The following is a 113,668-nucleotide window of genomic DNA, read 5'->3' as shown; positions in this document are numbered from 1 at the left end:
CATCAGCGTCGACATGAAGGTGCTGGTCGAGCAGATGCGCGAGCAGGTGCAAAATATTGAATGACCCCCGTGTTTTGATAGCGCTGAGCGCCTATTCGCTATGGACTATCCAGGAAATCTCTTCGTAGTGGCGGCGCCCAGCGGCGCCGGCAAATCCAGCCTGGTCAAGGCCCTGCTGGAGCTTGACTCCCACGTGCACCTGTCGATCTCGCACACCACCCGCCCTCCGCGCGGGCAGGAAAAGCACGGGCGCGACTATTACTTCGCCTCGCAGTCCGAGTTCGACGCCATGATCGAAGGCAACGCCTTCGTGGAGTGGGCGCATGTCCACGGCAACCGCTACGGCACCTCCAAGAAAGCCATCGAGGAGCGCATCGCCCAGGGCACGGACGTGATCCTGGAGATCGACTTCCAGGGCGCCTTGCAGATCAAGCAGGCGTTTGCCAACGCCATTTTGGTGTTCATCCTCCCGCCCAGCTGGGAAGAGCTGCGCTCGCGCCTGGAGCGCCGGGGCGAGGACTCTGCGGACGTCATCGAAGTGCGCCTCAAGAATGCGGCCGAAGAGATGGCCCAGGTCGGCAAATTCGACTTCGTTATAATCAACGAGTTGTTTGAACGCGCGCTTTTCGACCTGAAAGCCGTGGTTCATGCCCAGCGCCTGAAGTACGCCGCCCAGCGCCGCGCGCGTGCTGACACCTTCCAGTCGCTCAATATCACCTGAATCCCCGGAGTACACCCCATGGCACGCATCACCGTAGAAGACTGTCTGGAAAAGATCCCCAACCGTTTCCAGCTCGTGTTGGCGGCCACTTACCGCGCTCGCATGCTGAGCCAGGGCCATGCTCCCCGTATCGAAAGCCGCAACAAGCCCGCCGTGACCGCCCTGCGCGAAATCGCCGAAGGCAAGGTGGGTCTGGAGATGCTCAAGAAGGTTCCTGGTTGAGGTTTCTGCCGGGCCGCGCCCGCAAAAAGCACCGCGCCAGCGGTGCTTTTTTTTGCACCGAACTCGCCGGGTGCGCACCCGCGCTACATTAAAGGCATGAACGCGGTGCTCAACTCACCTTCTGCAACGCAGCCCCGGCCTGGCGATTCGCCCTCGGCAGGGACACTCTCGGCAGCCGCAGCGGCGGCCAATGCAGCCGCGGCCAGCTTTGCCGCGCTGACCGACAGCCTGGACTACCTGGATGCCACCAGCATCGAGCAAGTGCGCCAGGCCTACCGGTTTGCCGACGAGGCCCACCTGGGCCAGTTGCGCAACAGCGGCGAGCCCTACATCACGCACCCGATCGCGGTGGCCGCGCAGTGCGCCACCTGGAAGCTCGACGCCCAGGCGCTCATGGCAGCGCTGCTGCACGACGCCATGGAAGACTGCGGCGTCACCAAGGCAGACCTCATCGACCGCTTCGGCGCGCCGGTGGCCGAGCTGGTGGACGGCCTCACCAAGCTGGACAAGCTGCAGTTCAACACCCGCGAGGAAAACCAGGCCGAATCCTTCCGCAAGATGCTGCTGGCCATGGCCCGCGACGTCCGCGTGATCCTGATCAAGCTGGCCGACCGCACGCACAACATGCGCACGCTGTCGGACATGCCGCGCAGCAAATGGGGCCGCATCTCCTCGGAGACGCTGGAGATCTACGCACCCATCGCCCACCGCCTGGGCCTGAACCAGACCTACCGCGAACTGCAGGACCTGTCGTTCCGGCACCTGCACCCCTGGCGTTACGCCACCTTGTCCAAGGCCGTCAACAAATCGCGCAACCGCCGCCGCGACCTGGTGCAGCGGGTGCAGACCGAGGTCGATGCAGCCTTCTCCAAGATCGGCATGCAGGTGCGCCTGGCCGGCCGCGAGAAGACGCTGTACGCCATCTACCAGAAGATGGACCTCAAGCACCTGAGCTTTGCCCAGGTGACCGACATCTACGGCTTTCGGGTCATCGTGCCCACTGTGACGGACTGCTACACCGCGCTGGGTGTGCTGCACCAGATGTACAAGCCCGTGCCAGGCAAGTTCAAGGACCACATCGCGATTGCCAAGCTCAACGGCTACCAGTCGCTGCACACCACGCTGGTGGGCCCCTCGGGCGTGAACATCGAGTTCCAGATGCGCACCGACGAGATGCACGTGATCGCCGAAGCCGGCGTGGCCGCGCACTGGCTGTACAAGGCGCAGGATGGAGACGGTACGTCTGCCGAACGCCTGGGCACCAAGTGGCTGCAGTCGCTGCTCGACATCCAGAACGAAACCCGCGACGCGGCGGAGTTCTGGGACCACGTGAAGGTGGACCTGTTTCCCGACGCGGTGTACGTGTTCACGCCCAAGAGCCAGATCATGGCCCTGCCGCGCGGCGCCACCGTGGTCGACTTCGCCTACGCCATCCACAGCAATGTGGGCGACCGCACCACGGCCGCCAAGATCAACAACGAGCAGGTGCCCCTGCGCACCGAGCTCAAGAACGGCGATGTGGTGGAAGTCATCACGGCGCCCATCTCCACGCCCAATCCAGCGTGGCTGGGTTTTGTCCGCACCGGCCGTGCACGCTCGAAGATCCGGCACTACCTCAAGACCCTGGCCCAGACCGAATCCGAAGGCCTGGGAGAAAAACTGCTGACCCAGGCCATCCGCGCCGAGGGCCTGGAGCAACTGCCGCCGGTCTCCGCGGAAACACAGCCCCTGTGGGACAAGCTGCTTCGCTTTACGGGCAACCGCACCCGCAGCGAGCTCATGACCGACCTGGGCCTGGGCAAGCGCATCGCCAGCATCGTGGCCAAGCGGCTCATGGTGTTGATGTCCGAGCACGGCCACCGCCCCGACGCCCTGCTCATGACGCGGGAGCGCTACACGTCGCACGAGACACTCTCGCAAGGAGCGGTGACCCTGGACGGCAGTGAAAACGCATCGGTGCAATACGCCTCGTGCTGCCGCCCCGTGCCGGGCGACAGCATCGTCGGCTACCTGGGCCGCGGCGAAGGCCTGGTCGTCCACAACGCGCATTGCACGGTGGCCAAACGGCTGCAGCACAAGGACAGCGAGCGGTTCATTGCGGTGGACTGGTCGGACGAGCCCACGCGCATGTTCGAGACCGGGGTCGTGGTTACCGTCACCAACGGCAAAGGCGTACTGGCCCGCGTGGCCGCAGAACTGGCCAACTCGGAAGCCGACATCACCCACGTGGACATGGATGACGAGGCCGCTCTGGACACCACGGACTTGCGGTTCATCGTGGCAGTGCGGGACCAGACCCACCTGGAAACCGCGCTGCGCAACCTGCGCCGCACGCAGGCGGTCATTCGCGCCGCACGCATCACCCCACAGGCTGCCTGAACGTCCAGCAGCGTCGGCCGGCCCGGCGTCTGCGGCAGCCCCGCTCAGCCTGCGCGTTCGGTGCGCGGCGGGTACTGCACTGCCACCACTTCCAGGCTTCGCACGCCGCCCGGCGTGGGTAGTTGCACCTCGTCGCCCACCCGGGCTTTCAAGAGCGCGCGCGCCACCGGAGAGATCCAGCTCACCTGCGACTCGCGGCTGTCCGCCTCGTCAATGCCCATGATGGTGATCGTGCGCTCCACCCCTTCGTCATCGAAGTAGGTGACCGTGGCGCCAAAGAACACCTGATCGCTGCCTGCGTGCAGGCTGGGGTCCACCACCTCGGCAATCTCGAGCCGCTTGGTGAGGAAGCGGATGCGCCGGTCGATCTCTCGCAAGCGTTTTTTGCCGTAGAGATAGTCGCCGTTTTCAGACCGGTCTCCGTTGCTGGCCGCCCAGTGCACGGCCTCCACGACCTTAGGGCGCTCGTTGTCGATCAGGTCCAGCAACTCGTCCCGCAGCCGCGCATAGCCGGCCGGGGTGATGTAGTTCTTGCCGCCAGCAGGCAGCGCTGGCAACGCCAATTCGTCCTCATCGGATGCATCGGTTTCCTTGGTAAAGGCCTTGCTCATCGCAGATATCCCCTGTCAGCGAGTAACGCTGGGACAAATGAAAAAGCCTGCAATCTTGCGATTGCAGGCTTTAAACATTGGTGCGGCTGGCAGGAATCGAACCCACGACCCCTTGGTTCGTAGCCAAGTACTCTATCCAGCTGAGCTACAGCCGCTAAGCTTTGAATTATAGCATGATTTCTTGGCGACCCTTGAAAATCATCATTTTTTGTTGACCCTTGCTGCTAGCAGCACATCAACAAAAGCACAATTCAGCGCAAGCCGAGATTGTAATGCACTGCAGCACGTCCAAAAGGTAAACGGGCTGAAGCCGGCAAGAAAAATGGCTTTGATCTGCAAACACCGCCCACACATCGATGGTGGTTGGTGGTGGTAGGGCGTGTTGGACTTGAACCAACGACCAAAGGATTATGAGTCCTCTGCTCTAACCAACTGAGCTAACGCCCCAAGCCATGCTCCTGCGCTGCATACACAACGGGGCAAGCGCCGTATTGTAGGGGCTTACTTGCGGTGGCTGAGCGCGTTGGACACCAGCTTGGAGGTGATGTCCACGATCTGGATCATCCGGTCGTACGGCATGCGCGTGGGGCCGATCACGCCGAGCGTGCCGACCACCTTGCCGTCCACTTCGTAGGGGGAGCTGACCACCGACAGCTCTTCGAACGGCACCACATGGCTCTCGCCGCCGATGTAGATCCGCACGCCCTCGGCTTGGCTCGAGATGTCCAGCAGGCGCAGGATCTGGGTCTTTTGCTCGAAGAGATCGAAGGCCCGCCGCAGGTTGCCCATGTCGCTGGAAAAATCGCTCACGGCCAGCAGGTTGCGCTCGCCGGATATCACGACCTCGTCCTGGGCCGCCGACATGGCTTCGGAACCCACGTTCACCGCGGCCTGCATGAGCGATGCGATCTCGCCCCGCAGCGCATCCACCTCCGACTTCAGGCGCTCGCGCACCTGCTCCATGGCAAGGCCGGCGTAGTGCGCATTCAGGAAGTTCGATGTCTCTATCAGCTGCGATGCGGAGTAGTCGACCTCGGTAAAGATCACGCGGTTTTGCACGTCACCTTCCGGCGACACGATGATCACCAGAAAGCGCCGTTCTGAGAGCTTCAAAAACTCGATGTGCCGAAAAACAGAGGTGCGCCTGGGCGCCATGACCACGCCGACAAACTGCGACAGGTTGGACAGCAGCTGTGCCGCGTTGGCGATCACTTTCTGCGGCTGCTCCGGCGCCAGCTGCGCGGGCATGAACGAGTCACGCTGCACGGTGAGCATGGTGTCCACGAACAGCCGATAGCCTCGCGCAGTGGGAATGCGCCCCGCCGAGGTGTGCGGGCTGGCAATCAGCCCCAGCTCCTCCAGGTCGGCCATCACGTTGCGGATGGTGGCGGGCGACAGGTCCAGCCCTGACGCGCGCGACAAAGTTCTTGAGCCCACAGGCTGCCCGTCGGCGATGTAGCGCTCGACCAGGGCTTTAAGCAACAACTTGGCACGGTCATCGAGCATGGAAGGATTTTAATGATGTAATTTCGTGATGACGTCCAATTTCCGCCATGTCGCCCTTATCGGCAAGTACCAGGCTTCATCAGCGGGCTCTGCGGGCGACACCTCGCGCCAGGCGCTCGAAGGTATCGCGCATTTTCTGGAGCAGCAGGGGTGCGAAGTGGCCCTGGAGGCCGAGACCGCCAGCAACATGGGCCTGGCCCACTACCCAGCGCTGACTGTAGACGAGATAGGCACCCGGTGCGACCTGGGCCTGGTCGTGGGCGGTGACGGCACCATGCTGGGCATCGGCCGCCGGCTGGCGCGCTTCGGCACACCGCTGATCGGCATCAACCAGGGGCGCCTGGGGTTCATCACCGACATTCCTTTCGATGCCTACCAGGCCACGCTGGCCCCCATGCTGCAGGGCGAATACGAGGAGGACCTGAGGCCATTGATGCACGCCAGGGTCGTGCGCGATGAACGGGTGGTGTTCGAGGCCTTGGCGATGAACGACGTGGTCGTCAACCGGGGGGCCACATCGGGCATGGTGGAGCTGCGTGTGGAGGTGGGTGGCCGCTTCGTGGCCAACCAGCGGGCCGACGGGCTCATCATTGCATCCCCCACGGGCTCGACGGCGTATTCGCTGTCTGCCGGCGGACCGATGCTCCACCCCTCCATTCCGGGCTGGGTGCTCGTGCCCATTGCGCCCCATACCTTGTCCAACCGGCCCATCGTGCTGTCGGATGCCACCGAGGTGGCCGTCGAGGTGGTCAGCGGCCGGGACGTCAGCGCCAACTTCGACATGCAGTCGCTGGCATCGCTGCTGCACGGCGACCGCATCTTGGTCAAACGCTCGGAGCACTGCGTGCGGTTTCTGCATCCGTTGGGCTGGAACTATTTCGCCACCCTGCGCAAGAAGCTGCGCTGGAATGAAGGGGGCTCCTGACCATGGCGCTGCGACGCATCACCCTGCGTGACTTTGTCATCGTGGAGTCGCTGGAGCTGGAGCTCAGCCCCGGGTTCACGGTGCTGACCGGTGAGACCGGTGCAGGCAAGTCCATCCTGATCGACGCGCTGCAACTGGTGCTGGGCTCACGCGCAGATGCCGGCACGGTGCGAGAGGGCGCCACCAAGGCAGACCTTTGCGCCGAGTTCGACAACCCCGCCCACATCGCGCCCTGGCTGGAAGATGCCGGTTTCGAGACCGATGGGCCGTTGCTCTTGCGCCGCACCATCGATGTCCAGGGCAAGAGCCGCGCCTGGATCAACGGCACGCCCGCCACGGCGGCGCAGTTGCGCGCCCTCGGAGACTTGCTGCTGGACATCCACGGCCAACACGCCTGGCAGAGCCTGACCCGGCCCGACTCCGTGCGCGGCTTGCTGGATGCGTTTGCAGGCCTCAGCAGCGCCGACACTTCAGCGCGCTGGACACGGTGGCGCGCCGACCAGAAGACCTTGGAGCAGGCCCGCCAGTCCCAAGCCAATTTGCAGCAGGAGCGCGAACGCCTGCAGTGGCAGATCGGCGAGGTGGACAAGCTCGCGCCCGCCGATGGCGAATGGGAAGAACTCGACGCCCAGCACAAGCGTCTGTCGCATGCCCAGGCACTGCTGGACGGTGCCGAAGGCGCACTGCATGCATTGCAGGACGACGATGCAGGCGCACTCGCCGGCATCGGCCGCGCGCACGCCCTGCTGCACGGGCAGGAACACATCGAGCCCGAGTTCGCAAGCCTTGCCGACATCCTGGCCTCGAGCCTCGCCCAGGCGAGCGACGTGGCCCATTCGCTGCAGCTGTATCTGCGGCACGCTGAAATCGACCCGCAGCGTCTGGCAGAGCTCGACGCCCGCATTTCGCAGTGGATGACGCTCGCACGCCGGTACAAGCGCACTCCCACCGAGCTGCCCGCCCTGCTCAGGGGTTGGAAGGGCGAAATGCAGCAGCTGGATGCGGCAACCGATCTGGAACGCCTGGAAGCAGCCGAGGCCGCCAGCGCCAAGGCCTACCAGGCGGCGGCCCGCGCCCTGTCGCTGGGGCGGGCCAAGGCGGCTCCCAAGCTGTCCCTGGCCATTACCCAGGCCATGCAGGGGCTGGGCATGGAAGGCGGCAAGTTCGAAGTCTCCGTGAGCAAATCGGCAGAGCCGTCGTCCCACGGCATCGACGATGTGGTGTTTCTGGTGGCGGGGCACCCCGGCATGACGCCCAAGCCCATCGGCAAGGTGGCCTCGGGCGGGGAGCTGTCGCGGATCTCGCTGGCGATCTCCGTGACGACCAGTGAACTCGGGTTGGCACCCACGCTGATTTTTGATGAGGTGGATTCGGGTGTGGGCGGGGCCGTGGCCGAAACCGTGGGCCGGCTCATGCAGCAACTGGGGAGCGATCGCCAGGTGCTGGCCGTCACCCACCTGCCGCAGGTGGCCGCCTGCGCCCACCATCACCTCAAGGTCGCCAAGCGCAAGAGCCCGGACGGAACGACGAGCTCGGTGGTCGCCGTGCAGGGCAAAACCCGTGTGGCGGAGATTGCGCGCATGCTCGGGGGTGAAAAATCCACCGATGCATCCCTGAATCACGCCCGCGAGATGCTGGACCTGGCAAGCGCCGCAGCGCCCCAGGAAAGGGCCCGCTGATGGCGTTGGAAATCGTCCTGATCACCGGCATGTCGGGCTCCGGCAAATCTGTGGCTTTGCATGCGTTGGAAGATGCCGGGTACTACTGCGTCGACAATTTGCCCCCTGAGTTGCTCCCCGCATTCGTCGCCCTGGAACACCACCACCACGGCCACCGCCTGGCCATCGCCATGGATGTGCGCAGTGCCACATCGTTGCACCAGGTCCCGCAGGAGCTGGCCCGGCTGCGCAGCCAGGGCGTATCAGTGCAATCCATCTTTCTGGATGCCACCATCGACACGCTGGTGCGGCGCTTTTCCGAGACGCGGCGGCGCCACCCGTTGTCGCACGCAGACCTGCAGCAAGGCCGCAAGGCGCTGGTGCAGATCATCGAAGAGGAGCGCGAGCTTCTGGCCGCGTTGCGCGACCAGTCGCATGTCATCGACACCAGCACCATCCGGTCGTCGCAGCTGCAAAGCTACGTCAAGGGGTTGATGACCACGACACACGGCCAGCTGACCCTGGTCTTCCAGTCCTTTGCATTCAAGCGCGGCATACCGATGGATGCGGACTATGTGTTTGACGTGCGGATGCTGCCCAACCCGCACTACGAACCTGCGCTGCGCGACCTGACGGGCCTGGATGAGCCTGTCGCGCGCTTCTTGCGCCAGCAGACGGAGGTCTCGCTGATGCAGGCGCACATCGAGCAGTTCCTGGCCCATTGGCTGGAGTTCCTGGACCGCAACCACCGCAGCTATGTGACGGTGGCCATCGGCTGCACCGGGGGCCAGCACCGCTCCGTGTACCTGGTGGAACGGCTCGCGGAGATGTTCAGCGACCGATGGACTGCCCTGCGCAGGCACCGTGAGCTGGATGGCCGCTGAAACGCCGCGCCGCGGACCTCCTCACACCAGCCCTGACCTCACCACAACGACGCTTGGGTCGTGTCCAGCAGTTTGCGAATGGGCGCGGGCAGACCGATGGAACTCCATTGGCCGGCGCCCAGCCATTCGCCGTCTTCCGTCGGCTGGGCTGCGGCCACGCCAGTGACCAGCACGGGATGCAGGTGAAGGTCGCGGTGCGTCAGCACATGGACAAACGGCTGCAACTCCTGCACCGACAGGCCGGAGGCAGACGGCAAGGTTTCCACACACCGGTGCAACGACGCGCTGTCTTCAAAAATGGGGACGCAGTGCATGCCCGCCCATATGCCCGTGCCAGGGCGCCGTTGCAGCCATACCTGCCCTTGCGGGTTCCTGAGCACCAGCAATTGCCAGGACTCCGAGCGGCGCGAGAGCTTGCGCGTCTTGACCGGATAGCGCTCCGGGTCACCCTTCTTGAACGCGACACAGCTGTGGTTCAGCGGGCACAGCTCACAGCGCGGCACCCGGGGCACGCATACCGTGGCCCCCAGGTCCATCAACCCCTGCGTGTAGCGGGGCATGGCGTTTTCAAGATCGTGCACCGGGAGCAGCGCCTGCGCATGCTCCCACAGCACCTTCTCATTGCGGGCCGACGCCAGATCCGCGTCGAACCCCAACAGCCGGGTCAGCACCCTGCGCACGTTGGCATCCAGGATCGGAACCCGCTGCGAAAAGCAGAAGGCAGCGATGGCACCAGCCGTGGATCGGCCGATGCCAGGCAAGGTGGCCAGAACTTCCGCCGTACGGGGAAACGCCCCGCCATGCTCCGACACCACCTGCTGCGCGCAGCGGTGCAGGTTGCGGGCGCGGGTGTAGTAGCCCAGGCCGCTCCACAGGCCCATGACTTCGTCCTGGGGCGCAGCGGCCAATGCCGCCACATCAGGAAAGCGGGCCAGGAAACGCGCGTAGTAGTCCAGCACCGTGCTGACCTGCGTCTGCTGCAGCATGATCTCCGACAGCCACACCCGGTAGGGGTCGCGGGTCTGCTGCCAGGGTAGATGATTGCGGCCACTGGCCATCTGCCAGGCCACCACACGCTCGGCGACGCTGCCGCCCATTGCCTCACTCATGCCGATAGGAGTTGCTTGTCGGCATCCAGGGTTTCAACGGCAGGAGGCGCGACCAGCTTGGACGTCAACTCGTGGAGCTTTTGCTCCAATTGACCCAGCTCTTCTTCGCCGGCTTCGATCTCGGAAATGCGCTCGACCAGTCCGCTGGCAGCCTGCTGTATGCGGTCGACTGCCTCCATGCGGCGGGCGAAGCTGCGGCGGCGCTCGCGCAGTTGGGCATCCAGCTGCGCGGTGGCCGACTTGCTCCACAGTTCCAGGTCATTCGCCGCGGACTCATAGACCGTGCGCAAACGCATGGCCAGCGCGCGCACCAATCGCTCTGCAAATTCGGGCTGCGCCAGCTTCAGCGCATTGCCCATGCCCAGGTACTGCAGGTGGCTCTGTTCGATCTGGTGAAGATCGTGCGTGAAGTGCTCCAGCTGCGGCGGCGGCGGCACCTGCAGCGAAAATCCGAATTCGGCATTCAGTTGCCGGAAGGTTCCGCCCAGCATGGCCTGGATCTCGGTGCCGGACGCCTGCGCCTTGTCCATGGTGCTGCGCAGCTTGTCAAAGGTCTGGACGTAGATCTTCTTGACGCCCAGCTTGAGCCCTTTTTGCTGCAGCGTCTGTGCCAGCTCGGACAACTCGCCCTTGAGCGACTTCGCGCCCAGTTGCTGGAACACGTCGCGCAGCAGCTTGAGGTGCACGGCCCGCACGGCCTGGATCTTGGAGGTGCTCAGGTCGAATTCGCGCTGCTCCTGCTCGATACGCTGGCGCATCGACTCGATCACCGACGCGTTCTTGCCGCGCAGGCTGCGCAGCTCGGCCATCTGGTCATCCAGGTCGCGGCGGCGGATGTTGATGACCCGCGACGTCTCGGTGCGCAGATTGGCCACGCCATGGGCCACGGCCGACCGCAAGATGGATTGCCGCTGGCCCATGATGCCCTTGGCCAGCGCCTCCTCCAGCACGGGAAGGCCGCTGGTTTCCAGCAACACGTCGTCGGCCGTGATCTTGGCCACCAGGCCCTTTTGTGCGGAGACTGGCACCACCCTTTCCAGCGGCACACCCAGCATCTCGGCAGACGTCTGGCACTGGCGTTCTATCTGGGCCTGCACCTGCTCGGCGGAATTGAGCGTGTCCCACAAGGTGTCAATCTTGTTGAGGACCACCAGGCGGGCATCCATGCTGTCGGCAGAGATGGCCAGGTGCTCGCGCCAGATCGACAGATCGGACCGCGTCACGCCGGTGTCCGCACTCAGGATGAACACCACCGCATGGGCCTGGGGAATCAGGTTGACGGTCAGCTCTGGCTCGGCGCCCACGGCATTCAAACCCGGCGTATCGAGGATGACCAGGCCCTGCTTGAGCAGCGGATGCGGAATATTGATGATGGCGTGCCGCCACATGGGCACTTCCACCATACCGTGCGAGTCCGGGACGGGGTTCTCGTCGACCAGGTCGTCGTGCCAGAAACCCAGCGCCCGGGCGTTGTCCAGGCTGACCTTGCGCACTTCGGCCACCTTTTCCAGGGCCTTCGCAATCTGGTCGGCATTGCCGACATCGAGCCGGATCTCGTGCCAACGTTCAGGCTTCATGCGCCATTCCGCCAAACTCTGCATCTGCAGGCGGGTTTCGATGGGCAGCAACCGCAGGCTGGGGACCACGCTCGCGTCGTAGCCAAGCTCGGTGGGGCACATGGTGGTGCGCCCGGCGCTGGCCGGCATGATGCGGCGACCGTAGTCAGCAAAGAAGATGGCGTTGATCAACTCCGACTTGCCACGCGAGAACTCCGCGACAAAAGCCACCATGACCTTGTCGCTGCGAACCTGTTCTTCCAGCCTGTGCAGGCGCTCGCGCACTGCCGAGTCCATGAGGTCATGCGAAGACATCCAGTCGCCCAGCCGCTTGAGCTGCTGGGCGAATTCACGTCTCCAGACGCCATGCTGGTCGAACTGTTCGTTGAATGAGGGTCCCACTGTGCTCCCGGAGATATCTAGGTATGGCCTGCGAGGCAGGCATGCACAAAATATAGCATTGACCGCCCACAGACTGTGCTGAAAAGCAAAGTTCGCTCCACACCGCCGTCAGGTGCGTTGGCATTGCGCGCAGAAGTAAGTGCTTCGCTGACCCTGGCGCAGCAGCCGGATGGGGGTGGTGCAAACATGGCAGGGCGCACCTTCGCGCCCGTAGACATTGGCCTGCGTCTGGAAGTGTCCGGCCATGCCGTCGGCACTGGAGAAATCGCGCAGCGTGCTGCCCCCCATCTCCACCGCCCGGGCCAGCACGGCCACGATCGCCTCGTGCAACTTGCGCACCCGGGCCGGGCCGATGCGTGACGCCACCGTGGTCGGGCGGATACCCGCCAGAAAAAGCACCTCGGATGCGTAGATATTGCCCACCCCCACCACCAGCTTGCCGCCCAGCAGCAACTGCTTGATGGGCGTGCGGCTTTTTTTCAGCCCGGCTTGAAACGTGGCCAGCGAAAAGGAATCCGACAACGGTTCCATGCCCAGCGCATCGAGCAGCTTGACCGCGACCGGATCCTGCTCGCCCTGGGTATAGACCACCGCGCCGAAGCGCCGCGGATCATGCAGCCGTAGCGTCCCGTGGCTGGTGGCCATGTCGAAATGGTCGTGCACGCCTGGCGGAGGAAGGCCATGGCCAAAGCGCAAGCTGCCGGACATGCCCAGGTGCAGCAGCAGCAGGCCCCGGCTGGTATCTGCCAATAGATATTTGCCCCGCCGGCGCACACCCAGCACCTGCTGCCCCACCAGAACCCCGGGGTCACACCCGAGCGGCCACCGCAGCGGCTTGCCCATCGCAACGCCTTCGATGTTCGCCCCGGCAATGGCCGCCGCAAAACTGCGGCGCGTGACTTCCACTTCGGGCAACTCAGGCATAGAACGCGACCTACATCGGGTTAACGGGCATGGATTATTATGACCCGATGGTGTTATTTCACAGATTTCGGACCACCGCCCTGGCAACAGCGATCGCGGTTGCGGCTTGTTCAGCGTATGCGCAATCGCCGGGTGCCAACACTCCGCCTGCGCCTGCCGAGGAGCCCGTGGTCTCCAACCCCGCGCTCGACGCGGAACTGTTCTACGAAATCCTGTTGGGCGAGGTGAGCGCCCGCACCGGAGACCCGGGTGCTGGGTACGCCTTCATGCTCGAAGCGGCCCGCCGCAGTGCCGACGGCCAGTTGTACCAGCGCGCAGCCGACATCGCGCTGCAATCCCGCTCGGGCGAATACGCATTGGCAGCCGCGCAGGCCTGGAAAGAAGCCCTGCCCCAGTCGCGCGAGGCCAACCGCTACGTGCTCCAGATCCTGGTCGCCCTGAACCGCATTGGCGAAACCCCGGACCTCCTGCGCCTGGAGCTGGCTCTGTCCCCACCCCGCAGCAAGGCGGCCATGCTGTCGGCCCTGCCCCAGGTGTATGGGCGCGCCAGCGACAAGGCGCTGGCCGCCAAGGTCGTCGAAGCGGCGCTCGTCAACGAACTCACGAATCCTGCCACCGGTCCGGTGGCATGGGTTTCATTGGGCCGCCTGCGGCTGGCCGCAGGCGACAAGGCCGGCGCCCTGGAAGCCGCCCGCAAGGCCCAGGCCCTGGACGTGGGCAGCGAGAGCTCGGCGCAACTGGCGCTGGAGCTGATGGACGATGGCAGCCCCGAAGCAGAACCCTTGGTCGTGCAGGCCCTGTCCAAGCAGCCTGTTCCCGAGCTGCGCATGGCCTATGCGCGGGTACTGCTGGGCCAGCAACGATATGGAGACGCGGCCCGGCAGCTGGAAGCCGCCACGAAAGAAAAGCCCGACCTGGTGGAAGCCTGGCTGGTGCTGGCTACGCTCCACCTGCAGGACAACCGCCTTCCCGCGGCCGAGAACGACCTCAAGCGCTACATGGACCTGCTGTCCTCGCTGGACGATGCTGAGGTGCGCCAGCGCGGCATGACGCAGGCGTACCTGCTGTACGCGCAGATCGCCGAAAAGAAGCAGGACTTCGCCGGGGCCGAGGCATGGCTCAAGCGCATCGACAACGTGGAAGAGGTCTTCAGCGCCCAGATGCGCCGTGCGTCGCTGCTGGCGCGCCAGGGCAAGATCGAGCAGGCCCGCGCCTTGCTGCGCAACCTGCCGGGCACTTCGGCCGACGACAAGCGCATGAAGCTGGCCGCAGAAGTGCAACTGCTGCGCGACCAGCGGCTGTACCAGGAGGCCTACAAGGTCCAGACCGAACTCGTGGCCTTGGCGCCGCAAGACACCGAACTCGTGTACGACCAGGCCATGCTGGCCGAGAAGGCCGGCCAGGTGGACACCATGGAGCGGCTGCTGCGCCAGGTCATCGCCCAGAAGCCGGACCACCACCACGCCTACAACGCGCTGGGCTACTCGCTGGCCGAGCGTGGCCAGCGCCTGCCCGAAGCCAAGCAGCTCATCCTGAAAGCGCTGGAGTTCGCACCCAACGACCCGTTCATTACCGACAGCCTGGGCTGGGTGGAGTTTCGCCTGGGCAACAAGGCCGAAGCCCGCAGGCTGCTGGAAGCCGCCTACAAGGGGCGCCCCGATGTCGAGATCGGCGCGCATCTGGGTGAAGTGCTCTGGAGCCTGGGCGACAAGGACGCCGCCCTGAAGGTCTGGACGGAGAGCAACCGCGTGAGCCCCGACAACGAAACACTGAAGGAAACCCTGGCGCGCCTGGGAGTGAAGCTTTGATGCGCGGCTGGTACGGTGCCACGCTGCCGTCGGCGGCTGCTGCAACGCCAAGCCACGGTGTGACCACAGGCTGGCGTCTGCTGCTGGCCATCTGCGCCTTGTGGCTGGCCGGATGTGCGCAACCCTTGCCCAAGGCGGCGGCCGATGAGAACACCTGGAGCGGCCGCCTGGCATTGCAGGTCGAGGGCCAGGACTCGCAGTCGTTTTCTGCCATGTTCGAGCTGCGGGGCAATGCCCAGGTGGGCGGGCTGGTGCTGCTCAGCCCGCTGGGCAACCGGCTTGCGCAGCTGGACTGGAAGGACGGCCACGCCCAGCTGGTGAGCTCGCAGGAAACCCGCACCTCCGACTCGCTCGACATGCTGCTGCAGGAAGTGACCGGCACGCGCATTCCGGTGACGGCATTGTTCAGCTGGCTGCAGGGCAACCAGGCCACTGCACCCGGTTGGCGCGCCGATCTGTCGGGGGTTGCCGATGGCCGCCTGGTCGCGCACCGGGACGACCCCCAGCCCCAGGCCACACTCCGCGTTGCACTGACCCGTTGATCTGCGCGGGGCGCACGCCCCTTGCCCGCCCCCGTTTTTTTGTTCATGCAAGCCCTCTACGACGTGCCGGCTCCGGCCAAGCTCAATCTTTTTCTGCACATCACGGGCCGGCGTGACGACGGCTATCACCTGCTGCAGTCGGTGTTCATGCTGGTGGACTGGTTCGACACCCTGCACTTCGAACGCCGCGGCACCGGCCCGGAGATCACGCGCGAAGATCTGGGACCCGCCTTGCCCGACGTGGACCTGACGATCCGTGCAGCCCGCGCCCTGCAGGCGGCCACGGGCTGCACACAGGGCGCGCACATTGCCGTGGGCAAGAGCATCCCCGCGCAGGCAGGCATGGGCGGCGGCTCCTCCGACGCTGCCACGACGCTGCTGGCCCTCAATCGGCTGTGGGGCCTGCACCTGCCGCGCGCTGCGCTGGAAAAGATCGGCATCGCGCTCGGCGCAGACATTCCATTTTTTTTACGCGGCCGTAACGCTTTTGTGGAGGGAATTGGTGAGACAATCACGCCGCTTGAGAAAGCGCACCAGCTGCCACCCGCAAGCTTCGCGATCGTGAAGCCTGCAGCAGGCCTGGAGACAAAATTAATTTTTTCGTCGCCAAGTTTGAAACGTGATTCAGATAGTGCTACAATCTTAGGCTTTGCTGCAGCACACTTTGACTTCGGTCGAAATGACTTGCAGCCCGTTGCTCAGGCTCTTTGCCCGCAAGTTACCGAAGCCCTCGAATGGCTCAGGTCACGCGGATTACAAGGCAGGATGACAGGCTCAGGCAGTGCGGTGTTTGCGCAAATGTCTCATGCAGTTGATCTGGATGGAGCCCCCCAGGGCTGGCAGGTCAAGGCATGTGAAAATCTGATGATTCACCCTCTTGCGGGTTGGGCATCAGACGAGAATTAAGGTTGGTTGCCTTCGGCAATTGACCTGTGTAGGGGAGTCGCCAAGCTGGTTAAGGCACCGGATTTTGATTCCGGCATGCGAAGGTTCGAATCCTTCTTCCCCTGCCAAATATCTTCTCGCATACGGGCATTATTTTCAGACTGCTGGGACTCTCATGCAAGCCAACCACCCCGACTTCATGGTTTTCACCGGCAATGCCAATCCTGGCATGGCAGCTGAAATCGCCCAGCACCTGGGTACCACCCTGGGCGCTGCCGATGTGGGTCGTTTCTCCGACGGTGAAGTCACCGTTGAAATCAAGCAGAACGTGCGTGCACGCGATGTTTTCGTGGTGCAGTCCACTTGCGCGCCCACCAACGAAAACCTCATGGAACTTCTGATCATGGTGGATGCGCTCAAGCGCGCATCGGCTGAACGCATCAGCGCCGTGATCCCCTACTTCGGTTATGCACGGCAAGACCGCCGCCCCCGCTCCAGCCGCGTGCCGATCACGGCCAAGGTGGTGGCCAACATGCTGCAGACCGTGGGCGTGGCCCGCGTGCTGACCATGGACCTGCATGCCGACCAGATCCAGGGCTTCTTCGACATTCCGGTCGACAACATCTATGCCTCCCCCGTTCTGCTGGGCGACCTGCGCCAGAAGAACTACGAGGACCTGATCGTCGTGTCCCCCGACGTGGGCGGCGTGGTGCGTGCCCGTGCGCTGGCCAAGCAGCTCAACTGCGACCTGGCCATCATCGACAAGCGACGCCCCAAGGCCAACGTGTCCGAAGTCATGCACGTGATCGGCGAAATCGAAGGCCGCAACTGCGTGATCATGGACGACATGATCGACACCGCCGGCACGCTGGTGAAGGCGGCCGAGGTGCTCAAGGAGCGCGGCGCCAAGAAGGTGTACGCCTATTGCACGCACCCCATTTTTTCGGGCCCTGCCATTGAACGCATCGCCAAGGGCTCGGCCCTCGATGAAGTGGTAGTGACCAACACCATCCCCCTGAGCGACAACGCCAAGGGATGCACCAAGATTCGCCAACTCTCCGTGGCCCCGCTGATCGCCGAGACGATCCAGCGCATTGCCAAGGGCGAGTCGGTGATGAGCCTGTTCTCGGACCAAGAGAACCTGTTCTGATCCAGCTCCTTCGGGAGCACGGCAGCAGCGGTTCTGCACGCAAGCCTCCCTTGGGAGGCTTGTTGCTTGTTTGTTCGGGAACAACTTGCAGGCTTGCGGCATGTGGCCTCAAGCCTTTTTAAAACAGAGGATGACTGGTCGCGGTCGCCTCTTATCAGGAGCTAAATATGAACTTCGTCGCTTTTGAGCGCGCCAAGCAGGGCACGGGTGCGAGCCGCCGTCTCCGCATTTCGGGCAAGACCCCCGGCATCGTGTACGGTGGTGCCACGGAACCCCAACTGATCGAGATCGACCACAACGCACTGTGGCACGCCCTCAAGAAGGAAGCATTCCACTCCAGCGTGCTGGACATGGAAGTGGCCGGCAAGACCGCCAAGGTCCTGCTGCGCGACGTGCAATACCACCCCTACAAGCAACTCGTGCTGCACATCGACTTCCAGCGCGTGGACGAGAAGACCAAGCTGCACATGAAGGTGCCACTGCACTTCAGCGGCGCTGAAGAGTCCAACGCCGTCAAGGTCGACAAGTGCATGGTCAACCCGATCGTGAACGAACTCGACGTGACCTGCATGCCTTCGGACCTGCCAGAGTTCATCGCTGTGGACCTGTCCAAGCTGGAAAAGGGCTCGTCCCTGACCCTGAAGGACATCAAGCTGCCCAAGGGCGTGACCGCCAAGATCCGCGGCAACCAGACCAACCCCGTGCTGGTGTCGGTGACGCCTCCTGTCGTTGTGGTCGAGACCCCCGCAGAAGCCGCTCCTGCAGCCGACGCCAAGGGCAAGGGCAAGGGCAAGAAGTAATTCTTCGCCCTGCGGTCGACGAAGACCACCGGTCCGGTGGTTTTCTGACAACCCGCACGCACGGCACTACACGGCCCGCCTGTCTCGGCAGGCTGCCCAGCCGCACGACGGCCCACGCAAGTGGGCCGTTTTGCTTGGTGCCACAAACCAACAGAACGCACTGCGCATGGCTTGCACGCGGATGCCGATGCACCACGCCGACGTCGACGCTGACGTCAACGCCCACGCAGCGCGCCGCCATTGACGAACGCCACCGCGACAGCAATAAGCGCCGCCACCGCCGCCTGCCATGTACCGGGCCGGGGGGCATGGACGCACACGGCACCGTGCAGCGACGGGTCTGCCGACTGCCCCGCGCCGCGTCGCACCGCACTTCAACACCCGGATAATCGAGCAGATGATCAAGCTGTTTGTAGGCCTTGGAAACCCGGGCCCCGACTACGAAGCCACCCGCCACAACGCGGGCTTCTGGTGGATTGACGCCCTGGCGCGCGACCTCAAGGCCACCCTGGTGCCCGAGCGCAGCTACCACGGGCTGATGGCGCGCACCACGGTGCACGGCCAGAACGTCTGGCTGCTGCAGCCCCAGACCTTCATGAACCTGTCGGGCAAGTCCGTCGCATCGCTCGCTCGGTTCTTCAAGATCCTGCCCGAAGAGATCCTGGTCGTGCACGACGAGCTCGACATCCCGCCCGGTCAGGTCAAGCTCAAGCGCGGCGGCAGCCACGCAGGCCACAACGGCCTGCGCGACATCCACGGCCAGTTGGGCTCGCCCGACTATTGGCGCCTGCGCATCGGCATCGGACATCCGGGCGTGAAAAGCGAAGTGGCCAACTGGGTGCTCAAGAAACCCGCACCCGACCAGCGCGTGCTGATCGAAGACAGCATCGTCCACTCGCTCAAGGCCTACCCGGCCATGCTGGCCGGCGAGATGGACAAGGCCACCTTGCTCATCCACACCACCAAGCCGCCCCGGCCCAAGCCCCCGCGGCCTGCCGATTGAGCGCGGTGCCCGTGGCGGCCATGGGTCGGCGCGATACGCCGGCGTGACGCACCACATTGGATACGCTGCACGCACCAGATGCGCCACCGCACGAAGCGGCGAGAAGCTGCTGCGGATGGACCGACGCGCCAGGAGACCGGATCGCTGACAACCGGCTCGCCAGAGCGCTACTCTTTTCATAGCTGCCTGCGCTTTCTGGACAAGCGGTAGCAGCCAAAAAGATCCAAAACTCAGGGCAGCATCAAGACCACATCAGCGCCCTCAGCACCATCAGGACGACGCAGAGGCCTGCAGCCGCTGGAACTTCTGCCACAAGGTCTCGCGGGTCTCGACATGCTGGGGGCTCACCGGGATGCAGGCCACGGGGCAGACCTGCACGCACTGCGGTTCGTCAAAATGCCCCACGCATTCCGTGCACTTGTGGGGGTCGATCTCGTAGATCTCCTGCCCCAGGTAAATCGCCTGGTTGGGGCATTCGGGCTCGCACACATCGCAATTGATGCACTCGTCGGTGATCATCAGCGCCATACTGCCTCCTGCGCGCCGACGGACCCGACGCGGGGGATGACGATGGCATACAACGGCAGTGCGGTTTTCATAGCCCGTATTATCCCGTGCCGGTGGCATGTGCCTTGCATGCCACACCGCAACCCAACACCGCCGACGGGGATGTTTTTACCGTTATGCTGTGTATACACATTAATTTTGACGCGCCTGCGTAGCCACCCCTCCACCACGCTTGCCTCCCATGGGTCTGTTTTTTCTCAAGCGGTTCATCACGCTCCTGGCCACGCTGATCGGCGCCTCCATCGTCGTCTTCCTGGTGCTGGAGATCCTGCCGGGCAACGCGGCGCAGATGCTCATGGGGCCCGATGCCTCGCCCGATGCCGTGGCCGCGCTGGCCACCAAGCTCGGCCTCGACCAGCCGGCCACGCAGCGCTACTGGGAGTGGATCAGCGGCCTGGTGGTGGGCGACATGGGCAACAGCTACGCCTACAGCACGCCTGTGCTCGAGCTGGTGCTCGAACGCCTGGCCCTGACGGTGCCGCTGGCGCTGATGGCCATGGTGATCACCACCGTGCTGGCCCTCATTGCAGGCGTGTATGCGGCCTCGCGCCACAACAAGGTGGGCGACGTGGGCGTGATGGGCCTGGCGCAGATCGGTATCGCCATCCCCAACTTCTGGTTTGCCATCCTTTTGATCTTGTTGTTCTCGGTCAAGCTGCAGTGGTTCTCGGCCGGGGGCTTTCCGGGCTGGACGGAAGACGCCGGCGGCGGCCCGCTCGAAGCCCTGAAGGCGCTGCTGCTGCCCGCCATCGCGCTGGCCGTGGTGCAGGCGGCCATCCTGGCGCGCATCACGCGCTCGGCCGTGCTCGAGGTGCTGCGCGAGGACTTCGTGCGCACCGCGCGCGCCAAAGGGCTGTCGCAGCGCGCTGCCCTGTGGGGCCACGTGCTGCGCAACGCCATGATCCCGGTGATCACCGTGATGGGGCTGCAGTTCGCCAACCTGCTGGCGGGCACCATCGTGGTGGAGAACGTGTTCTACCTGCCGGGCCTGGGCCGGCTGATCTTCCAGTCCATCTCCAACCGTGACCTCATCGTGGTGCGCAACTGCGTGATGCTGCTCGCCGCCATGGTGGTCATCGTCAACTTCGTCGTGGACATCCTGTACGCCGTGATCGACCCGCGCGTGAAGGCCTCCGACATCTGATCCCCCATGAGCGCCGTTATCTCCCCCTCCCCTTCCGCCACGTCCGCGCCCGGCTGGCTGCACCGCGCGCTGCGCCACCGCAGCTTTGTGATCGGTGCCGTGCTGTCGCTGCTGCTCCTGCTGGCCGCAGCGCTGTCGCTGGCCTGGACGCCCTGGTCTCCCTACGAGATGGACCTGGCCTCCAAGCTCCAGCCCCCCAACGGCAAGCACTGGCTGGGCACGGATGCGTTCGGTCGCGACGTGGCGTCGCTGCTGCTGGTGGGGGCGCGCAATTCCATCCTGGTGGGTGTGATCGCCGTGGGCATTGGCCTGACCATCGGCACGGCGCTGGGCCTGCTGGCCGCGGCCAAGCGGGGCTGGGTCGAAGAACTCATCATGCGGCTGGCCGACTTCACCTTCGCGTTTCCTGCCATTCTCTCGGCCATCATGATGACGGCGGTGTTCGGCGCCGGCATCGTCAACTCCATCATCGCCATCGGCATCTTCAACATCCCGACGTTTGCGCGCGTCACCCGCGCATCGGCCAATGCAGTGTGGTCGCGCGAATACATCATGGCCTCGCGCGCCTGCGGCAAGGGCGCCTGGCGCATCACCATCGAGCACGTGCTGCCCAACATTCTGTCGGTGCTCATCGTGCAGGCCACCATCCAGTTCGCCATCGCCATCCTGGCCGAGGCCGCCCTGTCGTACCTGGGCCTGGGCACGCAGCCGCCCCAGCCCTCGTGGGGCCGCATGCTCAGCGAGGCCCAGACGCTGATGTTCCAGGCGCCCCTGCTCGCCGTGTGGCCTGGTGTGGCGATTGCCATGGCGGTGCTGGGCCTGAACCTGCTGGGCGACGGCCTGCGCGACCTGCTGGACCCACGCTTGGCGAGGAAGAGATGACACCCCCTGAGTCGCTTCGCGCCTTCCCCCTCTCTCGCATTGCTACGCAATGCGGGAGGGGGACGCCCCCAGTGCGGCGGGGCGGCCCTTGCACGGGGGCACTGGTCTCGCGCATGCCTTTGCATCGGCCGCGTCCGGCACGATAGACAGCTGAAAAAAAACTCTGCGAACGATGAAGACCTGTTGCCATGCCCTTGCTTGAAGTCTCCAACCTCCGCATCCGCCTGCAGACCCACCGCGGTCCGGCCGATGCCGTGCGCGGCGTGAGCTTTTCGCTGGCGCGCGGCGAAACCCTGGGCCTGATCGGTGAATCGGGCTGCGGCAAGTCCATCACCGCCATGTCGCTCATGGGCCTGCTGCCCGACAGCGCGCAGGTCACGGGCAGCATCCGCTTCGACGGCGAAGAGCTCGTGGGCCGCACCGATGCGCAGATGTGCAAGATGCGCGGCAACCGCATCGGCATGGTGTTCCAGGAGCCCATGACGGCCCTGAACCCGGTGCACACCATCGGCCGCCAGGTGGCCGAGCCGCTGCGCCTGCACCGCGGCATGGGCGCGGCCGATGCCCGCAAGGAAGCCATTTCGCTGCTGGACCGCGTGGGCATCCCGAACGCCGCGCAGCGCTTCGATGCCTATCCGCACCAGTTCTCGGGCGGGCAGCGCCAGCGCATCACCATCGCCATGGCCCTGGCCTGCGGACCCGATCTGCTGATCGCCGACGAGCCCACCACCGCGCTCGATGTGACCATCCAGCAGCAGATCCTGGACCTCATCAGCGACCTGGTGGCCGAGCGCAACATGGCGCTGATCCTCATCTCGCACGACCTGGGCGTGATCTCGCAGAACGTGGACCGCATGATGGTGATGTACGGCGGCAGCGTCGTCGAGAGCGGCTCCACGGCGTCCGTCTTCTCCGCGATGACCCATCCCTACACCCGCGGCCTGTTCGCTGCACGGCCCCACCTGGGCGCGGTGCATGCACCGGGCCAGCGCCCGCGGCTGTCCACCATTCCCGGCACGGTGCCCGAACTGGTGGACCTGCCCGCCGGCTGCCCGTTTGCCGGCCGCTGCAGCTACACCATCGACGCCTGCCACCACGAGCAGCCGGCCCCCACGCTGGTGTCCACCGATGCCGACGGCGACCACGTCGTGCGCTGTATCCGCCGCGAGGCCATTGCCGCGGCACTGAGCGCCGAGGCCGTCAAGGTCGTGGAGGTGGCCGCATGAACCACGCCATCGCTTCCTCCACGCAAGGCACCTCCGCAGCGCTGCCCGACGGCGCACTGCTGCAGGTCCAGGACCTCGTGCGTGAATACACGCTGCCGCGCGAACATCTGTTTCGCCCACCGGGCACGGTGAAGGCGCTCAACGGCGTGAGCTTTTCGGTCGCCCCCGGGCGCAGCCTGGGCATCGTGGGCGAATCGGGCTCGGGCAAATCCACGCTCGCGCGCCTGGTGATGGCGCTGGACGCACCCACCTCGGGCACGGTGCACCTGCTGGGCCGCAACCTGCACCAGCTGCCCACGGCCGAATTGCGCGAGGCCCGGCGCGACTTCCAGATGGTGTTCCAGGACCCGTACGGATCGCTGGACCCGCGCCAGACGGTCGAGCGCATCGTGACCGAGCCGCTGCAGGCGCAGGGTCAGACCAGCCGCGCCGAGCAGCGCGAGCAGGCCGCCCAGGTGCTGTCGCAGGTGGGCCTGCGCACCAACGACCTGGGCAAATACCCGCACGAGTTTTCGGGCGGCCAGCGCCAGCGCATCGCTATCGCCCGCGCCCTCATCACCCGCCCGCGCCTCATCGTGGCGGACGAGCCCGTGAGCGCGCTCGATGTGTCGGTGCAGGCCCAGGTGCTCAACCTCATGCAGGACCTGCAGCACGAGTTCGGCATCACCTACATGCTGATCAGCCACGACCTCGCGGTGGTCAACCACCTGTGCGACGAAGTGGTGGTGCTGTACCAGGGCCGCATCGTCGAGCGCGGCTCGCCGGCCGAACTGTTCCGCAACGCGCAGCACCCCTACACGCAGTCGCTGGTGGGCGCCGTGCCGCAGGTGCAGCCCGGCCGCGCCCGCGCGCGGCGCGCGGCGGCAGCCGCACAAGCCACCGCGAAAACCGCATAACCACATGCACACGTGATGGTGTAAAAAGCTTTGTGGGCCCCGGTAACCATTTGCACCGGGCCCGTCCTCTGGTTTTTTGTCAGGTCTTTTGTCTGGAGTCTCCGAACATGCTGAACCGCCGTACCGTCCTTGCCACCGGCGCCATCGCCGCAGTGCCCCTGTCCACCCCGCTCGGCGCGCTGGCGCAGAGCCGCAAAGATGCGGTCACGCTGGCCATGACGCTGGAGCCGCCGGGCCTGGACCCGACCGCCGGCGCGGCATCTGCCATCGGCGAGATCGTCCAGTACAACATCTTCGAGACGCTCACCAAGATCAATGCCGACGGCAGCGTCTCCCCCCTGCTGGCCGAGAGCTGGGAAGTCTCGCCCGACCTCAAGACCTACACCTTCAAGCTGCGCCGCGGCGTGAAGTTCCAGAACGGCGAGCCCTTCACCGCCGCCGCCGTGAAGTTCTCGTACGACCGCGCAGGGGGCGAGAAGAGCACCAACAAGGACAAGCGCACCTTCGCCAACCTCACCACGCAGGTGGTGGACGACTTCACCGTCGTGGTCCTGAACAAGGACATCGACCCCGACCTGCTCTTCGTGCTGGGCCAGGCCACCTCCATCATCGTGGAGCCCAAGAGCGCCGACGGCAACGCCAACAAGCCCGTGGGCACCGGCCCCTACCAGCTCAACGCCTGGAACAAGGGCTCGTCCATCGTGCTGACGGCGTGGGAAGGCTTTCGCGATGCCAAGGCGCTCAAGATCAAGCGCGCCACCTTCCGCTTCATCTCCGACCCGGCCGCCCAAGTGGCCGCCCTGCTGGCGGGCGATGTGGATGCGTTCCCGCGCGTCACGCCCCGCAGCGTGCCGCAGTTCAAGTCCAACCCCCGCTTCCAGGTGGTGGTGAGTGGCTCGCGCGCCAAGACCATCCTGGCCATCAACAACGGCAAGAAGCCACTCGATGACGTGCGCGTGCGCCGCGCCATCGCTGCCGCCATCGACCGCAAGGCCGTGATCGAAGGCGCCGCCGACGGCTACGGTGCGCCCATCGGCAGCCACTACGTGCCCGGCGCTTTCGGCTACGTAGACACCACGGGCGTGAACCCGTACGACGTGGAAAAAGCCAAGAAACTGCTGGCCGAAGCGGGCGTGAAGACGCCGCTGGAGCTGACCGTCACGCTGCCGCCCACGCCGTACGCGCGCCAGGGCGGCGAAGTGATTGCCGCCCAGCTGGCCAAGATCGGCATCGTCGCCAAGCTGCAGAACGTGGAATGGGCGCAGTGGCTCAGCGGCACCTACGGCAGCAAGAACTACGACCTGACGATCATCAGCCACGTCGAGCCGTTCGACCTGGGCAACTTCGCCAAGCCCGACTACTACTGGGCCTACAACTCGCCCAAGTTCAACGAACTGTTCAACCAGATCAAGAACGCCGCCCGCCCCGCCGACCGCTCGCGCCTGCTGGGCGAGGCGCAGCGCCTGCTGGCGCAGGACTCGGTGCACGCGTTCCTGTATTCCAACCAGTGGATCACGGTGGCCAACAAGAACCTCAAGGGCCTGTGGAAAGACATGCCGGTGTTCGTGAACGACATCTCGTCGCTGTCCTGGTCTTGAGATTAAACACCCCCTGAGTCGCTTCGCGCCTTCCCCCTCTCTCGACTCGCTGCGCGAGTCGGGAGGGGGACGCCCCCGGTGCGGCGGGGCGGCCCTTGCACGGGGGCACTGGCTATGGCCGCGCCAGTTTTGTGGGCTGGGGGCGGCGCGCTGCGCAATGGACCACTAAAACGAGCGGTAGTGAATTGCTCCCAAAACAATAGCTGCTAGCGCTTTAACAGCAAGCGGTAGCAGCCTTTTTTACTTGTAGAACTCCCGACATGACAGCTTTGCACGACCTGCCCGCCCACGAACTCCTGGCCGCCTACCGCCAGCGCACACTCTCTCCGGTGGAGGTCACGCAGGCCGTGCTGGCGCACATCGAGCGCTGGGAGCCCCACATCCAGGCCACCTACCTGCTGCGGCCCGAAGCCGCCCTGGCGCAGGCCCGTGCGTCGGAAGCCCGCTGGCACAAGGGCGAGCCCCAGGGCCTGTTGGATGGCGTGCCCAGCACCATCAAGGAAAACATCGCCACGCAGGGCGACCCCACGCCCCTGGGCACCGCAGCCGTGGAACTGGTGGCCGCAGCGGCCGACGCACCACCGGCTGCACGCATGCGCGAATCCGGTGCCGTCATCGTCGCCAAGACCACCATGCCCGACTACGGCATGCTGTCTTCGGGCCTGTCGACCTTCCACCCGCTGTCGCGCAACCCCTGGGACACCACCAAGGGCCCCGGCGGCTCCAGCGCGGGCGGCGGGGCGGCGGCAGCGGCCGGCTACGGCCCGCTGCACATCGGCACCGACATCGGCGGCTCGCTGCGGCTGCCGGCCAGCTGGTGCGGCATCTTCAGCCTCAAGCCCAGCCTGGGCCGCATCCCCATCGACCCACCGTACACCGGCCGCGCCGCCGGACCGATGACCCGCACCGTGGCCGACGCCGCGCTGATGATGCAGGTGCTCAGCCAGCCCGACGCGCGCGACAGCATGAGCCTGCCCGCGCAGGACATCGCCTGGGGCCAGTTCGACCAGCGGGCCGAGCGCACGCGCGGCCTGCAAGGCTTGAAGATCGGCCTGCTGCTGGACGCCGGCTGCGGCCTGCCCGTGGAGCCTGAAGTCAAGGCCGCCATCGAGCGCGCGGCGCGCCTGATGGAGGCCGCGGGCGCCGCCATCGTGCCCCTGCAGCCCTTCATGACCCAGGCCATGCTCGACGGCATGGACCACTTCTGGCGCATGCGCTCGCACATCGACCTGCAGGCCCTGCCCGCAGAGCGCCGCGACAAGGTGCTGCCCTATATCCGCGCCTGGGCCGACAGCGCGGCCGGAATGAGCGGCACCGAAGTCTTCAACGCCAGCCACCAGTTCCACCTGACGCGCGTGGCCACCGTCAAAGCCTGCAGCGCGTTCGACTACGTGATCTCGCCCGTGGCGCCCATGCCCGCCTTCCAGGCCGAACTGCCCTCGCCCACCAACGACCCGCTGCGCCCGCTGGAGCACATCGGCTTCACCGTGCCGTTCAACATGTCCGAGCAGCCCGCGGCGTCGGTCAACTGCGGCTACACGTCCACCGGTCTGCCCATCGGGCTGCAGATCGCCGGTGCGCGCTTCGACGACCTGGGCGTGCTGCAGGTGGCGCACGCGTTCGAGCAGATCCGCGACCCGCAGCGCCCCTGGCCGCTGCCGCCAGCAGCGTAGACTTGGACTGAGAACAGGTTCTTACCCTGTGCCTCGCGCGCCGCAGTTGTTGGTACGCTCGGGGGCACAGGCGCCGGCCGTCCGGCGTGTTCTTTTCTGCGGCCAGCGCACACCCGGGCCTCCAACGCACTACGTCACCACAGCATGGACATCCTCATCATGGCGATCCTCATCGCCACCGGCACCTTCATGCTCAACGCCAAAGAGCAGCGCAAGCGCATCGTGCTGCTGGGCAGCCACCTGGCCAACTACCAGATCGAAAAGCTCATGGAGGCGCTGACCGACGGCTACCTGCGCGCACTGGGCGAAGGCACCGACGAACGCCGCGGCCAGATCTGGAGCCTGCTGAGCACCACCGAGCTGCAGCTGAGCGAGCAGTTCAACCGCTTCGCCGCCGACTTCGCCAAGATGAGCGAAGAAAGCACGCGGGTCAGCCGCCTGTCCATGGCCTTCCCGTTCGTCGAAAAAGTGCTGCCCGCCCTGACTTTCGACATGCGCAAGGCCCTGGCCATCCACGCGCGCGGCATCGCCCACGTGGTGCAGAACACCGGCCACCTGTCGCCCAAGGACCGGGCCTACATGATGACGGCCGAGCTCTTCCTCATGCAGCACACCTGCCACTGGTTCTGCAAGTCCAAGACCATCGCCACCGCCCGCATGCTGGCCCGCCACCAGACCCCGCACGAACAACTCGTCGCCTCCGTGTCGGCCGAGACGCGCAACGCCTACCTGGCCCTGATCAAGGGCGGCTGACCGCGGCGGCCGCCACCATGCTCCCACCATGCAGCCACAGCCACACACGCCCCTGACCGACAGCCTGGGCAACCCCGCCACGCTGCACGATGCGGCCAGCCTGGCGGCGCTCAATGACTTCGTGGAAGGCTTCATCGCCTGCGAAGCCCGCGCGGTGAACGTGCTCGGCGCGGCGCAAGACACCAGCGCCATCGTGCAGGCCTGCTGCGCGGCCCTGCACATGTTTGCCGAGTCGGCGGACGCATCGCACAACGCACGCCCCTTCATCGACCAGGCCCTCGCCAGCGCGCCACAGGCCAGCGAGCGCGAGCAGCGCTTCGTGGCCGCCGTGGCCGCATGGGTGGACGGCGACCTTCCACGCGCCATCGCCCTGCACGAAGAACAGGCCCGCCTGAACCCGCGCGACCTGGCTTCGCTCAAGCTCGGCCAGTACCACTTGTTCAACCGCGGCGACTCGCCCGGCATGCTGCGCATGGCCCTGCAGGCCGTGCCCGCTGCCGCCGACGTGCCGTACCTGCATGGCATGCTGGCCTTCGGCTGGGAGCAATGCCACCTGCTGACCGAGGCCGAGGCCGCCGCACGCCACGCCGTCACCCTGTGCCGCAAGGAGCCCTGGGCCCACCACGCGCTGGCCCACGTGATGCTGACCCAGGGGCGCATCGCCGAAGGCACGGACTTCCTGGCCGGCGTGAGCGACACCTGGACGGGCCTGAACTCCTTCATGGTCACCCACAACTGGTGGCACCAGGCCCTCTTCCTGCTGGAGCAGGACCGCCATGCCGACGTGCTGGCGCTGTACGACCAGCAGGTCTGGGGCGTGGTCAAGGAATACACGCAGGACCAGATCAACGCCGTCTCGCTGCTGGCGCGGCTGGAGCTGGCGGGCGTCGATGTCGGCCCCCGCTGGGCCGACGTGGCCGACCACCTGGCCCTGCGCCTGTCCGACCACGTGCTGCCGTTTCTCGACCTGCAGTACCTCTACGGCCTGGCCCGCGCAGGCCGCACCGCAGCCGCGCTCACCCTTCTGCGCAACATCGAGGCCCACGCCGCCACCCGCACCGAGGCGCACGAGCGCACCGTGTGGCAACAGGTCTGCGTGCCCGCCGCACAAGGCCTGCTCGCGCACGCCCAGGGCGACTGGGCCTCCGCGGCCCGGCAACTGGGCCTGGCCTTGCCCCGCCTGATTGAGATCGGCGGCAGCCACGCACAGCGCGACCTGTTCCACCAGATCTGGCTGGATGCGCTGCAGCGCAACGGGCAGTGGGCGGCGGTGCAGAACCTGCTGCAGCCCTTGTCGAATGCGCAGCCGGAGTCGGCGAGGCTGGCGCGGCAGGTGGGGGTGGTGAATGGGGTGTTGGGGTTGCCGGTGCTCTCCGAAAAAAAGCCAGCACGGGCCAGGATCGCCACACGGGCCTGAAAATGCCCCCGTGCAGGGATACGCCGCTGCCACCCGGCGAGTACCGCGGTGGATGGGAGCGCGGGCCACAGCGCGTTGCAACCCATCTGGGGTTTTTGCGACGGCTTCACATCAAGATACAACAAAGCCTGGCACGCTGACCAAGCTGGCACATGGGCGCGTGAGAATCGAAGCGAAAGACGCGAAATCGCCGTCTGCAGCAACGCATTCACCGCCCTTTTCATATGCCGCTCGCCATCACCAGCCAACCCGCAGGAACTCGATTCTCGATCACAGACGATGCCACGATGCCCACGGTCACGGTCACCGCCGTGATGCAGGGCCAGCCCATGCCGAGCGGACCGGCACCGACGTACGAATGGTCGGCGACGCTCGCGTTCGATGGCAGTGCACCACCGACCAACGTCGCTTTTGGCGGAGGGCGCAGCTCTCAGCACAGCCGCATCGCGCCGCAAACGGGTCTCAGCCCCACGTGGCGCATTCCCTTCACCGAAGTGCGCGGCGGCCTGCTGACCGTGCAGGTGATCATGCGGGTGGGGACCACCGAGCAGCGCGCGCGTGCCAGCTGGACCGTCGTGGGCACCAACCCCACGGGCACTGCCATACGTGCCTTTGCCAACAGCATCGGAGCCAACCGCCCTGTCTTTCGCAAGAAGATGCGGCAGGAGAGCTCGCTCCAGCAATTCCGCACGCCGAGCAACTGGCCCAAGTACAGCAGTGACGGCCTGGGCGGCGTAGGCCTGTGCCAGCTCACCCGGCCGGCGCCGACGGCTGACCAAACCTGGAACTGGAAGGACAACGTGCGTGGAGGCTGGGCGCTGTACCAGGAGAAGGAGCGCATTGCAAAAAGTTATCCTCGCAACGTACGCACCGGAGAGCGTTTTAAAAACTTGGTGACTGCATGGAACCGGGCTCGCACCGCGCAGGGACTTCCAGCGCTGCCCGTCGAATTGCCGGACTACACGCCCGAGCAGCTTGAACTCGACACGCTGCGCGGTTTCAACGGCTACGCCAACGGTTTGCATGAATACCGCGTGCGGCAGGACAACGGAGTGCTCTTCGTCACCGTCGACGGCAGCGGCACGCGCGGCTTCGCCGAGTGGGAACGTGTGCCGGTGGCCGACCGGGGCACGGTAGGAGACCCCAACTACGTCGAGAACGTGCTCGCACAATCGGATTTCTGACCGTGGAACTCCGAATGCCCACGTCCGCACCTCGCTACTGCGCGGTCCTGATGCAGACCGCTACACTTGCGTTGGTCGTCTTTCTCGGGGGCTGCTCACGCGAGGCAGAAACCCCGCGTGCAACGTCCGGGACGGCCAGCGCACCTGCGCAAGCTGCCGATCGTCCGCTCCTTTATGTCGTGTACTGCAACGGCACGGTGGACCGGCTGGATCTGTCGCAGCAAGCCAAGGTAGGAAGCTTTCAGCTCTCTGCGCGCAGCGGCACGCCCGCGGCCGTAGCCCCGCTGCCAAGGCCTGGGGTGCGCCCTGACAGCTGCCTGGCACGGCCTGCCGAATCCGAAGGTCAGGAGGTCGGCTCCGCAAGGGCCGTCCACATCGTTGCATCGGACCGCCTGTCGCGCCATGACGCCGATGGACGCAAGCCATACAGCCTGCTCACCTTTGATATGCCAGGCTGGACGCTCCGCGCACGGCAGGACCTGGGTTCGTTCGACGTGCTCAACGGAGCGCCACCGCGCGTCACCCTCAACGCCGACCAGCGATGGGAAGCGATCCCTCCAGAAAAGGACGCCGCCGCGGACATGCTCGCCAAGGCCTCCCACTTCGCACGTGGCGATACCCTGGGTCTCGCCAATCCGCTGGCATGGTCCGCCGATACCGTGCTGGTCGAATACACCGCCACCGACACGAACGATGCCGCCGTGGCGATGATCGACCGTACACGGCGCAGCGTCCAGCGCATCGACGGCGTGCCGGGCACTGATCCGCAGCCCACCCTCATCCTGGCGCCCGGGGGCAAATATCTGCTGCATGCAGTCAAAAGGATGACCCCGGTCGACGGCGGCCAGAAGCTGGCGGCCACGGGCGAAATCCGTATCTATGGAGAAGACGGAAAGCTGGTCAAGACCTTGACCGACGAGCGTGTGGCCGACGACTGGCACGCCATCTTTGTGTCGCCCGGGGGGCTCGCGGTGTTCACCAACCGGAAAGGCGACTACCGCTTTGTTCCACTGGGGCTGGCTTTCGAGCCGAAGCCTGTGCTGGACCGCCTCACGGATGACCTGGAAGGAACGCGCCCGGGGATCGTCTACGCGGCTCCGTGAGCGACCCTACCGCACCACCAGCTTCTTCTGGTCATACACCGGCTGCGCCGGCAAGTCCGCCAGGTGCCGCACGTCCGCCCAGTCCAGCACCTCCACCACATCGCCGTCCACCCGCACGCGGTTGAGGCCCGCGTTGGGGATGTCGCTCTGGCGGGGTCCGTCGAGGCCCGTGCCGCGGGCGGTGCGCCAGATCATGTCGAGCACGCCGCCGTGGGTCACGACCATGACTTTGCGGCCCTGGTACTGCTGTGCGATGCGGCGCACCGCGTCCATCACGCGGGTGTGGAACTGGCGGGTGGTCTCGCCGCCGGGCATGCCGTAGTCGGCCTCGAAGCGCAGCCACTGGTTCCACGCATCGGCATGGTCGAGCTTGACGTCGTCCACCCGCTTGCCGTCCACGATGCCGAAGTTCTGCTCGCGCAGGCTGCTGTCGGTGAGGGTGTCGATGCGCAGTTGCGGGAACAGCACCTGCAGGGCGGGGGAGGCGGTCTCCTGCGTGCGGATTAGGTCGCTGCAGACCAGGTGGTCCACCGCCAGCTTCTCGGCGGCCAGGCGGTCGGCCAGGCGGCGGGCCTGTTCGTGGCCGGTGGCGTTCAGGGGGATGTCCACGTGGCCCTGAAAGCGCAGCTCGCGGTTCCAGTCGGTTTCGCCGTGGCGGATCAGGATCAGTTCGGTCATGGCTGCATTATCGAATGCATGCACAGCAATGCCAAGAAGTTGCAGCCTACCGCTTATGCGGCGTGTGTTGTTAGCTATGCTTTTTATAACAAAGCAAGGCGGGTGCGGCCACGCCCTCGGTCTCAGCGCATGGGAATGACCAGCACCTTGCGCCGGGGCTGGCAGCCGGGGCCTTCGTGGGCGGCGCTGTCACGCTCCCAGCCCTGCCCGGGGGACGTCTGCGCGCACACCCGCGCGCCATCGACCAGGCTGCGCCAGTAGTACCAGGGCGCCGGCGCGGCATGCCCCGGCGCGGCGAGCAGGCCGCCGAGGGCGGTGGCGATGGCCAGTGCGGGCCAATGGCGGAGAGCGGGCATGGTGAAAGCGGGGTCCGGTGGTATGGCCAGCATGGTATGCCCCGCGGCGCGGCGCGATCGCCCGAAAAGCGGCGCGAATGCCGCATCGCCACGCGTGACCGGCACCTCACATCGCCACCCGGCCGCCCCCACAGCCACGCCGTGCGTGCCGGGGCCGGCCTCCGAGGCAGAAGGCGCTGCGCCGCCGGAGCGCCGAATCAGCACCATGGTTGCGCCCGCGACACACCTACGGGCCAAAGTGCCAAGGGCGCGACCGGGCGAATCATTAGAATCACGGCCAGCGCAGTGCCCCGAGCTTATGCAATCCGCTTCCTAACTGGTCCCCCGTTCGTGCCCTCCAGCCACCCAGTCTCCGAACTGCCGCCCACTGCGTGCGCGGACCCCTTGCAGGCACTGCGCAGTGCCACTGCCGCACAGCACGCCCGGCTCGATGCCCACCTCGCCATTGGCCGACCCGATGCATCGCTGGAAGACTACAAGGCGCATGCCCGTGCACTGGCCGCGTGGCTACAGGCGCTGTGGCCTCATCTGCAGATGCTTCAAGCGACGATACCGGGCTTTGTTTTCATGCCAGCCCCCCGATTGGCTGCCCTGGAATCCGATCTGCAAGACATCCCGCCACTGACCACCACTGCCACCGGCACGCCCGGAAGCTGGCCGTTGCCCAGCGCTGCCGCGGGGCAGCTTGCGGCGCAGGCCCTGGCCCGCCACCCGGCACAGCCGCACGCGGTGCGGTGGGGGTTCGCCTACGTGGTGGAGGGCTCCCAGCTGGGTGGACAGGTGCTGTACCGGCAGCTGTCGCCGCGGTTGGCGCCGCACCCCCTGCGTTATCTGCATGGCGACGGTGCCGCCACCGGGGCGCGCTGGAAGCTGTTCATCTCGCTGCTGCGCCAGCACGTGACACCATCACCCGCCGCCCTGGAGGCTGCGTGCCTTGGGGCCACCGCAGCCTTTGCCGGGCTGCAAAGCCATTTTCCGGCCCCTGAAGGACTGCCGCAATGAATCCAGAAGCATCCGCCGGCGGCGGCGCCGACGCGGCACGCCCGACGCTGGAAAACTGCGACCGCGAGCCCATCCACATCCCGGGCTCGATCCAGTCCCATGGCGCCCTGATCGCCGTCGACAAGGCGGGCACGGTGCGCCATGCCAGCACCAACGTGGCAGCCATGCTGGGCTGCGCCGTAGCCCCGGGACAGGCACTGCGCGACACGCCGCTGATCGCCGGCCACGCGCTGTTGCGCAACCTGCTCGACGAGGGCCTGGCCACGCTGGCGGGCACGGGCGAGCTGCCGATGCCTTCCGAGCTGGAGGCCGAAGGCCGCAGCTTCGACGTGGTGCTGCACCAGTCGCAGGAGCTGCTGGTGCTGGAGTTCGAGGCACGCCAGGAGTCCGCCGATGCACTGGCTGGCTTTGCGATGCAGGCCCACCGCGCCATGGAGAAGCTGCGCCGCCCGCGCCCTGCCATCAACGACCTGCTGCAACTGGCAACGCAGGAGATCAAGACCCTGACAGGGTTCGACCGCGTCATGGCCTACCGCTTTCGCCCGGACAGCAGCGGCGATGTGGTGGCCGAGTCGCGTGCGGATTTTCTGGATGCCTACCTGGGCCGGCGCTACCCGGCCAGCGACATCCCGGCGCAGGCCCGGGCGCTGTACGTGGCCAACACCTTGCGCCTCATTGCCGATGTGCGGGCCACGCCGGTGCCGCTGGTGCCGGTCGGCGGCGCGCCGCTGGACTTGAGCGCCAGCATCCTGCGCAGCGTGTCGCCCATCCACATCGAGTACCTGACCAACATGGGCGTGGGTGCGTCGATGAGCATCTCCATCGTCATCAACAACCGGCTGTGGGGGCTGCTGGCCTGCCACCACATGGGCCCGCGCCAGGTGCCCTACAGCGTGCGCATGGCCTGCGACGTGATGGCACAGGTGCTGGGCGCCAATATCCAGGCCGCCCTGGCGCGCAAGGAGGCCGCGCGCCAGCAGAAGGTGACCGAGCTGCGCATGCGGGTGATGGAGCAGGTGCTGCACTCCGATGACGAGTTCACAGCCCTGTGCTCGCACGCCGGCGCGCTGGCCTGCTCGATGAGCGCCGACGCCATCATCGTGTCGGAACACAGCAAGCTGTGCACCGAAGGCGGCGTGACCGACGCCGCTGCCAAGGTCCTTCTGCAGTGGCTCGATGCCACGCAAGGCGGCAGCGGCATCTACAACACGCATGCACTGCCCCTGGACGCACCCGAGATCGGGCTGCAGCTGGCCCCGTGGTGCGGCGCCCTGGCCCTGCCGCTGGACCGTACCCGGGGCAGCTGGCTGGTGTTTCTGCGCAAGGAGCAGATCGAGACCATCAACTGGGGCGGCAAGCCTGAAAAGGAAGTGCGTGCCGGCCCGCTGGGCCCGCGCCTCACGCCCCGCGGCTCGTTCGACCTGTGGAAGGAAATCGTGCGCTCCAAGTCCGAGCCCTGGACGGCGGACGAGCTCGACACCGCCCGCCAGCTGCTGGCCGAGCTGGTGCGCGCCCAGACCACCCGCCATGCCGAGCTGAACGACGCGCGCGCGCACCTGATGGCGGTGCTGGGCCACGACCTGCGCGACCCGCTGCACTCCATCAGCATGGCCGCGCGGGTGCTGGAGAAGAACAACGCCGCGGACGGCAACACCGGCCGGATCGGCCAGCGCATCCAGTCGTCCAGCAACCGCATGCAGCGCCTGGTGAGCCAGGTGATGGACATGTCCCGCCTGCAAAGCCGGCTGGGACTGAACCTGCAGCTCAAGACCGTTGACGTGGTGCAACTGCTCGCCGATCTGGTGGACGAGGCGCGTACCGCCCACCCCGGCACGCAGATCGAGATCCACCTGCCCGAGCGCCTGGACGCACAGGCCGACCCCGACCGCATTGCGCAGGTGGTCTCCAACCTCATCAGCAACGCCCGCCACCACGGGGATGCGGGCCAACCCATCCACGTGCACGCACGGGGCACGCAGGACGGCGTGGTCATCGAGGTGCGCAATGTGGCGCCGCCCATCGACCCGGCGGTGGCCGCCAACCTGTTCACTCCCTTCAAGTCCTCGTCCGTGGGCAACGAGCGCAACCGCTCCGGCCTGGGCCTGGGCCTGTACATCGCCCACCAGATCGCGCAAGGCCATGGGGGTACCATTGTGTATACGCACCAGCCGCCGCACGTGGTGTTCACGGTGCACCTGCCGCAGACGGACGCTGCCGGCGCAGCCCCGGTCAGCGCCACCTCCTGATATTCCACCCGCTCCAGACAGCCATGCCGCTCGATATCCTCCTCGTTGACGACAACCTCGATGCCACGGAGCTGCTGCAAGAGCTGCTCACGATGGAAGGCCATGCGATCCGCACTGCAGCCACGGCCGCACAGGCACTGGCCCTGGCGCGCGAGAAGCCGGCGCAGATTTTCCTGGTGGACCAGAACCTCCCGGACATGCAGGGCTCCGAACTGCTCCCGTTGCTGCGGGCCACGGTGGCTGACCACGGTGCAGGCCGGTGTTTTGCGATCGCCATCACCGGCATGGCATCGGGCGTCAGCGTGGGTACGGAGACAGGGCAGTTCGACTTCATCCTGGGCAAGCCGCTCGATTTCGACGCCTTCGACAACGTGCTCGCCCAGTGCGCCGCAGCGCTGCAGCCGCCCGCCGCCTGATCCTCACTGACAGTTCCGACACACCCCACACCCCCACCCGCTTTGGCCACCAAAAAACGCCCCCCTTCCGCACCGGGCCCGTCTTCCGACGCGCTGACCGATGCCGGCCTGCAGCACGCCATCCTGATGCGCGCCATCCCGGTGCTGCGCCACGACGTGGCCGGCCCGCTGTCGGTGATGCGCATGGGCACCATGCTGCTCAAGCGCCGCCTGGCCAAAGGCGACATGACGCCCGAGCAGGCGGTGGAGCGCGTGGAGCAGATCGAGGAACAACTGGGCGAGATCGCCCACCACATCCGCCGCCTGCGGCTGTGGGACCTGCAGATCAACGACCGCCACACGGTGCGCGCCCTGGTGGACGAAGCCATCGAGCTGGCCCGCCCCGCGCTGATGGTCAGCGGTACCGAGATGGAGCCGCTGCCTGCGGACCTGCCGGGATGGGACGACGACACCCAGGTGCCCCACACCCTGCTGTACGTGGTGCTGGGCGCCATCTACCACCTGGCGGAACAATCGAGCCCGGTGCCTGCCCAGATCACCGTGGCGCCAGCCGGCTCCTTCAGCGTGCGTGTGCAGGCCCGGGGCGCATCCACCGCCACGCGGCTGATGGACGCGGATACCGCGGCGCGTTCGGCCGGTCTGGCACAGCCCCCGGCCCTGGACCTGGCCGCGCTGCTGCAACTGGCGCAACCCCTGGGCGTGCAGGTGCAGGCCAGCGGGTCTGAAGTGACCGTCACGCTGCCGGGCGGCTGAGGCGCACGGCCTCGCCCCTCGGCCCTGCCGATGTGGCGCCGCGACTCAGCCTGCCGCGGGCACGGCAGGCGCCGTCACGATCCAACCCTCCAGCGCATCCAGCCCCGCAGGCAGGCCGTAGAGCGCATCGCCCTCGGCATGGCGCTGCTGGGCCCACGCGGCCTGCACCAGGCACAGCACGGCGTCCAGGCTGTCGCCGCTGGCATCATCCACCAGGGCATCGCGCTGCGCGTGGCTGAGCTTCAGGCGCAGGCCCAGCCGGGTCTGGCCGATCTCCAGCGCGTTCACCAGGTCCTTGCGGGCGATGAGCCGGTCGGGCGTTTGCTTGGTGCGGTCGTCGCTCTTGTAGCTGCGCCGCTGCAGCACCTCGCGCGCGAGCAGGCCGGGGTAGGCCTCCAGCGCCACGCGTGACGGGTCGCCCGCGTGCAGGCCGGGCAGGTGCACACCGGCATCGATCAGCAGCGGGACGCCCGCGTGCAGCATGTAGGCCACGGGCGGGTTCACCCATTTCATCGACGGGCTGGAGCCTGCAGGCCCATCGGTGGCGCGGTGCGCAAACTTGCCGCCCACGGGGCGCGCATCGCAGAACGCCGCGAACTGCGTGCGGATCTGCTCGCGGTCCAGGCTGCGGTAGTGCTGCATGCAGGCAAGCCACTCGGTGGGCCAGCCCAAGGTCTCCACCAGCTCGCGCGGCAGGCCGAAAGGCAGGTCGAAGCCGCCGACCCAGCCGCCCGGCGATGCGTCCTGAGAGCCGTTCTGAGACCCGGTGCCCGGCTGCGCAAGCCATTGGCCGAACGCCGACAGTGTGTCGAAGCGCTCCAGCGCTTGCAGCTGCACCCGCGCTCCCTGGCGCTGCCCGAGGGCCAGCACGATGGGCTTGCGGCGGCTGGGGCTGCTGGAAAAATCGCAGCCCAGCAGCATCGGAGCGGTGACGTCTGGCGCCATGGGCCTACCCCAGCGCCAGGGCCGTCACCCCGGCTGCAATGCACAGCGCGCCGCAAATGCGCGCCGCCCGATCGCCCTCACCCAGCAGATGCCCGCCGATGAGGGCGGCGAACAGCATGGACACCTCGCGCGCCGGCGCCACGTGGGACATGGGCGCCTCGCGCATGGCGTACAGCACCAGCACATAGGCCACGGGGCTCACCACCGCCACCAGCAGCGCAAAGCGCCACTGCGCAAGCCACAGCGTGCGGGCGGTGCGCACATCGCGCAGCACCACCGGCGCGAGCAAGCCCACGCGCACGAAGTTGCCCATGTAGTCGACGAGGATGGGGGACATCAGCAGTATCTTGACCGCATAGCCGTCCACCACCGTGTAGCTGGCGATGAAGGCCCCGGTGAGCAGCCCGTAGGCAATGCCCTTGTGCACGCGTTCGCGCGCCGCGGGGTCGTGCGCCGCGCGCAGCAGGCCCGGGCCGCCCGCGATGAGGAACACGCCCCCCACCACGCCCAGGATGCCCACGGCACCCAGCGCGGAGATGCGCTCGCCCAGCACCGTGATGGCCACCAGCGAGGACAGCAGCGGCCCCGAGCCCCGCGCGAGCGGGTAGACCACCGTGAGGTCGGCCACGCGGTAGCCCCGCAGCAGGATCACGTAGTACGCCACGTGCAGCAGCCCGCTGGCCACCACGAAGCCCCACTCCACCACGCCCCACAGCGGCACCACATCGCGCCCCAGCCACCAGCCCAGCGGCGCCCAGAAGACCATCATGATCGCCGAGGTGAAGAACGCAAACCGCGCATCGCCCCCCGCCTTCTTGGCGGCGATGTTCCAGCACGCATGGATGAGGCCGGCGAGGATGATGAGGGCGAAGGCGGTGAGGGTCACGGGTCAGAGGGAGCGAGGGACATGAATGCAAAAAGCCGCAGCACCGTCTGGAACTGCGGCCGTGTGGCGCGCGAACAATCAGTGAGGAGAAGTGCCATGCCACCCGCACGGCGCATGCAACTGGCGCGGTCCCAGCCAGCAACCACCGTGCAAGGGCCGCCCCGCCGCACTGGTGGCGTCACCCTGCCCGCATTGCGCAGCAATGCGAGAGCGGGAGGAAGGCGCGCAGCGACTCAGGGGGGAGTTCCTAAGCTCTGCCGATGATCGAGGCGGTCGCCATCAGCTCCTCGAGCAGCGCGAACGACACCTTGCCCGACACCGCATACGGGTCGAGTTCGGGCTTTTCGGAGTACTTGAGCAGGATCGAATGGTTGATCTTGGACAGGTTCACCTGCCCCATGGTCCAGCCGCCGAAGCGGCGCTCGGCGATCTCTTCGTAGTGCAGCAGCTCCACGTTCTTGTGGCGCGCGTCCTTCTGGATGTGGCCGTACAGGTCGCTCACCGCGGAGCGCCCACCTTCGATGGCCTGCAGGAACACACCGCCGCCGTAGCACAGCACGCCGGTGATGCCGCAGCCCGGGTTGTGCTGGCGCGATTGCGTAAGGATGGCTTCGATGGCTGCGGGAGAGGTGTCCACAGCGCGGCTGGCGTAGAGCAGGCGTACGAGCATGGGTCAGTTCTTTCCGGGGATGAGGGAGAGGAATTCGCGGCGCAGCGCCGGGTCCTTGAGGAACACGCCACGCATCACCGAGTTGATCATCTTGCTGTCCATCTCGCGCACACCGCGCCAGGACATGCAGAAGTGGCTGGCCTCCATCACGATGGCCAGGCCGTCGGGCTGGGTCTTTTCCATGATCAGGTCGGCCAGCTGCACCACGGCTTCTTCCTGGATCTGGGGGCGGCCCATGACCCAGTCGACCAGGCGCGCGTATTTGGACAGGCCGATCACGTTGGTGTGCTCATTGGGCATCACGCCGATCCAGATCTTGCCGATGACCGGGCAGAAGTGGTGGCTGCACGCGCTGCGCACGGTGATGGGGCCGACGATCATCAGCTCGTTCAGGTGCTCGGCGTTGGGAAATTCGGTGATGGGCGGCTGCGACACATAGCGGCCCTTGAACACCTCGTTCAGGTACATCTTGGCCACGCGCCGCGCGGTGTTGTTGGTGTTGTGGTCGCCGTCGGTGTTGATCACCAGGCTGTCGAGCACGCCCTGCATCTTGGTCTCGACCTCGTCGAGCAGCTTTTCCAGCTCGCCAGGCTCGATGAACTCGGAGATGTTGTCGTTGGCATGAAAGCGCTTGCGGGCCGCCGCGAGGCGCTCCCGGATCTTGACGGAAACAGGCGTGCCTTCATCCGGCGGGGTGGGCGTCATATCGGCGGCAGTGGGGCTGGACATGGCCAGAATCGTAACAGCGAATGACACACCTCAGATTTCAAGGGGTTTTGGCCTCTACCGCTTGATAGGCAAGCGCTAGCAGCTATTAAATTCATAGCATTCCGTACAGACAGGTACCGAACCCCTTCCTGGACATTGCCTTCCCCGCGAACTCTGCAACCGGCGCGCCCCCACACCAGTGCCACCGTGGAACCGGCTTCGCCGGGCCACCGGTGGCGTCCCCCTGAGGGGGAAGCGGCGCAGCCGCTCAGGGGGCTCAACAGGCTTCAATAACTTTTTCCGGTGATCCACAGCGCCAGGCGCATCAGGCCGAACGCGATGCGGTCGAGCACCCGCTGGCGCAGCGGGCGGCCCGCGTAGCGCGCGGGGTCCATGCGGCGGCCGGCGTGCTGCATGGCGTCCACCAGGCGCTGGCGCAGGTCGGCGGCAAAGGCGGCGTCTTCCACCACCACGTTGGCCTCGCGCGCCAGCAGCAGGCTCAAAGGGTCGAGGTTGGACGAGCCCACCGTGGCCCAGGGCCGCTCGCCCATGGCATCGACCACCGCCACCTTGGCGTGCAGAAAGCTCGGCGCGTATTCATGGATCTCCACGCCCGCATCCAGCAGCGCGCCGTACACCGGCCGCGCCGCGTGGTACTGCATGAAGTACTCATAGCGCCCCTGCAGCAGCAGCCGCACGCGCACGCCGCGGCGCGCCGCCATCACCAGCGCGCGGCGCAGCTTGCCGCCGGGCATGAAGTAGGCGTTGGCGATGATGACCTCGTGCCGTGCCGACCCGATGGCGCGGCGGTAGGCTTTTTCGATACGGCTGCGGTTGCGCACGTTGTCGCGCAGCACCAGCGCGGCGCGCATGGGGGGCGTGGCGTCGTCCGCCGCCTCGGCCGCGTGCCGGGCGGCACTGGCGGCGCGCAGGGCCTGCAGCGCCTCGGGCAGGCGGCGCTCGCGCGCGTCGCGCACAGCCTGCATGCGCCACCACAGCTGGTCCATGGTCTCGCTGGCGCTGGTCACCAGGCTGCCGGTGGCCTGCACCGCAAAGTCGAAGCGCGGCGCGTCCAGGCGGCCGTAGTTCGGGTCGTGAAAATCATCCAGCACGTTGATGCCGCCGCAAAACAGCGTGCAGCCGTCCACCACGCACAGCTTTCGGTGCAGCCGGCGCCAGCGGTGCGGCAGCAGCAGGCCCAGGGGCCCGAGCGGCGAGTACACGCGGTACTGCACGCCAGCGTTCGCCAGGCGCTCGGCCCACTCGGGCGGCAGGGCGCCGGTGCCCACGCCGTCCACCACCAGCTGGGTGCGCACGCCGCGTGCTGCAGCCCGCATCAGCGCCTGGGCCACATCGGCGCCCGCGCCGGTGAAGTCGAAGATGTAGGTCTCGAACTGGATGTCCGACAGCGCGGCATCCATGGCCTGGACCAGCGCGGGGAACAGCTCCTCGGCCCCCTGCAGCAGGCGCACCCGGTGGTCGTCAGAAAACTCCGTTCTTCTGGCCCGAAACATCAGCTTCTTGCTCATCACACCCCTCTACCGTGCAACGGATCGCCAGCCATCGTGGAACGTGACGCGACCCACGCCAGTGCCACCGTGGAGCTGGGTTCGCCAGGCCACGGGTGGCGCCCCCCCTGCGGGGGAAGGCGCGAAGCGACTCCGGGGGGCGGCTTTCACAGCCTGAATTCAGCGATGAGCGGAAGGTGGTCGGACATGCGCCACCAGATACGGCCGCGCGGCACGTGCAGCGACAGCGGGGTGAGCCCGCGCACGTACACGTGGTCCAGCTGGGCCAGCGGCAGCCGCGCGGGGTAGGTGAAGGCGCGCGGCGCGTCGAACTCGTACAGCGAAAACCCCGCCAGCATGCGCTTGATCTGCAGGCCCCAGTCGTTGAAATCCCCCGCCACGACCACCGGCGCACCGGAGGGCACCTCGCGCTCGATGAAGCGCTGCAGCCGCTCGATCTGGCGGACGCGGCTGCCGGGAATGAGCCCCAGGTGCACGACGATCACATGGATGCGGCGCCCGTGCGCGTCCACCTCCACATGCAGCAGGCCGCGCTGCTCGAAGCGGTGGTCGGAGATGTCCTCGTGCTGGTGCCCGATCACCGGCCAGCGCGACAGCAGCGCATTGCCGTGTTCGCCGTGCTTGGTGATGGCGTTGGTGCGGTACACCGCCTCATAACCTTCGGGCGCCAGGTACTCGGCCTGTGGCAGATCGGGCCAGCGCTGGAAGTACGTCGCCTCCCGCCGGTGGAGCTTGCGCACCTCCTGCAGGCACACGATGTCGGCATCGAGCTGCTCCACCGCCAGGCCCAGGTTGTGGATCTCCAGCCGGCGCGCCGGCCCCAGGCCCTGCACGCCCTTGTGGATGTTGTAGGTGGCCACCCGCAGAATGTCGTCGTGTTCCATGGCCCGATTGTGTCGCATGCCGCCCACGCCGCGGGTTTGTCCGACACTGCGCGGCGCCGCCACGCCTTACACTTGGTTGCATACAACTTCCCGCCACGGCGGCCCGGTACATACCTTGGCGACCGACAACGACCCCTCCGCCACCACACCGGTCCTGGCGCTGATTGTCGACAGCAATGCCACATCGCGCAGCATCCTGGTGGGACAACTGCGCGAGTACGGTGTCAGCCGCATCGTGCAGTGCAGCCGCGTGCAGGACGCGCGCAGCCGGCTGGAGCACACGGTGTTCGACTACGTGCTGTGCGACCAGTACTTCGGCGAGGCCGGCTACTCCGGCCAGACCCTGCTGGACGACCTGCGGCGCGCCCAGCTGCTGCCCTTTTCCACGGTGTTCTTCATGGTCACGGCCGAGGCATCCTACGCCGCCGTGGCAGAGGCTGCGGAGTCGGCGCTCGACGGCTATTTGCTCAAGCCCTTCACCCCGAGCGCCCTCTTCGAGCGCCTGAGCCTGGCGCGCCTGCGCAAGGTGCATCTGAAACCCATCTTCGACGCCATCGAGGCCGAGGATTTCGAAAGCGCCGCGCGCCTGTGCGTGGAGCGCTTCGAGGCGCGCAAGCCCTACTGGCTGTACGCGGCGCGCATCGGCTCCGAGCTGCTGCTGCGGCTGTCCCGCCACGACGAGGCGCGCACGCTGTTCGAGGCCGTGATCGCCGCCCGCGCCCTGCCCTGGGCCAAGCTTGGCGTGGCACGGGCGCAGATCGAGTCCGGCCAGGCGGCACGGGCCGTCACCACCCTGCAGGAGCTGATCGGCGAGGATGCGTCCTTCGCCGACGCCTACGACGTGCTGGGGCGTGCGCAGGTGGAGCTGGGCAACTTCTCGCAGGCCATCGAGACCTACCGCACGGCCAGCGGCCTCACGCCCGACTCGGTGGTGCGGCTGCAGAAGCTGGGAATGATGTCGTACTACATGGGCGACCGCGAGACCGCGACCAAGGTGCTGGCGCGGGCGGCCATCCTGGGCATCGACTCCAAGCTGTTCGACTTCCAGTCGCTGGTGCTGCTCACCTTCGCGTACTTCGCGGAGAACGACCGCAAGGGCATCGAGCGCTGCATGGCCGACTTTGGCCGCATCCTGGAGCGCCACCCTGCCAGCGCGCGCATCCAGCGCTTTGCCAGCGTGGCGCGCGCACTGCAGCTCATTCAGCAGCGCCAGTTCTCGCAGGCGGTGGAGTCCGTGCGCAGCATGGCGAGCGAGATCACCTCCAGCACCTTCGACTTTGAAGCCGCCTGCAACCTGGGCAGCCTGCTGGCCGTGCTGGCGGTCACGTCCATCGACCTGTCCGAGAGTGAAGGCTGGGTGCGGGCGCTGGGCATGCGCTACGCCAACACGCGCGGCCTGACCGAGCTGCTGGCCAATGCCTGCAACGTGCACGCTCCCTACAGCGAGGTCGTGCGCGACTGCCTGCAGCAGGTGAACAAGACCGCCGAGGCCGCCATGGCCCAGAGCCTGGCCGGCGACCCCGCCGGGGCCGTGGCGCAACTGATGCAGCACGCGGGGCAGACCCTGAACTCCAAGCTGCTGGACATGTCCCAGCAGGTGCTGCTGCGCCACCGCGCCCGCATGGCCGAGCCCGATCCGCTGCAGGACGCCATCGACGTGCTAAGGCTGCGGGTAGGCACCGCACCGTCGCGCGCCACGCTGGGGCAGGACAACGACCGGCGCCCCGGCGGTGTGGTGCTGCGCACCCGCAGCAATGCGGACGAGCCCTCGCGCATCCCCCCGGCGCCGCGCGACAGCCTGACCTTGACCGCGGCACCTGAAGACCTGGTGGACCCGTCGGACCCCTTGCGCCTGCGGCCACCATGACGCAACCGTGCAGGGCAAGCACGCCTGTACGGCAGCCACGCTACACAAAGCGCGGCAGCAGCAGGCAGGCTTCGGCGTTGGAGGCTGAAAAGCAGCGGTCTGCCGCATCGCGCCACGGCAGCCATGCAGAGGCCACATGCTCGCGCGGGCTCAGCACCACCGGCGTGTGCTCGGGCACGCACAGCCCGAAGACGCGCTCGCGGTTGAACACCACGCCGGGGGCGTAGCGGTGGCGCCACTGCGGCCAGATCTCGTACACGTTCTCCAGACACCAGTCGGTGAGCACACAGCCGGGGGCGTTCACGTCGATGCCGGTTTCCTCGCCCACCTCGCGCGCCGCGGTCAGCGCCCAGGGTTCGTCCGGGCGGTCCTTGCTGCCTGTGACGGACTGCCAGTGCTCCATGCCGTCCGCACGCTCAATGAGCAGCACGTCGAGTGCGGGCGTGTGGATCACCACCAGCACCGATTCGGGGATCTTGAACGGCCGCTGCGCTGCGGCCCCTTCGGCATTTGCAGCCATCACGCCGCGGCCAGCAGGGCGTCCACGTCCTGCGCGGGCTCGTCGCCCAGCGCGCCCAGCGCGCACTGCTCCAGCCACTGCGCGGAGATGCGGCACAGCATGCCCTGCCCCACGCTGCCGTCCGCCGTGGGCACCGGCACCACCGCATCGATGAGCGAAATGCGCTGGGAGCCCGCCCCCGCCATGCCCACCGGCCGGATGTCGCGGCGGTCCAGGTCGAGCATGGCGCCCAGGGCATCGACCCGCAGGATGAACTCGCGCGCGCCGCCGGCTTCGAGCGGCACCCGCACAAGCACCATCTGGCGGTGGGGGTCGGTGGTGCGCGGTGCCGCCACGCCCTGCGGCCCGGCCGCCACCACGCTGCGCAGGTCCACCACCGAGTACACACGGTCGCCGATCTGCGCCAGGCCCTGAAACGGCGCACGCGCACCGCCTGCATTGAGCACCGTGGCATCCACGCCCAGCCAGTGCGACCCGACCAGAAAGGTCGCCATCTGCGCGCGGTGCTCGGCCCCGATGCGCGCCGCCGCCGCGGGCGTGGCGAGCAACGGTGCCGCCGGGGCGCCCGAACGGCGCTCGCAGAGATGGCGCAGCACCAGGCAGCTGAGCCCGTGGTCGTAGCCGTCGCTGACACGAAACTCCCGGTAGCCCTGCCCGCGCGCCAGGCCCACGCCATACAGGTGGCCCGCCAGCGCCGCGGTGCGCCCGCCCTGGCGGCCGGCGGCCACGGCATCGGGTGCCATGACGGCCTGCCCATCGCCACTGGTGCGCAGCACTCGGCCTGCCGCGTCGACAAAAGCCAGCGCATCGCGCTCGCCGGCCCCCACGCCGCAGTCATCCAGGATGGATTGCAGCTGGTGGGCAGCGTCCCACACGACGGCGATGCCACCCAGCACCGGCGTGCTGGCGCCGGGGGCGGCATCCGCACCACCTGCCGTACCACCCGCCGCGCCAGCGCGCACTGCGGCCGCGTAGACGAATGTCGGGCCCTCGCTGTAGAAGCGGCTGTCTTCGTAGCGGCTCACGGTGTAGCCCTGGCTGCCGCGCAGCCGCAGGCACTGGCGCACCCAGTCTTCGTCCAGCACCGTACCCACCCAGTGCGCCAAGCCCGGCTGGGACACCGCCATCACGCGCCCATCGGCTGCGAACAGCACCAGGCACGCATACACGGTGTACAAGCCGTTGATCTCGGCCAGCACCGCAGTGGCCTTGTCGCAGCCCACGGCGCCGGCCTGCAGCGTGCGCGCGAACTGCGGCGTCAGCGCCCACCAGCGGCAGTCGTTGGCACGCTCGTACAGGTTGCGGTCCAGGATCTGCATGGCCAGGGACGCACGGCTTTGGGCGTCGCGCAGCAGCGACTGCATCACCACGCCGTACAAATCCTGCAGCGCGCCGGAGAAGGCCTGGGCCGTCTTGCGGGCCGTGGTGCCGATCTCGGACAGCAGGGTCTTGGCGAACACAAGCTCGCGCGGCGCCACGTCGGCCGCGCCACTGCCGGTGCCCAACTGGTTGAGCTCCAGCAGGCCGTTCCAGACCGAGCGCTCCAGCGCCGACTGGATGGAGGCCGAGCGCCGGGGAATCTCGCGCAGCTCTTGCGACAGCAGCTCGGCCTGGCCCGAGAGCTCGGCCGCCAACGAGCCCGCGAACGAGCCCGCCAGCGCGCTGCGATCGTCCTGCGTGGACTCGTCGAAGGCCACATCCAGCGGCAGGAGCGCCACACCGCGCCAGCCCGGGCCGCGGTAGCCCTCAAAGCCCTGCGTGTCGCACACCGCCATCAGGTAGCGCCGGCTGGCATGGCGCAGCACCTGCACCCCCGCACCGGCCGCCTGGGGCAGCGGCCAGCCCACGGGCAACTGCAGCGCATCGCCCGAGACCAGCACCCGGCCCTGCGCGTCCAGCAGCGCCAGCACCACGTCGCTGCCCTGCGCACCGCCGGGCTGCACCGAGCCGAAGATGGCGAGCATTTCGTCCGCCAGCTTGAACGCCAGGCACATCACCCCCACCGGGCGTCCGCCCGACAGCACGCGCTGCGCGTACACCAGCGTGGGCTCGGTGCTGCCGCAAAAGCCGTGCACCGCGTAGTGCTCCACATACGGCACATCGCCGCGCACCACGGACGACAGGAAGGCCTGGTCGTCCTCGCGCTGCAGCTCACCGCCTGCGGCGGGCACCGCGTGCAGGCTGGCGCACAGCTGCAGGGTGGTGTCGAACAGGAAGATGTTGCCGTAGACCGTGTACTTGCTGGCGTACTCGCGCAGCCGCGACTCGATGCCGGCACGCAACCCGGGCGCCGGGTCGGCCAGGTAGTCGGCCACGCCGCCATCGGTGGCGAAGAAGCCGATGTCCGCCGTGCGCTCGAACAGGTTGCGCACCAGCACGTCGATGCAGACCTGGGCCCGGGCCACGAGGTCGTCGGTGCGGTTCTTGAAGGCCTCGCTGGCCAGGCCGCGCATCAGGTCGGCGGAGAGCGCGGCGAAGTCGCGGCGCGCCTGGGCCAGGTCGCCCCCGGACGATGCCCTGGACGACAGCAGCGACAACGACGACAGCAAGGACAACTGGTCCCAGGCGCTTTCGGCGAGCCGCAGCTCCTGGCGCTGGTGCTGCGCTGCGGGCATGTACCGCAGCCATTGTTCGGGGGCGTTCAGCAATTGGGACACGGAGACATTCCTTTGCACAACGGGCCTGGCAGTGCCTGGAAAATCATTGTGCTGCCTGGCCGCCAAAGCGCCAACCAACATGTGTCACCGCCGCAGGCACCTGCGGCCTGCGCACGACAGGGCGTCGGCACAAGGCGATCGATGCAGCGGCCCGGACGCTTACGGCTTGCGCGTGGCCACGGGCGGCGGCAGCTCCTTGGCCTGCAGCAGCTGCACCTGGGTGACGAGCTTGTTGTGCGAGTCGAAGAAGGCGGCGGCAATCACCTTGCCTTCGTTCGTGTTGCTCCAGCCCGCGCCGCCTGCACCGCCCATGCGGCCCCACAGCAGGCCGGCCGCGCCCAGGTCGGTGGTGCGTGCCGCGCCGGTGGCCGCGGCCACCTGCTCGGTGGTTTCGTTGTCGGTCAGCAGCAAGGCTGTCTGCGCTTCCTTGAACTTGACCTGCTCGGCCAGGCCCGCCAGCCCCGCGATGTCGCGCAGCACCGGGATCATCGCGATGACGCCGGCAATGCTGCGGCCCGCGTCCTGCTCGCTGAAGGTGAGGCTGGGGGTCAGCGTGTATTGCGCCTCGTAGCCCTTGCCCTTGGCCACGGTGGAGTTCTGGCGCAGCACGCCAGCGTCCTTGAGCTCCTGCTCCTTGATGGTGCCGCGCAGGCCGGCCGCGCGGTCCACCACCCGAAAGCAGCCGCTTTGCTGGGCGATGAGCCGGATCAGCGGCACGGGCGACGCCGGCAGGTTGTAGCTGCTGGACACGGTGTAGCCGTTCGGGTTCTCGGCCAGGGCGAGCGTGGCCACGGGCGCAGGGCAGGTGGTGAGCGCCTTGTCGGCCCCCTGCGCACCCGCAGGCCCCGCCGAGCCGGACACCACCGAGCCACCCTCGCCCAGCTCGGTCTTCTTTTCACCGCAGCCTGCCAGCAGCAGTGCCACGAGCACCATGCCCAGGGCCAGGGGGGTTTTCAGGGAAGCACACATGAACAAGCCTCGGTTCGGTTCAAAAGAAAAGCAGATGGGACAAGGGCAGCACCATGAAAAAAGCGGTACCGGCCCTGGGGCCGCTACCGCTTTTTGTCTCAGGCATGCCCGGTCATGGCAATGACAGGGGTGAAGCCGACCTACCGGGCTCAGGCCGCCTTGACGGCGTCCACATTGCGCAGGCGGATGTGCAGCTCGCGCAGCTGCTTTTCATCCACCGGCGAAGGGGCCTGCGTCAGCAGGTCCTGTGCGCGCTGGGTCTTGGGGAAGGCGATCACGTCGCGGATCGACTCGGCACCGGTCATCAGCGTGATCAGACGGTCCAGGCCGAAGGCCAGGCCACCGTGCGGGGGCGCGCCATACTGCAGCGCGTCGAGCAGGTAGCCGAACTTGGCCTGTGCGTCTTCGGGCGTGATCTTGAGGGCGTCGAACACCTTCTTTTGCACGTCGGCGCGGTGGATACGCACCGAGCCGCCACCGAGCTCCCAGCCGTTGAGCACCATGTCGTAGGCCTTGGCGATGCACTTGCCAGGGTCCGTGTCCATCAGGTCTTCGTGGCCGTCCTTCGGCGACGTGAAGGGGTGGTGCACGGCGGCCCAGCGGTCGTTCTCTTCGTCGTGCTCGAACATCGGGAAGTCCACCACCCACAGCGGTGCCCAGCGGCTTTCAAACAGGCCGTTCTTCTTGCCGAAGTCGCTGTGGCCGACCTTCAGGCGCAGCGCGCCGATGGCGTCGTTGACGATCTTTTCCTTGTCGGCACCGAAGAACAGCAGGTCGCCGTCCTGTGCGCCGGTGCGCTTCAAGATCTCGGCGATGGCTGCGTCGTGCAGGTTCTTGACGATGGGGGACTGCAGGCCTTCGCGGCCGTTGGCCACTTCGTTGACCTTGATCCAGGCCAGGCCCTTGGCGCCATAGATCTTCACGAACTCGGTGTAGGCATCGATCTCGCCGCGCGAGATCTGCGAGCCGCCGGGCACGCGCAGGGCCACCACGCGGCCGCCCTTGGTGGTGGCGGGGGCGGAGAACACCTTGAAGTCCACGTCCTTCATCACTTCGGTCAGCTCGGTGAATTCGAGCTTCACGCGCAGGTCGGGCTTGTCGGAGCCGAAGCGGAACGCCGCTTCCTGGTACGTCATGATGGGGAACTCGCCCAGGTCCACGCCCAGTTGCTGCTGGAACACCTCGGTGATCATGCGCTGGAAGATGGCGCGGATCTCTTCCTCGCCCAGGAACGAGGTCTCGCAGTCGATCTGGGTGAACTCGGGCTGGCGGTCGGCACGCAGGTCTTCGTCGCGGAAGCACTTGGTGATCTGGTAGTAGCGGTCGTAGCCGGCCACCATCAGCATCTGCTTGTACAGCTGGGGCGACTGCGGCAGCGCGAAGAACTGGCCGTCGTGCACGCGGCTGGGCACCAGGTAGTCGCGCGCGCCTTCGGGCGTGCTCTTGCCCAGCATGGGCGTCTCGATGTCGATGAAGCCTTCCTTGTCCAGGAAGTTGCGCACCTGGATGGAGGTCTTGTAGCGCAGCATCATGTTGCGCTGCATGTGCGGGCGGCGCAGGTCCATCACGCGGTGCGTGAGGCGCGTGGTCTCCGACAGGTTCTCGTCGTCCATCTGGAAGGGCGGCGTGACCGAGGGGTTGAGCACGTTCAGCTCATGGCACAGCACTTCGATCTGGCCGCTCTTGAGCTTGTCGTTGGTGGTGCCGTCGGGACGGGGGCGCACCAGGCCCACCACCTGCACGCAGAATTCGTTGCGCACGCCTTCGGCGGTCTTGAACATCTCGGCACGGTCCGGGTCGCACACCACCTGCACGTAGCCTTCGCGGTCGCGCAGGTCGATGAAGATCACGCCGCCATGGTCGCGGCGACGGTTCACCCAGCCCGACAGGGTGACGGTTTGGCCCATCAGGGCTTCGGTCACAAGACCGCAATAGTGGGAACGCATGGCCATGGCAGAAACTTCCGGCGCCCGGGGGGCGCATTAAAAGGGATTCACTTACCCGGAGAAATGAGCGTGGGGTCCGCCGGAGCGACCACACCCATCGAAACAATGTATTTGAGGGCTGAGTCCACGCTCATGTCGAGCTCGACGCAGTCGCTCTTGCGCAGCATCACGAAATAGCCGCCCGTGGGGTTGGGCGTGGTAGGCACGTACACGCTCACGAACTCGTCACGCAGGTAGGCCGCGACCTCGCCGTTGGGCGCACCGGTGACGAAGGCCACGGTCCAGACGCCCTCGCGCGGCCACTGCACCAGCACCGCCTTGCGAAACGCGTTGCCGCTTTCGGAGAACAGCGTGTCCGAGACCTGCTTGACGCTGGAGTAGATGGAGCGCACCACGGGGATGCGGTGCACCACCGCGTCGCCCCACTGCACGAGCTTGCGGCCCGCGAAGTTGCTGGCCACCGCACCCACCACCAGCAGGATCAGCAGCGTGAGCACCACCCCGAAGCCGGGCACATGAAAGCCCAGCACCTTGTCCGGGTGCCACGCGACAGGCAGGATCTGCAGGGTCTGGTCGAGCGTGCTCACGATCCAGTGGAGCACCCACGCCGTGATGACCCCTGGCACGATCACCAGAAGGCCGGTCAGCAGCCATTTGCGCATAGCAGACATGAAGGTGCTCGATCAGCTCGTGGAGGACGAAGAGGTGGAGGTGGAACTGCCGCCGGCGCCCGTGCTGGTGCTGCTGGCAGGGCTGCTCGCTTCTTTCTTGGGAGCGTCGCCGGAGCTGGCGGGCGCGGCGGCGTCGGATTTGGACTCGGCCTTGGCGTCGGTCGCTGGTGCGGACGTCCCGCCACCCCCGCTGTTGCCACCGCGGAAGTCCGTCACGTACCAGCCCGAGCCCTTGAGCTGAAAGCCTGCGGCCGTCACCTGCTTGGAGAACGCCTCGGCACCGCAGGCGGGGCAGACGGTCAGGGGGGTGTCGGAGATTTTTTGCAGCACATCCTTGGCATGGCCGCAGGAGCCGCATTTGTAGGCGTAAATAGGCATGTCAGCGTGTGGAGGGAAAGTGCAAAACCCTCAATTATAGGCGGCGGCATACCCCTACCCCGCAGAGGCCGTGTGCAGGGCGCCTGCGGCATGCGCGCGCCCTGCGCCGCAGGGCCGCGCGCCTGTCAGTCGGCCCCGACCAGCGGGTGGTGCGATGCGTGGCTGTTGCGGATGGCCTGCGGCGCGAGCGAGCCCACCAGCATGCCTGCCAGCGCCGCCAGCAGCCCGGCCAGCTGCGCCGGGAACACCGCACCCACCGGCGTGGCCAGGAACAGCAGCCAGGTGCCCAGGCCCAGCACGATGGCCGCGATGGCGCCCTGTGTGGTCGCGCGCTTCCAGTACAGGCCGAACACCAGGGGCACGAAGGCGCCGACCAGCGGCACCTGGTACGCGCCCGAGACCAGTTCATAGATGGAGGTGCCCTGCATGTAGATGGCATAGGCCAGCACGCAGCCGCTGAACACCAGCGTGGTGATGCGCATGGTGCGCAGGCGCTCCTGGTCGGTGCTGTGGGGCTTGAACTGGCGCCAGATGTTCTCGGTGAAGGTCACGCTCGGGGCCAGCAGCGTGGCCGATGCGGTGGACTTGAGCGCCGACAGCAGCGCGCCGAAGAACAGCACCTGCATGATGAACGGCATCTTGGCCATCACCAGCGTGGGCAGCACCTTCTGGGGGTCTTCCTTGAGCAGCGCCGCGGTCTCGCCGGGCATGATGATCAGCGCACTCGCCACGAGGAACATGGGCACGAAAGCGAACAGGATGTAGCAGATGCCGCCGATGACCGGGCCGCGCGTGGCCGCCTGCACGTTGTTGGCCGACATCACGCGCTGGAACACGTCCTGCTGCGGGATGGAGCCGAACATCATGGTGATGCCCGCGGCGATGAAGAACACCACGTCGTGGAACTTGGGCTCGGGAAGGAAGCGGAACAGCTCGCGGCTGGACGCGAACTCGATCACCTTGTCGGCCCCGCCGGCCATGTTGCCCGCGAACACCGCGATCACGGCCAGACCCACCACCAGGATGATCATCTGGATGAAGTCGGTGACCGCCACCGACCACATGCCGCCGAACAGCGTGTACGCCAGGATGGACACCACGCCGATGGCCATGCCCACGGGAATGCTGATCGCGTCGCCCGACAGCAGGTTGAACACCAGCCCCAGCGCCGTGACCTGCGCCGACACCCAGCCCAGGTAGCTGAGCATGATGATGAGCGAGCAGACGATCTCCACCGTGCGGCCGAAGCGCTCGCGGTAGTAGTCGCTGATGGTCAAGAGCGTCATGCGGTAGAGCTTGCCCGCGAAGAACAGGCCCACCAGGATCAGGCAGAAACCCGCGCCGAACGGGTCTTCCACCACGTTGCCAAGGCCCCCTTCGATGAACTTGGCCGGAATGCCCAGCACCGTCTCCGAGCCGAACCACGTGGCGAACGTGGTGGTGATGATCATGTACAGCGGCAAATGCCGCCCTGCAATGGCAAAGTCTGCGGCGTTGTTCACGCGCCGGGCTGCGAGCAGGCCGATGCCGATGGTGATCAGCAGGTAAACGATAACCAGGGTCAGCAGCACGGCATGCTCCTCAATGTCGCGAAGTGGAAGGTAGGAAAACCGGAAAAACGGGGAAAGGCGAGAGACGCCGGGACTAGAAAACCCGGAACCGGTACAGCACTTGCAACTGTTGTACCAGCATGAAGAACAGGAAGCCCGTGATGAACCCCACGCCCACGTAAATGATGGCGTGCAGCAGCTTGTTGGTGCGCTTTTGCTCGGCCAGCAGCTCCATCAGTTCACGGCGGTGGTCCTGCGGCTTGTGGCGCAGGTAGTCGTACATCAGGCGGGGCAGCTCCGGGATCAGCTTGGCGTAGTGCGGCGCCTCGGCGCGCAGTTCGCGCCACAGGCGCTGCGGGCCCATCTGCTCGAGCATCCACTTTTCCAGGAAAGGCTTGGCGGTGCTCCACAGGTCGAGGTTCGGGTCGAGCTCGCGGCCCAGGCCCTCGATGTTGAGCAGCGTCTTTTGCAGCAGCACCAGCTGCGGCTGGATTTCGACATGGAAGCGCCGGGACGTCTGGAACAGGCGCATCAGCACCATGCCCAGCGAGATCTCCTTGAGCGGCCGGTCGAAATACGGCTCGCACACTGCGCGGATGGCCGACTCCAGGTCGTTGACCCGCGTCTCGGGCGGCACCCAGCCGCTTTCGATGTGCAGCTCGGCCACGCGCTTGTAGTCGCGCCGAAAGAACGCCACGAAGTTCTGCGCCAGGTACTCCTTGTCCGATTCGGTCAGCGTGCCGACGATGCCGAAATCGAGCGAGATGTAGCGCCCGAAGGTGGCAGGGTCCAGGCTGACCTGGATGTTGCCCGGGTGCATGTCGGCGTGGAAGAACCCGTCGCGGAACACCTGGGTGAAGAAGATCGTGACGCCGTCGCGGGCGAGCTTGGGGATGTCCACGCCCGCATCGCGCAGCCGCTCCATCTGGCTGATGGGCACGCCGTTCATGCGCTGCATCACCATGACCTCGGCGTGGCAGAAGTCCCAGAAGATCTCGGGAATCAGCACCAGGTCCAGGCCCTGCATGTTGCGGCGCAGCTGCGCGGCGTTGGCCGCCTCGCGCACCAGGTCCAGCTCGTCGTGCAGGTAGTTGTCGAACTCCGCCACCACCTCGCGGGGCTTGAGGCGCTTGCCATCGGCCGACAGGCCCTCCACCCAGCCGGCCATCATGCGCATGAGGCCCAGGTCTTTTTCGATCACGGGCAGCATGCCCGGGCGCAGCACCTTGACGGCCACCTCGCGCTCGATGCCGTGGCGATCGCGCAGCGTGGCGAAGTGCACCTGCGCGATCGATGCGCTGGCCACGGGCACGCGGTCGAACGAGGTGAAGACCTCGCCGATCGGGCGGCGGTAGGCGCGCTCGATGGTGGCCACCGCGATATCCGGATCGAAGGGCGGGACGCGGTCCTGCAGGCGGGCCAGCTCGTCGGCCACATCGGGCGGCAGCAGGTCGCGCCGGGTGGACAGCACCTGGCCGAACTTCACGAAGATGGGGCCCAGTTGCTCCAGCGCCTCGCGCAGGCGCTGGCCGCGGGGGGCGTCGAGATTGCGCCCGACCGAGAGCACGCGCGACACCGCGCGCAGCCAGGGTTTTTGAAAACTGTCGAGCAACAGGCCGTCTAGGCCGTACCGGAACACCACCCACAGGATGGCGCCCCCCCTGACGAACTGCTTCATGCGCCGGACCGGTCTGGGCCGCTGGCGGGCACGTCGTGCGCGGGCGACACGGGCGGCACAGGCACCACGGCCGCACCAGGCGCCGAGGGTGCCATGCGCGAGCCCACGAACTGCCGCAGCGCCTGGGCTGCCCTGCGCGCCACCTGGGCCACGGTGTGGGCCGGGGCATCGCCGATGACGCGGGCGAGGTCTTCCTCGACATCCCAGCGCACGTGGTCGACCAGCCAGTTGATCTCGGCCGCGAGCTGCACGTCGCCTTCGATGCGGATGGTGGGCTTGTCGCCGCGCAGCGCCGTCTGGGCCAGCGCGAAGGGCGAGGTCTCGGTCACTTCGAGCCGAAGGTCGGGCACCGCAGTCTCGGGCGCCAGGTTGAACAGGCCTGCAGGCGTGATCACGAGGGCCATGGAGTAGGCACGCCACTGGACGCGGGCGACGCGGCCCTTTTGGCGCACCAGGCGGTCCGTGGCCTCCTTTTCCTGCATGAGCACGTGGTTGAGGAACAGCACCACACGCTGCTGAACCTCATGCACCAGCCACTGCGGGGGCTGCGGGCCCGCTGCGACGCGCTCGAAAAGGCCGTTCAGAAAAGGAAAAGGGGACTGTGGTGTTGCCATAGTCCCCGATTATTCCCTGAACTGGGCGAGCCCCCAAGAGGGGCGATGCCCTTAATTACTGCAGGGCCTGCACACCGGCCACCAGCCAGCCGCTGCTGCCGGCCTTGGGCTTGGTCATGTTCCACACTTCGCGGAACGGGCTCGGGCCGGCCGAGGGCTCTTCGCGGATCATGCCGGAGAACTCGACGCTGGCCATGTAGCCGTCGCCCAGGTCTTCGATACCCAGCAACTGGGCTTCGATCATGACCACATCGGTGTGGTTGGGCTGCACGCCGCGGTGCGCTTCGCGTTCGGTGAGCTGGGTACGGATCTCATCGAGCATGCTGTCGGTCATCATCGAGCGCAGCGTGTTGATGTCCGAGCGGTCCCAGGCGGCCTGCAGCGTGACGAAGTTGCGCTTGGCGGCGGACAGGAAGCCGTCGGTGTCGAAGTCGGCCGGCACGCCCCAGTTCTGCGAACCCGACAGGCCCGAACCGATGACGACGCCCGTACCCGCACCACCTTGCTGCGCGGCGCGCGAGGCGTCGAACGCCATGCTGCTGCGCTCCCAGGGGCGGGCAGACGCGTCGTTGCCCACGTTGTTCGGGCTGTACTGCGGTGGCACCTGAGCGGCCGCAGGGGTGGAAGCCCCGGCACCCGCACCGGCGCCCTGGAAGGCAAACGGCGCGCCGCCAGCGGCTGCACCGCCGTTGGCAGCACCGCCACCATTGCGCGAGCGCATCACCATCTTGAAGATCGCGAACGCGGCCACGGCCAGCAAGGCGATCATCAGGAAGTTGGCAAACCCTGCACCCATGCCCAGGGAATGCGCCAGCCAGGCCAGGCCCAGGCCGGCGGCCAGGCCACCGAGCATGGCGCCCCAGGGCTTCTTGGCTGCCGCTGCGGCAGGTGCAGCGCCCGCTGCAGCCGGCTTGGCAGCCGCTGCGTTGGTCGCGTTCTGCGCCGGTGCGCCAGGCGTCGCGGGCGGCGTTGCCGACTCGCGCTGCGTCACATTGCTGGACTGCTTGCCCACCGACTTGCCACCACCCATACGCCGGGCGTCAGCGTCCGCGTGCGCAAACGCCAGCATCGCCACCAACACCACAGACCACAGTTTCATCATGAATTCTCCGTCTCCGTTAATCGCCGAGTGAAGCACTCAGCACTTGATTCCAACATGCAAGGCGACGATGCCCCCTGTCATGTTGTGATAGTCCACATGCCCAAAGCCATTTTTTTGCATGAGGCTTTTGAGTTCTTCCTGGCCCGGATGCATGCGGATCGATTCAGCCAGATACCGGTAGCTCGCGTCGTCGCCGGCCACCAGCTTGCCCAGTTGGGGCAGCACCTTGAACGAATACCAGTCGTACGCCTTCTCCAGCGGCTTGGCCACCTTGGAGAACTCGAGCACCAGCAGCTTGCCGCCGGGCTTGAGCACGCGGCACATCTCGGCAATCGCCTGGTCCTTGTGCGTCATGTTGCGCAGGCCGAAGGCCACGCTCACCACGTCGAAATGCGCGTCCGGGAACGGCAGCTTCTCGGCGTCGCACACCATCGTGGGCAGCACCACGCCCGCATCGATGAGGCGGTCGCGCCCCACGCGCAGCATGGCTTCGTTGATGTCGGTGTGCACCACGCGGCCGGTGGCGCCCACCTTCTTCGAGAAAGCCAGCGCCAGGTCGCCCGTGCCGCCCGCGATGTCCAGCACCTGGCTGCCTTCGCGCAGGTTGGCCACCATCACGGTGTAGGCCTTCCAGGCGCGGTGCAGGCCGGCCGACATGAGGTCGTTCATCACATCGTATTTGGAGGCGACCGAGTCGAACACGCCGCGCACACGACGCGCCTTTTCCTGCTCGTCGACCGACTGAAAACCAAAATGTGTGGTGCTCATAAGATTCATGCTAGGCGCGCAAGCGCCAGAGGTACAGCGACAACCCCGCACTGAAATGGGGCTTGTGTCGCAATTAGGACAACGCCATCGAAGAGAAAACAGCCGCTACCGCTCGCCCATGTTGCGCCAGCAGCTCTCTTTTCAATAGCACATCGGTCGACAAGGGCTTGTGGCCTGCCCGTCAGTGGCTGCCGCAGGCATGGCCGCCTGCACCACCCTTGGGCGCCATCGGCGCATCGCGGTCCACGCCGGCAGCGGCCAGGCGCTCGGTGTACTGCGTCCACAGCGCGTCCTGCTTCTGGCCCAGCTCGTAGAGGTAGTCCCAGGTGAAGATGCCGCTGTCGTGGCCGTCCGAGAACGTGGGCTTGACCGCGTAGTTGCCCACGGGCTCCAGGTTGACCAGCGCCACGCCGCGCTTGCCGGTCTGCAGCACTTCCTGCCCGGGCCCGTGGCCCTGCACTTCGGCCGAGGGCGAGTACACGCGCATCAGCTCGAACGGGATGCGGAACGTGGCGCCGTCGGAGAACCCGACCTCCAGCACCCGCGAAGCCTCGTGCACCGTGATCGCCTGCGGCGTGGGCGCGCCCGCTTTCAAACCTGACATGGATATCCCCTGTGAGAAAACTGTGGTGGTGTGGATTGTGGTGTGCTGCAGCGGTGCACGCTGCAGGCAGGGTCAACCACGGGCCGCGTCAAGGCAGCGCGAGCGGGCCCAGCGACTGGCGCATCGTGTCTTCGACCTGCGGCAGGCGCTCCCGCACACCGCCTTCCTGCTGCGCCGGGCTTGGCCGCTGCGCCGCAGCCCACACGGGCGACGGAAAGTGGCTGTCCCAGTCGAAACGGGCGATCACGTGCCAATGCAGGTGGGGCACCATGTTGCCCAGCGCCGCGATGTTGACCTTGGTGGGCGCCAGATGCTGGCGCAGCGCCTGCTCGACCCGCGTCACCGCCTCCATGCAGTGGCCGCGCTCGGCGGCCGACAGGTCCGAGAACTCGGCCACGTGCGCGTTCCACACCACGCGGTAGAACGCCGGGAAGCCGGCTTCGTCGGCACGGATCACGCGCAGGTTTGCACCACGCCAGACCAGTGCACCACCGTCTTCGGCGCACAGGGGGCAGGCAGTGCCGGTGGCCATCTAGACGAGTACCCGCTCGATGCCGCCGCCGTTGGCGCGCTGCACGTACTCGGGCATCCAGTTGTCGCCCAGGATCTCGCGGGCCATCTCGACCACGATGTAGTCGGCCTCGAGCAAACCGTTGCTCAGGTCGTCCTGGTAGCGGTTCAGGCCCTGCAGGCAGCTGGGGCAGCTGGTGAGGATCTTCACGTTGTCCTGGGCGGCCACGGCGCCCGGCCCCGCGCCGGTGGCCTTCATGACCTCGCGCAGCTTGGCTTCGCCCTTCCTGATTTCTTCTTCCTTGCGGAAACGCACCTGGGTCGACACGTCCGGCCGGGTCACGCCCAGCGTGCCCGATTCGCCGCAGCAGCGCTCGCTCTTCAAGACCTGCTCGCCCACCAGCGCCTTCACGGTCTTCATCGAGTCGCCGAGCTTCATCGGGTTGTGGCAGGGCTCGTGGTACAGGTAGGCGCCCTTGCCCTGCAGCGTGATGCCCTTCTCCAGCAAATACTCGTGGATGTCGATGATGCGGCTGCCTGGGAAGATCTTGCCGAACTCGTAGCCCTGCAGCTGGTCGTAGCAGGTGCCGCAGCTGACCACCACGGTCTTGATGTCCAAGTAGTTGAGCGTGTTGGCCACACGGTGGAAGAGCACACGGTTGTCCGTGATCATCTTCTCGGCCTTGTCGAACTGGCCGCTGCCGCGCTGCGGGTAGCCGCAGCACAGGTAGCCCGGCGGCAGCACCGTCTGCACACCCGCATGCCACAGCATGGCCTGGGTGGCCAGGCCGACCTGCGAGAACAAACGCTCGGACCCGCAGCCGGGGAAGTAGAACACCGCCTCCGTCTCGGCCGTGGTGGTGGCCGGGTTGCGGATGATGGGCACGTAGTCCTTGTTCTCGATGTCGAGCAGCGCGCGCGCCGTCTTCTTGGGCAGGCCGCCGGGCAGCTTCTTGTTGATGAAGTGGACCACCTGCTCCTTGACGGGTGCAGTGCCCACCGTGGCGGGCGGCTTGGCGGTCTGCTTGCGGCCCACCTTGCGCAGCAGGTCCACGGCCATGCGCTGGGCCTTGAAGCCTACGTCCACCATGGCCGAGCGCATGAACTTGATGGTGTCCGGGTTGGTGGCGTTGAGCATGGTCATCGCCAGTGCATTGCCCGGACGGAAGCTCTTCTTGCCCATCTTGCGCAGCAGGTTGCGCATGTTCATGGTGACGTCGCCAAAGTCGATCTTCACCGGGCAGGGGCTCTCGCACTTGTGGCACACCGTGCAGTGGTCGGCCACGTCCTCGAATTCCTGCCAGTGCTTGATGGACACGCCGCGGCGCGTCTGCTCCTCGTACAGGAAGGCCTCGACCAGCAGCGAGGTGGCCAGGATCTTGTTGCGCGGGCTGTACAGCAGGTTGGCGCGCGGCACGTGGGTGGCGCACACGGGCTTGCACTTGCCGCAGCGCAGGCAGTCCTTGACCGAATCGGCGATCGCGCCGATGTCGCTCTGCTGCATGATCAGCGACTCGTGGCCCATGAGGCCGAAGCTCGGCGTGTAGGCGTTGGTCAGGTCGGCGTGGCGCACGGGGTTTGAAGCCGCATAGCCTCCTACCGCTTGTCCAGCAAGCGCTGGCAGCTCCTGATTTCGTAGCAACTTGCCCTTGTTGAACCGGCCTTCCGGGTCCACCCGCTGTTTGTACTGCGCGAACGGAAGCAGCTCTTCGTCGGTCAGGAATTCGAGCTTGGTGATGCCGATGCCGTGCTCGCCCGAGATCACGCCGTCCAGGCTGCGCGCCAGCACCATGATGCGCTCCACCGCCTCGTGGGCGGTCTGCAGCATCTCGTAGTCGTCGCTGTTGACCGGCAGGTTGGTGTGCACGTTGCCGTCGCCCGCATGCATGTGCAGGGCCACCCAGACGCGGCCCTTGAGCACGCGCTGGTGGATGGCGGTGACTTCCTGAAGGATGGGCTTGAAGGCCGCGCCGGTGAAGATGCCCGAGAGCGGCGCACGCAGCTGGGTCTTCCAGCTCGCGCGCAGCGTGTGGTCCTGCAGTTGCGGGAACAGCGCTTCGACGTCGTGCAGCCAGCCTTGCCACAGCGCACGCACCTCCTGCACCAGGGCGATGGCCTGGGCCACGCGCTCCTGCAGCAGCTCGGGCGATGGCACTTCGTCGTCCGCGTCGTGTTTGCCCAGCGGCAGGTTGCCGCGCTCGAAGAACTCGGTCAGCGCGTCGCACAGCTTGATCTTGTTGCGCAGGCTCAACTCGATGTTGATGCGCTCGATGCCGTCGGTGTACTCGGCCATGCGCGGCAGCGGAATCACCACGTCTTCGTTGATCTTGAAGGCGTTGGTGTGGCGGCTGATGGCGGCCGTCTTCTTGCGGTCGGCCCAGAACTTCTTGCGCGCGTCGGCGCTGATGGCGATGAAGCCTTCGCCGCTGCGCGAGTTGGCGATGCGCACCACCTCGCTGGTCACGCGCGCCACCTCGTCGGCGTTGTCGCCCGCGATGTCGCCGATCAGCACCATCTTGGGCAGGCCGCCGTTGCCCTTCTTGCTCTTGGTGGCGTAGCCCACGGCCTTCAGGTAGCGGTCGTCCAGGTGTTCCAGGCCGGCGAGCAGCACGCCACTGCGCTTTTGCTCGGCGAACATGTAGTCCTTGATCTCGACGATGCTGGGCACCGCATCCTTGGCGTTGCCGAAGAACTCCATGCACACGGTGCGCGTGTGCTCGGGCATGCGGTGCACCACCCAGCGCGCGCTGGTGATGAGGCCGTCGCAGCCCTCTTTCTGGATGCCGGGCAGGCCCGACAGGAACTTGTCCGTCACGTCCTTGCCCAGGCCCTCCTTGCGGAAGGTCTTGCCCGGGATGGCCAGGCGCTCGGTGCGCACGGGCGTCTTGCCGTCGGCCTCGAAGTACTGCAGCTCGAAGGTGGCCGTCTCCGCGTCATGGATCTTGCCCATGTTGTGGTCCAGGCGGGTCACTTCGAGCCACTGGGCGTCGGGCGTGACCATGCGCCAGCTGGCCAGGTTGTCGAGCGCCGTGCCCCACAGCACGGCCTTCTTGCCGCCCGCGTTCATGGCGATGTTGCCGCCGATGCAGCTGGCCTCGGCGCTGGTGGGGTCCACCGCGAACACGAAGCCCGCGCGCTCGGCCGCGTCGGCCACGCGCTGGGTGACCACGCCGGCCTCGGTCCACACGGTGCCGACTTCGCTGTCCATGCCCGGCAGGCGGCGCATCTCCACCTCGGTCATGGCTTCGAGCTTTTCGGTGTTGATGACCACGCTCTTCCACGTGAGCGGAATCGCGCCGCCGGTGTAGCCGGTGCCGCCCCCGCGCGGGATGATGGTCAGGCCCAGTTCGATGCAGCCCTTGACGAGGCCCGCCATCTCGACCTCGGTGTCGGGCGTGAGCACCACGAACGGGTATTCGACGCGCCAGTCGGTGGCGTCGGTCACGTGGCTCACGCGCGATAGGCCGTCGAACTTGATGTTGTCCTTGGCCGTGAGGCGGCCCAGGGTCTTCTGGATCTGGCGGCGCAGCTGCGCGGCCTGCTCGAAGGTGGCGTTGAATTCGGCCACCGCACGGCGCGCGGCCACCACCAGCTCGCCCACCAGGCGGTCGCGCCCGGCATCGTCGGCGGGGGTGCGGCGCTTGTCGACCTCGCCCAGGCGGTGCTGCAGCGCGTCCACCAGCAGCTTGCGGCGGGCCGGGTTGTCCAGCAGGTCGTCCTGCAGGTAAGGGTTGCGCTGCACCACCCAGATATCGCCCAGCACCTCGTACAGCATGCGGGCCGACCGGCCGGTGCGGCGCTCCTTGCGCAGCTGGTCCAGCAGGTCCCAGGACGGAGACCCCAGCAGCCGGATCACGATCTCCCTGTCGGAGAACGAGGTGTAGTTATAGGGAATCTCGCGTAGGCGCGCAGGTTCCGCGGCCTGGGTGTGCAGGGCGGCGACCGCAGTAAAGGCGTTCATGAAGTAGACCTGGGGAAGCGCTATGCGCTGGACCGTGGGAGCCCGCGATTTTATGCCACCCCGCTGCCTGCCGCATTCACGCCGTCTGGCGCCATGGAATCCGGTTGGCTTCCACCGCCGTCGCACCCATGGTCTGCTCGGTGGCAGACGACGTCCACGCGCCGGGAACGCACCGCGGCATGACGTCGGCAATGCCGCCGTGCTCGTCGTTATGCACCACGATCACCTGGTTCGAGCGCATGGCCTGCAGAAGCTCCGGCGTCAGATGGAAGCTGGCGGACAGCTGGCTGTCGTCGAGCGCCGGGATCACGCTGCGCCGCTCCACCTTGCGGCGGATCTGGTTGTACAGCGCCCAGCCGGCCAGCACCGCAGCGTTGAAGGCCGCGATGACGCCGTACCACAGCAAGGTGTCCACCGTGGAGCGCAGCGCATCGAACCGCGCTGTCAGATCGAGCGACGGCACCTGCACCATGGCCGCGACGCCCCGGTAGAACAGGAACAGGAAGCCGGCCCAGGCCACCAGGGTCACGGCCGCGTCGACCAGGCGGGGCAGCCGGCCCTGGCGGGTGTGGATGAGCGGGCCGTTCATGGCGGTGCAGGCCGGGCGATGCCGCGGTCGGGGCTGACCCAACGGGCCCGCGCGCGCTGGGTCTTGAGCATGACCTTGGGAAAGCTCACGAGGGTGGTGAACAGGCTCAGCAGCCAGAAGACCACGGGGTACCAGATCATCCAGTACAGCGTGCTGCGCATGCCCGATTCGTAGCGCCGGTCGATGGACACGCTCACCGTGAACTGCAGCAGGCAGGTCACCGTCAGCACCAGCCCGGTGAACGACGGCGGCATGAGCCGCGGCACGAACAGGTTGCCCGGCAGGTGGACGAACTTGCCCAGCAGGTACAGCACCACCGTGACCGCGAACATGAAGGCCCAGCCCGTGGACATGCAGAACTCCAGCATCAACAGCCACATGCGGCGGTTGCGCCAGTTCCACATGCCACGCAGGTTCTTGAGGAACACCTCGGCACCGCCCTGCGCCCAGCGCAGGCGCTGCTTCCACAGGCCGCGCAGCGTCTCGGGCATCAGGATCCAGCACAGCGCACGCGGCTCGAAGAATATGGACCAGTGGCGCTTTTGCAGCTTCCAGCTGATGTCGATGTCCTCGGTGATCATGTCCGGGCTCCAGTAGCCCACGTCGTCCAGCGCCCGCCGGCGGAACGCCGCCACCACGCCCGAGACGGTGAACACCTGGCCGTACACGCGCTGCGTGCGCTTGATGAGCCCGATGATGGAAGAAAACTCGCCCACCTGGATGCGCCCCACCAGGGTGGAGCGGGTGCGGATGCGCGGGTTGCCGGTCACCGCGCCCACGCGCGGGTTGTCGATGAGCGGCGCCACCAGGTAGGCGACCGCGTCGCGGTCGAGCAGCGCATCGCCGTCGATGCACACCAGGTACTCGCTGCGCGCGGCGGCGGCGCCCATCTGCAGGCCGATGGCCTTGCCCTGGTTCTGCGCCAGGTGGATCACCCGCAGGCGCGGGTGCTGCGCGGCCAGCGCATCGAGCACCTCGCCCGTGTTGTCGCGCGAACCGTCGTTGATGGCGATGACCTCGATGTTCGGGTAGCGCTGCGCCAGGGCCGCGCCCAGGGTCTCGGCGGCGTTGTCGCCTTCGTTGTAGCAGGGCACCAGGATGGACACCAGCGGCTCGCCCTTGAGCGCGGGCGCGGGCACGTCCGGCCCCCAGGCCCAGTGGCGCTCCCAGTGCATCCAGTAGTACAGGCCGCCCGCGATCCAGATGCCCGACATGAACAGCGGGTAGAGGAACACGAAGTCCAGCACCGCGTCGCTGGACAGCAGCATCTGCAGCGCCAGCGGACCGCAGACGATGAGCGACAGCGCCAGCAGCGCAAGCACGCGGCTCTTCATGGCTGCAACGCCCCGCTGTTGGACAGGGCCGGCCGCACCTGCTCGACGCTCGGCACGCCCGTGATGAAGTTGTCGGGGTAGTAGCCGAAGCTGCGCGCGCCGCGCATCTGCAGCCGCCGCATCCAGCCCGCCAGCCGCTGGCCGGGCACGGGCTGGCTGTTGCGCCAGTCCACCGCCTGCAGCTCGAAGACCGTGCGGTCCATCGCTCCGGGTCGCCGGCGGATTGAATCCACCACCGTGTCCAGCCAGGCATCCGCATCGGCGTCGGGGACGTTCTCCATGAACGGCATGGCCATGGGCGCGGTCCAGTCGTACGAGGCGAGGAAGTCGTCCAGGTTCTGCGCGAACCAGGCTTCGCTCTCCGGCTTGAGCATGGGCATGGCGAAGATGTTGCGCGCGGTCTTGACCTGCGGGCCGCGGATGGCGCGCACACGCCCTGCCAGCTCCAGCGTGAAGTCCGTCAGCGCGCGAGTCTTGAACTGCGTCCAGCGCCGCAACGTGGCGGGGTCGGCGCGCAGCTCGGCGATGGTGCCGGGCAGGCCCGCCGCGCGGTAGGCCGCCAGCGCGGGTGCGCTCGCGTCCTCGAAGTCGGACAGCAACGCATCGTCGTGGAACAGCACGCCGTCGAACCAGGCCGAACGGGCCAGGTCTTCATACAGGTCGGCGATGCGCGAGCGCACCGTGGGATCGAACGGCGACATGCGGCGGTACTGGCCCGTGTCCGGCGTGGCCTCGCCCTTGTCGTTGACCCGCTGCACCCGGGGCAGCGCGGCGTCCAGGTCGAAGGCCAGCACCGGCATCCAGGCGTACACCGCCACGCGTGTGCGGGTGCGCAGCTGCCAGGCCACGCGGTTGAACAGGTCGGCGCGCACGGGCAGCCAGCGGTTGGGAAAGTACACCGAGTGCACGGTGCCGTCGCCCTGCGCATCGGAAAACGCCTGCAGGAACACCGTGTTCACGCCCAGGTCCTGCACGCGCTGCACCAGGTGGTCGAAGTTGCGTGCCTGCTGCGCGGGGTCGGCGTCGTAGAGGTAATCCAGGTCGACGTGGGCCACGCGCAGCACCCGGTGCTCCTGCGTGGCGATGACGGCGGAGGCGAACTGATCGACCGACGGGTCCCCGGTGACCAGCACGCGCGGCGTGTTGAACAGGCTTGCGGTGCTGCCGATGCCCTCGTCCAGCGTCATCGCCATCTGGTAGCCGTGGCGCTTGACGACGGCCAGTGCGCTGCCGTTGGCGGCGCCATACGGCCATACCCAGACCCGCGGGGCCTTGCCGGTCACATCGCGGATCTTGGTGGTGATGGCCGCCACGTCTGCCTCGAGGCGCCGCAGGAAGGCCTCGTCGTTCTCATACGACGCGGTGGCCGGGTCATACCGGCGCGTGGCGGCGGCGGGCTGCGTGTTGCCCTGGGGGTTGGCCACGATGCCGTGGTGCAGGTGGTCGGTGTGCGCACCGACTTCCACCAGGCCCGATGCCGCCATCTCGCCCACCTGGGCCCAGGTGGCAAAGCGCTCGCGGGGCGTCTGCAGGCCGCCGAAGTCCACCGGCTGGTCGGCCGGCGCGTCCAGCCACTCCCCCACGGGCGCCAGCACCGCAGGCCAGCCGGTGGCCTTGAGCAGGGGGAACACGCGGTCATAGAAGCTGCGGTATCCGTCGTCGAAGGTCAGCAGCACGGCTTTGGCCGGCAGGGGCTTGCCGCCGTCGCGTGCGGCCAGGATCTGGTCCACCGACACCGGCTGGTAGCCGTTTTGCCGCAGCCACGCAAAGTGCGCGACGAGGCGGTCGGTGCGCACGGCCAGGTAGCGCGCATCGGCCTCGCCGTCCTGCACGTCGTGGTAGGCCACGGTCACGAAGCTGTTGACGGGCCAGGGGCGCTCCGCCTCGGGCAGGGTCCGGGCCTTGGGGGGCACGAACGGCTGCGCGTCTGCGGCGAAGGCCGGCAGCACCACCATGCATGCGGCCATGGATGCGAGCACGCCCAGCATGCGGGCCCTGCGACGGATGAGCGAGAAGACTGTCGGAAACATTCTCAGAACCTGTAGAGAAGATCGAACGCGGTGCGCAGGATGCGCTCGTCCACGCCGTCATAAGGGCGACGGGTGATGGAAAAGGAAAGCCCCATTTCCAGGGTGTCGTTCACGCGCAGGCGCTGCCCGTAGCCCAGCGTCGCGACCTCGCCCACGCCGTAGCCGCGCTGGGCGTACGCCCCCACGCCGAGCTGCAGGCGCTGGCGCCATTCCAGCTGGTAGTGGCGGTACAGCACGTGCGCCACGTCGAGCGTGGGCAGCAGGAAGACATCGGACTCGGGCGCGAAGTACGGCCCGCCGGGCCGGCTGTTGCGCGAGTGCGAGAGCTCCATCACCAGGTCTGCGTACACGCCGTAGCGGGTGTAGATGCGCTCGCGGCCGGCCACGCCGACGGACAGGCGGCGGTTGCCGTCCGAGTAGTCCAGCCCACCCACGCTCACGTTCCAGTCGCGCCGCTCGTTGGCGCGCCAGCGCAGTGCGGCGGTCACGCTGTCGGCGGTGATGTCGCTGCGCAGCGCGCGCAGCGGCGTGTCGCGCGACAGGCGCTCCGCGGCGCCGCTGATCTGCCACTGGTCGCTGAGATCGTGGCGCCCCTCCAGCCGCAGGCCGGTGCGCTGCCCGTAGCCGAAGTTGTGGGTGGAGATTTCGCCCTCCACGGTGTTGTCGCGCACCCGCCATTCGCCGCCGGCGCGGTAGCTGCGGTGCACGCCGCGGCCTTCGCGGAAGTCGCCGCTGCCAAAGCCGAAGCCGGCGAACAGGCGCCAGTCGTCCCGCACCGGCGCGCTGTAGAGCACGGTGTCGGTGCCGTAGTCGCCGTTGCCGGTGGAGGGATTGGGGCTGGACGACAGGCCGCGGTAACCCGACACCCGCAGCTCGGGCATGCGAAACACCCGGCGTGTCCGGTCCAGGCGCTGCACCTGGAGGTTTTCGGGATAGCGTTCGAGCACGTCATCGGCCAGCGCGTCCGCCTGCTTCCACTCCTGCAGGTCCATCGCGGTGAAGCCCTGCTGCAGCTCCAGCGACAGCGCGCGCGGCTCCATGGCTTCGACCAGTTTCAGCTCCTGCTCGGCCCGGCGCGGCCAGGCGCGGCCCCGGTAGACGCCCGCCAGCGCGATGCGCGCGCCGAGGTGACCCGGCGCCTGCTGCACCATGCGTTCGAGGCGCAGCTGCGCCTCGGGCGTGTCGTCGGAAAAGCTGTGCGCCTGCGCTGCCTCCATGGCCGCAGAGGCCCAGACGGCGCGGCCTGCGGGGGTGGCGGCAAACGCCTTTTGCGTGCCGTCCGCCAGGGACACGGCGGCGTCCATGGCCTCGGACTCGACCAGCGAATAGAACAGGCCCGAGGCATCGCCGGAGCTGACCGACGGATCCGCCTGGCTGCGCTCGAGCAACTCGGCATACAGCAGGCGCGCGGCCTGCGCCTGCCGCAGGTACAGATAGGCGCCGGCCACCCAGCGCAGGGCGTAGTCCGGCACCGGCACGCCATCGCGCCGCAGGGCCTCGTACTCGGCGACCGCCGTGTCCATGCGGCTGCGCACGGTCAGCGCCCCGATGCGGTCGATGCGCATGCGCTGCAGGTCGCGCACGGCCTGCGGGTCGGCGCTCCACCGGGCAAACACCTGCTCGTAGAACGCCAGGGCCTTGTCGGCCACTGCGAAGCGCTCACTCTCGCTGCGCACGGGTGCGAACGACAGGCGCACCATTTCCGCGCCGATGTCGGCCTGCAGCCTGCGCTGCTGCGCCGCGCCCATGAGCGCGGGCTGTGCGTCCACCAGGGCCTGCGCCTGCACCGGCAGGCCGGCGGACTGCAGTGCGTCGGCATAGGCCATCTGCACTTCGGCATCGTCGGGTGCCAGCGAGCGCGCGCGGCTCGCCTCGGCCAGCGCCGCATGAAAGCGCCGCGCCGCCGTGTGCACATAGGCCAGGGCCAGGCGGCGGCGCGCCACCATCGGGGTCTCGGCCACCAGCGCTTCGGCCTGGGTGCGCGCATCCGCATCGCGCCCCGCATCCGACAGGACGTGGATCTCCCCCATGCGCAGCTCCGCGTCATCCGGGCTGCGCGCCAAGGCGCGGGCATACAGCGCCAGCGCGTCGTCCCACTGCCGCAAGTTGCGGTGGGCGCGCGCCACCGACGCCAGGGTACTGACCGGCAGCGTGAGCGATGCGCCATGGCGGCGGTACACATCCACCACTTCCTGGTCCAGCCGGGCCCAGCCGGCGATATCGATCCAGTCGGCCACCAGGCGCGCAGCATCGGCACGGTCCAGCCGCTCTTGCCGCAGGTAGTCGAGCACCGGGGTGGTGTCTCCGGTCCTGGCGCGCCGGACCAAGGCGTCGTAGGACTCGGCCACCGGTACGGGCGTGGCCGTGTCCGCATACGCCAACGCGCAGGCCATCGCACCAGCGGCCACGGCGGCGTGGAACGCAGGGCGAACGGGCAGGGACAGGGAAGGAAACGGGTTCCCGAACATACAGACGAAAAGTGGAGACAGCGGGTAGAAAACACGGTGCCGGCAGCGGTGAGCGCCGGCGTGGCCGCCATTGTTGCCAGCGACAGACCTACCGCGCGGCTCGCTTTGCAAACAATGTTCAACAACCCTTGCTGTAAAAAATTGTATCAAACTGTGAATTTTAGACGAACACCGGGATTTCAGGTGTTTCCTTGGAAAAAGAGGGCTCATTGCCCTCTAGTACGGTCAGGATTGCCGGCTGGATGTGTAACAAATTCAATCGAACCTGTTTTTCAGAACTTTGTGCGGCGCACCGTCTTTTCGCACAGTGGGCCCATGGAGCGTCAAGACGACAACCCACAAAAAAGCCGCGCACCGGGAGGCTCGGTGCGCGGCTTGGGCCGATAGCGGCAATGACCCCGAATGGGCCGGCGAACGGCCCTGAGGTTCGTTAGAACAGCACCCGGCTCCTGAGGGTGCCGGTGACCTGTGCGAGCTTGTCCAGCGCCAGGTCCGACGACGCGGCATCGATGTCGATCACCACGTAGCCGATCTTTTCGTTGGTCTGCAGGTACTGGGCGGAGATGTTGATCTCGTTGTCCGAGAAGATGCGGTTGATCTCGGACAGCACGCCCGGCACATTGCGGTGGATGTGCAGCAGGCGGTGCTTGCCCGGGTGGGCGGGCAGCGCCACCTCGGGGAAGTTGACGGACGAGGTGCTGGTGCCGTTGTCGCTGTACTTCACCAGCTTTTCGGCCACTTCGAGGCCGATGTTGGCCTGGGCTTCCATGGTGGAGCCGCCGACGTGCGGGGTGAGGATCACGTTGTCCAGGCCGCGCAGGGGCGACTGGAACTCGTCCTTGTTGGTGCGCGGCTCGACCGGGAACACGTCAATGGCCGCGCCCAGCAGCTTCTTGGCCTTGAGCGCGTCGGCCAGGGCGTCGATATCCACCACCGTGCCGCGGGCCGCGTTGATGAGGATGGCGCCGGGCTTGAGGGCCGCGATCTCGGCCGGGCCGATCATGCCTTCGGTCGATGGCAGCTCGGGTACGTGCAGGCTCACGATGTCGCTTTGGCCCAGCAGGTCGTGCAGGTGGTGCACCTGGCGGGCATTGCCCAGGGGCAGCTTGTTGACCACGTCGAAGAACGCCACGTGCATGCCCAGTGCCTCGGCCAGCACCGACAGCTGCGTGCCGATGGAGCCGTAGCCCACGATGCCCAGCGTCTTGCCACGGATCTCGTAGGCGTTCTCGGCCGACTTGAGCCAGCCGCCGCGGTGCGCCACGGCGTTCTTCTCGGGAATGCCGCGCAGCAGCAAGATGGCTTCGGCCAGCACCAGCTCGGCCACGGAGCGGGTGTTGGAGTACGGCGCATTGAACACCGCGATGCCGCGCTCACGCGCCGCGTTGAGGTTGACCTGGTTGGTGCCGATGCAAAAGCAACCCACGGCCACCAGCTTTTGCGCATGCGAGAACACCTCTTCGGTCAGCTGCGTGCGCGAGCGAATGCCCAGGAAGTGCACGTCGGCGATCTTGCGCTTGAGTTCCTCATCGGGCAGCGCGCCGGACACGGTTTCGATCTGGGTGTAGCCCGCAGCCCGGATCACGTCCACGGCGGAAGCGTGGATGCCCTCGAGCAGCAGAAATTTGATCTTGTTCTTGTCCAGCGAATTGGTAGCCATGGCGATAAGAAGAAAGGGTGTGGAGAAAAGAAACCCGGCGCGTTTGCGGCGCGAACGAACCGGTGCGGGAGCCGCCGGAACGTGACCCGCAGCATGGTGCATCGCACAAAACCTTGCAAGCCTCGGCAAATGCGTCGCACATTGTCACAAAAGAGTCACAATCGCATCCCTTACGGGCATCCCCAAGGGGTTTCCCGGTTGTTGCACGGACTGCGGTCATGCGACAACGACATATCAATGACACATGGGCTGCATAGCATTCGACCCTTGTGTTTTTCGTCATTTTCAGAGGACATATTCATGCAAACGAAGCATCTGGCGGTCTGCGCTGCCATCGCCATGTCGGCGTGCCTGCCTGCACAAGCCCAGGCTCAGGCACCGGTCGAGATCCAGTGGTGGCACTCGATGAGCGCAGCGCTCGGCGACTGGGTCAACGACCTGGCCAAGCAGTACAACGCCAGCCAGACCAAGTTCAAGGTCGTGCCCACCTACAAGGGCACGTATGACGAATCGATGACGGGTGCCATCGCCGCGTTCCGCGCAGGCAACGCCCCCCACATCCTGCAGGTCTATGAAGTGGGTACCGCCACCATGATGGCCAGCAAGGGCGCCATCATGCCCGCCGCCAAGGTGCTCAACGACGGCGGCTTCAAGTTCGACCCCACGCAGTACGTGTCGGCCGTGGCCGGCTACTACACCGCGCCCAACGGCCAGATGCTGAGCTACCCGCTCAACAGCTCCACCACCATCTTCTACTACAACAAGGACGCCTTCAAGAAGGCCGGCCTGGACCCTGAAAAGGCCCCCAAGACCTGGCCCGAAGTGTTCGCTGCCGCGACCAAGCTCAAGGCCAGCGGCCACAGCTGCCCGCTGACCACCAGCTGGATCAGCTGGACGCAGCTGGAAAGCTTCTCGCTGTGGCACAACACGCTGTTCGCCTCCAAGAACAACGGCTTTGACGGCAACGACGCCAAGCTGGAAATCAACACCCCGCTGCACGTGCGCCACTTCGAGAACCTGGCCAAGGCCTCCAAGGACGGCAGCTTCGTCTACAAGGGCCGCGGCAACGCGCCGGACGCGTCCTTCCCATCGGGCGAGTGCGCCATGATCACCGGCTCGTCGGGCCTGTACGCCCGCGTGGCCAAGGAAGCCAAGTTCGCCTACGGCATCTCGGCACTGCCCTACTACGCCGATGTGAAGGGTGCGCCCCAGAACACCGCCATCGGTGGCGCCAGCCTGTGGATCATGTCCGGCAAGAAGGCCGAGGAGTACAAGGGCGTCGCCGACTTCCTGAACTTCCTGAACGATACCAAGGTGCAGGCCGCCAGCCACCAGCGCACGGGCTACCTGCCCGTGACGACCGCTGCGTACAAGCTGACCGAGGCATCGGGCTTCTATGAAAAGAACCCCGGCACCGACGTGGCCGTGACGCAGATGATCCGCAAGGCCACCGACAAGTCGCGCGGCATCCGCCTGGGCAATTTCTCGCAGATCCGCACCATCATCGACGAGGAAACCGAACAGATCTGGTCGGGCAAGAAGTCGCCCAAGGAAGCGCTGGACACGGCCGTGACCCGCGGCAACGAGCAACTGGCCCGCTTCGCACGCGCCAACAAGTAAGCGTTCATCGAGCGCATGCTGATGCCCTCCGGCCGCTGTGGCCGGGGCGGCATCGAAAGCCCGCCACCCCTGCCAACCCAAGCGGTTTGCCGGGCGGCGGGTTGTCTTTTTTGCCGGCAGGGCTTCCCGCGGCAAGAATCTGCCCGGTAACAGGGCAGCCCCCCAAGAGCGGCGGTGGAGCGCGGGGGGAATTTTTAAGAGTCTGGACATGGAAAAACGCGTTCTTTTTCGCTCCGCATGGCTGCCCTGGGTGCTCATAGCACCCCAGCTGGCCATCATCAGCGTCTTCTTCTTCTGGCCAGCCGGCCAGGCCCTGGTGCAATCGTTCCAGATGCAGGACAGCTTCGGCATGTCCACGGAATGGGTGGGCTTCGACAACTTCAAGAACCTGTTCGAAGACCCGGGCTACCTCGCATCGTTCAAGACCACGGCGTTCTTCTCGATCCTGGTGGCGGTGGTGGGCATCGGCCTGTCGCTGATGCTGGCGATCTTTGCCGACCGCATCATCAAGGGCGCGCTCGTCTACAAGACGGCGCTGCTGCTGCCCTACGCCGTGGCACCCGCCGTGGCCGGCGTGCTGTGGATGTTCATGTTCTCGCCCTCGCTGGGCGTGGTGGCGTACATGCTGCGCCAGTCGGGGTTCAACTGGAACCACATGCTCAACTCCGACCATGCGATGACGCTGATCGTGATCGCCGCGGTGTGGAAGCAGATCTCCTACAACTTCCTGTTCTTCCTCGCGGGCCTGCAGTCCATCCCCAAGTCGCTGATCGAAGCGGCTTCGATCGACGGTGCCGGCCCCTGGCGCCGGTTCTGGAGCATCCAGTTCCCGCTGCTGTCACCCACCACGTTCTTCCTGCTGGTGATCAACGTGGTGTATGCCTTCTTCGACACCTTCGCCATCGTGGATTCGACCACGCAGGGCGGCCCGGGGCGCGACACCGCGATCCTGGTCTACAAGGTGTACCACGACGGATTCAAGTCCATGGACATGGGCGGATCGGCCGCGCAGTCGGTGGTGCTGATGGTCATCGTGGTGGTTCTCACGGTGATCCAATTCCGCTACGTCGAGAAGAAAGTGCAGTACTGAAATGGTTGAACGCAGCCCTTACCTCACCGCGTTCTCGCACCTCATCATGGTGCTGGGCGTGATCATCGTCGGCTTCCCGCTGTACCTGGCCTTCGTGGCCTCCACCCACACCGCGCAGGACATCGTGCAGGTGCCCATGCCCATGGTGCCCGGCGGCAACTTCTGGCAGACCTACCACGACGCCCTGTTCGGCGGCGGCTCTGGCGCGGGCTCCACCGCGCCCGTGGCACGCATGATGTGGGTGAGCTTCGTCACCGCCATGGTCATCACCGTGGGCAAGATCGCGATCTCGCTGCTGTCGGCGTTCGCCATCGTGTACTTCCGCTTCCCGTTCAAGGGCATCTGCTTCTGGCTGATCTTCATCACGCTGATGCTGCCGGTGGAAGTGCGCATCGGCCCCACCTACCAGGTGGTGTCGGATCTGGGCATGCTCAACAGCTATGCGGGCCTCACGGTGCCGCTGATCGCGTCGGCCACGGCCACGTTCCTGTTCCGGCAGTTCTTCCTCACGGTGCCCGACGAGCTGGTCGAGGCCGCCCGCGTGGACGGCGCAGGCCCCATGCGCTTCTTCAAGGACATCCTGGTGCCGCTGTCGCGCACGTCGATCGCCGCGCTGTTCGTGATCCAGTTCATCTACGGCTGGAACCAGTACCTGTGGCCGCTGCTCGTGACCACGTCCGAAGACATGTACCCCGTGGTGATCGGCATCAAGCGGATGCTGGCCGGCGGCGACGCGGGCAATGAATGGAACATCGTGATGGCCACCGCCCTCCTGGCCATGCTGCCCCCCGCCTTCGTGGTCGTGGTGATGCAGCGCTGGTTCGTCAAGGGCCTCGTGGACACCGAAAAGTAAAGACAAAACAGCCCCTACCGCTTCATACATCTGCGCTAGCAGCTACCAATTCAATAGCAAAATGGCATCCATATCCCTTCGCAACATCGTCAAGCGCTACGGCACCGGCCCCAAGGCCAACCAGGTCATCCACGGCGTGAACGCCGAGGTCAAGGACGGTGAATTCATCGTGATCGTCGGCCCCTCGGGCTGCGGCAAGTCCACCCTGCTGCGCATGGTCGCGGGCCTGGAAGAAATCTCCGGCGGCGAGCTGCGCATCGGCGACCGCGTCGTGAACGACCTGGAACCCGCCCAGCGCGACATCGCGATGGTGTTCCAGAACTACGCGCTGTACCCGCACATGACGAACTTCGAGAACATGGCCTATGGCCTGAAGATTGCCAAGGTGCCCAAGGAAGAGATCAAGGCGCGCGTGGACAAGGCCGCCAAGATCCTGGAGCTGGGCCACCTGCTCGAGCGCAAGCCGCGCGAGCTGTCGGGCGGCCAGCGCCAGCGCGTGGCCATGGGCCGCGCCATCGTGCGCCAGCCCCAGGTGTTCCTGTTCGACGAGCCGCTGTCCAACCTGGACGCCAAGCTGCGCGCACAGACGCGCCTGGAAATCCAGAAGCTGCACCGCGAGCTGGGCATCACCAGCCTGTTCGTGACCCACGACCAGGTCGAGGCCATGACGCTGGCCGAGCGCATGATCGTGATGAACGCCGGCAACATGGAGCAGTTCGGCACGCCCGAAGAGGTCTACCACACGCCCGCTTCGACCTTCGTGGCCAGCTTCATCGGCTCGCCGCCGATGAACCTGCTCAAGAACGCCCCGAGCGCCGCGCCCGGCACGATCCTCGGCATCCGCCCCGAGCACCTGGACGTGCGCAGCGACGGCTGGGAGGTCAAGGTCGAAACCGTGGAGCTGCTGGGCGCCGAACGCCTGATCTACGGCCGCATCAACGGCGAGCAGATCATCGTGCGGGTGGAAGAAGGCACGCACTCGCCCGCCCCCGACTCGGTGATCCACGTGCAGCCCCGCGCCGACCGCCTGCACGCGTTCGACGCCACCACCGGAAAACGCATTCCGTGATGCGCCCCTGAACGTCTGCGCGGCCTGCCTTGTGGCCGCGCAGACGTTCAGCCGCCCTCTCCTTTTTGCGGCCCATGGGGTTGCCGCAAGGGAAGCGCCCCAAGTCCCGGCGCCCGCGCAAGGCTCCGCACCAGCGCGCCGCGCACCGCCAATCGCCACGTCCACCACCCGCCCCTACGACGATGACCACCCCCTGGCCCTACCCCCGCTGGATCGCCCACCGCGGCGCCGGCAAGCTGGCACCCGAGAACACGCTGGCGGCATTCCGCCTGGGCGCGCAGCACGGCTACCGCATGTTCGAGTGCGATGCCAAGCTCAGCGCCGACGGCGTGCCGTTCCTCATGCACGACGCCACGCTGGAGCGCACCACCAATGGCCACGGCACCGGTGGCGACCTGCCGTGGAGTGCACTGGCCCAGCTCGATGCGGGCGGCTGGCATTCACGCGCACACGCGGGCGAGCCGCTGCCCACGCTGGAGAACCTGGCCCGGTACTGCATCGCCAACGGCTACTTCCTCAACATCGAGATCAAGCCCACGCCCGGGCTCGAAGAAAAGACCGGGCAGGTGGTCGGCGAGCTGTCGGCGCGCCTCTGGCAGGGCCAGGCCGTGCAGCCGCTGTTCTCGTCCTTCAAGCCCGAGGCTCTGGCTGGCGCCCGCGCCACCGCGCCGCACATCCCGCGCGCGCTGCTGCTCGACACGCTGTGGGACGGCTGCTTCGACGTGGCCCGTGACCTGGGCTGCGTGGCCATCGTGTGCAACCACGCGCTGTGGGACCGCGCCCTGGTGGCCCAGGTAAAGGCCTCTGGCCTGCGCACGCTGAGCTACACCGTCAACGACGACTGGGCCGCGCAGCGCCTGATCGACCTGGGCACCGACGGCATCATCACCGACCGGGTGGACCTGTTCAGCCCGGCGGGCTGATCGCTTTTCCCGTTCGGCGCCACGGTGTGGCCGGGCCCGCTGCGGCCCTGGCCCACGGGCAGCTTTGGCGGCGGCCTACAGTTTGTTAACCCCGCTGCACCGCCTGCCGCCGACAATCGGCGGATGCCACTGCTTTTCCTGCGCCGTGCCGCTGCGGCCACCCTTCGCCCGCGCGCTGCCGCTGCCACCACCCCACACCCCACCGCGACGATGACGACGATGACGACGACGACGACGGCCGCCGAGCCGACGCGGCCGCACGGCGCGTCACCCGCCCACCAACGCCGGGCCGCTGTCTGGCGCTGGTGCCTGCCCCGCCTGATCGCCATGCTGTGCCTGGCGGGCGCGATGGGCACTGCCGCCACCACCGCCAACGCGCAGGGACAGACCAAAGCCGCCCCCGCGGCCGCCACCACCGCCAGCAAACCGGCCGCGGCAGAGGTACCGCTGCCCACGGTGGACGAACTGCGCCGGCAGCTCGACGCCATACCGCAAAAGCTGGGCGAAGAGGACGACGGGCGCAAGCTGCTGTCCGACGTCAACGCCATCGGCAAGGCGGCGGAGCAATTGACCACCCGCCGCACCGAAGAGCTGGCCGACATCGACTCGCGCCTGTCGGGCCTGGGCCCCGCGCCCGAGAAAGGCGCCACGCCCGACGCCCCGGACGTGGCCGAGCAACGCGCCAGCCTGGGCAAGCAGCGCGCGGTGGTGGACGGTGATCTCAAGCTCGCGCGCCTCATCAGCGTGGATGCCGAGCAGCGCGGCACCGAGCTGCTGCGCCAGCGGCGCGAGCAGTTCCAGGCCGCCCTGACCACGCGCACCGATTCACCGCTGGGCAGCACCTTCTGGCGCGCGCTGCGCAACGCCGCGCCCGGCGACCTGGCCCGGCTGCAGCTGCTGGGCAACGACCTGCGCGACGCGACCGCCGTGGCCCTGGCCCCGGACCACCGCTCGGTCTTCTGGCTGAGCCTCATCGGCGCCGTGCTGCTGGCCGTGGCCGGCACCTGGCTGGCCGAGCGCGTGCTGGTGCGCCTGGCGCCCGCGCGGCTGCCGGCGGGGCGGCTGCGCCGCTCGCTGCTGGCATCGACCTCGGTGCTGGTCTATGTGCTCATCATCGGCATGGCGGCGCAGCTGGCCTGGACGGGGCTGGAGGTGGACGGCAACTTCAACGACCGCCTGCGGGCGCTGGCGCAGGCCACCGTGCGGCAGGCGGTGTTCGCGGCCTTCATCGTCGGGCTGGGGCATGCGTTGCTGGCGCGCAAGCGCAGCTCCTGGCGCCTGCCGGGCCTGTCGGACGAGCTGGCGCGGCGGCTGAGCCCCTACCCCTGGTCGGTGGCCATCGTGGCATCGGCCAGCGGCGTGGTGAACGAGATCAACGGCATCGTGGGCGCCAGTCTGGCGGCCGAGGTCTCCGTGCACGCGGCCACGGCGCTGCTGCTCTCGGCCATCGTGGCCCTGGCGCTGCGCCACCTGCGCGCCAGCCCCGGCGGGCCTGTGGCGGCCGATGCGGCGCAGCAGGACGGCGGCCCCGCGGCAGACGGCGCCCCGAGCGCAGCCTCTGCCGACGCGCCCCCGCGCCCGATCTGGGTCGGCCTGCTGGTGGCGGCGGCGGGCGTGGCCACGCTGGCCACGGTGCTGCTGGTGGTGTTCGGCTACGTCGCGCTGGCCGGCACGCTCACGCGGCAGATGCTGTGGACGGGCGTGGTGTTCGCCACCACCTACCTCCTGTTCCAGCTGGCGGACGACGTGTGCGAGGCCGTGCTGTCGTCCAAGGGCGGCTTCGGCGAGCGGCTGCACAAGGGCCTGGGGCTCGATGCCAAGCTTCTCGACCAAGCCTCCGTGCTGGTGTCGGGCGTGCTGCGCGTGGCGCTGTTCTTCTACATGGTGATCGCGCTGATGGCGCCGTTCGGCACCGGGCTGGACGAGGTCTTTCGCCGGGGCAGCACCGTGGACCACAGCCTCAAGGTGGGCGACATCACGCTGGCGCCGCAGGCGCTGCTGACCGCGCTGGCGGTGGTGGTGGCGGGGCTGGTGATGATCCGCGTGCTCAAGCGGTGGCTGAGCGACCGCTACTTTCCCAACACCTCGCTCGAGCCGGGCATGCGCAGCTCCATCGTCACGCTGCTGGGCTACGTGGGCGGCGTGCTGGTGATCGCTGTGGCGCTGGCGGGCCTGGGCATCAGCGTGGAGCGCATCGCGTGGGTGGCCAGCGCGCTGTCGGTGGGCATCGGCTTCGGCCTGCAGGCCATCGTGCAGAACTTCATCTCGGGCCTGATCCTGCTGGCCGAGCGGCCGGTGAAGGTGGGCGACTGGGTGGTGCTGGGCGAGACCGAAGGCGACGTGCGCCGCGTGAACGTGCGCGCCACCGAGATCCAGCTGGGCGACCGCTCCACCGTCATCGTGCCCAACTCGGAGTTCATCACCAAGACCGTGCGCAACATGACGCTGGCCGGCGCGCCGGGCCGGGTGCTGCTGCGCCTGCCCGCCCCGCTGGACACGGACGCCGCGCGCATGCGCGACCTGATCCTCAAAGCCTTTGAAGAGCACGAGGGCGTGCTGGACAACCCCGAGCCCATCGTGCAGCTCGAAGGCATCCTGAACGGCACGCTGACCTTTCTGGCCATCGGCTATGTGAGCAACCCGCGCAACGCGGGCGGCGTGCGCAGCGATCTGCTGTTCACCATCCTCGCCGCGCTGCGCGACGCAGGGCTGGCGCTGTCGCCACCGGCCACGACGGCAGTGGCGCCGTATGCGCCGGTGGCGGCTGCGGGCCCGTTGTCGACGGTCAGCGTGCCGCAGCCGCAGCAGGGTGCGCCGGGGTAGGTGCTACGTTATTCATAGCTAATTGCGCTTGCTGGGTGCGCGGTAGAAGGCTTTTATTCATCCACATCACACGCTGGGAGAGCTGGGTTTGGCTGAGGCTTGGTGCTGCGCTTCGACAGGCTCAGCGTGAACGGATGGGGATGGGGATGGGGATGGGGATGCGGACGCACGACCCCACGGCCTCTGCCTAATCCAGCTTCGCCCCGGACTTCTTCACCGCATCCGCCCAGCGCGGCATTTCACTCGCCAGGAACTTCGCAAAGTCCTCCGAGCCCAAAAATGCCGGGTCGGCGCCCTGGCTCACCATGCGGTTCTTCACGTCCGGCGACTGCATCACCTGGCCGAACGCGTCGCTGAGCTTGGCCACCACGTCCTTGGGCGTACCGGCCGGGGCGAGAAAGCCGTAGAAGCCCACGACCTCGAAGCCCTTGATGCCGCTTTCGATCACCGTGGGCACCTCGGGCAGCGCGGGGTTGCGCTCGCGGCTGGTCACGGCCAGGGCGCGCACCTTGCCCTGCTTGTGGTACGACGCGGCCTGCGGAATGCTCTCTGCCATGAACTGCACCTGGCCGCCGATCAGGTCGGTGAACGCCGGTGCGCTTCCGCGGTAGGGGATGTGCACCATGAAGAGGCCCGTGGCGGTCTTGAACATCTCGGGCACCAGGTGGCTGATGCCGCCATTGCCCGCCGAGCCGAAGTTGACCTGCCCCGGGCGCGACTTGGCGTACGCCATGAACTCCTGCAGGTTCTTGGCGGGCACGTTGGTGTTGACCAGCAGCGCCAGCGGCTGCATGGCGGTGCGCGCGATGGGCGTGAAGTCCTTGAGCGTGGCGTACGGCAGGCGGCTGTACAGCGCCGGGTTGATCACCATCACGCCGGTGTTGGCCAGCATGAGCGTGTGGCCGTCCGGCGGGGCCTTCATCACGTCCTGCGCGCCCACCGTGCCGCCCGCGCCAGCCTTGTAGTCGACCAGCACCGGCTGGCCCAGCACGGCCTGCAGCTTGTCGGTGAGCAACCGCGCGTGCTGGTCGAGGGGCCCGCCGGCCGGAAAGCCCACCACGATGCGGATCGGCTTGGACGGGAAGCCCTGGGCCAGGGCGGCTGCGGACGACAAAAAGGCCAGGGCGGCGACAGCCAGGCAGGTGCGCAGGCGCATGCGAAGATCTCCTTATTGGGATTGCTGAACAGAAAGCTTGCAGCTTAGGCTGGCTTTCAGGGGCTGGCACGGGGTGTTACCCGCAAGCGACCCGTTGCAAGGGCTGCCCGCTCGTCCCCAAAAACCGCTCTGTCCGCAGCCACTGAAACACCCTCACCATGACCTTCGCCCACTGGCTCCTGTTTTGCGGCGTCTCGCTGCTGATGTGTTTTACGCCCGGCCCGGCCGTGCTGCTGGCGGTATCGAACTCGGTCGACGTCGGGCCAAGGCGGACGGTGTTCAGCTCACTGGGCAGCGTGATCGGGATCTTCGCCGTCTCGGGGCTGGCGATGATCGGCATGGGGACCATTCTGAGCCTGTCGGCGGATGCGTTTCTGGTCATGAAAGTGGTCGGTGCGATGTACCTGATCTGGCTGGGTATCAAGCGCTGGCGCAGCAAGGACCCGCTGATCGGCAACGATGCGGGCATGGCGCCTGTGGAGCGGCGAGAGCGCAAGAACTGGCAACTGCTGGCACAAGGCCTGGGCGTGTCGCTGACCAACCCCAAGGCCATCCTGTTCTTCTCGGCCCTGTTTCCGCAGTTCATCGTGCCCGGCGAGCCGCTGTGGATGCAGTACCTGCTGTTGACCACGACTTTCGCCATCTGGGCGCTGGTGTCGCACGCGTTCTACGTGGCGCTGATCGCGCTGGTGAAGGGCCACGTCGTGGCGCACGCCAAGCTGTTCAACCGCTTCGTGGGCGCAACCTTCATCGCACTGGGCCTGGGACTGCTGCAGACACGGCACAGGCTGGGCTGACCGCGCCCCCAAGCGAGCGCCCTTAGCGCCAACCGCGCAGCAGCACCCACTGCGTGGTCGCGCAACCCACCACCAGCGCGGCATAGGTCAGCATTTTTCCGTCGCGGCCCCACACCAGCAGGCCGCCGCCCAGCACCACGAGGCCGACCCCGAAAACAACAGCGAACTGGCGCCATCCGGCCATGGCCACCGTCCCCTTGGCACCGAACAGGCGGCCGCACAGCACCAGCAGCAGGGCCACGGCAGCGGCCGGGGCCATGAAGTTGAGCGTGTGGTTGAAGATGTCGAGGGGACCCATGGAATTGACCCAAATCAAGGCTTTGGCAAGCAAGGCTGCTTACACCAGCCAACAATTTTATAATTGGCGGCTATGGCAGTCTGGGCCCTCGGGATCAACCACACCACCGCGCCCCTCGACCTGCGCGGCCGGTTCGCGTTCGCGCTCGACCAGATCGAGCCCACGCTGCAGGGCCTGCGCCAGTCGCTGGGCGGCACGAGCCGCCATCCGGGGGTCGAGACCGCCATCATCTCCACCTGCAACCGCACCGAAATTTATTGCGCCGCCCCCACCTCCACGCCCGGCCCGGCGCTGGACCACACGCTGGGCTGGCTGGCGCAAAGCGGCGGCGTGAGCCCCGCGCTGCTGCGATCGCACTCCTACACGCTGGAAGACAGCCTGGTCGCGCGCCACGCCTTCCGCGTGGCCAGCGGGCTCGACTCGATGGTGCTGGGCGAGGCGCAGATCCTGGGCCAGATGAAGGACGCCGTGCGCGCCGCCGAAACCGCCGGCGCGTTGGGCACCACGCTCAACCAGCTGTTCCAGCGCAGCTTTGCCGTCGCGAAGGAGGTGCGCACCAGCACCGAGATCGGCGCGCACAGCATCAGCATGGCGGCCGCGTCGGTGCGGCTGGCCAGCCAGCTGTTCGAAGACCTCTCCAAGATCCGCGTGCTGTTCGTGGGCGCGGGCGAGATGATCGAGCTGTGCGCCACGCACTTCGCGGCCAAGAACCCCAAGCAGATCGCCATTGCCAATCGCACTCTGGAGCGCGGCGAAAAGCTCGCCACCCGCTTCGGCGGCGAGGTGATGCGCCTGGCCGACCTGCCCGAGCGCCTGCACGAGTTCGACGCCGTCATCAGCTGCACTGCCAGCAGCCTGCCCATCATCGGCCTGGGCGCCGTGGAGCGCGCCCTCAAGAAGCGCCGCCACCGCCCCATGTTCATGGTCGACCTGGCCGTGCCGCGCGACATCGAGCCCGAGGTCAAGGCCCTGGGCGACGTGTACCTGTACACCGTGGACGACCTGGCCAGCGTGGTGCAGACGGCGCAGGCCAACCGCCAGGCCGCCGTGGCGCAGGCCGAGGCCATCATCGACGCGGGCGTGCAGAGCTTCATGCACTGGATGGAGCTGCGCAGCCCCGTGGGCGAGGCCGGTGGCGTGGTGCCGCTGATCCAGCAGCTCAACGCCCAGACCGACGAATGGCGCGCGCTGGAGATCGCACGCGCCAAGAGGCTGCTGGCCAAGGGCGAGGACGTGGACGCCGTGCTGGAGGCGCTGTCGCGCGGCCTCACGCAAAAGATGCTGCACGGCACCCTGGCCGAGCTGCGGGCGGGTGACGCCGAGGTGCGCGCCCAGACGGCCCAGACCGTCTCGCGCCTGTTCCTGCGCTCGCAAGCCAAGCCGCCGCACGGGTTGTAGCGGCGCTCGCCCGCTGCACAGCCCGCCCCGATTGCAAGTCCAATCGGCCCTCAGCGCTTGATAGACAATCGCCCGCAGCTACAAAATCAGTAGCAAACCCATTTTTACTTTCCTCGCATGAAACCCTTTCTCCGAAGCCAGCTGGAGCGCTACGCGCAGCGCCTGGGCGAACTCGACTTCCTGCTCTCGCGCGAGGACATCATGAGCGACATGGCGCAGTACCGCACCATCTCGCGCGAGCATGCCGAAGTCACGCAGATCGCCGGCCGCTACGCCCGCTACCAGCAGCGCGAGGCCGACCTGGCCGGCGCACGCGAGATGCTGGCCGACCCCGACATGGCCGAGATGGCGCAGGAAGAAATCACCGGGGCCGAAGCCGAACTGCTGCAACTCGCAGACGAACTGCAGCGCCTGCTGTTGCCCAAGGACCCGGACGACGCGCGCAACGCCTTCGTCGAAATCCGCGCGGGCACGGGCGGCGACGAGTCGGCCCTGTTCGCGGGCGACCTCACGCGCATGTACACCCGCTACGCCGCCAACGTGGGCTGGAAGGTGGAGGTGGTGAGCGAGAACGCGGCCGAGCTGGGCGGCTACAAGGAGATCGTGTTGCGCATCGAGGGGGACCACGTATACGGCGCGCTCAAGTTCGAATCCGGCGGCCACCGCGTGCAGCGCGTGCCCGCCACCGAAACGCAGGGCCGCATCCACACCAGCGCCTGCACCGTGGCCGTGATGCCCGAGCCGGACGAGCACGAGGCCATCAAGCTCAACCCGGCCGACCTGCGCATCGACACCTTCCGCGCATCGGGCGCGGGCGGCCAGCACATCAACAAGACGGATTCGGCCGTGCGCGTGGTGCACTTGCCCACCGGCATCGTGGCCGAGTGCCAGGACGGCCGCAGCCAGCACGCCAACAAGGCCAAGGCGCTGCAGGTGCTGCAGGCGCGGATTCAAGAAAAGGACCGCAGCGAGCGCGCCGCCAAGGAGGCCGCGCTGCGCAAGGGCCTGATCGGCAGCGGCGACCGCAGCGACCGCATCCGCACGTACAACTTTCCGCAGGGGCGGCTGACGGACCACCGCATCAACCTCACGCTGTACAAGCTGCTGTACGTGATGGAAGGCGACCTGGCCGACGTGCTGCAGGCCCTGGCCCATGCGCGCGAAGCCGAGCAACTGGAAGAGCTGGAGCTGAGTGCTGTCTGATCGACACGCATCCAGACACTCTGCCTGGATGGGATTCCACGCTCTGCATCCTTCTTCATCCATCCGTTCCGCTGAGCTTGTCCAAGCGCGGCGCGAGGCTTCGACAGGCTCAGCCCGAACGGCCAGTTTGCGTTGAAAAGTCCAGCCCGAATAGCTTTCCGTCGCCAGCATCGATCAACACCATCGTGAACACACCCACCCTGGCCCAGGCCCTGGCCCAAGCCCACACCCTGGGCCTGGCTCGCATCGACGCCCAACTGCTGCTGCTGCACGCGCTGGGCCGCCCCGATGCCGGCCGCGCCTGGCTGCTGGCGCACGACACCGATGGGCTCGATGACGCCGTGCAGGCGCAATTCATCGCCCTGTGCCAGCGCCGCGTGGCGGGCGAGCCAGTGGCCTACCTGACGGGCCGCAAGGAGTTCTACGGCCTGGCGCTGCAGGTGGACGCCCGGGTGCTGGACCCGCGCCCCGACACCGAAACGCTGGTGGACTGGGCCCTGGAGCTGATCGCCCCCCTGCCCGCCCCGCGCCTGGCGGACCTGGGCACCGGCAGCGGCGCCATCGCCCTGGCCCTGCAAAGCCAGCGCCCCACCGCCCAGGTGCTGGCGGTGGACGCCAGCAGCGACGCCCTGGCCGTGGCGCAGGCCAACGCCACCCGGCTGGGTCTGCCCGTGCACTTCCGGCAGGGCAACTGGATGGCCGGCCTGGACAGCGTGGTGTTCGACGCCATCGTCTCCAACCCGCCCTACATCGCAGCGCAAGACCCGCACCTGGCTGCCCTGACCCACGAGCCTTTGCAGGCCCTGGCCAGCGGCGCGGACGGGCTGGAGGACATCCGCACCATCGTCGCCCAGGCGCCAGCGCATCTCGTGGCAGGGGGGTGGCTGCTGCTGGAGCATGGGTATGACCAGGCCGAGGCGGTGCGCGCGCTGCTGACTGACCAAGGCTTTGGCCAAGTGCAAAGCCGCAACGACCTCGCGGGGATTGCCCGCTGCACGGGCGGTTGCCGCTGAGCGTGCAGCGCGACGTCGGAACGTTGCGACGCCCGCTGCGCTTACATACGGTCATCAGTTGGCAACAACTGTTACCGGGATCGCAGCCGATTGGGCAACGGCGCACAGAATAATCGCGTGCCGTTGCGCAGCGCCTGACTCCTGGGAGGGAGAGCAGGCCGCAGGCCAAGGCCTTCGCTGACCGCCGCCCCATACGCCTGCGGATGGCGCTGCTCGATCTCGTAAATATCTGAAACCACTCACCCTATCGGCCACCGGTGCTGCGGCCTGAACGCGTCTGCACCGGATCACCGCCTAGCCATTGCCCGCCATGTCACACACCGTCTTTTCTCGCCGCCAAACCCTCACACGCCTGGGGGCCCTGGCCCTGGGCAGTGGCCTGCTGCTGACCGGCTGCAGTGCCGAACCGAAAGAGCGCAAGGCATTCATTGCCTTCCTGCAAACCGAAGTGCTGGGGAAATCGCGCCGCTCCATGCCACTGCTCAACGACAAGCTGCGCAAGGAACTGGGTGGCTACGCGGCGCACTACGAGATCATCACCAACTTCAATCAGGCGACGAACGACAAGGTCATGCTGAAAAGCATGCGCGAACTCCAGTTTGTTCGCACGCTGTCTGGGTACCGCGACAAGCGCGAGTCGGTAAAGCAGGCCCTGGTGGAAATTCCCCTGGCCCAGGCGAATCTCGAGGCCGAATTGAAAAAGGCAAACGAAGCGAAAGCCGCCCTGAAGCAGCCGGAAGATCTCAAAAAAGTCTACGACCCAGTGTACGACCGGCTGGTGAGCACTCAGGCACGCATCACCCTGGAGATGCTGCCACCCATGCAACGCATGATGAACATCGTCCTGGATCTGCTCGCGCTGGTGGAAAACAACCCCCAGCAACTGTCCATCTCCGGCATGCAGATCGAGGCGAAGAGTCAGGCCATGCTGGACAAAGTCAACGCCCTGTCCAAAAAGGCCGAGGCAGAGACGGCCACCATCGAGCGACTGGAAAAAGAACTCAAACAGCTATTCGGCTGACCCCACGGCCCTGACGGACACAGAGAAAAGAGATAATCTGTAGCCTTCCGCGCCTGACCTATCTTGGACATCCCATGAGCGACACCCAACAACGCATCGACGCCCTCGTCAAATCCAGCGACATCCTGCTCTTCATGAAGGGCAACGCCAGCTTCCCCATGTGCGGCTTCTCCGGTCGGGCCATCCAGATCCTCAAAGCCAGCGGCGTGGACACCAAGAGCCTCGTCACGGTGAACGTGCTGGAAGACGAGGAAATCCGCCAGGGCATCAAGGAATACAGCAACTGGCCCACCATCCCGCAGCTGTACGTCAAGGGCGAGTTCATCGGCGGCTCGGACATCATGATGGAGATGTACGAGTCGGGCGAACTCAAGCAGGTGCTGGGCACCGAGGGCTGACGCCACCGCGCCGCACCGGGCACCCGGGCCGTAATGGCCGTAATGGTCCCCAATCGCATGCCTTCACGCATGCCGGCACAGGCCGCCTTCGGGCGGCCTTTTGCTTTGTGCCCAACAGCTTCGGGTCAGACCGGTTTTGCGCGGCTACAACAGCGCTGGTAACAAGCGCACCGATCAGGGGCTTATCCGGTGCTCCGGCGGGCATGTTGTGTGCTTGAATGATTGCGTGACCCACATCACGAAGGAGCATGCAATGACCAGCCATAGCCTTGTTCCCCAGCCACCCGCCCTGCGCTTGCCGGTGGCCCAGATGCGCAATGTGTTCCACCCCGGCGACGTCGAGCGCAAGCTTGCACGGCTGCAGGAGTCCGGTAACCAGCGCGAATACGAAACCCTGCGCACCGTGTACGAACGCATGCTGGAGCGCGGGCCGGAGCGCTTTCAGGTCAAGCCGTCGGGCGTGCCCGACATGGCCAGCCTGTACGAGCAGTTGCCCAACTTCACCGAAGTGCTGGACGACGTGCGGCGCCACGTTGCGCTGGCGCAGGACAGCAGCGACGGCCTGGAGGTCACGCCCATGCTGCTGCTGGGCCCGCCCGGCATCGGCAAGACGCACTTTGCGCGGCACCTGGCCGCGCTGCTGGGCACGGGCATGAACCTGCTGCCGATGAGCTCCATGACCGCAGGCTGGCTGCTGTCGGGCTCGTCCGCGCAGTGGAAGGGCGCCCGCCCCGGCAAGGTGTTCGAGGCCCTGGTGGAGGGCGAGTACGCCAACCCCGTCATCGTGGTGGACGAGATCGACAAGGCCGCGACGGACGCGCAATACGACCCGCTGGGCGCGCTGTACAGCCTGCTGGAGCACGACACGGCCCAGAGCTTCACCGACGAGTTCGCCGAGGTGGCCATCGACGCCAGCCAGGTGATCTGGATCACCACCGCCAACGACACGCGCGGCATCCCGGACCCCATCCTGAACCGCATGAACGTGTTCGAGGTGGAGGCCCCCACGCTGGAGCAGGCGCGCGCCATCGCGCACACGCTGTACACCGGCATCCGCAGCGGCCACGACTGGGGCCGGCTGCTGGACCCCGAACCGCAGGCCGACGTGCTGGACCACCTGGCCCAGATGCCGCCGCGGGAGATGCGGCGCGCGCTGATGACCGGCTTTGGCAATGCCCGGCTGGACCGCCGCTCCACGGTGGAGGTCGCCGACATGCCCCGGGCCGCCGCCGCACGCAACCGCATCGGGTTCATGCAGTAGCGGGCGGGGGCGGTGAAGGCGCTGTGAGCGCGCGGCAGGGTCGCGCGGCTGCAGGCACGTGCGTGAGGGTGTGCACGGACCCGCGCGCGCGCCGTGTGTGCGCGAATCCGGGTTTTCGGCTGCAGGGCGCGCAGATACACTCGGATGGCCGCAGCGCCGCGCCGTGCGCCACCCTTGCCTCCCATGACCCTGTCCCAAAGCCTCTTCGTGATCGGGCTGCTGATTGCAGCCAGCGCCTTCTTTTCCATGGCCGAAATTTCGCTGGCGGCCGCACGCCGGCTGCGCCTGCGGCAGATGGCGGACGAGGGCGACTCGCGGGCGGACCGCGTGCTGCGCATGCAGGAGCAGCCGGGCGACTACTTCACGGTGGTGCAGGTGGGGCAGAACGCGGTGGCCATCCTGGGCGGTATCGTCGGCGAAGGGGCGCTGAGCCCCCACTTCACCGCACTGTTCGAGCTGTGGCTGTCGGACAAGACGGCCCAGACCACGGGCTTTCTCGCGTCGTTCGCGATCATCACCTCACTGTTCATCCTGTTCGCCGACCTGTTCCCCAAGCGCCTGGGCATGGCCGAGCCCGAGCGCATGGTGGTGCGCCTGGCGCAGCCCATGGCGTGGTGCATGACGCTACTGCGCCCGGTGGTGTGGCTCTACAGCCGCAGCGCGGATGCGCTGTTTCGGGTGCTGGGCCTGTCGTCGCTGCGGGACGACCGCATCACCTCCGACGACATCCTGGCCATGATGGAAGCCGGCGCCCGCGCGGGGGTGCTGGCGGCGCGCGAGCAGCAGGTCATCACCAACGTGTTCGAGCTCGATACCCGCATGGTCTCGAGCGCCATGTCGCCGCGCGACCGCATCGCGTTCTTTCTGCGCGACGAACCCGACTCCGTCATCCGCCTGCGCATTGCGGCCGAGCCGTTTTCGACCTACCCGGTGTGCGAGGGCGACATCGACCATGTGGTGGGCTATGTGGACGCGAAGGACCTGTTCCAGCGCGTGCTGAACAACCAGCCCATCTCGCTGGCGGACGACAGCCTGGTGCGCAAGGTACTCATCGTGCCCGACCGGCTCACGCTGTCCGAGGTGCTGGAGCAATTCCGCCAGGTGCACGAGGATTTCGCGCTGATCGTGAATGAGTACAGCCTGGTGGTGGGCGTGGTCACCCTCAACGACGTGATGAGCACGGTGATGGGCGACCTGGTGGTGGGCCCGGCGGACGAGGAGCAGATCGTGCGCCGCGATGAGAACTCGTGGCTCATCGACGGCGTGACGCCGGTGCAGGACGTGCTGCACGCCCTGTCGCTCGACGAGCTGCCCCATGCCGACGAATACGAGACGCTGGCCGGCTTTTTGATGGTGATGCTGCGCCGCGTGCCGCGCCGTACCGACAGCGTGAGCTGGGGCGGCTACAAGTTCGAGGTGCTGGACGTGGACAGCTACCGCATCGACCAAGTGATGGTGTCGCGCCTCGGCGTGCCGCAGGCCGATGCCGGCTTGGCGGCGCCGGTGGCCACGCCGGCCTTGGCAAAGGCCGAGGGCGGATCGACGGCGGTGGTGAGGTAGTTCTGGCCTGCCCTGCGCAGTCCTGCCGTGGCGAGGTCCGATGGGATACAAAATCGGCCACAGTCGCTTGATAGATGAGCGCCAGCAGCTATGAATAACATAGCAAACAGGTGGTGGCGCGTCTGCCGCCCATGCCCGCCGTCAACGCCCCTTCCGTCCGACAAGCCGACCCCACGGTCGGCCACCGTCCATACCGGCTCAACCCGCAGGCAGCTGCGGCTTTTCGCCGAACAGCCAGTTGCGCTGCGCGCCGAACACCGCGTCCGGGTACGGCGAGCGTCCGCGGCTGCCGTTGTAGCGCCCCAGCGCCATGAACAGGTCGCCGCGCTCGCGGTCGATGTAGTGGCGCAGGATCACGCAGCCAAAGCGCAGGTTGGTCTGCATGTGGAACAGCTTGCCGGCATCGCCGTCGCCGATCACGCGCGTCCAGAACGGCATCACCTGCATGTAGCCGCGTGCGCCCACGCTGGACACGGCGAACTTGCGAAACGCGCTCTCGACCTGCACCAGGCCGAGGACCAGCGACACATCCAGGCCCGCGCGCTTGGACTCGTACCAGACGGTCTGCAGGAAGTCGCGGCGGATTTCCCACTCGGGCTTGCGGCGGCGCAGCCGGTCGCTCATGGTGCCGAGCCAGCGCAGGTAGTGGATGCGCGCCTCGGTGGAGAAGAACTCGGGCTCGGGGGGCGCCTGGTTGGCGATGGCGGAGCTGAGCGCCGTGCGCACCGAGTCCATGAGCGGCTCTTCCAGCTGCCCGCCCGCATGCGCTGCCTGCGGTGCCGCCAGCCAGCCCGCAGGCGCCGCCAGGGAAGAGGCCGCCAGCAGCCAGCCACGGCGCGAAACACCTTGCGGCACACCCTGCGGCATGTTTTGAGAAACGTCCTGGGACACGCCTCGCGACAACAGCCCTTCTGCAGGCGTGCGCAGGCCGTCATCAGCACCTACAACCCAGCGCGGGCTCATGGCGCCATGCGGCCCTTCACGTGGGCCAGTATGTCTGCCACAGCCACCTTGGTGGCCGCCGTGTCGCGGCGGTGCTGGTACTCGACCACGCCTTCCTTGAGGCTCTTGTCCCCGATGGTCACGCGGTGCGGCACACCGATCAGCTCCCAGTCGGCGAACATGGCGCCGGGGCGCTCGCCGCGGTCGTCCAGGATCACGTCCACACCGGCGGCCAGCAGGTCGGCATAGAGCTGCTCGGCAGCGGCCTTGACCGGCTCGCTGCGGTCCATGCCCACGGGGCAGATGACCAGGGTGAACGGCGCAATCGCGTCGGGCCAGATGATGCCGCGCTCGTCGTGGTTCTGCTCGATGGCCGCCGCGGGCAGGCGCGTGACGCCGATGCCGTAGCAGCCCATCTCGAAGAATGCAGGCTTGCCGTCGTCGCCCAGGAACGTGGCGTTCATGCCCTTGCTGTACTTGGTGCCCAGGTAGAACACGTGGCCCACCTCGATGCCGCGCTCGATGGCCAGCTCGCCCTTGCCGTCGGGCGACAGGTCGCCCGCCACGACGTTGCGGATGTCGGCGATGGCGTCGGGCTCGGGCAGGTCGCGGCCCCAGTTGACGCCGGTGATGTGGAAGTCCACTTCGTTGGCGCCGCAGATCCAGTCGGCCATGACGGCGACTTCCCGGTCTGCCACGATCTTCAGGGGCTTCTTCAGGCCGATGGGGCCCAGGTAGCCGGGCTTGCAGCCGAAGTGCTCTTCGATCTCGGTGAGGGTGGCAAAGCGGAAGTTCGCATCGAGCCCCGGCACCTTGGAGACCTTGATCTCGTTCATGTCGTGGTCGCCGCGCAGCAGCAGCAGCCAGACCTGGCTCCGGGCGATCTCGCCGGCCTCGTTGGTTTCGTCGGTGGCCAGCACCAGCGACTTCACCGTGGTCTTGAGCGGCACACCCAGCAGCTCCGCCACGTCGGCGCAGGTGGCCTTGCCGGGCGTGGGCGTCTTTTCCATTGCCTTGGCAGGCGCGGGGCGGGGACCGGCAGGCGCCAGCGCCTCGGCCTTTTCCATGTTGGCGGCGTAGTCGCTGGCGGGGCAGTAGACGATGGCGTCTTCGCCGGTGGCAGCGATCACCTGGAACTCTTCGGACAGGTCGCCCCCGATGGCGCCGCTGTCGGCCGCCACGGCGCGGTAGGTCAGCCCGAAGCGGTCGAAGATCTGGCGGTAGGCCTTGGCCATGACCTGGTAGCTGGCCTTGGCGGCCGTCTGGTCCTTGTCGAAGCTGTAGGCGTCCTTCATGATGAATTCACGCCCGCGCATCAGGCCGAAGCGTGGACGGCGCTCATCGCGGAACTTGGTCTGGATCTGGTAGAAATTCTTGGGCAGCTGCTTGTAGCTCTTGAGCTCCTGGCGAGCGATGTCAGTGACCACTTCTTCGCTGGTGGGCTGCACGACGAAGTCCCGGCCATGGCGGTCCTGGATGCGCAGCAGCTCGGGGCCCATCTTCTCGAACCGGCCCGTCTCCTGCCAGAACTCGGCGGGCTGCACCACGGGCATGGTCAGCTCCACAGCGCCCGCGCGGTTCATCTCTTCGCGCACGATCGCCTCGACCTTGCGGATCACCCGCAGGCCCATCGGCATGTAGTTGTAGATACCCGCGCCGAGCTTCTTGATCATGCCCGCCCGCGTCATGAGCTTGTGGCTGACCACTTCGGCATCCGCCGGAGCTTCCTTCAAGGTGGAAATAAAGAACTGGGAGGCTTTCATCGGGATCGATTTCGGGCAGAAGGGAGCAGCCCACTTGCCGCACGCTAGGCGCCGTGCATAATGGACACAGTTTAAAAATTGGGGTTTGATTATGCTTGACCGGGACGGCTTTCGGCCGAACGTCGGCATCATCCTGCTCAACCAGAAGAACCAGGTGTTCTGGGGCAAGCGCATACGCACCCACAGCTGGCAGTTCCCGCAGGGCGGCATTGACCGGGGCGAAACCCCCGAGCAGGCCATGTTTCGAGAACTGCATGAAGAGGTGGGATTATTGCCCAATCACGTGCGCGTGGTGGCCCGCACCCGGGACTGGTTGCGCTACGAGGTGCCTGACCGGTACATACGCCGCGATGCGCGCGGACACTACAAAGGGCAGAAACAAATCTGGTACCTGCTGCAACTGATGGGCCACGACTGGGACTTGAACCTGCGTGCGACCAACCACCCGGAGTTCGACGCCTGGCGCTGGAACGACTATTGGGTGCCACTGGATGTGGTGGTCGAGTTCAAACGCGGCGTCTACGAAATGGCGCTGACGGAACTGGCCCGCTACCTGCCGCGCCACGAACAGCGCAACCGCTACCTGCGCAGCGGCATGCGCACCCGCGAGGGCGAGCATGCGGGGGCGATGTTCCGCACCGGTTCGATGCTGCTGAACCCGGGCATGGAACTGCCACCTGGGGCCAGTTTCGATCCGGACCCGCAAAACAGCATGCCGGCGGAGTTGGATGCGCTGCCGCCAGGTCCGGTGACGACGGCACCGCGTTGAAAGGGTGATTGCTGCGCGACCGGGTGCTGTCGGTGCGCCGGTCCGCGGAAAGAAAAAAATGCCTGCATGTCCATCCATGCAGGCATTTTTTACTGGAGGGTTCGCAACACCTCGGACCGCAGGATCTCTGGACCTCAGTGCCAGCGCCCATGCGAAGTCCCACACGGTTGGAAACCACCGGGGCCCTCTGTCCGATCGGGGCCACCGCGCCGCTGAAAGTCAAAATCAGCGAGCGGGCTGCGTGGCCGCCAGCACCAGGTTGTCCCGGTGCACCATTTCCGCTTCGGCCACATAGCCCAGCAGCTTTTCGAACTCGCTCGACGGCTTGCGGCACAGCAGGCGCGCTTCGGCGGCCGCGTAGTTGGCCAGGCCCCGGGCGATCTCCACGCCAGACGCGTCGCGTACGGCAATGACATCGCCGCGCGAGAAGTGGCCTTCCACCGACACCATGCCGATGGGCAGCAGGCTCTTGCCCTCGTCGCGCACCTTGGTAGCCGCACCGGCGTCCACTACCACGGCGCCGCGCATCTGCAAGTGGTCGGCCATCCATTGCTTGCGGGCCTGCTTCTTTTGCGTCTGGGCCACCAGCAGCGTGCCCAGGGCATCGCCGCTGACCAGGCGCACCAGCACGTCGGGCTCGCGGCCCCAGGCGATGACGGTGGAGGCCCCCGAGCCCGCCGCGCGCTTGGCCGCGAGGATCTTGGTGATCATTCCGCCCCGGCCGATGCTGGAGCCCGCGCCGCCGGCCATGGCCTCCAGCGCCAGGTCCCCCGCCTTGGCCTCGTGCACGAACTGCGCCGCAGGGTCGCGGCGCGGGTCGGCGGTGTACAGGCCCTTCTGGTCGGTGAGGATGATCAGGGCGTCGGCCTCGACCAGGTTGGCCACCAGCGCACCCAGGGTGTCGTTGTCGCCGAACTTGATCTCGTCGTTGACGACCGTGTCGTTCTCGTTGATGACGGGCACCACACCCAGGCGCAGCAGCGTCAGCAGGGTGGACCGGGCGTTCAGGTACCGCTCTCTGTCGGCCAGGTCGGCGTGGGTGAGCAGCACCTGTGCGCTGCCCATGCCCTGCTCGCGCAGCTTGGTCTCGTACATCTGCGCCAGGCCCATCTGCCCGACGGCGGCGGCCGCCTGCAGCTCGTGCACCTCGTGCGGCCGCGTGGTCCAGCCCAGGCGCTTCATGCCCTCGGCAATGGCGCCGCTGGAGACCATGATGACCTCGCGCGGCGCACCGCCATCACCCCGCACCAGGGCTGCCAGCTGCCGGCTCCATTCGCCAATCGCAGCCTCGTCCAGGCCACGGCCTTCGTTGGTCACAAGGCTGGAGCCGACCTTGACCACGATACGGCGGGCATCACGCAATACGCTGGAGACCATTTTTCATTGTGTTTTTGGCCTCTACCGCCTGTCCTGCAAGCGGCAGAAGCTATGAAATAGATAGCAACCCAAAAGCTGACGCTCGAATGCGCGTTGCCGCGCTTTCTTGAGATTTACTGCGGGGCGTCGCCCGCAAAGCGTGGATCGACTTCCACCGGCTCGTTCTCGATGCGCTGCTCGGACTGCACGTGACGGAAGATCGCATGGATCAGCGGCTCGCAACCCTCGCGCGTCAGGGCCGAAATCTCGAACACCGGCCCCTTCCACTTGAAGCGCTTGACGAAGTCCTTCACCCGGGCTTCGCGCTCCTCTGCAGGCACCATGTCCAGCTTGTTCAGCACCAGCCAGCGCGGCTTGTTGTAGAGCTTCTGGTCGTACTTCTTGAGTTCGTTCACGATCGCCTTGGCCTGCGCCACCGGGTCGACCGCATCGTCGAAAGGCGCCAGGTCCACGATGTGCAGCAGCAGGCGGGTGCGCTGCAGATGGCGCAGGAACTGGTGCCCCAGGCCCGCACCTTCGGAGGCGCCTTCGATCAGGCCCGGAATGTCGGCGACCACGAAGCTTTGCTCCGGGCCCACGCGCACCACACCCAGGTTGGGGTGCAGCGTGGTGAAGGGATAGTCGGCGATCTTGGGCCGCGCATTGGAGACCGCCGTGATGAACGTCGACTTGCCGGCGTTGGGCATACCCAACAAACCCACATCGGCGAGCACCTTCAATTCGAGCTTGAGGTTCTTCTTTTCGCCGGGCCAGCCGGGCGTCTTTTGCCGCGGCGCGCGGTTGATGGCACTCTTGAAGCGCAGGTTGCCAAAGCCGCCGTCGCCGCCCTTGGCAATCGTGATCACGTCGCCCGGATTGAGCAGCTCGTAGAGCACCTCACCCGTTTCGGCATCGGTGATGATGGTGCCGACTGGCATCTTCAAGGTGATGTCGGAGCCTGCGGCACCGAACATGTCGGAGCCCATGCCGTGCTCGCCGCGCTTGGCTTCGTGCCGGCGCGAGTAGCGGTAGTCCACCAGGGTGTTGAGGTTCGGGTCCGCCACGGCGAACACATGGCCCCCACGTCCGCCGTCGCCGCCGTTGGGGCCGCCGAATTCCTTGTATTTCTCGTGCCGGAAAGACACGCAGCCATTGCCGCCATCACCGGCAGCAATGTCAATAAAGGCTTCGTCGACGAACTTCATGGGATATCCAGTTTACAGAAGGAGGCGGCGCCGGCAGACCCCATCGGCCTGCCGTGTTTGCCTTGCGGCAAAGGCACCCCATTCAGGTGCGGCCTGCGGTAGCAGCCAGCGTCAGGCCGCTATCGTACAGACCAAATAACAAAGCCCCGACCAGGCGGGGCTTCGATGGTTGCCAGAGGAGAGCCTCAGGCAGCAGCAGTCACATTGACCGTTTGCTTGGACATTGCGCCCTTGGTGCCGAACGACACGTGACCGTCGACCAGAGCGAACAACGTGTGGTCCTTGCCCACGCCGACATTGGTGCCGGGGTGGAAACGCGTGCCGCGTTGGCGCACGATGATGGAACCAGCGCTGATCAGTTCACCGCCATAGGCCTTGACACCCAGCATCTTTGGCTTGGAGTCACGCCCGTTTCGCGTAGAGCCGCCGCCTTTTTTCTGTGCCATGACTTAGCTCCTTGGATTAACCAGCGATCGCACCGATTTGCAGTTCCGTGAACTGCTGGCGATGGCCTTGGCGCTTCTGATAGTGCTTGCGACGGCGCATCTTGAAGATGCGAACCTTGTCGTGCTTGCCGTGGGCCACGACAGTGGCTACCACGGTTGCGCCGGACACCAGGGGTGTGCCAACCTTGAGTTCAGCGCCGTTGCCGACAGCCAGAACCTGGTCGATCACGATCTCCTGGCCTACGTCCGCAGCAATCTGTTCTACTTTAATTTTTTCGCCGGAAGCAACGCGATACTGCTTGCCGCCGGTTTTTATGACCGCGTACATGATGACCTCTTGATATGAGTTCTGCAGACGGATTTCCGCAGAGCCAGCGAGTATAGCGCACTGCACCCAAAAGCGCCAGCCCCTGCGCTTCGTCGGTATCCGGCACGCCGCACCCCGCCCAGAGGCACCCCGCGTCCTTCCTATAATCCGGGCACTTTCTGTGGCCACCATCTTGACTGACAACACCGCCTCTGCAGCCTCCCCCCTCCTGCTCGTTGCACAAGACATGCACGAGGTCGACAAGGTCATCGGCCAGCGACTGACGTCCAGCGTCCCCCTGGTGGCCCAGATCTCCCAGTACATCATTGCGGCCGGAGGCAAGCGCCTGCGGCCTGCGCTACTGCTCATGGTGTGCGGCGCACTCGGCTACCGCGGCGGCCATCGCCACAGCCTTGCCGCCGTGGTGGAGCTCATCCACACCGCGACACTGCTGCATGACGATGTCGTGGACGCATCCACCCTGCGCCGGGGCCGCCCCACTGCGAACGAGACTTTCGGCAACCCCGCCAGCGTGCTGGTGGGCGATTTCCTGCACACGCGCTCCTTCCAGATGATGGTCGAGGCCGGCAGCATGCGCATCATGGAGATCCTCTCCGAGGCCACCAATGTGATCGCCGAGGGCGAAGTGCTGCAGTTGATGAACATGCACGACGCGTCGCTCGATGAAGCAGGCTACCTGCGGGTCATCCGCTCCAAGACCGCCAAGCTGTTCGAGGCCAGCGCCCGTCTGGGCGCCGTGCTGGCCGACAGCCCCCCCGCCATCGAAGAGGCGTGCGCCACCTACGGGCAGGCGCTGGGAACCGCGTTCCAGATCATCGACGATGTGCTCGACTACGACGGCGACGCCGAGGAGATGGGCAAGAATCTGGGAGACGACCTGCGCGAGGGAAAATCCACGCTGCCCCTCATCGCTGCCATGCAGCGCGGCTCGGCCGAGCAGGCCCAAGTCGTGCGCACGGCGATCGAGGAAGGATCGACCGAACGACTGGCAGAGGTGGTGCAGATCGTGCGGGAGACTGGCGCCCTGGACGTCACCCGCGCCGCCGCGTTCGCAGAGGCACGGCGCGCCATCGCCGCCGCCGAGCAGCTGCCTGGCAACGCCTACACGTCCGGACTGCTGGAATTGGCGGCACAATTGCTGGCACGGCGGCATTGAGGGATCAACACGCGCCTGCACACGGCAGGCCGTACGGGGTGTAGCTTAGCCTGGTAGAGCGCTACGTTCGGGACGTAGAGGCCGGAGGTTCGAATCCTCTCACCCCGACCACCATTTTTGATTTGGGAATGAGCGCCCATTGTGTGGCGCTGTTGCCAATACCCGGCGCTGTACACCCCGTACACGATCGGCGATGATAGGATGGTTTCTTTTCCAAACCTAACACATCCCCGGTTACATGGCCGCTGTTGATACTGCCCCCAAAGAAGCTTCTGCGGTGGCCCTCCCTGGACTGGGACGGGCGTTAATTTCTGCCGGCAAACTGACCCAAAAGCTGGCCGAGGATATTTACAAAAAATCACAAATCAGCCGGACGAGCTTTATCGCCGAGCTGACGGGTTCTGGCGCAGTCTCTGCCACCGATTTGGCCCATACGGTGTCCGCCGTGTTCGGCGCCCCCCTGCTGGACTTGGAGGCCATCGACCCCCTGCGCCTGCCCAAGGAACTGCTCGATCCCAAGATTTGTCAGGCTTACCGGGTCGTCGTTCTCAGTAAACGCAATAACCGGCTTATTGTTGCGACTGCTGACCCCACGGACCAGGAAGCTGCGGAGAAAATCAAGTTCACGACCCAGATGGGGGTGGACTGGATTATTGCGGAGTATGACAAACTCAGCCGATTGGTGGAATCCAGCAGCAAATCTGCAACCCAATCACTGGATGCACTGAACTCCACCGGCGGCGATTTTGAATTTGATGATGTCGCAGTCGAAGAAGCCCCCGACAACAACGACGCGGGCGCAGGCGGCGATGTCGAAGATGCTCCCATTGTCAAGTTTTTGCACAAGATGCTCCTGGACGCCTTCAACATGCGTGCGTCCGACTTGCATTTCGAGCCGTATGAACATCAGTACCGCGTGAGATTCCGCATCGATGGCGAGCTGCGTGAGATTGCCTCGCCGCCGATCGCCATCAAGGACAAGCTCGCCTCCCGCATCAAGGTGATATCCCGGCTGGACATCTCCGAAAAGCGCGTGCCCCAAGATGGAAAAATGAAACTCAAGGTCGGGCCGGACCGCGTCATCGATTTTCGGGTGAGTACGCTCCCGACATTGTTTGGCGAAAAGATCGTGATCCGTATCCTGGACCCCAGCAGCGCGAAGCTGGGTATTGATGCATTGGGCTACGAGCCGGAAGAGAAGGAGCGCCTGCTGCAGGCGATCAGCCGCCCGTACGGGATGATTCTCGTGACGGGACCTACGGGTTCCGGCAAAACGGTTTCGCTTTATACCTGCTTGAACCTGCTGAACAAGCCGGGCGTCAATATCGCCACGGCAGAAGATCCTTCGGAAATCAACCTTCCGGGTGTGAATCAGGTGAATGTCAATGACAAGGCAGGCCTCACCTTTGCAGTCGCGCTGAAATCCTTCTTGCGCCAGGATCCGGACATCATCATGGTGGGTGAAATTCGTGACCTGGAAACTGCCGATATTTCCATCAAGGCTGCACAGACGGGTCACTTGGTATTGTCCACACTGCACACCAATGATGCGCCCACCACATTGACACGGATGCGCAATATGGGCATCGCGCCGTTCAACATCGCGTCCAGCGTGATATTGATCACCGCACAGCGTCTTGCGCGCCGATTGTGCCCCGTATGCAAGGCACCGGCAGACATCCCGCATGAGGCTCTGGTGGAAGCTGGGTACCCGGAAGAGGACCTCGATGGCTCCTGGGTGACGTATCGTCCGGTGGGTTGTTCCGCCTGCAACAATGGGTATAAAGGCCGTGTTGGCATCTATCAAGTGATGCCCATCTCCGAAGATATTCAACGCATTATCTTGCGTGATGGCAGCGCCCTGGAAATCGCAGAACAGGCCAAACTCGAGGGGGTCAGGTCCCTCCGAGCATCTGGTCTGAACAAGGCAAAGTTGGGCTTCACCTCTGTGGAAGAGGTCCTTGCTGTCACCAACGAATAAGAGCTAGAGGGATCATATGGCAACCGTTGCATCGCGAGATATCAAAGATTTTGTTTTTGAGTGGGAAGGCAAAGATCGCCACGGAAAAATTGTGCGTGGCGAAATTAGAGCATCCGGTGAGAATCAGGTTCAAGCGACTTTACGGCGCCAAGGCGTTTTCCCTACAAAAATCAAAAAACGCCGCATGCGTTCCGGCAAAAAGATTAAGCCAAAAGACATTGCGCTGTTCACCCGACAACTCGCCACGATGATGAAGGCAGGCGTTCCGCTACTGCAGTCATTTGATATAGTAGGGCGCGGGAATACAAACGCAAGCGTCACGAAATTATTGAATGACATTCGAACGGATGTTGAAACTGGGACATCACTGAATGCGGCTTTTCGGAAACACCCTCTGTATTTCGATAGCCTCTACTGCAATCTCGTAGAGGCCGGTGAAGCCGCGGGTATTTTGGAGGCCTTGCTTGATAGGCTAGCAACTTACATGGAGAAAACGGAGGCAATCAAGTCAAAGATAAAATCCGCTCTTATGTATCCGATTTCGGTTGTTATCGTGGCATTCATCGTCGTTACGGTAATTATGATTTTTGTCATTCCTGCGTTCAAAGAAGTTTTCACTTCATTTGGGGCCGATCTGCCAGCACCAACACTGTTCGTAATGGCCGTTAGTGAATTTTTTGTCAAATGGTGGTGGTTAATTTTCGGAGCGTTAGGTGGCGGATTTTTCTTCTTCATGCAAGCTTGGAGAAGAAATGAAAAGGTTCAAAACTTCATGGACCGGCTCTTGCTTCGAATTCCTATTTTCGGGGCTTTGATTGAAAAATCTTGTATCGCTCGTTGGACCAGAACACTCGCGACCATGTTCGCAGCAGGCGTTCCCTTGGTAGAAGCCCTGGACTCTGTCGGCGGCGCATCTGGCAATTTTGTTTATTCTTCAGCTACAGAAAAAATCCAGCAAGAAGTTTCAACAGGCACAAGCCTGACCGCAGCAATGGGCAATGCCAATATTTTTCCTTCCATGGTCCTTCAGATGTGCGCCATCGGCGAAGAATCCGGCTCCATCGACCACATGCTCGGTAAAGCAGCCGATTTTTACGAAGCTGAAGTTGACGAAATGGTCGCGGGCTTGTCCAGCCTGATGGAACCTATCATCATCGTGTTCCTGGGCACTTTGATCGGCGGCATCGTGGTATCGATGTACCTGCCCATCTTCAAACTGGGCCAAGTCGTCTGATGGAGTTGGAAGTTTGGCTCAACGCAGGACTCGGCGGAATATTCGGACTGCTGATCGGAAGCTTCCTCAACGTTGTCATCTATCGGCTCCCGAAGATGATGGAGCGGCAATGGGCTGCTGAACTCGCGTCGATGGCTGCAGGTGCTGACGACTCCCTGCAGGGCGACGCGGTCGCGGAGCAGCAGCAACCCGCGTTCAACCTCATGACCCCACGGTCCCGCTGCCCTGCATGCGGGCACGAGGTGCAGTGGTTCGAGAACATTCCTGTCCTGAGCTACCTCTTCCTGCGTGGCCGGTGTTCGGCGTGCAAGGTCCGCATCTCGGTCCGGTACCCGCTGGTGGAACTGGCCACCGGCGCGCTGTTCTTCTTCTGCATCCAGCGCTGGGGTGTGACCCCCACCGGTATCGCATGGTGCGGCTTTTCCGCGGCGTTGGTGGCCCTCGCGCTCATCGACTGGGACACCACACTCCTCCCGGATGACATCACCCTGCCCTTGCTGTGGGCAGGCCTGCTGGCGTCGTCCCTGCAATGGACCGACGTGACTTTGCAGGCGTCCGTGGCGGGTGCCGCTGCGGGCTATCTTTCGCTGTGGCTGGTGTACTGGGGTTTCAAGCTGGCGACGGGCAAGGAGGGCATGGGCTACGGCGATTTCAAGCTTTTTGCCGCTTTGGGCGCGTGGTTTGGCTGGCAGGCGCTGGTGCCCATCATCCTGATGTCGTCGGTCATCGGCGCCATCATCGGCATTGGCATGAAGATGTCCAGCGGCCTGCGCGAGGGTGGGTACGTGCCCTTTGGGCCTTTTCTGGTCGGTGCCGGGTTTACCGCGATGGTCTTCGGGCCCCAGGCCATTCTTCAGGCGGTGCTGAAGCTCTTCGGCCTGTAGCACACACCCATGCCCCACCGCAACCACCGCCCAGTGCGCCTGGGCCTGACCGGCGGCATAGGCAGCGGCAAGAGCACGGTGGGCCACTTCTGGCAAGCGCAAGGTGCTGCGCTCGTCGATGCGGACCAGATTGCGCGGGATGTTACGGGGCCGCAAGGGGCCGCCATGCCGGCCATCGCAGCCGCTTTTGGCAGCGATTTTGTCGACGCGGGCACGGGCGCGCTGGACCGCACGCGCATGCGGGCGCTCGCGTTCACCCGACCGGAGGCCCGGGCCCAGTTGGAGGGCATCGTCCACCCCCTGGTCACGCTGCACAGCAATCTCATGGCGCAGCAGGCGGCCGACGCTGGCAGCCCGCTGATCGTGTTCGATATTCCCCTGCTGGCGGAGTCGGGGCGGTGGGCGGGCCGCCTCGATGCGGTCGTGGTGGTCGATTGCGCGGCCGAAACGCAGGTCGCCCGCGTGATGCGACGCAGCGGGCTAAGCCGCGAAACCGTCGAAGGCATCATCGCCTCCCAGGCCAGCAGGACCGCTCGCCGTGCGGTGGCCGATGCGATCATCGCCAATGACGCAGACTGCACGCTCGACCAGCTCCACGAGCAGGCACGGCAGACAGCAGCATTGTTCGGGCTATGATGCGGGAGAAACCGTTTGTGCTTTCACCCCCTGCCGTGCGCCACCGGCGTCAGAATACTCCCTGAGCCCCCAGGAACCCGCCAGCGTGATCCTTTACGAATATCCCTTCAACGAGCGCCTGCGCACCTACCTGCGGCTGGAGCAGCTCTTTCGGCGCCTGGGGGAATTGATCCCCCGTGCCCACGCTCTGGACCACCACTTCGCACTGGTCACGATCTTCGAAATCATGGACGTGGCCGCGCGGGCGGACCTGAAGGCCGATGTTCTCAAGGACATCGAAAAACACAAGCACCAGCTCGACAGCTACCGCGGCAACCCCTCGATTTCCGAGGCAGCGCTCGATGCGGTGATCGCGCAGCTGGACCGCTGCTTCAACGCGCTCAACACCCAGTCGGGCAAGTCGGGCCACGTGCTGACCGAGAACGACTGGCTGATGAGCATCCGCAGCCGCGTGGGCATTCCGGGCGGCACCTGCGGGTTCGACCTGCCGGCTTACTACGCCTGGCAGCACAACCCGCCGGCCCAGCGCCAGGAAGCCCTGGAGCAGTGGGCGTCCACCCTGGCTCCGCTGGCCGAATCCATTTATGTATTGCTCAAGCTGCTGCGCGATTCCGGCGTGCCGCAGAAGGTGGCGGCCGAGCGCGGCCAGTTCCAGCAGAACCTGCCGCAGGGCCGCACGTTCCAGTTGCTGCGCCTGCGCATCGACCCCGGCCTGAACCTGATCCCCGAGATCAGCGGCAACCGCTTGATCGTGTCGGTGCGCCTCATGCGGCTGGAAGAAGATGCCCGGCTGCACGCCAGCAACGAGGATGCAGCCTTCGAGCTGACCCTGTGCGCTTGATTCCGGGCTGGCACTGCCTGTGATGTGAGGATGACGAAGAAGATGCCCCCCACCCCCCGCCCCCAGACGACGGGCACCCCCCAGGAACGCATCGTGGTGTGCCCCAGCTGCGGCGGCGACAGCGTGTACAGCCCCGCCAATGCCTACCGGCCCTTCTGCAGCGAACGCTGCAAGCAGGTGGACCTGGGTGCCTGGGCCAGCGAGGACTTCCGCATGCCTGCAGAAGCCCCACCGGGCGATGCCCAGTACGGCGACCCGCGCACGGAGCACTGACAACCGGCCCGCGTGACAGGCCGGTGGCGCGGCTGTTTGGACGGCACCCAGCAATGCTGGGCATGAAAACGCCCGCTACCGCGCACCAGGCAATCCCCGCAAGCTATTATTTCAGTAGCATCACGCAGCGGGCGGCGGTGTGAAGGACAGACCGCGCTCTTCGGCCAGCCATTGCAGCACCGGATAGGCTCCAGGCAAAACAGGAGCGACCGTCAGCGGCATCTGCTGCCAGGCCATCGCCTGGCCCTCACGCATCTCGAAGTCGCCGCTCCACGCCCACACCTTGCACCAGTGCAGGCGCACCAGCGCGTGGGGGTAGTCGTGCTCCGTGACCTTCCACACGACCGCCGGGCCGATGGTGACGCCCAACTCTTCGATGAGTTCACGGCGCAGAGCCTGCTCCACGGTCTCGCCTGCTTCGAGCTTGCCGCCTGGAAACTCCCAGTAGCCGGCATACGGTTTGCCCGCCGGACGGGTCGACAGCAGCAGGGCGCCGTCGGCGCGCACCAGGATGCCGACGGCGACCTCGGTGTGTTGGCGCTCCTCAGCCATGGCAATCCCTTTCACCGCCGCGCCATGGCGTGGCACCCGCCAGGCCGATAGCAGCCACCAGGCACAGGCACAGGGTGTTTCCACAGCCTCCGAGGGGCCACGGCGCCGATGCTGCCAATGCCCCCTGCGACGAAGCAACCGCCCGGGCCGCGACTCCGGTGCACCGGTATGACACCAGCCCCTTCATGCCCGCCCCGCATGGTCGCGCGCAAATTGGTAGGCCACGCGCCCGCTGCGCGAGCCGCGCTCCAGAGCCCAGACCAGCGCCTGGGGCCGCGCCGCGGTGATAGCGTCTGCAGACACGCCCAGCGACGACAGCCATTGCGCGACGATGGCGAGGTATTCCTCCTGGCTGAAGGGATAGAAGCTCACCCACAGGCCAAACCGTTCCGACAGCGAGATCTTCTCCTCCACCACTTCGCCCGGGTGCACTTCGCCGTCCTCGGTATGGGTGTAGGTGAGGTTTTCCTTCATGTATTCGGGCAGCAGATGGCGGCGGTTGCTGGTGGCGTAGATCAGCACATTGGGCGTGGACGCGGCCACCGACCCGTCCAGAATGGACTTGAGCGCCTTGTAGCCCGGTTCGCCGTCTTCAAAGCTCAGGTCGTCGCAAAAGACGATGAACTTCTCGGGGCGGCCGGCCACCACGTCGACGATGTCCGGGAGGTCGACAAGGTCCGCCTTGTCCACTTCGATCAAGCGCAGGCCCTCGGGCGCGTAGGTGTTGAGGCAGGCCTTGATGAGCGACGACTTGCCGGTACCGCGCGCGCCCGTCAGCAGCACGTTGTTGGCCGGGCGGCCCTGCACGAACTGCTGCGTGTTGCGCTCGATCTTTTCCTTTTGCGCATCGATCTCCTTCAGGTCCGACAGCGCCATGGCCGCCACATGGCGCACCGGCTCCAGGGTGCCGTGGCCGCTGCTGCGCTTGCGGTAGCGCCAGGCGATGGCCTGCGACCAGTCAGGCGCCCCCAAAGGCTGGGGCAGCACGGACTCGATGCGGGCGATGAGTTGCTCGGCCCGCTCGATCAGATGTTCAAATTTTTCGTTCATTTCTGGCACCTGGCGCTTGAACCACAAGCGCGAGCAGCTATTAAATCGATAGCATCCTGAATCCGCAGGCCTGCACGCACGCTGGCAAGCAACCAGGTAAGCACGAAGCAGTGCTTCGTCGCCCGGGCCTGCGATGCGCACCATGCCGGCATACCGGCACACCGGCATCGGGGGCGCCCTGCTGGATCAAGACCGGTAGTCGGCGTTGATCGTCACGTAGTCGTGGCTGAAGTCGCAGGTCCATACCGTGTCGGCCGCGTCGCCACGGCCCAGCAGCACCCGCACCGTGATCTCGCTTTGCTTCATCACGCGCTGGCCGTCCTCCTCGCGGTAGGCCGGGTTGCGCCCGCCCTGGATGGCCACATGCACGTCGTCCAGGTACAGGTCGATGCCAGTCTGGTCGAGGTCGTCGATGCCCGCATAGCCCACGGCCGCCAGAATGCGGCCGAGGTTGGGGTCGCTGGCGTAGAACGCCGTCTTGACCAGCGGCGAGTGGGCGATGGCATACGCCACCTTGCGGCACTCCTCGCCCGTCTTGCCGCCTTCCACGCGCACGGTGATGAACTTGGTGGCGCCCTCGCCGTCGCGCACGATGGCCTGGGCGAGCTGTTGCGATACGGCCAGCATGGCCGCCTTCAGGGCCTGGCCCTCGGGGCTGGCGAGCGACGTGATGGGCGCGTGTGCGGCCTTGTTGGTCGCCACCACCACGAACGAGTCGTTGGTCGAGGTGTCGCCGTCGATGGTCACGCGGTTGAAGGACCCGTCGGCCAGCTCGCGGGCCAACTGCTGCATCAGGGCAGGGGCCACACAGGCGTCCGTGGCCATGAAGCCGAGCATGGTGGCCATGTTGGGCCGGATCATGCCCGCGCCCTTGCTGATGCCGGTGATGGACACCGTGGCGCCGCCGATCTGCACCTGGGCAGAAAACGCCTTGGGCAGCGTGTCGGTCGTCATGATGCCTTCGGCCGCGCGGGCCCAGTGGCCCGGCTGTGCGTCGGCGATGGCCGCAGGCAGGCCGGCTTCGATCCGGTCGTGGGGCAGGGGCTCCATGATCACGCCGGTCGAAAACGGCAGGATCTGCTCGGGCGCCACGCTCAGCTGGCGCGCCAGGGCAATGCAGGTCGCGCGCGCACGCGCCAGGCCGTCAGCGCCCGTGCCGGCGTTGGCGTTGCCGGTGTTGATCAGCATCGCGCGGATCGGTTGGCCGCTGGCCAGGTGGTCGCGGCTGATCTGCACCGGCGCCGCGCAAAAGCGGTTCTGCGTGAACACGCCAGCCACGCTGGCACCCTCGTCCAGCAGGAAGACGGTGAGGTCCTTGCGGTTGGCTTTGCGGACGCCGGCTTCGGCCACACCGATGCGCACGCCGGCGATCGGGTACAGGTCGGCGGCAACGGGGGCAACGAGATTCACAGGCATGGGGGTCTGGGCCTTTCTATCTGGAAGAAGCAGGTGGATGCGACACGGGCCGTTGCCCAGGCACCCGCCCGATGAAGACTGCGGCCAATTATGCGGAAAACCGTGGCGCGCCAATGAAAACACGGGCCGAAGCCCGTGTTGCGTGAGTCACAAGATCAAGCCAGCTTGCCGTGGCACTGCTTGTACTTCTTGCCGCTGCCGCATGGGCAGGGATCGTTGCGGCCGATGCGCAGGCCTTGCAGCTCTTCCGGCAGCGGCTCGCCGGATGCGCCCTGCGCCTGCGCGCCCAGCGTGGTTTCGACATCGCCCGTTTCGGTGGGGGCGGTGTAGGTCACGTTGGCGATGCTCTCGCCGCGGCTTTCCATGTCCTGGGCTGCCTGGTCGAGCTGCGCCTGCGACTGCACCTGCACGGTCATGAGGATCTTGGTGACCTCGTTCTTGACCAGGTCGATCAGCTGGCGGAACAGCTCGAACGCCTCGCGCTTGTACTCCTGCTTGGGCTGCTTTTGCGCATAGCCGCGCAGGTGGATGCCCTGGCGCAAGTAGTCCAGCGCGGCCAGGTGGTCGCGCCAGTTCGAGTCGAAGCTTTGCAGCAGCACCATGCGCTCGAACTGGGTGAAGTTCTCGCGGCCGACCTGCTCCACCTTGGCATCGAACGATGCGTGGGCGGCCTGCAGCACTTTCTCCAGGATCTCGTCGTCGGTGACGCTGTTCGAACCCTGCACTTCCTGCTGCAGCGGCAGGGAGACTTGCCACTCTTCGGCCAGCACCTTCTCGAGGCCCGGCAGGTCCCACTGCTCTTCCACCGACTCGGCGGGCACGTACTGGCGCACCAGGTCGGTCATGCAGTCTTCGCGCATCGCGGCAATCACGTCGGACAGGTCCGCCGCATCCAGGATGTCGTTGCGCTGCTGGTAGATCACCTTGCGCTGGTCGTTGGAGACGTCGTCGTACTCCAGCAGCTGCTTGCGGACGTCGAAGTTGCGGGCCTCCACCTTGCGCTGGGCCGACTCGATGCTGCGCGTGACGATGCCGGCTTCGATGGCTTCGCCATCGGGCATCTTCAGGCGGTCCATGATCGACTTGACGCGGTCGCCCGCGAAAATGCGCATCAGCGAATCGTCCAGGCTCAGGTAAAAGCGCGAGGAACCGGGGTCGCCCTGGCGGCCCGAGCGGCCACGCAGCTGGTTGTCGATGCGGCGCGATTCGTGGCGCTCGGTGGCGATGATGCGCAGGCCGCCCAGGGCCTTGATCTTCTCGTGGTCCACCTTCCACTGTTCGCGCACGGAGGCCACGCGGGCCTCGCGTTCGGACTCGGACAAGGATTCGTCGGCCTCGATGGCCGCGATGTCCTTCTCGATGTTGCCGCCCAGCACGATGTCGGTGCCCCGGCCGGCCATGTTGGTGGCGATGGTGATCATGCCCGCGCGCCCTGCCTGGGCCACGATGTCCGCTTCACGGGCGTGCTGCTTGGCGTTGAGCACCTGGTGCGGCAGGCCTTCCTTGTTCAGCAGCTGGTCAATGATTTCGGAGTTCTCGATCGACGTGGTGCCCACCAGCACGGGCTGGCCGCGCTCGTGGCATTCGCGGATGTCCTTGATCGCCGCTTCGTACTTCTCGCGGGTGGTCTTGTAGACGCGGTCGAGCTGGTCGTCGCGCTTGCTCGGGCGGTTGGGCGGGATGACCACGGTTTCCAGGCCGTAGATTTCCTGGAACTCGTAGGCCTCGGTGTCGGCTGTGCCGGTCATGCCGGCCAGCTTGTTGTACAGGCGGAAGTAGTTCTGAAAGGTAATGGAGGCCAGCGTCTGGTTCTCGGCCTGGATGTTCACGCCTTCCTTGGCTTCCACGGCCTGGTGCAGGCCTTCGCTCCAGCGGCGGCCCGACATGAGGCGGCCGGTGAACTCGTCCACGATCACGATTTCGCCGTTTTGCACCACATAGTGCTGGTCGCGGTGATAAAGGTGGTTGGCCCGCAGCGCTGCATACAGGTGGTGCATCAGCGTGATGTTGGCCGGGTCGTACACCGAGGCGCCCTCGGCGATCAGGCCCTGGCTGGCCAGGATGCGCTCGGCGCTTTCGTGGCCCTGCTCCGTGAGGAACACCTGGTGGGTCTTTTCGTCGAGCGTGAAGTCGCCAGGCTTGGTCACGCCTTCGCCGGTGCGGGCGTCGGCTTCGCCTTCCTGGCGCACCAGCAGGGGCACCACCTTGTTCATGGCGATGTACATCGCCGTGTGGTCTTCGGCCTGGCCGCTGATGATCAATGGCGTGCGCGCCTCGTCGATCAGGATCGAGTCCACCTCGTCCACGATGGCGAAGTTCAGGCCCTGCTGCACGCGGTCGGCAGCCTCGTAGACCATGTTGTCGCGCAGGTAGTCGAACCCGTACTCGTTGTTCGTGCCGTAGGTGATGTCGGCGCGGTAGGCTTCCTGCTTTTGCTCGCGCGGCATGTTGGGCAGGTTGATGCCCACCGTCAGACCCAGGAAGTTGTACAGGCGGCCCATCCACTGCGCATCGCGGTTGGCGAGGTAGTCGTTCACGGTCACCACGTGCACGCCGTTGCCCGACAGGGCATTGAGGTACACGGGCAGCGTGGCGGTCAGGGTCTTGCCCTCGCCGGTGCGCATTTCGGAAATCTTGCCGAAGTGCAGGGCCATGCCGCCCAGCAGCTGCACGTCGAAGTGGCGCATCTTCATGATGCGCTTGGAGCCCTCGCGGACCACGGCAAACGCTTCGGGCAGGATGTCGTCCAGCGTTTCGCCCTTGACTACGCGCTCCTTGAACTCCTGCGTCTTGGCCTTGAGCTGCTCGTCCGACAGCTTCTCGTACTCGGGCTCCATCGCATTGATGCGGGACACCGTCTTGCGGTACTGCTTGAGGAGCCGGTCGTTGCGGCTGCCGAATAGTTTGGTGAGGAAGTTGGTGGCCATGCGAACAGGACCGCCGGGCCGCTGCAAATCAGCGCGCCAAGCGACCGAAATCCCTAAGATGAATTGAGTTCAGGTGGGTTCATCACCACGGATTGCAAGCAATGCAATCCTGGGCCGTGAACACCGGACCGGCGATTTTACCTGCCCGCCGTGGGCGCAGCAGTCTGGGCAGGCGAAGCACGCGGCTGGATCGACGCGACCTGCGGGCCGGGAGCACTGGAAGGCACGGTGCCACCCGCGCTCAGAAACTTCTGCGGGTCCTGGAAAACCCCTTGTACCAGCACCTCGAAATGCAGGTGCGGCCCTGTGGAACGCCCCGTGGTGCCCACTTCGGCGATCTTCTGCCCGCGCTTGACGATGTCGCCCTGCTTGACCAGTGTGCGCGAGGCATGGGCGTAGCGCGTGACCAGCTGATTGCCGTGGTCCACCTCGATCATGTTGCCGTACGCCGGATGGAACTCCTGCGTGACAACCACTCCCCCCGCGGCCGCCAGGATGGCGGTGCCGGTGTCGGCCTGGAAATCCAGGCCCGTGTGCAGCGCCGACTGTCCAGTGATCGGATCCACCCGCCAGCCGAACGCCGAGCCCGCCGCGCGGCCGGTGACAGGCGCATGCGTCGGGATCATCTTCTTGCGGATGTGCTGGTCGAACAGGCGGGATTCGAGCACCGTCATCAGGTCCACCCGCTGGCTGGTCAGGCGCTCCAGCTCGTCGAGCGTGGCCTGCAGCTCTTCCATCGACAGGTCGCGGGCGCCGACCAGCACCCCGCCGCGGGCGTCGGTTTTCTGGATGTCGGAGGGCGCCATGCCGGCCAGGCCCAGCACGCGGTCGCCCAGCGACTCCAGCTGCACCATGCGGGCCTGCATCTCGCCCACACGGCGGGCCATGGCATCCAGGTTGGCGCGCATGAAGCGGTCGCGCTCGGCAAACTCATCCTTCACGACCAGGCGCACCAGCGAGCCCACGATGGGCCAGCCTTCGCGCGCACCCTTGAGGAACACCCAGTGGTAGAGCGTGGCGGCCACCAGCATGAGGCACAGCGACAGCCCCAGCCCCGCCAGGACCAGGCGCGAACCCGACAGATGGATGGCGCGGCTGCGTGCCAGCCGGGCGTCCGTGATAATCAGATGCACTACGAATTCTCCACGCCCGAAGACGCACGCCATGAACCGCCGCCACTACGCTGTCACCCTGCAGAAAGCCAGCGAGGACTCTCCCACGCTGGCCCGACTGACGGCGCTGACACGCGACTCCAGTGATCGGCTCAAAGCCATTGAAATGCTGATACCCGCAACCTTGCGCCCAGCGATCCAGGCGGGTCCCATCGACGGGGATTCCTGGTGCCTGCTGGTCAAGAGCAATGCTGCAGCGGCAAAAATCCGCCAGCTGCTGCCTGCATTGGGGGCGCATTTGCGCACCCGGGGGTGGGAGGTTAACGTGATTCGCCTGAAAGTTCAAACCTGACGGCCAGGGTCTGAACCAGGGAATAGGGAGAAGGAACCAGAAAATGGTGCCGGTTGTCGGAATCGAACTGACGACCTACCGCTTACAAGGCGGGTGCTCTACCAACTGAGCTAAACCGGCGAGGGCTGCATTTTATCGCGGAAAAAGCAGCCAAAAATCGAAAACCGCGCTTATTTCACGCGCTTGAGCGAAGGCCGCGCGCCACCCGCAGTGGGCGGCGGGCGTGGCGCATCGTCGCCGGGCCCCTCGTCCTTCTTGCTTTCGTCCGCCGGGACCAGTTGCACCACACGGTCGTCCGACCCTGCCAACGGCACCACGCTGGCTGCGGCCGCAGGCTCCGCAGAGGGCACGGGCTCGATGACGGAAGGCGCACCTGCGGTGGTGCCGCCCAGCACATCCACCGGTGGCGGGAACGCCATCCCTTGGCCGTTTTCCCGGGCGTAGATCGCAATCACCCGGCCCACCGGCACCAGGATCTCCCGCGGCTTGCCGCCGAAGCGGGCCTTGAACTCGATGAAGTCATTGCCCAGTTGCAGGGCGCTCGTGGCATCGAAGCTGATGTTCAGCACGATCTCGCCGTCCTTCACGTACTCGCGGGGCACCTGCACGGAATCGTCCACGCGCACCGCCACGTAGGGGGTGAGCCCGTTGTCGGTGCACCACTCGTACAGGGCACGAATGAGATACGGGCGCGTGGAGGTGGATTCCTGGGCGGTCATGAACAAGGTGGCGGCTGCAGTGGATGAAAGAAAGTGGGCAGGCCCGGGAGCACGGCCAGGATTACTTGCGCATGACCTTTTCGGACGGCGTCAGCGCTTCGATGTAGGCCGGGCGCGAGAAGATGCGCTCGGCGTACTTCAGCAGCGGGGCGGCGTTCTTCGACAGATCGATGCCGTAGTAGTCCAGGCGCCACAGCAGCGGTGCAATCGCGACGTCCAGCATCGAGAAGTTGTCGCCCAGCATGTACTTGTTCTTGAGGAACACGGGAGCGAGCTGCGTCAGGCGGTCGCGGATGTGCGAGCGCGCTTTCTCCAGCGCCTTTTCGTTGCCCTTGGTCGCGCGCGACTCCAGGATGTTGACGTGCACGAACAGCTCTTTTTCGAAGTTCAGCAGGAACAGGCGCACGCGGGCGCGGTCCACCGGGTCGCCGGGCATCAGCTGGGGATGCGGGAAGCGCTCGTCGATGTACTCGTTGATGATGTTCGACTCGTACAGGATCAGATCGCGCTCGACCAGGATGGGCACCTGGCCGTACGGGTTCATCACGCTGATGTCTTCGGGCTTGTTGTACAGGTCCACATCGCGGATTTCAAAGTCCATGCCCTTTTCGAACAGGACGAAACGGCAGCGGTGGGAGAAGGGACAGGTCGTACCCGAGTAAAGCACCATCATGGTGGGAGGCTCCTAAAAATCAAAAGAGTGGGACGCCATCAGCGCCCACTCTGCAAACAATCCGGCGGCACCCCGAAGGGCGCCTTCTCATGGATCGACGGCTTGTGCTGCTTACTTCACATCCTTCCAGAAGGCTGCGTTCAACCTCCAGGCGATGACGGTAAAGATACCGAGGAAGATCAGCACCCACACGCCAACTCGGACGCGGGTGTTCTGGGCAGGTTCGCCCATCCATTGCAGGTAGTTCACAAGATCACCCACCGTCTGGTCGAACTGCAGCGGGGTCATCGTGCCTGGCTTGACCTGCTCCCAGCCTTTGAAGACCTGGGTCTTGTGGCCGTGGCTTTCGTGCTCTTCGAACACGGGGCGGCGGTCGCCCTGCATTTCCCACAGCACGTGGGGCATGCCCACGCTCGGGAAGGCGAGGTTGTTCCAGCCCGTGGCCTTGGTCTCGTCGCGGTAGAAGGTGCGCAGGAAGGTGTACAGGTAGTCGGCACCCGTGCCGCCATGGCCGGCGCGTGAGCGCGCGATCACGGTCAGGTCGGGCGGGTTGGCGCCGAACCATTCCTTGGCCTGCTTGGGATCGATGGACGCCTTCATGGTTTCGCCGACCTTGTCGGTCGTGAACAGCAGGTTGTCCTTGATCTGCTGCTCGGTCAGGCCGATGTCGCGCAGGCGGTTGAAGCGCATGAACGCCGCGGAGTGGCAGCTCAGGCAATAGTTGACGAACACCTTGGCGCCGTTTTGCAGGGATGCCAGGTCGTTGGTCTTGTTGGGCGCCTTGTCCCAGGCAATGCCGCCTTCGGCCGCTTGCGCACCCGTGGCGATACCCAGGGCGGCGATCAACGTGAGGATGAGTTTCTTCATTGTTGTTGTCTCCAGGCTCAGTGCGCCACAAAGGTCACGCGGTCGGGCACGGCCTTGGCCTTGCCGATGCGGCTCCACCAGGGCATCAGCAGGAAGAAGCCGAAGTAGAACAGCGTACCGACCTGCGACACGCGCTCGCCGATGGGGGACGGTGGCTGCACGCCCAGGTAACCCAGGATCAGGAAGATGATCACGAAGACGCCGTACAGGTACTTGTGCCAGTCGGGGCGGTAGCGGATCGACTTGACGGGGCTGTGGTCCAGCCAGGGCAGGAAGAACAGGATGATCACGGCACCACCCATCACCACCACGCCCCAGAACTTGGCGTCGATGGACAGCATCATCGCGATCACCGCGATGGCCACCACAGCGATGCCGGCCTTGACGAAGCTCGGGAGCCGCGCCTTCAGGATGCCGAAGCCCGCACCGGCCACCACGCACAGCACCAGCACGTACATCATTTCGGTGGTGATGGCACGCAGCATCGAATAGAACGGCGTGAAGTACCAGACGGGCGCGATGTGCGCGGGGGTCTTGAGCGGATCGGCCGGGATGAAGTTGTTGTACTCGAGGAAGTAGCCGCCGAACTCGGGCGCGAAGAACACCACGGCCGTGAACGCCATCAGGAACATGCTCAGCGCAAAGATGTCATGCACCGTGTAGTAAGGGTGGAAGGGCACGCCGTCCAGGGGCTTGCCATTGGCGTCCTTGGGGGCTTGCGGGCCCTTGATTTCCACGCCGTCGGGGTTGTTGGAGCCCACGTCGTGCAGCGCCAGCAAGTGCGCCACCACCAGGCCCAGCAGCACCAGCGGCACGGCGATCACGTGGAAGCTGAAGAAACGGTTCAGCGTGGCGTCGCCCACCACGTAGTCGCCACGGATCAGCAGGGCCAGGTCAGGACCGATGAACGGGATGGCGGCGAACAGGTTCACGATCACCTGGGCGCCCCAGTAGGACATCTGGCCCCAGGGCAGCAGGTAGCCCATGAAGGCCTCGGCCATCAGGCACAGGAAGATCGCGCAGCCGAAGATCCAGACCAGCTCGCGCGGCTTGCGGTAGCTGCCGTAGATGAGGCCGCGGAACATGTGCAGGTACACCACTACGAAGAACGCCGACGCGCCCGTGGAGTGCATGTAGCGGATCAGCCAGCCCCAGGGCACATCGCGCATGATGTACTCGACCGAAGCGAACGCCAGGTTGGCGTCGGGCTTGTAGTGCATGACCAG

At 66.2% G+C, this 113,668-nt stretch carries 101 protein-coding genes and 5 tRNA genes (1 of these 106 cut by a window edge); 53 read left to right on the top strand and 53 right to left on the bottom strand.

The features are described from left to right. The 4 genes from ACIGHN_RS05795 to ACIGHN_RS05780 form a co-directional block, all read left to right on the top strand. On the top strand, window positions 1–64 hold the 3' portion of the coding sequence (locus ACIGHN_RS05795; RefSeq protein ID WP_396503581.1) for a YicC/YloC family endoribonuclease. The gene continues 854 nt to the left of window position 1, outside the view; only the last 64 of its 918 coding nucleotides appear in the window; its start codon lies beyond the left edge, outside the window; it ends in the stop codon at window positions 62–64. A 36-nt stretch (window positions 65–100) separates the two neighbouring features. Then, window positions 101–721 (top strand): guanylate kinase, encoded by a 621-nt coding sequence (gmk, locus tag ACIGHN_RS05790; protein ID WP_056415663.1) that lies wholly within the window; start codon window positions 101–103, stop codon window positions 719–721. Between the two features lie 18 nt (window positions 722–739). Then, entirely contained in the window at window positions 740–943 is a 204-nt protein-coding gene (rpoZ, locus tag ACIGHN_RS05785) for a DNA-directed RNA polymerase subunit omega (RefSeq protein WP_005794722.1), read from the top strand. A gap of 96 nt (window positions 944–1,039) precedes the next feature. Next, the gene (locus tag ACIGHN_RS05780) at window positions 1,040–3,322 is read left to right on the top strand and encodes a bifunctional (p)ppGpp synthetase/guanosine-3',5'-bis(diphosphate) 3'-pyrophosphohydrolase (RefSeq protein WP_056415661.1); all 2,283 of its coding nucleotides are present in this window, start codon (window positions 1,040–1,042) and stop codon (window positions 3,320–3,322) included. 44 nt (window positions 3,323–3,366) lie between these two features. Here the strand turns inward: ACIGHN_RS05780 and greB are convergent, their stop codons facing one another. The 4 genes from greB to hrcA all read right to left on the bottom strand — a co-directional run bounded on the left by greB (window position 3,367) and on the right by hrcA (window position 5,439). Then, a complete protein-coding gene (greB, locus tag ACIGHN_RS05775) occupies window positions 3,367–3,933 on the bottom strand; it encodes a transcription elongation factor GreB (RefSeq protein ID WP_396503580.1) in 567 nt (188 codons plus the stop codon). A gap of 78 nt (window positions 3,934–4,011) precedes the next feature. After that, a tRNA-Arg gene (locus tag ACIGHN_RS05770) sits at window positions 4,012–4,088 on the bottom strand. Between the two features lie 215 nt (window positions 4,089–4,303). Next, window positions 4,304–4,380, bottom strand: a tRNA-Ile gene (locus ACIGHN_RS05765). 54 nt (window positions 4,381–4,434) lie between these two features. Next, window positions 4,435–5,439 carry a heat-inducible transcriptional repressor HrcA gene (hrcA, locus tag ACIGHN_RS05760; RefSeq protein ID WP_056415655.1) on the bottom strand — a complete coding sequence of 335 codons (1,005 nt, stop codon included), beginning with the start codon at window positions 5,437–5,439 and terminating at the stop codon, window positions 4,435–4,437. A gap of 28 nt (window positions 5,440–5,467) precedes the next feature. On the opposite strand from hrcA, the gene ACIGHN_RS05755 reads away from it, so the two are divergent. From ACIGHN_RS05755 to rapZ, 3 genes are read left to right on the top strand one after another with little or no spacing between them, the layout of a single operon-like run. Beyond that, the gene (locus tag ACIGHN_RS05755) at window positions 5,468–6,364 is read left to right on the top strand and encodes an NAD kinase (RefSeq protein WP_396503579.1); all 897 of its coding nucleotides are present in this window, start codon (window positions 5,468–5,470) and stop codon (window positions 6,362–6,364) included. A gap of 2 nt (window positions 6,365–6,366) precedes the next feature. Further along, window positions 6,367–8,043, top strand: a complete 1,677-nt coding sequence (gene recN / locus ACIGHN_RS05750) for a DNA repair protein RecN (RefSeq protein ID WP_396503578.1) — start codon at window positions 6,367–6,369, stop codon at window positions 8,041–8,043. Then, complete coding sequence (gene rapZ, locus ACIGHN_RS05745; protein ID WP_396503577.1) at window positions 8,043–8,906, top strand: RNase adapter RapZ; 864 nt, start codon at window positions 8,043–8,045, stop codon at window positions 8,904–8,906. Before recN ends, rapZ begins: the two co-directional genes overlap by 1 nt. Window positions 8,907–8,944: 38 nt before the next feature. On the opposite strand, the gene mutY is transcribed toward rapZ, so the two are convergent. From mutY to mutM, 3 genes are all read right to left on the bottom strand, one after another. Then, window positions 8,945–10,015 carry an A/G-specific adenine glycosylase gene (gene mutY / locus ACIGHN_RS05740; RefSeq protein ID WP_396503576.1) on the bottom strand — a complete coding sequence of 357 codons (1,071 nt, stop codon included), beginning with the start codon at window positions 10,013–10,015 and terminating at the stop codon, window positions 8,945–8,947. Beyond that, window positions 10,012–11,973 (bottom strand): dynamin family protein, encoded by a 1,962-nt coding sequence (locus ACIGHN_RS05735; protein ID WP_396503575.1) that lies wholly within the window; start codon window positions 11,971–11,973, stop codon window positions 10,012–10,014. Before ACIGHN_RS05735 ends, mutY begins: the two co-directional genes overlap by 4 nt. A 108-nt stretch (window positions 11,974–12,081) precedes the next feature. Further along, a complete protein-coding gene (mutM, locus tag ACIGHN_RS05730) occupies window positions 12,082–12,897 on the bottom strand; it encodes a bifunctional DNA-formamidopyrimidine glycosylase/DNA-(apurinic or apyrimidinic site) lyase (RefSeq protein ID WP_396503574.1) in 816 nt (271 codons plus the stop codon). Between the two features lie 29 nt (window positions 12,898–12,926). On the opposite strand from mutM, the gene ACIGHN_RS05725 reads away from it, so the two are divergent. The 7 genes from ACIGHN_RS05725 (at window position 12,927) to pth (ending at window position 19,085) form a co-directional block, all read left to right on the top strand. Next, a complete protein-coding gene (locus ACIGHN_RS05725) occupies window positions 12,927–14,705 on the top strand; it encodes a tetratricopeptide repeat protein (RefSeq protein ID WP_396503573.1) in 1,779 nt (592 codons plus the stop codon). Between the two features lie 59 nt (window positions 14,706–14,764). Beyond that, the gene (locus ACIGHN_RS05720; protein WP_396503572.1) at window positions 14,765–15,247 is read left to right on the top strand and encodes a lipoprotein insertase outer membrane protein LolB; all 483 of its coding nucleotides are present in this window, start codon (window positions 14,765–14,767) and stop codon (window positions 15,245–15,247) included. A gap of 45 nt (window positions 15,248–15,292) precedes the next feature. Next, window positions 15,293–16,153 (top strand): 4-(cytidine 5'-diphospho)-2-C-methyl-D-erythritol kinase, encoded by an 861-nt coding sequence (ispE, locus tag ACIGHN_RS05715; protein ID WP_396503571.1) that lies wholly within the window; start codon window positions 15,293–15,295, stop codon window positions 16,151–16,153. Between the two features lie 30 nt (window positions 16,154–16,183). Further along, window positions 16,184–16,260 (top strand) — tRNA-Gln (locus tag ACIGHN_RS05710). A 47-nt stretch (window positions 16,261–16,307) separates the two neighbouring features. Then, window positions 16,308–17,282 (top strand): ribose-phosphate pyrophosphokinase, encoded by a 975-nt coding sequence (locus ACIGHN_RS05705; RefSeq protein ID WP_056161385.1) that lies wholly within the window; start codon window positions 16,308–16,310, stop codon window positions 17,280–17,282. Between the two features lie 167 nt (window positions 17,283–17,449). Next, the gene (locus ACIGHN_RS05700; RefSeq protein WP_056161382.1) at window positions 17,450–18,082 is read left to right on the top strand and encodes a 50S ribosomal protein L25/general stress protein Ctc; all 633 of its coding nucleotides are present in this window, start codon (window positions 17,450–17,452) and stop codon (window positions 18,080–18,082) included. Window positions 18,083–18,479: 397 nt separating this feature from the next. Continuing rightward, window positions 18,480–19,085, top strand: coding sequence for an aminoacyl-tRNA hydrolase (gene pth / locus ACIGHN_RS05695; RefSeq protein WP_396503570.1), 606 nt, complete (start codon window positions 18,480–18,482; stop codon window positions 19,083–19,085). Between the two features lie 270 nt (window positions 19,086–19,355). On the opposite strand, the gene ACIGHN_RS05690 is transcribed toward pth, so the two are convergent. Beyond that, the gene (locus ACIGHN_RS05690) at window positions 19,356–19,613 is read right to left on the bottom strand and encodes a YfhL family 4Fe-4S dicluster ferredoxin (protein ID WP_056415631.1); all 258 of its coding nucleotides are present in this window, start codon (window positions 19,611–19,613) and stop codon (window positions 19,356–19,358) included. A gap of 220 nt (window positions 19,614–19,833) precedes the next feature. Here ACIGHN_RS05690 and ACIGHN_RS05685 point away from each other — a divergent pair, with 220 nt between their 5' ends. The 10 genes from ACIGHN_RS05685 to ACIGHN_RS05640 all read left to right on the top strand — a co-directional run bounded on the left by ACIGHN_RS05685 (window position 19,834) and on the right by ACIGHN_RS05640 (window position 31,528). Beyond that, complete coding sequence (locus ACIGHN_RS05685) at window positions 19,834–20,796, top strand: ABC transporter permease (protein WP_396503569.1); 963 nt, start codon at window positions 19,834–19,836, stop codon at window positions 20,794–20,796. A gap of 6 nt (window positions 20,797–20,802) precedes the next feature. Then, entirely contained in the window at window positions 20,803–21,678 is an 876-nt protein-coding gene (locus tag ACIGHN_RS05680; protein WP_396503568.1) for an ABC transporter permease, read from the top strand. Between the two features lie 188 nt (window positions 21,679–21,866). Further along, window positions 21,867–22,904, top strand: a complete 1,038-nt coding sequence (locus ACIGHN_RS05675; RefSeq protein ID WP_396503567.1) for an ABC transporter ATP-binding protein — start codon at window positions 21,867–21,869, stop codon at window positions 22,902–22,904. Further along, window positions 22,901–23,800, top strand: a complete 900-nt coding sequence (locus ACIGHN_RS05670; protein WP_396503566.1) for an ATP-binding cassette domain-containing protein — start codon at window positions 22,901–22,903, stop codon at window positions 23,798–23,800. The genes ACIGHN_RS05675 and ACIGHN_RS05670 overlap by 4 nt, the downstream gene beginning before the upstream one ends. Window positions 23,801–23,907: 107 nt before the next feature. Then, on the top strand, window positions 23,908–25,398 hold the full coding sequence (locus ACIGHN_RS05665; RefSeq protein WP_056161369.1) for an ABC transporter substrate-binding protein: 1,491 nt from the start codon (window positions 23,908–23,910) through the stop codon (window positions 25,396–25,398). 260 nt (window positions 25,399–25,658) lie between these two features. Then, window positions 25,659–27,071, top strand: a complete 1,413-nt coding sequence (locus tag ACIGHN_RS05660) for an amidase (RefSeq protein ID WP_396503565.1) — start codon at window positions 25,659–25,661, stop codon at window positions 27,069–27,071. Between the two features lie 144 nt (window positions 27,072–27,215). After that, the gene (locus ACIGHN_RS05655; RefSeq protein WP_056161365.1) at window positions 27,216–27,824 is read left to right on the top strand and encodes a hypothetical protein; all 609 of its coding nucleotides are present in this window, start codon (window positions 27,216–27,218) and stop codon (window positions 27,822–27,824) included. Between the two features lie 28 nt (window positions 27,825–27,852). After that, window positions 27,853–29,241 carry a tetratricopeptide repeat protein gene (locus tag ACIGHN_RS05650; RefSeq protein ID WP_396503564.1) on the top strand — a complete coding sequence of 463 codons (1,389 nt, stop codon included), beginning with the start codon at window positions 27,853–27,855 and terminating at the stop codon, window positions 29,239–29,241. 224 nt (window positions 29,242–29,465) lie between these two features. Then, window positions 29,466–30,425: a hypothetical protein gene (locus ACIGHN_RS05645; protein WP_396503563.1), complete on the top strand. Its 960-nt coding sequence runs from the start codon at window positions 29,466–29,468 to the stop codon at window positions 30,423–30,425. A 14-nt stretch (window positions 30,426–30,439) separates the two neighbouring features. Further along, window positions 30,440–31,528, top strand: a complete 1,089-nt coding sequence (locus ACIGHN_RS05640; protein WP_396503562.1) for a hypothetical protein — start codon at window positions 30,440–30,442, stop codon at window positions 31,526–31,528. Window positions 31,529–31,534: 6 nt separating this feature from the next. Here ACIGHN_RS05640 and ACIGHN_RS05635 read toward each other — a convergent pair whose 3' ends face one another. Next, window positions 31,535–32,206, bottom strand: coding sequence for a histidine phosphatase family protein (locus tag ACIGHN_RS05635; RefSeq protein ID WP_056415599.1), 672 nt, complete (start codon window positions 32,204–32,206; stop codon window positions 31,535–31,537). A 122-nt stretch (window positions 32,207–32,328) separates the two neighbouring features. Further along, window positions 32,329–32,562 (bottom strand): hypothetical protein, encoded by a 234-nt coding sequence (locus ACIGHN_RS05630; protein ID WP_056416338.1) that lies wholly within the window; start codon window positions 32,560–32,562, stop codon window positions 32,329–32,331. A gap of 330 nt (window positions 32,563–32,892) precedes the next feature. On the opposite strand from ACIGHN_RS05630, the gene ACIGHN_RS05625 reads away from it, so the two are divergent. The 4 genes from ACIGHN_RS05625 to ACIGHN_RS05610 are packed head-to-tail and all read left to right on the top strand — an operon-like array spanning window position 32,893 to window position 36,979. Further along, window positions 32,893–33,564 (top strand): biliverdin-producing heme oxygenase, encoded by a 672-nt coding sequence (locus ACIGHN_RS05625; RefSeq protein WP_396503561.1) that lies wholly within the window; start codon window positions 32,893–32,895, stop codon window positions 33,562–33,564. Further along, a complete protein-coding gene (locus ACIGHN_RS05620) occupies window positions 33,561–35,810 on the top strand; it encodes an ATP-binding protein (RefSeq protein WP_396503560.1) in 2,250 nt (749 codons plus the stop codon). The genes ACIGHN_RS05625 and ACIGHN_RS05620 overlap by 4 nt, the downstream gene beginning before the upstream one ends. A gap of 23 nt (window positions 35,811–35,833) precedes the next feature. Beyond that, on the top strand, window positions 35,834–36,226 hold the full coding sequence (locus ACIGHN_RS05615; RefSeq protein WP_056161351.1) for a response regulator: 393 nt from the start codon (window positions 35,834–35,836) through the stop codon (window positions 36,224–36,226). Window positions 36,227–36,268: 42 nt separating this feature from the next. Further along, on the top strand, window positions 36,269–36,979 hold the full coding sequence (locus tag ACIGHN_RS05610; RefSeq protein WP_396503559.1) for a hypothetical protein: 711 nt from the start codon (window positions 36,269–36,271) through the stop codon (window positions 36,977–36,979). A gap of 45 nt (window positions 36,980–37,024) precedes the next feature. Here ACIGHN_RS05610 and ACIGHN_RS05605 read toward each other — a convergent pair whose 3' ends face one another. From ACIGHN_RS05605 to ACIGHN_RS05580, 6 genes are all read right to left on the bottom strand, one after another. Next, window positions 37,025–37,924, bottom strand: a complete 900-nt coding sequence (locus ACIGHN_RS05605; RefSeq protein WP_396503558.1) for a DUF429 domain-containing protein — start codon at window positions 37,922–37,924, stop codon at window positions 37,025–37,027. A gap of 4 nt (window positions 37,925–37,928) precedes the next feature. Beyond that, window positions 37,929–38,810, bottom strand: a complete 882-nt coding sequence (locus tag ACIGHN_RS05600) for a DMT family transporter (protein WP_056415583.1) — start codon at window positions 38,808–38,810, stop codon at window positions 37,929–37,931. A gap of 247 nt (window positions 38,811–39,057) precedes the next feature. After that, window positions 39,058–39,480 carry a BLUF domain-containing protein gene (locus ACIGHN_RS05595; protein ID WP_056161345.1) on the bottom strand — a complete coding sequence of 141 codons (423 nt, stop codon included), beginning with the start codon at window positions 39,478–39,480 and terminating at the stop codon, window positions 39,058–39,060. A 3-nt stretch (window positions 39,481–39,483) separates the two neighbouring features. After that, window positions 39,484–40,209 carry a GTP cyclohydrolase I gene (gene folE / locus ACIGHN_RS05590; protein WP_396503557.1) on the bottom strand — a complete coding sequence of 242 codons (726 nt, stop codon included), beginning with the start codon at window positions 40,207–40,209 and terminating at the stop codon, window positions 39,484–39,486. A gap of 266 nt (window positions 40,210–40,475) precedes the next feature. Further along, window positions 40,476–41,717: a cardiolipin synthase ClsB gene (gene clsB, locus ACIGHN_RS05585; RefSeq protein WP_200912415.1), complete on the bottom strand. Its 1,242-nt coding sequence runs from the start codon at window positions 41,715–41,717 to the stop codon at window positions 40,476–40,478. A 146-nt stretch (window positions 41,718–41,863) separates the two neighbouring features. Next, window positions 41,864–42,601 carry an endonuclease/exonuclease/phosphatase family protein gene (locus ACIGHN_RS05580; RefSeq protein ID WP_396503556.1) on the bottom strand — a complete coding sequence of 246 codons (738 nt, stop codon included), beginning with the start codon at window positions 42,599–42,601 and terminating at the stop codon, window positions 41,864–41,866. A 115-nt stretch (window positions 42,602–42,716) separates the two neighbouring features. On the opposite strand from ACIGHN_RS05580, the gene ACIGHN_RS05575 reads away from it, so the two are divergent. After that, entirely contained in the window at window positions 42,717–44,468 is a 1,752-nt protein-coding gene (locus ACIGHN_RS05575) for a response regulator (RefSeq protein WP_396503555.1), read from the top strand. 40 nt (window positions 44,469–44,508) lie between these two features. Here the strand turns inward: ACIGHN_RS05575 and nudB are convergent, their stop codons facing one another. The 19 genes from nudB to serA form a co-directional block, all read right to left on the bottom strand. Further along, window positions 44,509–44,988, bottom strand: a complete 480-nt coding sequence (gene nudB, locus ACIGHN_RS05570) for a dihydroneopterin triphosphate diphosphatase (protein WP_056415576.1) — start codon at window positions 44,986–44,988, stop codon at window positions 44,509–44,511. Then, window positions 44,988–47,645 carry a chemotaxis protein CheW gene (locus ACIGHN_RS05565; protein ID WP_396503554.1) on the bottom strand — a complete coding sequence of 886 codons (2,658 nt, stop codon included), beginning with the start codon at window positions 47,643–47,645 and terminating at the stop codon, window positions 44,988–44,990. Before ACIGHN_RS05565 ends, nudB begins: the two co-directional genes overlap by 1 nt. 159 nt (window positions 47,646–47,804) lie before the next feature. After that, window positions 47,805–48,614, bottom strand: coding sequence for a curli production assembly/transport component CsgG (locus tag ACIGHN_RS05560; protein WP_396503553.1), 810 nt, complete (start codon window positions 48,612–48,614; stop codon window positions 47,805–47,807). A 149-nt stretch (window positions 48,615–48,763) separates the two neighbouring features. Next, a complete protein-coding gene (gene aspS / locus ACIGHN_RS05555) occupies window positions 48,764–50,566 on the bottom strand; it encodes an aspartate--tRNA ligase (RefSeq protein WP_056415573.1) in 1,803 nt (600 codons plus the stop codon). A gap of 41 nt (window positions 50,567–50,607) precedes the next feature. Next, a complete protein-coding gene (locus ACIGHN_RS05550; RefSeq protein ID WP_056415570.1) occupies window positions 50,608–51,231 on the bottom strand; it encodes a DUF502 domain-containing protein in 624 nt (207 codons plus the stop codon). A gap of 12 nt (window positions 51,232–51,243) precedes the next feature. After that, entirely contained in the window at window positions 51,244–51,609 is a 366-nt protein-coding gene (locus tag ACIGHN_RS05545) for an FmdB family zinc ribbon protein (RefSeq protein WP_396503552.1), read from the bottom strand. 125 nt (window positions 51,610–51,734) lie between these two features. After that, on the bottom strand, window positions 51,735–53,180 hold the full coding sequence (locus tag ACIGHN_RS05540; RefSeq protein WP_396503551.1) for a sodium:solute symporter family protein: 1,446 nt from the start codon (window positions 53,178–53,180) through the stop codon (window positions 51,735–51,737). Window positions 53,181–53,253: 73 nt separating this feature from the next. Further along, on the bottom strand, window positions 53,254–54,837 hold the full coding sequence (gene ubiB, locus ACIGHN_RS05535) for a ubiquinone biosynthesis regulatory protein kinase UbiB (protein ID WP_056415560.1): 1,584 nt from the start codon (window positions 54,835–54,837) through the stop codon (window positions 53,254–53,256). Next, complete coding sequence (locus ACIGHN_RS05530) at window positions 54,834–55,451, bottom strand: hypothetical protein (protein ID WP_056415558.1); 618 nt, start codon at window positions 55,449–55,451, stop codon at window positions 54,834–54,836. Before ACIGHN_RS05530 ends, ubiB begins: the two co-directional genes overlap by 4 nt. Window positions 55,452–55,506: 55 nt before the next feature. Further along, on the bottom strand, window positions 55,507–56,553 hold the full coding sequence (locus ACIGHN_RS05525) for a Tim44 domain-containing protein (protein ID WP_056415555.1): 1,047 nt from the start codon (window positions 56,551–56,553) through the stop codon (window positions 55,507–55,509). Between the two features lie 36 nt (window positions 56,554–56,589). Next, window positions 56,590–57,321: a bifunctional demethylmenaquinone methyltransferase/2-methoxy-6-polyprenyl-1,4-benzoquinol methylase UbiE gene (ubiE, locus tag ACIGHN_RS05520; protein ID WP_396503550.1), complete on the bottom strand. Its 732-nt coding sequence runs from the start codon at window positions 57,319–57,321 to the stop codon at window positions 56,590–56,592. Window positions 57,322–57,502: 181 nt separating this feature from the next. Beyond that, window positions 57,503–57,925: a gamma-butyrobetaine hydroxylase-like domain-containing protein gene (locus ACIGHN_RS05515; protein WP_056415549.1), complete on the bottom strand. Its 423-nt coding sequence runs from the start codon at window positions 57,923–57,925 to the stop codon at window positions 57,503–57,505. An 88-nt stretch (window positions 57,926–58,013) separates the two neighbouring features. Next, window positions 58,014–58,457: an HIT family protein gene (locus ACIGHN_RS05510; protein WP_396503549.1), complete on the bottom strand. Its 444-nt coding sequence runs from the start codon at window positions 58,455–58,457 to the stop codon at window positions 58,014–58,016. Next, window positions 58,458–62,396 (bottom strand): DUF3683 domain-containing protein, encoded by a 3,939-nt coding sequence (locus tag ACIGHN_RS05505; protein ID WP_396503548.1) that lies wholly within the window; start codon window positions 62,394–62,396, stop codon window positions 58,458–58,460. It lies immediately after the preceding gene. 76 nt (window positions 62,397–62,472) lie between these two features. Continuing rightward, entirely contained in the window at window positions 62,473–62,985 is a 513-nt protein-coding gene (gene pgaD / locus ACIGHN_RS05500; protein ID WP_396503547.1) for a poly-beta-1,6-N-acetyl-D-glucosamine biosynthesis protein PgaD, read from the bottom strand. Continuing rightward, window positions 62,982–64,319, bottom strand: coding sequence for a poly-beta-1,6-N-acetyl-D-glucosamine synthase (pgaC, locus tag ACIGHN_RS05495; RefSeq protein ID WP_396503546.1), 1,338 nt, complete (start codon window positions 64,317–64,319; stop codon window positions 62,982–62,984). The genes pgaD and pgaC overlap by 4 nt, the downstream gene beginning before the upstream one ends. After that, entirely contained in the window at window positions 64,316–66,349 is a 2,034-nt protein-coding gene (gene pgaB / locus ACIGHN_RS05490) for a poly-beta-1,6-N-acetyl-D-glucosamine N-deacetylase PgaB (RefSeq protein ID WP_396503545.1), read from the bottom strand. The genes pgaC and pgaB overlap by 4 nt, the downstream gene beginning before the upstream one ends. A gap of 2 nt (window positions 66,350–66,351) precedes the next feature. Continuing rightward, window positions 66,352–68,817 (bottom strand): poly-beta-1,6 N-acetyl-D-glucosamine export porin PgaA, encoded by a 2,466-nt coding sequence (gene pgaA, locus ACIGHN_RS05485; RefSeq protein WP_396503544.1) that lies wholly within the window; start codon window positions 68,815–68,817, stop codon window positions 66,352–66,354. A 430-nt stretch (window positions 68,818–69,247) separates the two neighbouring features. After that, window positions 69,248–70,477 carry a phosphoglycerate dehydrogenase gene (gene serA / locus ACIGHN_RS05480; RefSeq protein WP_056415535.1) on the bottom strand — a complete coding sequence of 410 codons (1,230 nt, stop codon included), beginning with the start codon at window positions 70,475–70,477 and terminating at the stop codon, window positions 69,248–69,250. Window positions 70,478–70,777: 300 nt separating this feature from the next. On the opposite strand from serA, the gene ugpB reads away from it, so the two are divergent. The 6 genes from ugpB (at window position 70,778) to ACIGHN_RS05450 (ending at window position 78,855) form a co-directional block, all read left to right on the top strand. Next, window positions 70,778–72,097: a sn-glycerol-3-phosphate ABC transporter substrate-binding protein UgpB gene (ugpB, locus tag ACIGHN_RS05475; protein WP_056415532.1), complete on the top strand. Its 1,320-nt coding sequence runs from the start codon at window positions 70,778–70,780 to the stop codon at window positions 72,095–72,097. 208 nt (window positions 72,098–72,305) lie between these two features. After that, window positions 72,306–73,187 carry a sn-glycerol-3-phosphate ABC transporter permease UgpA gene (gene ugpA / locus ACIGHN_RS05470; protein ID WP_056415529.1) on the top strand — a complete coding sequence of 294 codons (882 nt, stop codon included), beginning with the start codon at window positions 72,306–72,308 and terminating at the stop codon, window positions 73,185–73,187. Between the two features lies 1 nt (window position 73,188). Continuing rightward, on the top strand, window positions 73,189–74,040 hold the full coding sequence (ugpE, locus tag ACIGHN_RS05465) for a sn-glycerol-3-phosphate ABC transporter permease UgpE (RefSeq protein WP_056161299.1): 852 nt from the start codon (window positions 73,189–73,191) through the stop codon (window positions 74,038–74,040). A gap of 61 nt (window positions 74,041–74,101) precedes the next feature. Continuing rightward, complete coding sequence (locus tag ACIGHN_RS05460) at window positions 74,102–75,109, top strand: sn-glycerol-3-phosphate import ATP-binding protein UgpC (protein WP_056415526.1); 1,008 nt, start codon at window positions 74,102–74,104, stop codon at window positions 75,107–75,109. A gap of 182 nt (window positions 75,110–75,291) precedes the next feature. Beyond that, window positions 75,292–76,032, top strand: coding sequence for a glycerophosphodiester phosphodiesterase (ugpQ, locus tag ACIGHN_RS05455; RefSeq protein WP_396503543.1), 741 nt, complete (start codon window positions 75,292–75,294; stop codon window positions 76,030–76,032). 327 nt (window positions 76,033–76,359) lie between these two features. Further along, window positions 76,360–78,855, top strand: coding sequence for a DUF3772 domain-containing protein (locus ACIGHN_RS05450; RefSeq protein ID WP_396503599.1), 2,496 nt, complete (start codon window positions 76,360–76,362; stop codon window positions 78,853–78,855). Between the two features lie 187 nt (window positions 78,856–79,042). Here ACIGHN_RS05450 and ACIGHN_RS05445 read toward each other — a convergent pair whose 3' ends face one another. Then, the gene (locus ACIGHN_RS05445) at window positions 79,043–80,011 is read right to left on the bottom strand and encodes a tripartite tricarboxylate transporter substrate binding protein (RefSeq protein ID WP_056161293.1); all 969 of its coding nucleotides are present in this window, start codon (window positions 80,009–80,011) and stop codon (window positions 79,043–79,045) included. Between the two features lie 158 nt (window positions 80,012–80,169). Between ACIGHN_RS05445 and ACIGHN_RS05440 the strand changes: the two genes are divergently transcribed. Next, window positions 80,170–80,808, top strand: coding sequence for a LysE family translocator (locus ACIGHN_RS05440; protein ID WP_396503542.1), 639 nt, complete (start codon window positions 80,170–80,172; stop codon window positions 80,806–80,808). Between the two features lie 22 nt (window positions 80,809–80,830). Here the strand turns inward: ACIGHN_RS05440 and ACIGHN_RS05435 are convergent, their stop codons facing one another. After that, window positions 80,831–81,106 carry a hypothetical protein gene (locus ACIGHN_RS05435; protein WP_396503541.1) on the bottom strand — a complete coding sequence of 92 codons (276 nt, stop codon included), beginning with the start codon at window positions 81,104–81,106 and terminating at the stop codon, window positions 80,831–80,833. Window positions 81,107–81,178: 72 nt separating this feature from the next. On the opposite strand from ACIGHN_RS05435, the gene hemA reads away from it, so the two are divergent. From hemA to ACIGHN_RS05400, 7 genes are all read left to right on the top strand, one after another. After that, a complete protein-coding gene (gene hemA / locus ACIGHN_RS05430) occupies window positions 81,179–82,504 on the top strand; it encodes a glutamyl-tRNA reductase (RefSeq protein ID WP_396503540.1) in 1,326 nt (441 codons plus the stop codon). A gap of 117 nt (window positions 82,505–82,621) precedes the next feature. Further along, entirely contained in the window at window positions 82,622–83,707 is a 1,086-nt protein-coding gene (prfA, locus tag ACIGHN_RS05425) for a peptide chain release factor 1 (RefSeq protein WP_396503539.1), read from the top strand. 185 nt (window positions 83,708–83,892) lie between these two features. Then, on the top strand, window positions 83,893–84,720 hold the full coding sequence (prmC, locus tag ACIGHN_RS05420; protein WP_396503538.1) for a peptide chain release factor N(5)-glutamine methyltransferase: 828 nt from the start codon (window positions 83,893–83,895) through the stop codon (window positions 84,718–84,720). 310 nt (window positions 84,721–85,030) lie between these two features. Then, window positions 85,031–85,741, top strand: coding sequence for a DUF3053 family protein (locus tag ACIGHN_RS05415; protein ID WP_396503537.1), 711 nt, complete (start codon window positions 85,031–85,033; stop codon window positions 85,739–85,741). A gap of 74 nt (window positions 85,742–85,815) precedes the next feature. Further along, complete coding sequence (gene grxD / locus ACIGHN_RS05410; protein ID WP_056415501.1) at window positions 85,816–86,139, top strand: Grx4 family monothiol glutaredoxin; 324 nt, start codon at window positions 85,816–85,818, stop codon at window positions 86,137–86,139. Window positions 86,140–86,392: 253 nt separating this feature from the next. Beyond that, entirely contained in the window at window positions 86,393–87,400 is a 1,008-nt protein-coding gene (locus ACIGHN_RS05405) for an AAA family ATPase (RefSeq protein WP_056415496.1), read from the top strand. A gap of 183 nt (window positions 87,401–87,583) precedes the next feature. Continuing rightward, window positions 87,584–88,960 carry a hemolysin family protein gene (locus ACIGHN_RS05400; protein ID WP_396503536.1) on the top strand — a complete coding sequence of 459 codons (1,377 nt, stop codon included), beginning with the start codon at window positions 87,584–87,586 and terminating at the stop codon, window positions 88,958–88,960. Window positions 88,961–89,158: 198 nt separating this feature from the next. Here ACIGHN_RS05400 and ACIGHN_RS05395 read toward each other — a convergent pair whose 3' ends face one another. Then, entirely contained in the window at window positions 89,159–89,827 is a 669-nt protein-coding gene (locus tag ACIGHN_RS05395; protein WP_056415492.1) for a lytic transglycosylase domain-containing protein, read from the bottom strand. A gap of 92 nt (window positions 89,828–89,919) precedes the next feature. Then, entirely contained in the window at window positions 89,920–91,665 is a 1,746-nt protein-coding gene (locus tag ACIGHN_RS05390) for a proline--tRNA ligase (protein ID WP_396503535.1), read from the bottom strand. 91 nt (window positions 91,666–91,756) lie between these two features. On the opposite strand from ACIGHN_RS05390, the gene ACIGHN_RS05385 reads away from it, so the two are divergent. Beyond that, window positions 91,757–92,434: an RNA pyrophosphohydrolase gene (locus ACIGHN_RS05385; protein ID WP_056161269.1), complete on the top strand. Its 678-nt coding sequence runs from the start codon at window positions 91,757–91,759 to the stop codon at window positions 92,432–92,434. 225 nt (window positions 92,435–92,659) lie between these two features. Here the strand turns inward: ACIGHN_RS05385 and proB are convergent, their stop codons facing one another. From proB to rplU, 4 genes are all read right to left on the bottom strand, one after another. Next, the gene (proB, locus tag ACIGHN_RS05380; RefSeq protein WP_396503534.1) at window positions 92,660–93,811 is read right to left on the bottom strand and encodes a glutamate 5-kinase; all 1,152 of its coding nucleotides are present in this window, start codon (window positions 93,809–93,811) and stop codon (window positions 92,660–92,662) included. 113 nt (window positions 93,812–93,924) lie between these two features. Further along, window positions 93,925–94,995, bottom strand: a complete 1,071-nt coding sequence (gene cgtA / locus ACIGHN_RS05375; protein WP_396503533.1) for an Obg family GTPase CgtA — start codon at window positions 94,993–94,995, stop codon at window positions 93,925–93,927. Window positions 94,996–95,180: 185 nt separating this feature from the next. Beyond that, window positions 95,181–95,441: a 50S ribosomal protein L27 gene (rpmA, locus tag ACIGHN_RS05370; protein WP_056415482.1), complete on the bottom strand. Its 261-nt coding sequence runs from the start codon at window positions 95,439–95,441 to the stop codon at window positions 95,181–95,183. Window positions 95,442–95,457: 16 nt separating this feature from the next. Beyond that, window positions 95,458–95,769, bottom strand: coding sequence for a 50S ribosomal protein L21 (gene rplU, locus ACIGHN_RS05365; RefSeq protein ID WP_056162434.1), 312 nt, complete (start codon window positions 95,767–95,769; stop codon window positions 95,458–95,460). Between the two features lie 226 nt (window positions 95,770–95,995). Between rplU and ACIGHN_RS05360 the strand changes: the two genes are divergently transcribed. The 8 genes from ACIGHN_RS05360 to ACIGHN_RS05325 all read left to right on the top strand — a co-directional run bounded on the left by ACIGHN_RS05360 (window position 95,996) and on the right by ACIGHN_RS05325 (window position 102,774). Then, entirely contained in the window at window positions 95,996–96,925 is a 930-nt protein-coding gene (locus tag ACIGHN_RS05360; RefSeq protein WP_056416325.1) for a polyprenyl synthetase family protein, read from the top strand. 34 nt (window positions 96,926–96,959) lie between these two features. Beyond that, window positions 96,960–97,036, top strand: a tRNA-Pro gene (locus ACIGHN_RS05355). A gap of 127 nt (window positions 97,037–97,163) precedes the next feature. Continuing rightward, on the top strand, window positions 97,164–98,906 hold the full coding sequence (gene pilB / locus ACIGHN_RS05350; protein WP_056415480.1) for a type IV-A pilus assembly ATPase PilB: 1,743 nt from the start codon (window positions 97,164–97,166) through the stop codon (window positions 98,904–98,906). A 16-nt stretch (window positions 98,907–98,922) separates the two neighbouring features. Further along, window positions 98,923–100,140 carry a type II secretion system F family protein gene (locus tag ACIGHN_RS05345; RefSeq protein ID WP_396503532.1) on the top strand — a complete coding sequence of 406 codons (1,218 nt, stop codon included), beginning with the start codon at window positions 98,923–98,925 and terminating at the stop codon, window positions 100,138–100,140. After that, window positions 100,140–101,024 carry a prepilin peptidase gene (locus ACIGHN_RS05340; protein ID WP_396503531.1) on the top strand — a complete coding sequence of 295 codons (885 nt, stop codon included), beginning with the start codon at window positions 100,140–100,142 and terminating at the stop codon, window positions 101,022–101,024. The genes ACIGHN_RS05345 and ACIGHN_RS05340 overlap by 1 nt, the downstream gene beginning before the upstream one ends. Before the next feature lie 9 nt (window positions 101,025–101,033). Further along, on the top strand, window positions 101,034–101,660 hold the full coding sequence (coaE, locus tag ACIGHN_RS05335; protein WP_396503530.1) for a dephospho-CoA kinase: 627 nt from the start codon (window positions 101,034–101,036) through the stop codon (window positions 101,658–101,660). 85 nt (window positions 101,661–101,745) lie between these two features. Beyond that, a complete protein-coding gene (gene zapD / locus ACIGHN_RS05330) occupies window positions 101,746–102,501 on the top strand; it encodes a cell division protein ZapD (RefSeq protein ID WP_056415470.1) in 756 nt (251 codons plus the stop codon). A 42-nt stretch (window positions 102,502–102,543) separates the two neighbouring features. Continuing rightward, window positions 102,544–102,774, top strand: a complete 231-nt coding sequence (locus tag ACIGHN_RS05325) for a DNA gyrase inhibitor YacG (RefSeq protein WP_396503529.1) — start codon at window positions 102,544–102,546, stop codon at window positions 102,772–102,774. A gap of 120 nt (window positions 102,775–102,894) precedes the next feature. Here ACIGHN_RS05325 and ACIGHN_RS05320 read toward each other — a convergent pair whose 3' ends face one another. The 5 genes from ACIGHN_RS05320 to ACIGHN_RS05300 all read right to left on the bottom strand — a co-directional run bounded on the left by ACIGHN_RS05320 (window position 102,895) and on the right by ACIGHN_RS05300 (window position 109,852). Next, window positions 102,895–103,326, bottom strand: coding sequence for an NUDIX domain-containing protein (locus ACIGHN_RS05320; RefSeq protein ID WP_056415467.1), 432 nt, complete (start codon window positions 103,324–103,326; stop codon window positions 102,895–102,897). A gap of 183 nt (window positions 103,327–103,509) precedes the next feature. Continuing rightward, window positions 103,510–104,376 (bottom strand): ATP-binding protein, encoded by an 867-nt coding sequence (locus ACIGHN_RS05315; RefSeq protein ID WP_056416319.1) that lies wholly within the window; start codon window positions 104,374–104,376, stop codon window positions 103,510–103,512. A gap of 186 nt (window positions 104,377–104,562) precedes the next feature. Continuing rightward, window positions 104,563–105,792, bottom strand: a complete 1,230-nt coding sequence (argJ, locus tag ACIGHN_RS05310; protein ID WP_396503528.1) for a bifunctional glutamate N-acetyltransferase/amino-acid acetyltransferase ArgJ — start codon at window positions 105,790–105,792, stop codon at window positions 104,563–104,565. A 155-nt stretch (window positions 105,793–105,947) separates the two neighbouring features. After that, complete coding sequence (gene secA, locus ACIGHN_RS05305) at window positions 105,948–108,719, bottom strand: preprotein translocase subunit SecA (RefSeq protein WP_056415461.1); 2,772 nt, start codon at window positions 108,717–108,719, stop codon at window positions 105,948–105,950. Window positions 108,720–108,856: 137 nt separating this feature from the next. Then, entirely contained in the window at window positions 108,857–109,852 is a 996-nt protein-coding gene (locus ACIGHN_RS05300; RefSeq protein WP_235503986.1) for a M23 family metallopeptidase, read from the bottom strand. A 31-nt stretch (window positions 109,853–109,883) separates the two neighbouring features. Between ACIGHN_RS05300 and ACIGHN_RS05295 the strand changes: the two genes are divergently transcribed. Further along, entirely contained in the window at window positions 109,884–110,183 is a 300-nt protein-coding gene (locus tag ACIGHN_RS05295) for a hypothetical protein (RefSeq protein WP_056415454.1), read from the top strand. 44 nt (window positions 110,184–110,227) lie between these two features. Here ACIGHN_RS05295 and ACIGHN_RS05290 read toward each other — a convergent pair. From ACIGHN_RS05290 to ACIGHN_RS05270, 5 genes are all read right to left on the bottom strand, one after another. Then, window positions 110,228–110,303, bottom strand: a tRNA-Thr gene (locus ACIGHN_RS05290). A 50-nt stretch (window positions 110,304–110,353) separates the two neighbouring features. Beyond that, a complete protein-coding gene (locus ACIGHN_RS05285) occupies window positions 110,354–110,902 on the bottom strand; it encodes a ClpXP protease specificity-enhancing factor (protein WP_396503527.1) in 549 nt (182 codons plus the stop codon). Between the two features lie 61 nt (window positions 110,903–110,963). Beyond that, on the bottom strand, window positions 110,964–111,575 hold the full coding sequence (locus ACIGHN_RS05280) for a glutathione S-transferase N-terminal domain-containing protein (RefSeq protein WP_056161237.1): 612 nt from the start codon (window positions 111,573–111,575) through the stop codon (window positions 110,964–110,966). A 111-nt stretch (window positions 111,576–111,686) separates the two neighbouring features. Further along, the gene (locus ACIGHN_RS05275; RefSeq protein ID WP_056415448.1) at window positions 111,687–112,442 is read right to left on the bottom strand and encodes a cytochrome c1; all 756 of its coding nucleotides are present in this window, start codon (window positions 112,440–112,442) and stop codon (window positions 111,687–111,689) included. Between the two features lie 17 nt (window positions 112,443–112,459). Next, window positions 112,460–113,668: cytochrome bc complex cytochrome b subunit (locus ACIGHN_RS05270; protein ID WP_396503526.1), on the bottom strand; the 1,209-nt coding region annotated here is incomplete at its 5' end.

This window comes from Acidovorax sp. NPDC077693, from assembly GCF_044542805.1.
Taxonomy (GTDB): Bacteria; Pseudomonadota; Gammaproteobacteria; order Burkholderiales; family Burkholderiaceae_C; genus Acidovorax.
The sequence above is the reverse complement of the archived record's forward strand: the minus strand, read 5'-3'. Positions and strand labels throughout refer to the sequence as shown.

Excerpts from the sequence above, each read along its gene's own strand:
- serA (WP_056415535.1), bottom strand. The coding sequence starts at position 70,477 with ATGGCTACCAATTCGCTGGACAAGAACAAGATCAAATTTCTGCTGCTC.
- ACIGHN_RS05545 (WP_396503552.1), bottom strand. The coding sequence starts at position 51,609 with ATGCCTATTTACGCCTACAAATGCGGCTCCTGCGGCCATGCCAAGGAT.
- ACIGHN_RS05635 (WP_056415599.1), bottom strand. The coding sequence starts at position 32,206 with ATGACCGAACTGATCCTGATCCGCCACGGCGAAACCGACTGGAACCGC.
- ACIGHN_RS05670 (WP_396503566.1), top strand. The coding sequence starts at position 22,901 with ATGAACCACGCCATCGCTTCCTCCACGCAAGGCACCTCCGCAGCGCTG.
- ACIGHN_RS05435 (WP_396503541.1), bottom strand. The coding sequence starts at position 81,106 with ATGGGTCCCCTCGACATCTTCAACCACACGCTCAACTTCATGGCCCCG.
- ACIGHN_RS05630 (WP_056416338.1), bottom strand. The coding sequence starts at position 32,562 with ATGCCCGCTCTCCGCCATTGGCCCGCACTGGCCATCGCCACCGCCCTC.
- gmk (WP_056415663.1), top strand. The coding sequence starts at position 101 with ATGGACTATCCAGGAAATCTCTTCGTAGTGGCGGCGCCCAGCGGCGCC.
- folE (WP_396503557.1), bottom strand. The coding sequence starts at position 40,209 with ATGTCCAGCCCCACTGCCGCCGATATGACGCCCACCCCGCCGGATGAA.
- ACIGHN_RS05680 (WP_396503568.1), top strand. The coding sequence starts at position 20,803 with ATGAGCGCCGTTATCTCCCCCTCCCCTTCCGCCACGTCCGCGCCCGGC.
- ACIGHN_RS05620 (WP_396503560.1), top strand. The coding sequence starts at position 33,561 with ATGAATCCAGAAGCATCCGCCGGCGGCGGCGCCGACGCGGCACGCCCG.
- pgaC (WP_396503546.1), bottom strand. The coding sequence starts at position 64,319 with ATGAAGAGCCGCGTGCTTGCGCTGCTGGCGCTGTCGCTCATCGTCTGC.
- ubiE (WP_396503550.1), bottom strand. The coding sequence starts at position 57,321 with ATGAGCACCACACATTTTGGTTTTCAGTCGGTCGACGAGCAGGAAAAG.
- recN (WP_396503578.1), top strand. The coding sequence starts at position 6,367 with ATGGCGCTGCGACGCATCACCCTGCGTGACTTTGTCATCGTGGAGTCG.
- ACIGHN_RS05675 (WP_396503567.1), top strand. The coding sequence starts at position 21,867 with ATGCCCTTGCTTGAAGTCTCCAACCTCCGCATCCGCCTGCAGACCCAC.
- ACIGHN_RS05280 (WP_056161237.1), bottom strand. The coding sequence starts at position 111,575 with ATGATGGTGCTTTACTCGGGTACGACCTGTCCCTTCTCCCACCGCTGC.
- ACIGHN_RS05560 (WP_396503553.1), bottom strand. The coding sequence starts at position 48,614 with ATGTGTGCTTCCCTGAAAACCCCCCTGGCCCTGGGCATGGTGCTCGTG.
- pth (WP_396503570.1), top strand. The coding sequence starts at position 18,480 with ATGATCAAGCTGTTTGTAGGCCTTGGAAACCCGGGCCCCGACTACGAA.
- ACIGHN_RS05285 (WP_396503527.1), bottom strand. The coding sequence starts at position 110,902 with ATGACCGCCCAGGAATCCACCTCCACGCGCCCGTATCTCATTCGTGCC.
- ugpQ (WP_396503543.1), top strand. The coding sequence starts at position 75,292 with ATGACCACCCCCTGGCCCTACCCCCGCTGGATCGCCCACCGCGGCGCC.
- ACIGHN_RS05315 (WP_056416319.1), bottom strand. The coding sequence starts at position 104,376 with ATGAACGAAAAATTTGAACATCTGATCGAGCGGGCCGAGCAACTCATC.
- mutM (WP_396503574.1), bottom strand. The coding sequence starts at position 12,897 with ATGCCTGAGTTGCCCGAAGTGGAAGTCACGCGCCGCAGTTTTGCGGCG.
- rplU (WP_056162434.1), bottom strand. The coding sequence starts at position 95,769 with ATGTACGCGGTCATAAAAACCGGCGGCAAGCAGTATCGCGTTGCTTCC.
- nudB (WP_056415576.1), bottom strand. The coding sequence starts at position 44,988 with ATGGCTGCAAATGCCGAAGGGGCCGCAGCGCAGCGGCCGTTCAAGATC.
- clsB (WP_200912415.1), bottom strand. The coding sequence starts at position 41,717 with ATGAGCAAGAAGCTGATGTTTCGGGCCAGAAGAACGGAGTTTTCTGAC.
- ACIGHN_RS05440 (WP_396503542.1), top strand. The coding sequence starts at position 80,170 with ATGACCTTCGCCCACTGGCTCCTGTTTTGCGGCGTCTCGCTGCTGATG.
- ispE (WP_396503571.1), top strand. The coding sequence starts at position 15,293 with ATGCAAGCCCTCTACGACGTGCCGGCTCCGGCCAAGCTCAATCTTTTT.
- rpoZ (WP_005794722.1), top strand. The coding sequence starts at position 740 with ATGGCACGCATCACCGTAGAAGACTGTCTGGAAAAGATCCCCAACCGT.
- hrcA (WP_056415655.1), bottom strand. The coding sequence starts at position 5,439 with ATGCTCGATGACCGTGCCAAGTTGTTGCTTAAAGCCCTGGTCGAGCGC.
- ACIGHN_RS05450 (WP_396503599.1), top strand. The coding sequence starts at position 76,360 with ATGCTGTGCCTGGCGGGCGCGATGGGCACTGCCGCCACCACCGCCAAC.
- ACIGHN_RS05660 (WP_396503565.1), top strand. The coding sequence starts at position 25,659 with ATGACAGCTTTGCACGACCTGCCCGCCCACGAACTCCTGGCCGCCTAC.
- grxD (WP_056415501.1), top strand. The coding sequence starts at position 85,816 with ATGAGCGACACCCAACAACGCATCGACGCCCTCGTCAAATCCAGCGAC.
- ACIGHN_RS05725 (WP_396503573.1), top strand. The coding sequence starts at position 12,927 with ATGGATTATTATGACCCGATGGTGTTATTTCACAGATTTCGGACCACC.
- ACIGHN_RS05320 (WP_056415467.1), bottom strand. The coding sequence starts at position 103,326 with ATGGCTGAGGAGCGCCAACACACCGAGGTCGCCGTCGGCATCCTGGTG.
- ACIGHN_RS05360 (WP_056416325.1), top strand. The coding sequence starts at position 95,996 with ATGCACGAGGTCGACAAGGTCATCGGCCAGCGACTGACGTCCAGCGTC.
- ACIGHN_RS05505 (WP_396503548.1), bottom strand. The coding sequence starts at position 62,396 with ATGAACGCCTTTACTGCGGTCGCCGCCCTGCACACCCAGGCCGCGGAA.
- ACIGHN_RS05655 (WP_056161365.1), top strand. The coding sequence starts at position 27,216 with ATGGACATCCTCATCATGGCGATCCTCATCGCCACCGGCACCTTCATG.
- ACIGHN_RS05295 (WP_056415454.1), top strand. The coding sequence starts at position 109,884 with ATGAACCGCCGCCACTACGCTGTCACCCTGCAGAAAGCCAGCGAGGAC.
- rpmA (WP_056415482.1), bottom strand. The coding sequence starts at position 95,441 with ATGGCACAGAAAAAAGGCGGCGGCTCTACGCGAAACGGGCGTGACTCC.
- ACIGHN_RS05340 (WP_396503531.1), top strand. The coding sequence starts at position 100,140 with ATGGAGTTGGAAGTTTGGCTCAACGCAGGACTCGGCGGAATATTCGGA.
- pgaB (WP_396503545.1), bottom strand. The coding sequence starts at position 66,349 with ATGTTTCCGACAGTCTTCTCGCTCATCCGTCGCAGGGCCCGCATGCTG.
- pgaD (WP_396503547.1), bottom strand. The coding sequence starts at position 62,985 with ATGAACGGCCCGCTCATCCACACCCGCCAGGGCCGGCTGCCCCGCCTG.
- greB (WP_396503580.1), bottom strand. The coding sequence starts at position 3,933 with ATGAGCAAGGCCTTTACCAAGGAAACCGATGCATCCGATGAGGACGAA.
- ACIGHN_RS05705 (WP_056161385.1), top strand. The coding sequence starts at position 16,308 with ATGCAAGCCAACCACCCCGACTTCATGGTTTTCACCGGCAATGCCAAT.
- ACIGHN_RS05640 (WP_396503562.1), top strand. The coding sequence starts at position 30,440 with ATGCCCACGTCCGCACCTCGCTACTGCGCGGTCCTGATGCAGACCGCT.
- aspS (WP_056415573.1), bottom strand. The coding sequence starts at position 50,566 with ATGGCCATGCGTTCCCACTATTGCGGTCTTGTGACCGAAGCCCTGATG.
- ubiB (WP_056415560.1), bottom strand. The coding sequence starts at position 54,837 with ATGAAGCAGTTCGTCAGGGGGGGCGCCATCCTGTGGGTGGTGTTCCGG.
- ACIGHN_RS05665 (WP_056161369.1), top strand. The coding sequence starts at position 23,908 with ATGCTGAACCGCCGTACCGTCCTTGCCACCGGCGCCATCGCCGCAGTG.
- ACIGHN_RS05700 (WP_056161382.1), top strand. The coding sequence starts at position 17,450 with ATGAACTTCGTCGCTTTTGAGCGCGCCAAGCAGGGCACGGGTGCGAGC.
- ACIGHN_RS05780 (WP_056415661.1), top strand. The coding sequence starts at position 1,040 with ATGAACGCGGTGCTCAACTCACCTTCTGCAACGCAGCCCCGGCCTGGC.
- argJ (WP_396503528.1), bottom strand. The coding sequence starts at position 105,792 with ATGCCTGTGAATCTCGTTGCCCCCGTTGCCGCCGACCTGTACCCGATC.
- ACIGHN_RS05755 (WP_396503579.1), top strand. The coding sequence starts at position 5,468 with ATGACGTCCAATTTCCGCCATGTCGCCCTTATCGGCAAGTACCAGGCT.
- pilB (WP_056415480.1), top strand. The coding sequence starts at position 97,164 with ATGGCCGCTGTTGATACTGCCCCCAAAGAAGCTTCTGCGGTGGCCCTC.
- ACIGHN_RS05385 (WP_056161269.1), top strand. The coding sequence starts at position 91,757 with ATGCTTGACCGGGACGGCTTTCGGCCGAACGTCGGCATCATCCTGCTC.
- proB (WP_396503534.1), bottom strand. The coding sequence starts at position 93,811 with ATGGTCTCCAGCGTATTGCGTGATGCCCGCCGTATCGTGGTCAAGGTC.
- ugpB (WP_056415532.1), top strand. The coding sequence starts at position 70,778 with ATGCAAACGAAGCATCTGGCGGTCTGCGCTGCCATCGCCATGTCGGCG.
- ugpA (WP_056415529.1), top strand. The coding sequence starts at position 72,306 with ATGGAAAAACGCGTTCTTTTTCGCTCCGCATGGCTGCCCTGGGTGCTC.
- coaE (WP_396503530.1), top strand. The coding sequence starts at position 101,034 with ATGCCCCACCGCAACCACCGCCCAGTGCGCCTGGGCCTGACCGGCGGC.
- ACIGHN_RS05690 (WP_056415631.1), bottom strand. The coding sequence starts at position 19,613 with ATGGCGCTGATGATCACCGACGAGTGCATCAATTGCGATGTGTGCGAG.
- ACIGHN_RS05395 (WP_056415492.1), bottom strand. The coding sequence starts at position 89,827 with ATGCCGCAGGGTGTGCCGCAAGGTGTTTCGCGCCGTGGCTGGCTGCTG.
- hemA (WP_396503540.1), top strand. The coding sequence starts at position 81,179 with ATGGCAGTCTGGGCCCTCGGGATCAACCACACCACCGCGCCCCTCGAC.
- mutY (WP_396503576.1), bottom strand. The coding sequence starts at position 10,015 with ATGAGTGAGGCAATGGGCGGCAGCGTCGCCGAGCGTGTGGTGGCCTGG.
- prfA (WP_396503539.1), top strand. The coding sequence starts at position 82,622 with ATGAAACCCTTTCTCCGAAGCCAGCTGGAGCGCTACGCGCAGCGCCTG.
- ACIGHN_RS05390 (WP_396503535.1), bottom strand. The coding sequence starts at position 91,665 with ATGAAAGCCTCCCAGTTCTTTATTTCCACCTTGAAGGAAGCTCCGGCG.
- ACIGHN_RS05685 (WP_396503569.1), top strand. The coding sequence starts at position 19,834 with ATGGGTCTGTTTTTTCTCAAGCGGTTCATCACGCTCCTGGCCACGCTG.
- ACIGHN_RS05530 (WP_056415558.1), bottom strand. The coding sequence starts at position 55,451 with ATGGCAACACCACAGTCCCCTTTTCCTTTTCTGAACGGCCTTTTCGAG.
- rapZ (WP_396503577.1), top strand. The coding sequence starts at position 8,043 with ATGGCGTTGGAAATCGTCCTGATCACCGGCATGTCGGGCTCCGGCAAA.
- ACIGHN_RS05510 (WP_396503549.1), bottom strand. The coding sequence starts at position 58,457 with ATGGCCACCGGCACTGCCTGCCCCCTGTGCGCCGAAGACGGTGGTGCA.
- ACIGHN_RS05595 (WP_056161345.1), bottom strand. The coding sequence starts at position 39,480 with ATGCTCGTACGCCTGCTCTACGCCAGCCGCGCTGTGGACACCTCTCCC.
- ACIGHN_RS05415 (WP_396503537.1), top strand. The coding sequence starts at position 85,031 with ATGTCACACACCGTCTTTTCTCGCCGCCAAACCCTCACACGCCTGGGG.
- ACIGHN_RS05275 (WP_056415448.1), bottom strand. The coding sequence starts at position 112,442 with ATGAAGAAACTCATCCTCACGTTGATCGCCGCCCTGGGTATCGCCACG.
- ACIGHN_RS05525 (WP_056415555.1), bottom strand. The coding sequence starts at position 56,553 with ATGATGAAACTGTGGTCTGTGGTGTTGGTGGCGATGCTGGCGTTTGCG.
- ACIGHN_RS05645 (WP_396503563.1), top strand. The coding sequence starts at position 29,466 with ATGCCGCTCGCCATCACCAGCCAACCCGCAGGAACTCGATTCTCGATC.
- ACIGHN_RS05605 (WP_396503558.1), bottom strand. The coding sequence starts at position 37,924 with ATGGCGCCAGACGTCACCGCTCCGATGCTGCTGGGCTGCGATTTTTCC.
- secA (WP_056415461.1), bottom strand. The coding sequence starts at position 108,719 with ATGGCCACCAACTTCCTCACCAAACTATTCGGCAGCCGCAACGACCGG.
- ACIGHN_RS05550 (WP_056415570.1), bottom strand. The coding sequence starts at position 51,231 with ATGTCTGCTATGCGCAAATGGCTGCTGACCGGCCTTCTGGTGATCGTG.
- ACIGHN_RS05515 (WP_056415549.1), bottom strand. The coding sequence starts at position 57,925 with ATGTCAGGTTTGAAAGCGGGCGCGCCCACGCCGCAGGCGATCACGGTG.
- ACIGHN_RS05650 (WP_396503564.1), top strand. The coding sequence starts at position 27,853 with ATGCAGCCACAGCCACACACGCCCCTGACCGACAGCCTGGGCAACCCC.
- pgaA (WP_396503544.1), bottom strand. The coding sequence starts at position 68,817 with ATGTTCGGGAACCCGTTTCCTTCCCTGTCCCTGCCCGTTCGCCCTGCG.
- ugpE (WP_056161299.1), top strand. The coding sequence starts at position 73,189 with ATGGTTGAACGCAGCCCTTACCTCACCGCGTTCTCGCACCTCATCATG.
- ACIGHN_RS05580 (WP_396503556.1), bottom strand. The coding sequence starts at position 42,601 with ATGGAACACGACGACATTCTGCGGGTGGCCACCTACAACATCCACAAG.
- ACIGHN_RS05325 (WP_396503529.1), top strand. The coding sequence starts at position 102,544 with ATGCCCCCCACCCCCCGCCCCCAGACGACGGGCACCCCCCAGGAACGC.
- ACIGHN_RS05405 (WP_056415496.1), top strand. The coding sequence starts at position 86,393 with ATGACCAGCCATAGCCTTGTTCCCCAGCCACCCGCCCTGCGCTTGCCG.
- ACIGHN_RS05615 (WP_056161351.1), top strand. The coding sequence starts at position 35,834 with ATGCCGCTCGATATCCTCCTCGTTGACGACAACCTCGATGCCACGGAG.
- ACIGHN_RS05400 (WP_396503536.1), top strand. The coding sequence starts at position 87,584 with ATGACCCTGTCCCAAAGCCTCTTCGTGATCGGGCTGCTGATTGCAGCC.
- ACIGHN_RS05460 (WP_056415526.1), top strand. The coding sequence starts at position 74,102 with ATGGCATCCATATCCCTTCGCAACATCGTCAAGCGCTACGGCACCGGC.
- ACIGHN_RS05345 (WP_396503532.1), top strand. The coding sequence starts at position 98,923 with ATGGCAACCGTTGCATCGCGAGATATCAAAGATTTTGTTTTTGAGTGG.
- ACIGHN_RS05445 (WP_056161293.1), bottom strand. The coding sequence starts at position 80,011 with ATGCGCCTGCGCACCTGCCTGGCTGTCGCCGCCCTGGCCTTTTTGTCG.
- cgtA (WP_396503533.1), bottom strand. The coding sequence starts at position 94,995 with ATGAAGTTCGTCGACGAAGCCTTTATTGACATTGCTGCCGGTGATGGC.